102 protein-coding genes, 3 tRNA genes and 4 pseudogenes (2 of these 109 running past the window's edge) are annotated in these 113821 nt (G+C 71.1%); 44 read left to right on the top strand and 65 right to left on the bottom strand.

Annotation, left to right across the window (positions count from 1 at the left end):
- On the bottom strand, positions 1–573 hold the start of the coding sequence (locus AB0G52_RS24510; RefSeq protein ID WP_361338603.1) for a LamG-like jellyroll fold domain-containing protein. 4410 nt of this gene lie to the left of the window's left edge; the window shows 573 of its 4983 coding nt (coding positions 1–573); its start codon is at positions 571–573; the stop codon falls past the left edge of the window.
- A 558-nt stretch (positions 574–1131) separates the two neighbouring features.
- Positions 1132–1404, bottom strand: a complete 273-nt coding sequence (locus AB0G52_RS24505; protein WP_132886637.1) for a hypothetical protein — start codon at positions 1402–1404, stop codon at positions 1132–1134.
- A 1-nt stretch (position 1405) separates the two neighbouring features.
- On the opposite strand from AB0G52_RS24505, the gene AB0G52_RS24500 reads away from it, so the two are divergent.
- The 6 genes and pseudogenes from AB0G52_RS24500 to AB0G52_RS24475 all read left to right on the top strand — a co-directional run.
- Positions 1406–7552: an RHS repeat-associated core domain-containing protein gene (locus tag AB0G52_RS24500; RefSeq protein WP_361338600.1), complete on the top strand. Its 6147-nt coding sequence runs from the start codon at positions 1406–1408 to the stop codon at positions 7550–7552.
- Positions 7552–8298, top strand: coding sequence for a hypothetical protein (locus AB0G52_RS24495; RefSeq protein ID WP_132886639.1), 747 nt, complete (start codon positions 7552–7554; stop codon positions 8296–8298). Before AB0G52_RS24500 ends, AB0G52_RS24495 begins: the two co-directional genes overlap by 1 nt.
- A 4-nt stretch (positions 8299–8302) precedes the next feature.
- On the top strand, positions 8303–8971 hold the full coding sequence (locus AB0G52_RS24490; RefSeq protein WP_361338597.1) for a hypothetical protein: 669 nt from the start codon (positions 8303–8305) through the stop codon (positions 8969–8971).
- Between the two features lie 430 nt (positions 8972–9401).
- Positions 9402–9674, top strand: coding sequence for a type II toxin-antitoxin system Phd/YefM family antitoxin (locus tag AB0G52_RS24485; RefSeq protein WP_361338594.1), 273 nt, complete (start codon positions 9402–9404; stop codon positions 9672–9674).
- Positions 9671–9928, top strand: coding sequence for a Txe/YoeB family addiction module toxin (locus tag AB0G52_RS24480; RefSeq protein WP_361338591.1), 258 nt, complete (start codon positions 9671–9673; stop codon positions 9926–9928). The genes AB0G52_RS24485 and AB0G52_RS24480 overlap by 4 nt, the downstream gene beginning before the upstream one ends.
- A gap of 388 nt (positions 9929–10316) precedes the next feature.
- A pseudogene (locus AB0G52_RS24475) lies at positions 10317–10630 on the top strand (ATP-binding protein); the annotation flags it as partial.
- Positions 10631–11152: 522 nt separating this feature from the next.
- Here AB0G52_RS24475 and AB0G52_RS24470 read toward each other — a convergent pair.
- The 3 genes and pseudogenes from AB0G52_RS24470 to AB0G52_RS24460 all read right to left on the bottom strand — a co-directional run.
- On the bottom strand, positions 11153–11560 hold the full coding sequence (locus tag AB0G52_RS24470) for a PIN domain nuclease (RefSeq protein WP_361338588.1): 408 nt from the start codon (positions 11558–11560) through the stop codon (positions 11153–11155).
- The gene (locus AB0G52_RS24465; protein ID WP_053672219.1) at positions 11557–11790 is read right to left on the bottom strand and encodes a type II toxin-antitoxin system VapB family antitoxin; all 234 of its coding nucleotides are present in this window, start codon (positions 11788–11790) and stop codon (positions 11557–11559) included. Before AB0G52_RS24465 ends, AB0G52_RS24470 begins: the two co-directional genes overlap by 4 nt.
- A gap of 131 nt (positions 11791–11921) precedes the next feature.
- Positions 11922–12076: pseudogene (locus AB0G52_RS24460) on the bottom strand (IS982 family transposase); the annotation flags it as partial.
- Positions 12077–12480: 404 nt separating this feature from the next.
- Between AB0G52_RS24460 and AB0G52_RS24455 the strand changes: the two are divergent.
- Together AB0G52_RS24455 and AB0G52_RS24450 are read left to right on the top strand one after the other, a co-directional pair.
- Positions 12481–12873, top strand: coding sequence for a hypothetical protein (locus AB0G52_RS24455; RefSeq protein ID WP_207921615.1), 393 nt, complete (start codon positions 12481–12483; stop codon positions 12871–12873).
- Positions 12870–14687, top strand: coding sequence for a caspase family protein (locus AB0G52_RS24450; protein ID WP_361338584.1), 1818 nt, complete (start codon positions 12870–12872; stop codon positions 14685–14687). Before AB0G52_RS24455 ends, AB0G52_RS24450 begins: the two co-directional genes overlap by 4 nt.
- Positions 14688–14883: 196 nt before the next feature.
- Here the strand turns inward: AB0G52_RS24450 and AB0G52_RS24445 are convergent.
- The 5 genes and pseudogenes from AB0G52_RS24445 to AB0G52_RS24425 all read right to left on the bottom strand — a co-directional run.
- Positions 14884–14997: pseudogene (locus AB0G52_RS24445) on the bottom strand (transcriptional regulator); the annotation flags it as partial.
- A gap of 511 nt (positions 14998–15508) precedes the next feature.
- Positions 15509–16555, bottom strand: a pseudogene (locus tag AB0G52_RS24440) (FG-GAP-like repeat-containing protein); the annotation flags it as partial.
- A 487-nt stretch (positions 16556–17042) separates the two neighbouring features.
- A tRNA-Ile gene (locus tag AB0G52_RS24435) sits at positions 17043–17119 on the bottom strand.
- A gap of 178 nt (positions 17120–17297) precedes the next feature.
- A tRNA-Asn gene (locus AB0G52_RS24430) sits at positions 17298–17370 on the bottom strand.
- Positions 17371–17375: 5 nt separating this feature from the next.
- Positions 17376–17448: transfer RNA gene (locus AB0G52_RS24425), tRNA-Asn, on the bottom strand.
- Between the two features lie 132 nt (positions 17449–17580).
- Here AB0G52_RS24425 and AB0G52_RS24420 point away from each other — a divergent pair.
- The 4 genes from AB0G52_RS24420 to AB0G52_RS24405 all read left to right on the top strand — a co-directional run bounded on the left by AB0G52_RS24420 (position 17581) and on the right by AB0G52_RS24405 (position 23330).
- On the top strand, positions 17581–17883 hold the full coding sequence (locus tag AB0G52_RS24420; protein WP_132886646.1) for a YtxH domain-containing protein: 303 nt from the start codon (positions 17581–17583) through the stop codon (positions 17881–17883).
- 165 nt (positions 17884–18048) lie between these two features.
- The gene (locus tag AB0G52_RS24415) at positions 18049–19503 is read left to right on the top strand and encodes an FGGY family carbohydrate kinase (RefSeq protein WP_361338580.1); all 1455 of its coding nucleotides are present in this window, start codon (positions 18049–18051) and stop codon (positions 19501–19503) included.
- A gap of 165 nt (positions 19504–19668) precedes the next feature.
- Positions 19669–21402: an ABC transporter ATP-binding protein gene (locus AB0G52_RS24410; protein WP_361338577.1), complete on the top strand. Its 1734-nt coding sequence runs from the start codon at positions 19669–19671 to the stop codon at positions 21400–21402.
- The gene (locus AB0G52_RS24405) at positions 21402–23330 is read left to right on the top strand and encodes an ABC transporter ATP-binding protein (protein ID WP_132886649.1); all 1929 of its coding nucleotides are present in this window, start codon (positions 21402–21404) and stop codon (positions 23328–23330) included. Before AB0G52_RS24410 ends, AB0G52_RS24405 begins: the two co-directional genes overlap by 1 nt.
- 111 nt (positions 23331–23441) lie before the next feature.
- Here AB0G52_RS24405 and AB0G52_RS24400 read toward each other — a convergent pair whose 3' ends face one another.
- The 5 genes from AB0G52_RS24400 to AB0G52_RS24380 all read right to left on the bottom strand — a co-directional run bounded on the left by AB0G52_RS24400 (position 23442) and on the right by AB0G52_RS24380 (position 30491).
- Entirely contained in the window at positions 23442–24752 is a 1311-nt protein-coding gene (locus tag AB0G52_RS24400) for an RNA polymerase sigma factor (RefSeq protein WP_132886650.1), read from the bottom strand.
- A gap of 105 nt (positions 24753–24857) precedes the next feature.
- Entirely contained in the window at positions 24858–26765 is a 1908-nt protein-coding gene (gene dnaG / locus AB0G52_RS24395) for a DNA primase (RefSeq protein WP_132886651.1), read from the bottom strand.
- 75 nt (positions 26766–26840) lie between these two features.
- Complete coding sequence (locus AB0G52_RS24390) at positions 26841–28103, bottom strand: FAD-dependent oxidoreductase (RefSeq protein ID WP_132886652.1); 1263 nt, start codon at positions 28101–28103, stop codon at positions 26841–26843.
- 159 nt (positions 28104–28262) lie between these two features.
- Positions 28263–29543, bottom strand: a complete 1281-nt coding sequence (locus AB0G52_RS24385; RefSeq protein WP_132886653.1) for a deoxyguanosinetriphosphate triphosphohydrolase — start codon at positions 29541–29543, stop codon at positions 28263–28265.
- Between the two features lie 213 nt (positions 29544–29756).
- Entirely contained in the window at positions 29757–30491 is a 735-nt protein-coding gene (locus AB0G52_RS24380; protein ID WP_361338571.1) for a sirohydrochlorin chelatase, read from the bottom strand.
- A 182-nt stretch (positions 30492–30673) separates the two neighbouring features.
- Here AB0G52_RS24380 and AB0G52_RS24375 point away from each other — a divergent pair, with 182 nt between their 5' ends.
- Positions 30674–31351 (top strand): ElyC/SanA/YdcF family protein, encoded by a 678-nt coding sequence (locus AB0G52_RS24375; RefSeq protein ID WP_361338568.1) that lies wholly within the window; start codon positions 30674–30676, stop codon positions 31349–31351.
- 16 nt (positions 31352–31367) lie between these two features.
- Here the strand turns inward: AB0G52_RS24375 and AB0G52_RS24370 are convergent, their stop codons facing one another.
- Positions 31368–31820: a gamma-glutamylcyclotransferase family protein gene (locus tag AB0G52_RS24370; protein WP_361338566.1), complete on the bottom strand. Its 453-nt coding sequence runs from the start codon at positions 31818–31820 to the stop codon at positions 31368–31370.
- 136 nt (positions 31821–31956) lie between these two features.
- On the opposite strand from AB0G52_RS24370, the gene AB0G52_RS24365 reads away from it, so the two are divergent.
- The 4 genes from AB0G52_RS24365 to AB0G52_RS24350 all read left to right on the top strand — a co-directional run bounded on the left by AB0G52_RS24365 (position 31957) and on the right by AB0G52_RS24350 (position 36078).
- Positions 31957–33600 (top strand): M4 family metallopeptidase, encoded by a 1644-nt coding sequence (locus AB0G52_RS24365; RefSeq protein ID WP_132886657.1) that lies wholly within the window; start codon positions 31957–31959, stop codon positions 33598–33600.
- A 257-nt stretch (positions 33601–33857) separates the two neighbouring features.
- Complete coding sequence (locus AB0G52_RS24360) at positions 33858–34523, top strand: YceI family protein (protein WP_132886658.1); 666 nt, start codon at positions 33858–33860, stop codon at positions 34521–34523.
- 284 nt (positions 34524–34807) lie between these two features.
- Entirely contained in the window at positions 34808–35332 is a 525-nt protein-coding gene (locus AB0G52_RS24355; RefSeq protein ID WP_361338562.1) for a hypothetical protein, read from the top strand.
- Positions 35333–35454: 122 nt separating this feature from the next.
- Positions 35455–36078 carry a class F sortase gene (locus AB0G52_RS24350; RefSeq protein WP_361338559.1) on the top strand — a complete coding sequence of 208 codons (624 nt, stop codon included), beginning with the start codon at positions 35455–35457 and terminating at the stop codon, positions 36076–36078.
- A 43-nt stretch (positions 36079–36121) separates the two neighbouring features.
- On the opposite strand, the gene AB0G52_RS24345 is transcribed toward AB0G52_RS24350, so the two are convergent.
- Positions 36122–36664 (bottom strand): hypothetical protein, encoded by a 543-nt coding sequence (locus AB0G52_RS24345; RefSeq protein WP_361338556.1) that lies wholly within the window; start codon positions 36662–36664, stop codon positions 36122–36124.
- 18 nt (positions 36665–36682) lie between these two features.
- Between AB0G52_RS24345 and nirB the strand changes: the two genes are divergently transcribed.
- The 6 genes from nirB to AB0G52_RS24315 all read left to right on the top strand — a co-directional run bounded on the left by nirB (position 36683) and on the right by AB0G52_RS24315 (position 42973).
- The gene (nirB, locus tag AB0G52_RS24340; RefSeq protein WP_361338553.1) at positions 36683–39289 is read left to right on the top strand and encodes a nitrite reductase large subunit NirB; all 2607 of its coding nucleotides are present in this window, start codon (positions 36683–36685) and stop codon (positions 39287–39289) included.
- Complete coding sequence (gene nirD, locus AB0G52_RS24335) at positions 39286–39639, top strand: nitrite reductase small subunit NirD (protein ID WP_132886662.1); 354 nt, start codon at positions 39286–39288, stop codon at positions 39637–39639. Before nirB ends, nirD begins: the two co-directional genes overlap by 4 nt.
- Before the next feature lie 120 nt (positions 39640–39759).
- Positions 39760–40344 (top strand): TetR/AcrR family transcriptional regulator, encoded by a 585-nt coding sequence (locus AB0G52_RS24330; RefSeq protein WP_132886663.1) that lies wholly within the window; start codon positions 39760–39762, stop codon positions 40342–40344.
- A gap of 113 nt (positions 40345–40457) precedes the next feature.
- Positions 40458–41228 (top strand): SDR family oxidoreductase, encoded by a 771-nt coding sequence (locus AB0G52_RS24325; protein ID WP_361338548.1) that lies wholly within the window; start codon positions 40458–40460, stop codon positions 41226–41228.
- A 40-nt stretch (positions 41229–41268) separates the two neighbouring features.
- A complete protein-coding gene (locus AB0G52_RS24320) occupies positions 41269–42201 on the top strand; it encodes an aminoglycoside phosphotransferase family protein (protein ID WP_361338546.1) in 933 nt (310 codons plus the stop codon).
- A gap of 70 nt (positions 42202–42271) precedes the next feature.
- Positions 42272–42973: a rhomboid family intramembrane serine protease gene (locus tag AB0G52_RS24315; protein WP_361338543.1), complete on the top strand. Its 702-nt coding sequence runs from the start codon at positions 42272–42274 to the stop codon at positions 42971–42973.
- Positions 42974–43074: 101 nt separating this feature from the next.
- Here AB0G52_RS24315 and AB0G52_RS24310 read toward each other — a convergent pair whose 3' ends face one another.
- From AB0G52_RS24310 to AB0G52_RS24235, 16 genes are all read right to left on the bottom strand, one after another.
- Positions 43075–44310, bottom strand: coding sequence for a site-specific integrase (locus AB0G52_RS24310; RefSeq protein ID WP_361338540.1), 1236 nt, complete (start codon positions 44308–44310; stop codon positions 43075–43077).
- 64 nt (positions 44311–44374) lie between these two features.
- Positions 44375–44563 carry a helix-turn-helix domain-containing protein gene (locus AB0G52_RS24305; RefSeq protein ID WP_361338537.1) on the bottom strand — a complete coding sequence of 63 codons (189 nt, stop codon included), beginning with the start codon at positions 44561–44563 and terminating at the stop codon, positions 44375–44377.
- Positions 44564–44770: 207 nt separating this feature from the next.
- Positions 44771–45916 carry a DUF3631 domain-containing protein gene (locus AB0G52_RS24300; protein ID WP_361338534.1) on the bottom strand — a complete coding sequence of 382 codons (1146 nt, stop codon included), beginning with the start codon at positions 45914–45916 and terminating at the stop codon, positions 44771–44773.
- On the bottom strand, positions 45913–46329 hold the full coding sequence (locus AB0G52_RS24295; RefSeq protein WP_361338530.1) for a hypothetical protein: 417 nt from the start codon (positions 46327–46329) through the stop codon (positions 45913–45915). The genes AB0G52_RS24300 and AB0G52_RS24295 overlap by 4 nt, the downstream gene beginning before the upstream one ends.
- Positions 46326–47219 (bottom strand): bifunctional DNA primase/polymerase, encoded by an 894-nt coding sequence (locus AB0G52_RS24290; RefSeq protein WP_361338527.1) that lies wholly within the window; start codon positions 47217–47219, stop codon positions 46326–46328. Before AB0G52_RS24290 ends, AB0G52_RS24295 begins: the two co-directional genes overlap by 4 nt.
- Positions 47216–48352, bottom strand: a complete 1137-nt coding sequence (locus AB0G52_RS24285; RefSeq protein ID WP_361338524.1) for a DNA cytosine methyltransferase — start codon at positions 48350–48352, stop codon at positions 47216–47218. The genes AB0G52_RS24290 and AB0G52_RS24285 overlap by 4 nt, the downstream gene beginning before the upstream one ends.
- 149 nt (positions 48353–48501) lie before the next feature.
- A complete protein-coding gene (locus tag AB0G52_RS24280; RefSeq protein WP_361338521.1) occupies positions 48502–48822 on the bottom strand; it encodes a MazG-like family protein in 321 nt (106 codons plus the stop codon).
- Between the two features lie 14 nt (positions 48823–48836).
- Positions 48837–49343, bottom strand: coding sequence for a hypothetical protein (locus AB0G52_RS24275; protein WP_361338518.1), 507 nt, complete (start codon positions 49341–49343; stop codon positions 48837–48839).
- 204 nt (positions 49344–49547) lie between these two features.
- A complete protein-coding gene (locus AB0G52_RS24270) occupies positions 49548–51674 on the bottom strand; it encodes an FtsK/SpoIIIE domain-containing protein (protein ID WP_361338515.1) in 2127 nt (708 codons plus the stop codon).
- Positions 51675–51778: 104 nt separating this feature from the next.
- Complete coding sequence (locus tag AB0G52_RS24265) at positions 51779–52096, bottom strand: hypothetical protein (protein ID WP_361338512.1); 318 nt, start codon at positions 52094–52096, stop codon at positions 51779–51781.
- A gap of 1 nt (position 52097) precedes the next feature.
- Positions 52098–52433 carry an RRQRL motif-containing zinc-binding protein gene (locus AB0G52_RS24260; protein ID WP_361338509.1) on the bottom strand — a complete coding sequence of 112 codons (336 nt, stop codon included), beginning with the start codon at positions 52431–52433 and terminating at the stop codon, positions 52098–52100.
- Positions 52430–53044, bottom strand: a complete 615-nt coding sequence (locus AB0G52_RS24255) for a GGDEF domain-containing protein (RefSeq protein WP_361338506.1) — start codon at positions 53042–53044, stop codon at positions 52430–52432. Before AB0G52_RS24255 ends, AB0G52_RS24260 begins: the two co-directional genes overlap by 4 nt.
- Positions 53041–54153, bottom strand: a complete 1113-nt coding sequence (locus tag AB0G52_RS24250; RefSeq protein WP_361338503.1) for a conjugal transfer protein — start codon at positions 54151–54153, stop codon at positions 53041–53043. Before AB0G52_RS24250 ends, AB0G52_RS24255 begins: the two co-directional genes overlap by 4 nt.
- The gene (locus tag AB0G52_RS24245; protein ID WP_361338500.1) at positions 54150–54599 is read right to left on the bottom strand and encodes a Pycsar system effector family protein; all 450 of its coding nucleotides are present in this window, start codon (positions 54597–54599) and stop codon (positions 54150–54152) included. The genes AB0G52_RS24250 and AB0G52_RS24245 overlap by 4 nt, the downstream gene beginning before the upstream one ends.
- Positions 54596–54865: a DUF6284 family protein gene (locus tag AB0G52_RS24240; RefSeq protein WP_361338497.1), complete on the bottom strand. Its 270-nt coding sequence runs from the start codon at positions 54863–54865 to the stop codon at positions 54596–54598. The genes AB0G52_RS24245 and AB0G52_RS24240 overlap by 4 nt, the downstream gene beginning before the upstream one ends.
- 93 nt (positions 54866–54958) lie before the next feature.
- Positions 54959–55117 (bottom strand): hypothetical protein, encoded by a 159-nt coding sequence (locus tag AB0G52_RS24235; RefSeq protein ID WP_361338494.1) that lies wholly within the window; start codon positions 55115–55117, stop codon positions 54959–54961.
- Positions 55118–55603: 486 nt separating this feature from the next.
- On the opposite strand from AB0G52_RS24235, the gene AB0G52_RS24230 reads away from it, so the two are divergent.
- A complete protein-coding gene (locus AB0G52_RS24230; RefSeq protein ID WP_361338491.1) occupies positions 55604–56320 on the top strand; it encodes an XRE family transcriptional regulator in 717 nt (238 codons plus the stop codon).
- Between the two features lie 2 nt (positions 56321–56322).
- The gene (locus tag AB0G52_RS24225) at positions 56323–56796 is read left to right on the top strand and encodes an NUDIX domain-containing protein (RefSeq protein ID WP_361338488.1); all 474 of its coding nucleotides are present in this window, start codon (positions 56323–56325) and stop codon (positions 56794–56796) included.
- Here AB0G52_RS24225 and AB0G52_RS24220 read toward each other — a convergent pair.
- On the bottom strand, positions 56784–57350 hold the full coding sequence (locus AB0G52_RS24220) for an HD domain-containing protein (RefSeq protein ID WP_361338486.1): 567 nt from the start codon (positions 57348–57350) through the stop codon (positions 56784–56786). The genes AB0G52_RS24225 and AB0G52_RS24220 overlap by 13 nt on opposite strands.
- A 1-nt stretch (position 57351) precedes the next feature.
- Positions 57352–57813: a GntR family transcriptional regulator gene (locus AB0G52_RS24215; protein ID WP_361338483.1), complete on the bottom strand. Its 462-nt coding sequence runs from the start codon at positions 57811–57813 to the stop codon at positions 57352–57354.
- Between the two features lie 424 nt (positions 57814–58237).
- Here AB0G52_RS24215 and AB0G52_RS24210 point away from each other — a divergent pair, with 424 nt between their 5' ends.
- A complete protein-coding gene (locus AB0G52_RS24210) occupies positions 58238–59011 on the top strand; it encodes a hypothetical protein (RefSeq protein ID WP_361338480.1) in 774 nt (257 codons plus the stop codon).
- A 492-nt stretch (positions 59012–59503) separates the two neighbouring features.
- Here AB0G52_RS24210 and ppdK read toward each other — a convergent pair whose 3' ends face one another.
- Together ppdK and AB0G52_RS24200 are read right to left on the bottom strand one after the other, a co-directional pair.
- Positions 59504–62224: a pyruvate, phosphate dikinase gene (ppdK, locus tag AB0G52_RS24205; protein ID WP_361338477.1), complete on the bottom strand. Its 2721-nt coding sequence runs from the start codon at positions 62222–62224 to the stop codon at positions 59504–59506.
- A gap of 408 nt (positions 62225–62632) precedes the next feature.
- Positions 62633–63853: an ROK family protein gene (locus tag AB0G52_RS24200; RefSeq protein ID WP_207921616.1), complete on the bottom strand. Its 1221-nt coding sequence runs from the start codon at positions 63851–63853 to the stop codon at positions 62633–62635.
- A gap of 120 nt (positions 63854–63973) precedes the next feature.
- Here AB0G52_RS24200 and AB0G52_RS24195 point away from each other — a divergent pair, with 120 nt between their 5' ends.
- The 3 genes from AB0G52_RS24195 (at position 63974) to AB0G52_RS24185 (ending at position 70005) form a co-directional block, all read left to right on the top strand.
- Positions 63974–65386 carry a trehalase family glycosidase gene (locus tag AB0G52_RS24195; RefSeq protein ID WP_361338473.1) on the top strand — a complete coding sequence of 471 codons (1413 nt, stop codon included), beginning with the start codon at positions 63974–63976 and terminating at the stop codon, positions 65384–65386.
- A gap of 74 nt (positions 65387–65460) precedes the next feature.
- The gene (locus AB0G52_RS24190) at positions 65461–67398 is read left to right on the top strand and encodes a glycogen debranching N-terminal domain-containing protein (RefSeq protein WP_361338470.1); all 1938 of its coding nucleotides are present in this window, start codon (positions 65461–65463) and stop codon (positions 67396–67398) included.
- A gap of 939 nt (positions 67399–68337) precedes the next feature.
- A complete protein-coding gene (locus AB0G52_RS24185; RefSeq protein ID WP_361338641.1) occupies positions 68338–70005 on the top strand; it encodes a sulfatase-like hydrolase/transferase in 1668 nt (555 codons plus the stop codon).
- A gap of 4 nt (positions 70006–70009) precedes the next feature.
- Here AB0G52_RS24185 and dusB read toward each other — a convergent pair whose 3' ends face one another.
- Positions 70010–71152 (bottom strand): tRNA dihydrouridine synthase DusB, encoded by a 1143-nt coding sequence (gene dusB, locus AB0G52_RS24180; RefSeq protein WP_132886671.1) that lies wholly within the window; start codon positions 71150–71152, stop codon positions 70010–70012.
- A 97-nt stretch (positions 71153–71249) separates the two neighbouring features.
- Between dusB and AB0G52_RS24175 the strand changes: the two genes are divergently transcribed.
- Entirely contained in the window at positions 71250–72701 is a 1452-nt protein-coding gene (locus AB0G52_RS24175) for an MFS transporter (protein ID WP_361338466.1), read from the top strand.
- A 6-nt stretch (positions 72702–72707) separates the two neighbouring features.
- On the opposite strand, the gene AB0G52_RS24170 is transcribed toward AB0G52_RS24175, so the two are convergent.
- Both AB0G52_RS24170 and AB0G52_RS24165 read right to left on the bottom strand, forming a co-directional pair.
- Positions 72708–73052: a hypothetical protein gene (locus AB0G52_RS24170; protein WP_132886673.1), complete on the bottom strand. Its 345-nt coding sequence runs from the start codon at positions 73050–73052 to the stop codon at positions 72708–72710.
- Between the two features lie 104 nt (positions 73053–73156).
- Positions 73157–75424, bottom strand: coding sequence for an ATP-binding SpoIIE family protein phosphatase (locus AB0G52_RS24165; protein ID WP_361338463.1), 2268 nt, complete (start codon positions 75422–75424; stop codon positions 73157–73159).
- A gap of 247 nt (positions 75425–75671) precedes the next feature.
- Here AB0G52_RS24165 and AB0G52_RS24160 point away from each other — a divergent pair, with 247 nt between their 5' ends.
- The 3 genes from AB0G52_RS24160 to AB0G52_RS24150 all read left to right on the top strand — a co-directional run bounded on the left by AB0G52_RS24160 (position 75672) and on the right by AB0G52_RS24150 (position 77687).
- Entirely contained in the window at positions 75672–75890 is a 219-nt protein-coding gene (locus tag AB0G52_RS24160; RefSeq protein WP_132886674.1) for a hypothetical protein, read from the top strand.
- Between the two features lie 55 nt (positions 75891–75945).
- Positions 75946–77094, top strand: a complete 1149-nt coding sequence (locus tag AB0G52_RS24155; RefSeq protein WP_361338460.1) for a serine hydrolase domain-containing protein — start codon at positions 75946–75948, stop codon at positions 77092–77094.
- A 188-nt stretch (positions 77095–77282) separates the two neighbouring features.
- Complete coding sequence (locus AB0G52_RS24150; RefSeq protein ID WP_361338457.1) at positions 77283–77687, top strand: hypothetical protein; 405 nt, start codon at positions 77283–77285, stop codon at positions 77685–77687.
- On the opposite strand, the gene AB0G52_RS24145 is transcribed toward AB0G52_RS24150, so the two are convergent.
- The 3 genes from AB0G52_RS24145 to AB0G52_RS24135 form a co-directional block, all read right to left on the bottom strand.
- The gene (locus AB0G52_RS24145; RefSeq protein ID WP_361338454.1) at positions 77680–78270 is read right to left on the bottom strand and encodes a TetR family transcriptional regulator; all 591 of its coding nucleotides are present in this window, start codon (positions 78268–78270) and stop codon (positions 77680–77682) included. The two genes, AB0G52_RS24150 and AB0G52_RS24145, sit on opposite strands and share 8 nt — an antisense overlap.
- A 47-nt stretch (positions 78271–78317) precedes the next feature.
- Positions 78318–79340, bottom strand: a complete 1023-nt coding sequence (locus tag AB0G52_RS24140; RefSeq protein ID WP_132886678.1) for an aldo/keto reductase — start codon at positions 79338–79340, stop codon at positions 78318–78320.
- 129 nt (positions 79341–79469) lie between these two features.
- A complete protein-coding gene (locus AB0G52_RS24135; RefSeq protein WP_046729864.1) occupies positions 79470–80852 on the bottom strand; it encodes a glycine--tRNA ligase in 1383 nt (460 codons plus the stop codon).
- A 162-nt stretch (positions 80853–81014) separates the two neighbouring features.
- On the opposite strand from AB0G52_RS24135, the gene AB0G52_RS24130 reads away from it, so the two are divergent.
- The 4 genes from AB0G52_RS24130 to AB0G52_RS24115 all read left to right on the top strand — a co-directional run bounded on the left by AB0G52_RS24130 (position 81015) and on the right by AB0G52_RS24115 (position 84130).
- Positions 81015–81971, top strand: coding sequence for a metal ABC transporter substrate-binding protein (locus AB0G52_RS24130; protein ID WP_361338450.1), 957 nt, complete (start codon positions 81015–81017; stop codon positions 81969–81971).
- Positions 81972–81982: 11 nt separating this feature from the next.
- The gene (locus AB0G52_RS24125; protein WP_132886680.1) at positions 81983–82747 is read left to right on the top strand and encodes a metal ABC transporter ATP-binding protein; all 765 of its coding nucleotides are present in this window, start codon (positions 81983–81985) and stop codon (positions 82745–82747) included.
- The gene (locus AB0G52_RS24120) at positions 82747–83649 is read left to right on the top strand and encodes a metal ABC transporter permease (RefSeq protein WP_132886681.1); all 903 of its coding nucleotides are present in this window, start codon (positions 82747–82749) and stop codon (positions 83647–83649) included. Before AB0G52_RS24125 ends, AB0G52_RS24120 begins: the two co-directional genes overlap by 1 nt.
- A 61-nt stretch (positions 83650–83710) precedes the next feature.
- The gene (locus AB0G52_RS24115; protein ID WP_132886682.1) at positions 83711–84130 is read left to right on the top strand and encodes a transcriptional repressor; all 420 of its coding nucleotides are present in this window, start codon (positions 83711–83713) and stop codon (positions 84128–84130) included.
- Positions 84131–84175: 45 nt separating this feature from the next.
- Here the strand turns inward: AB0G52_RS24115 and AB0G52_RS24110 are convergent, their stop codons facing one another.
- The 14 genes from AB0G52_RS24110 to leuA all read right to left on the bottom strand — a co-directional run bounded on the left by AB0G52_RS24110 (position 84176) and on the right by leuA (position 99562).
- Positions 84176–85426 carry a histidine-type phosphatase gene (locus AB0G52_RS24110; RefSeq protein WP_361338446.1) on the bottom strand — a complete coding sequence of 417 codons (1251 nt, stop codon included), beginning with the start codon at positions 85424–85426 and terminating at the stop codon, positions 84176–84178.
- A 75-nt stretch (positions 85427–85501) separates the two neighbouring features.
- The gene (locus AB0G52_RS24105) at positions 85502–86341 is read right to left on the bottom strand and encodes an isoprenyl transferase (protein ID WP_132886684.1); all 840 of its coding nucleotides are present in this window, start codon (positions 86339–86341) and stop codon (positions 85502–85504) included.
- 17 nt (positions 86342–86358) lie between these two features.
- A complete protein-coding gene (recO, locus tag AB0G52_RS24100; protein WP_132886685.1) occupies positions 86359–87108 on the bottom strand; it encodes a DNA repair protein RecO in 750 nt (249 codons plus the stop codon).
- Positions 87109–87157: 49 nt separating this feature from the next.
- On the bottom strand, positions 87158–87382 hold the full coding sequence (locus AB0G52_RS24095) for a hypothetical protein (protein ID WP_361338650.1): 225 nt from the start codon (positions 87380–87382) through the stop codon (positions 87158–87160).
- A gap of 107 nt (positions 87383–87489) precedes the next feature.
- Positions 87490–88416, bottom strand: coding sequence for a dihydrodipicolinate synthase family protein (locus AB0G52_RS24090; protein WP_132886687.1), 927 nt, complete (start codon positions 88414–88416; stop codon positions 87490–87492).
- The gene (locus AB0G52_RS24085; RefSeq protein ID WP_132886688.1) at positions 88413–89420 is read right to left on the bottom strand and encodes an ABC transporter ATP-binding protein; all 1008 of its coding nucleotides are present in this window, start codon (positions 89418–89420) and stop codon (positions 88413–88415) included. Before AB0G52_RS24085 ends, AB0G52_RS24090 begins: the two co-directional genes overlap by 4 nt.
- Positions 89417–91381 (bottom strand): dipeptide/oligopeptide/nickel ABC transporter permease/ATP-binding protein, encoded by a 1965-nt coding sequence (locus tag AB0G52_RS24080; RefSeq protein WP_132886689.1) that lies wholly within the window; start codon positions 91379–91381, stop codon positions 89417–89419. Before AB0G52_RS24080 ends, AB0G52_RS24085 begins: the two co-directional genes overlap by 4 nt.
- Positions 91378–92337 carry an ABC transporter permease gene (locus AB0G52_RS24075; RefSeq protein WP_361338440.1) on the bottom strand — a complete coding sequence of 320 codons (960 nt, stop codon included), beginning with the start codon at positions 92335–92337 and terminating at the stop codon, positions 91378–91380. Before AB0G52_RS24075 ends, AB0G52_RS24080 begins: the two co-directional genes overlap by 4 nt.
- A gap of 4 nt (positions 92338–92341) precedes the next feature.
- The gene (locus AB0G52_RS24070; protein WP_361338437.1) at positions 92342–93955 is read right to left on the bottom strand and encodes an ABC transporter substrate-binding protein; all 1614 of its coding nucleotides are present in this window, start codon (positions 93953–93955) and stop codon (positions 92342–92344) included.
- Positions 93956–94101: 146 nt separating this feature from the next.
- On the bottom strand, positions 94102–95064 hold the full coding sequence (locus AB0G52_RS24065) for a hypothetical protein (RefSeq protein ID WP_361338435.1): 963 nt from the start codon (positions 95062–95064) through the stop codon (positions 94102–94104).
- Positions 95061–95594, bottom strand: a complete 534-nt coding sequence (locus tag AB0G52_RS24060) for a SigE family RNA polymerase sigma factor (protein WP_132886693.1) — start codon at positions 95592–95594, stop codon at positions 95061–95063. The genes AB0G52_RS24065 and AB0G52_RS24060 overlap by 4 nt, the downstream gene beginning before the upstream one ends.
- A 79-nt stretch (positions 95595–95673) precedes the next feature.
- Entirely contained in the window at positions 95674–96852 is a 1179-nt protein-coding gene (locus AB0G52_RS24055; RefSeq protein ID WP_361338432.1) for a sialidase family protein, read from the bottom strand.
- Between the two features lie 108 nt (positions 96853–96960).
- Positions 96961–97656, bottom strand: coding sequence for a TerB family tellurite resistance protein (locus tag AB0G52_RS24050; protein WP_132886695.1), 696 nt, complete (start codon positions 97654–97656; stop codon positions 96961–96963).
- 184 nt (positions 97657–97840) lie between these two features.
- Positions 97841–99562, bottom strand: coding sequence for a 2-isopropylmalate synthase (gene leuA, locus AB0G52_RS24045; protein ID WP_132886696.1), 1722 nt, complete (start codon positions 99560–99562; stop codon positions 97841–97843).
- 315 nt (positions 99563–99877) lie between these two features.
- Between leuA and AB0G52_RS24040 the strand changes: the two genes are divergently transcribed.
- The 4 genes from AB0G52_RS24040 to AB0G52_RS24025 all read left to right on the top strand — a co-directional run bounded on the left by AB0G52_RS24040 (position 99878) and on the right by AB0G52_RS24025 (position 103935).
- Positions 99878–100945, top strand: a complete 1068-nt coding sequence (locus AB0G52_RS24040) for a M4 family metallopeptidase (RefSeq protein ID WP_361338427.1) — start codon at positions 99878–99880, stop codon at positions 100943–100945.
- Positions 100946–100966: 21 nt separating this feature from the next.
- The gene (locus tag AB0G52_RS24035) at positions 100967–101233 is read left to right on the top strand and encodes a protealysin inhibitor emfourin (protein WP_132886698.1); all 267 of its coding nucleotides are present in this window, start codon (positions 100967–100969) and stop codon (positions 101231–101233) included.
- A gap of 105 nt (positions 101234–101338) precedes the next feature.
- Positions 101339–102673: a GH1 family beta-glucosidase gene (locus AB0G52_RS24030; protein WP_361338423.1), complete on the top strand. Its 1335-nt coding sequence runs from the start codon at positions 101339–101341 to the stop codon at positions 102671–102673.
- Entirely contained in the window at positions 102670–103935 is a 1266-nt protein-coding gene (locus AB0G52_RS24025; RefSeq protein ID WP_361338420.1) for an MFS transporter, read from the top strand. The genes AB0G52_RS24030 and AB0G52_RS24025 overlap by 4 nt, the downstream gene beginning before the upstream one ends.
- 23 nt (positions 103936–103958) lie before the next feature.
- On the opposite strand, the gene AB0G52_RS24020 is transcribed toward AB0G52_RS24025, so the two are convergent.
- Positions 103959–104816 (bottom strand): NAD(P)-dependent oxidoreductase, encoded by an 858-nt coding sequence (locus AB0G52_RS24020; protein ID WP_132886701.1) that lies wholly within the window; start codon positions 104814–104816, stop codon positions 103959–103961.
- 122 nt (positions 104817–104938) lie between these two features.
- Here AB0G52_RS24020 and AB0G52_RS24015 point away from each other — a divergent pair, with 122 nt between their 5' ends.
- Positions 104939–105787, top strand: coding sequence for a helix-turn-helix transcriptional regulator (locus AB0G52_RS24015; RefSeq protein WP_361338417.1), 849 nt, complete (start codon positions 104939–104941; stop codon positions 105785–105787).
- 13 nt (positions 105788–105800) lie between these two features.
- Here the strand turns inward: AB0G52_RS24015 and era are convergent, their stop codons facing one another.
- Positions 105801–106769: a GTPase Era gene (era, locus tag AB0G52_RS24010; RefSeq protein WP_132886703.1), complete on the bottom strand. Its 969-nt coding sequence runs from the start codon at positions 106767–106769 to the stop codon at positions 105801–105803.
- Positions 106770–106912: 143 nt separating this feature from the next.
- Between era and AB0G52_RS24005 the strand changes: the two genes are divergently transcribed.
- Positions 106913–108223 carry an ammonium transporter gene (locus AB0G52_RS24005; RefSeq protein WP_361338638.1) on the top strand — a complete coding sequence of 437 codons (1311 nt, stop codon included), beginning with the start codon at positions 106913–106915 and terminating at the stop codon, positions 108221–108223.
- Positions 108220–108558, top strand: a complete 339-nt coding sequence (locus AB0G52_RS24000) for a P-II family nitrogen regulator (RefSeq protein ID WP_046729838.1) — start codon at positions 108220–108222, stop codon at positions 108556–108558. The genes AB0G52_RS24005 and AB0G52_RS24000 overlap by 4 nt, the downstream gene beginning before the upstream one ends.
- Here the strand turns inward: AB0G52_RS24000 and AB0G52_RS23995 are convergent.
- The 6 genes from AB0G52_RS23995 to AB0G52_RS23970 all read right to left on the bottom strand — a co-directional run.
- Positions 108452–109522, bottom strand: a complete 1071-nt coding sequence (locus AB0G52_RS23995) for a DUF916 domain-containing protein (protein WP_132886704.1) — start codon at positions 109520–109522, stop codon at positions 108452–108454. The genes AB0G52_RS24000 and AB0G52_RS23995 overlap by 107 nt on opposite strands.
- Positions 109523–109620: 98 nt before the next feature.
- Complete coding sequence (locus AB0G52_RS23990; RefSeq protein WP_361338413.1) at positions 109621–110955, bottom strand: beta-xylosidase; 1335 nt, start codon at positions 110953–110955, stop codon at positions 109621–109623.
- A 154-nt stretch (positions 110956–111109) separates the two neighbouring features.
- Positions 111110–111577, bottom strand: a complete 468-nt coding sequence (locus tag AB0G52_RS23985; RefSeq protein WP_132886705.1) for a hypothetical protein — start codon at positions 111575–111577, stop codon at positions 111110–111112.
- Positions 111578–111966: 389 nt separating this feature from the next.
- Positions 111967–112317: a cytidine deaminase gene (locus AB0G52_RS23980; RefSeq protein WP_132886706.1), complete on the bottom strand. Its 351-nt coding sequence runs from the start codon at positions 112315–112317 to the stop codon at positions 111967–111969.
- A 76-nt stretch (positions 112318–112393) separates the two neighbouring features.
- The gene (locus tag AB0G52_RS23975; protein ID WP_132886707.1) at positions 112394–112753 is read right to left on the bottom strand and encodes an MmcQ/YjbR family DNA-binding protein; all 360 of its coding nucleotides are present in this window, start codon (positions 112751–112753) and stop codon (positions 112394–112396) included.
- Positions 112750–113821 carry the 3' portion of a hemolysin family protein gene (locus AB0G52_RS23970; protein ID WP_132886708.1) on the bottom strand. The gene runs 233 nt beyond the window's last position, so 1072 of the gene's 1305 nt are visible here — the last part of the coding sequence; its start codon lies beyond the right edge, outside the window; it ends in the stop codon at positions 112750–112752. The genes AB0G52_RS23975 and AB0G52_RS23970 overlap by 4 nt, the downstream gene beginning before the upstream one ends.

The raw sequence follows: 113821 nt of genomic DNA, 5'->3' as shown, positions 1-113821 counted from the left end.
CCCGGAGACCACGGGTGCGGGCAGCGTCCCCGGCCAGGTGAGCGTGAGCGTGACTCCCCCGGAGCGGGTGACGGCCAGCGGACCGCTTCCGCCGGGGGAGAACGAGACCCGGCCGTACGCGGTGGCCGCGGGAGCCCAGGCGCCGTCGGACCGCCGGTGGAGCGTCAGGTCCACCCGGGTCCAGCCGCCGCCGTGCCTGACGCGCACCGGCTGCGGATTGGCGGCCAGTGCGAACCTGCCCGAGGGCTCCGCGACCACCTGCTCGGTCGGGCTGGTCAGCGCGTCGACGGCGACGGGACGCCGGGACGCACGCGCCTTGGCGGCGGCCGCGCCCATCGCCGACTGGTCGGCGGCGGTGAGCCCGAAGCCGCTGGGCAGCGGGGTCAGGTGCCGGCCGGCGGCCCCGTCACGCCTCAGGTGCTCCGGGCTTCCCGACGCCTGCGGCGCTGCGCCGCGGGCCGTCGCGGCGTACCCGGGCGCGAGCCCGGCCGCCGAGACCCCCAGCACCACCAGTGCGGCGAGAACGCCGCGCGACCAACCCCGGGCTCTTCGCCCGCCCCCATGTGTGTGCATCAGGTGTGTGTCTCCTGTGTCCGGGCCGGAATGCCGGCCGGACCCGAACCTAAGCCGCCGCTCAACCCCCTGCCAACGGGCAAAAGCGCAGGCCACGCAGGCTTTGTGACGTCATGTCATCAACCAGGGTGATGTGTACATTTCATGAGTTCAGTAAGGAGAACCTATGAAAACCCTGTACTGGAAGAGGCGTTGATAGCCTCCGTTCGCTTACGTGATCTTCAAAACTCCGCTGTTTTCCACGACGGCTTTCACTGCGGCTTTCACGACGCCTTCCATGGCGTCTCCACGACGTCTGGACGACGTCTTCCATGTCTTTCCGAGGGGGCGGACCACTGTGATACCCGGGATACACCGGCAAACCTCCAGACGCCGAAGTGCCACCGGCCGGAGACTGCTGCGCGGAGCCGTCGCTTCCGCGATCACCGCCGCCATCGCGGCCACCACCCTGGGCGCGGCCCCCGCCTCCCACCGGGACGCTCCGGCTCTGGCACACACCAAGCCGGTCCCGGTCCACCCCGTCACCTCGCACTACCACCGCCCCGAGCGGCTGCGCACCTACCGGGCGCCCGCACCGAAGTGGCCGGTCGGCACGGCGGAGGTCGCGGTGCCCGCCGCGAGCGCGCCGAAGCCACAGCCGCAGTCGAGGTCGACGTCGAGGTCGAGCGGGAAAGCCCGGACCGCCGCCGGCGCCGCAGCGGCCACGACATCGGCGTCCGCGTCGGCATCGGCGTCGGCATCGGCATCCGTATCGGGGAAGGCGACGCGGGCCGGTGCCCTGCCCGTCTGGCTCAGCTCGGACTCCCGGCACGGCGGGCTGGCCAAGGTCACCGTGCGCGCCCTTCCCCAGCGGGCGGCCCGAGCCGCGGGCGTCGACGGCCCGCTGCTCAGCCTGACCCCGGCCCAGGCCTGGACCGGCCGCCTCCACGTGGCCCTCGACTACCGCGGCTTTGCCCAGGCCTTCGGAGGCGACTGGGCCTCACGTCTGCACTTCGTCGAACTGCCGGCCTGCGCGCTGACCAGCCCGCAGCGGGCGGCCTGCCGTACCCGCACCCCCGTCGCGTCCGCCGTCGACACCCGCTCCGGCCGCGTCACGGCGGACGTCACAAGCGCCACGCCCCACGCCGGACCGCACGCCTCGGCCCTCACCTCCGCGGCCATGACGCCGTTCGTCCTCGCCGCCACCGCCGGCACGGGCGGCGGAGGCGGCGACTTCACCGCCACCTCCCTCAAGCCGTCGGGGTCCTGGCAGGCGGGCGGCAGCGGCGACGGCTTCCAGTGGTCGTACCCGATGGCGGCGCCGAGTGTTCCCGGCGGGCTCTCCCCCAAGGTCAGCCTGGGGTACGACTCCCAGAGCGTGGACGGCCTCACCTCGTCGACCAACAACCAGGCATCCGTCGTCGGCGACGGGTTCAGCCTCCCGGTCAGCTACGTCGAACGCTCCTACCAGTCCTGCCACCAGAACCCCGCCGGCACCACCAGGACCTGGGACGACTGCTGGTCGGGCGACAACCAGCTGACACTGTCGCTGAACGGCTCGACCACCAGGATCATCAAGGACGACAGCACCGGGACCTACCGCGCCCAGGGCGACAACGACGAGAAGATCCAGTACCTGACCGGTGCGTCCAACGGCGCCCAGAACGGCGAGTACTTCCGGGTCACCACCACCGACGGCACCCAGTACACCTTCGGCCTCAACCACCTGCCCGGATACGCCACCGGTGACACGGCCACGAACTCGGTGCTGACCGAGCCCGTGTACGCCACCGCCTCGGGGCAGCCGTGCTACAACGCCACGTTCGCCAACTCCTGGTGCCAGCAGGGCTACCGGTGGATGCTGGACTACGTCAAGGACACGCACGGCGACGTGATGTCCTACTTCTACACCGACGACACCAACTACTACGCCCGCGACCTGGGCAGCACCGCCAACACCCCCTACACGCGCGACGCCCGGCTGACGTCGGTCCGGTACGGCCAGCGCGACGGCTCCGTCTACTCCACCAGCCCCGCAGGCCAGGTCACCCTCACCTACAACGGGCGCTGCAAGACCGCCGCCACGGGCTGTGCGGTGTCCGGCCTCTCCTCCTCGACCGCGTCGAACTGGCCGGACGTCCCGTACGACCTGAACTGCGCCAACGGCGCCTCGTGCAGCTCGCAGTCGCCGTCGTTCTGGTCGGAGTACGAGCTGACCGGCATCCAGACGCAGGCCCTGGTCGGGACGGCCGAGACCAACGTGGACTCCTGGGCCCTCACCTACTCCTTCCCGGCCACCGGTGACGCCACGACCCCCTCGCTGTGGCTGTCGTCGATCGTGCACACCGGCCAGGACACCAGCGGGGGCGGATCGTCCGGGTCGCTCAGCACGGCACCGGTCACCTTCTCCGGCACGCCGCTGTCCAACCGCGTCGACCTGACGGACGGCTATCCGCCGATCACCCGCTACCGCCTGAACACCATCACCACCGAGACCGGCGAGATCATCAGCGTCGGCTACTCGTCGCCCGCGTGTGCCGGTTCCACACCCAGCGACGACAGCAAGAACACGTCTTTGTGCTTCCCCTCGTACTGGACGCCCAGCGGGCTGACCGCGCCGATCAAGGACTGGTTCAACAAGTACATCGTCACCACGGTCACCCAGCAGGACCAGACCGGCGGCGGGGTGAACGACAACACGGTCACCACGTACACGCCCGTCGGCAGCCCGGCCTGGCACCACGACGACAACCCGCTGACCCCGTCGAACCAGCGGACGTGGAACGAGTGGCGCGGCTACCCGGGGATGAAGGTCTCCACGGGCACCGCTCCGGACCCGCAGACGGAGACGGACTACACCTACTTCCGCGGCATGGACGGCGACACCCTGCCGGGTGGTACGACGCGTTCGGTGGACGTCACCGACTCCCGCGGCGACTCCGTCCCGGACTCCGACCAGTACGCGGGCATGACCTACGAGGCGGTCCTCTACGCCGGGTGGAAGTCGGGGAAGGTCGTCAACGACACGATCACCGACCCCTGGTCCAGCGCGGCCACCGCCACGCACGCGCTCGGCGGCGGGCTGCCCGACCAGAAGGCGTACCTCACGGGCACCGCGCGCACCCGCGTCTACACCCCGCTGGCCTCGGGCAGCACCCGGGAGACGGAGACCGACAGCACCCATGACTCCCACGGCCGGGTGACCAAGGCCGACGACAAGGGCGACGTCTCCACCACCTCGGACGACATCTGCACCACGACGACCTACGCCGACAACACCTCGGCGTGGATCCTCGACACCCCGGACGAGACCGACACCGTCTCCACCGACTGCGCCAACACGCCGTCCCTGCCCGGTGACGCCGTCTCGGACAAGCGGATGTACTACGACGGTTCCACCACCTTCGGCTCGGCGCCGTCCGTCGGCGACCCGACCACGACCCAGCAGGTGACCTCCTACACCGGCTCGACCCCGACCTGGTCGACCATGTCCGCGCTCACCGTCGACGAGTACGGCCGCACGCTGACCAGCACCGACCCCGACCAGCGCACCGTCCACATCGCCTACACCCCGACGACGGGCGCGGCGCCCACCTCGGTCACCACCACCGACCCGCTCACCCACAGCGTCACCGAGACCCTCGACGCGCTGCGCGGCCTGGAACTGAGCCGGACCGACGCGGCCGGCTACGTCACCAAGGCGCAGTACGACGCCCTGGGCCGCACCACCGCGGTCTTCAAGCCAGGCGTCAGCTCGGCGAGTATCAAGTACACCTACGACGTCGAGCAGAACGCCCCCAGCGTGGTCAGCACGCAGACGCTCAACGACGACGGCAGCTACGCCGTCAGCGAGTCGCTCTACGACTCCTTCCTGCGGCTGCGCGAGACCCAGACCGGCACCGTCGACGGCGGCCGGACCATCACCGACACCGTCTACAACACCGACGGCTGGGTCGCCAAGACCACCAACCCCTACTACTCCACGGGCGCTCCGAACGGCACGCTGGTCCAGGCGCAGGACGGCAAGATCCCGTCCGAGACCGGCTTCACCTACGACGGCGCGGGCCGCAAGACCGTGGCCACCGCGTACGCGCTGGGCACCGAGACCTGGCACACCACCACGGTCTTCGGCGGGAACTTCACCACCACCGTCCCGCCGGCCGGCGGTGTGGCCGAGTCGCAGCTCACCGACGCGCGCGGCAACACCACCGACCTGTACCAGTACCACTCGGGCGTCCCCGCCGACCCGGTCGACGACCCGAGCAGCGACTACTCCGACACCCACTACACGTACAACCCCGACGGCTCGAAGTCCGGCGAGACGGACCCGGCAGGCAACACCTGGTCCTGGCACTACAACCTGCTCGGCGACCAGACCTCCGCGAGCGACCCCGACGCCGGTACCTCCTACGCCACCTACGACAACGCGGGCCAGGTCCTCACCACCACGGACTCCCGCTCCAAGACCACGAGCTACACCTACGACCCGGCCGGACGGAAGACGGCCGCGTACGACACCACCGGCGGGGCGACCGCCTCCGCGAGCAACCAGATCGCGTCGTGGACGTACGACACCCTCAAGAAGGGCCTGCCCACCTCCTCCACCTCCTACCGGATGGGCACCTCGAGCCCCTCGGTGACCGACACGACGCTCGGCTACACCTCGCTCGGCGAGGTGGCCGCCTCCCGCATCACGCTCGGCAACCTGCCCACCGACGAGGCCGCACTGGCCCCGTCCGGCGGCTACACCACGTCGTACACGTACAAGCCCACCGGCACCCCGGCCACCCAGCAGGACGCGGCGGCCGGCGGACTCCCCGCCGAGACCATCGGGACCGGTTACGACCAGTACGGCGACCCGACCAGCCTCGCGAGCAGCGGCACCACGGCCTGGACCTACGTCAACGCCCTCGGCTACGACGAGTTCGGCCACCCGCTGCAGTACTCCATGGGCCCGTCCACCAGCTGGGTCGACCTCACCCTGAAGTACGACCCCCAGACCGGCCAGCCCACCGACGCCAAGACGACCGACTCCGGCAGCTCCACGGTCGTCGACGACACCTCGTACTCCTGGTCCGACAACCACATCTCCAAGGGCGCGGGGCTGCTCGCCTCGGTGACCGACGCGCAGAACGGCGGCGCCACCACCGACACCCAGTGCTACGCCTACGACTGGGCCGTCCGGCTGACAGCCGCCTGGACCGCGACCGACCAGTGCGCCACCGCCCCGGCGGCGGGCAGCAGCGCCATGGTCGGCGGCCCCAACCCGTACTGGGAGAGCTGGACCTACCGCGGCGACGGCGAACGGGACACCCAGACCGACCACGCCACCGACGGCAACACCGCGAACGACACGACCACCACGTACCACTACCCCGGCGCGGGCTCGGCCACGGACCAGCCGCACACCCTCACCTCCACCACCGCCACCGGCCCCGGCGCCACGGCGAACACCGCGTCCTACACCTACGACAACGCCGGCGACACGACGGCCGTGAGCGGCGGTGCCCTCGGCGACCAGACCCTGGTCTGGAACGACCAGGACAAGCTGGCCACCGACACGACATCCGCCGGCACGACGGACTACCTCTACGACGCCGACGGCAACCTGGTGCTGCGCACCGCTCCCGGCAAGGCCACCCTGTACCTCGACGACGAGGAGATCGTCGAGAACACCGGCAGCCACACCCTCAGCGGCACCCGCTACTACGCCCTCGGCGGCACCACCGTCGCCGAACGCAGCAGCAGCGGTGACATCCAGTACCTGATCCCCGACCGCCAGGGCACCGACACCCTCGCCGTCGACTACCAGTCCCAGGCCGTCAACCGCCGCCAGTACCTCCCCTTCGGCAAGGTCCGCGGCACCGCGCCCACCTCCTGGCCCGGCGACAAGGGCTACGTGGGCGGCATCGCGGACTCCGGCACCGGCCTGGAGGACCTCGGCGCCCGCGAGTACGACGCGCAGACGGGCCGGTTCGTCTCCCTCGACCCTCTCCTGGAGTCCTCCGACCCCTCGCAGATCTCCGGTTACGACTACAGCGGCAACGACCCGGTCACCGGCAGCGACCCCACCGGCGCCAGCTGGTTCAGCTCCCTCAGCAACGCCGTCTCCGGCTTCGCGCAGACCGCCGGCCAGGTCATGCAGCGCACGGACTGGGCCCAGGCGGCCCTCGGGGTCGGCGAGCTGCTCCTCGGGGCGGCCGCGGACGCGGGCGGTACGGCCCTCATGGCGACGGGCGTCGGCGCTCCCCTCGGCGCGGCCCTCGACTACGCCGGCACCGGCCTGGCCATCTCCGGCGCCGCGACCGTCATCGGTGCGGTGGCGGCCCCGAACATCGCGTACGCGGTGCAGAACGGGGACGGCGGCGGGATGCCCCACGAGTCGTCCGACGCCGGAGGGGGTTCCGGCGGACCGTCCCGCGACGAACAAGCCCAGGCCCTGGCCGACGAGCACGGGGACGGCGACGGCGGACCGCAACTGACCCTGGAGAACGCGTACAAGGCACTGGACGACGCGCCGGAGGGAACCACGCTCCGCAAGATGCCGAAAGAGCACGAGATCAAGGACCAGGCGGGCGAGAAGAATCCCGACATCGAAATCCTCGACCGCCAGGGCAACGTGGTCGGCTATCGGGAGGTCAAGAGCCAGGCCACCGGTGGTGCGAAGCGGTTCGGGAAGAACCTCTCCGACGCGGTGAACCAGTTGCGCAACCGCGGTGGCAAGATCTTGCAGATCTTCTACCAGGTGCCCAAGGAGTCGGACGTCTACCGTTGGATCGCGCGGTGGAAGGGCAACCGCACCGGCGTGTCAGATCTCAACAGGTTTACCGTTCATGTGGTCGACGACGCCGGTGAGGACCTCGGTACCTACAACCTGGGCGACGGTGGCCGGGGGGGGTCCGGCGGAGGCGGCGGAGGCGGCGGCGACGACCCCGGGGACGACGCCATGAGGCAGGGGATGCTGAACAAGGAGAGAGCGATGGAACGAGAGGGCTTTTGATGTCGGACGTCGCGAGCCTCATCTGCTGGGACTGCTCCCTGGTGCTGAACCTGGGCTGGTTCACGTACTCCGCCGTGCCCCGGAGGATCGTCACGGAGTCCGGTACCGCCGCATCCGATCCGGTCGCCACAGCTGCAGTCTGGAAATTCCTGGCCGAGCACGTCTATCACCGGGTGGAACTGGCGGGGGAGCAGTCCCCTCCCTGGGACCACATCGACGAGGACTTCACCGAGGTCGACGGGGATCTGGCGGACTCACCGACGCTCACCGAGTACGTCGACGACACATGGGAAGGACGGCACCTGCTGCTTCAGCCGAGACCGGTGTGCGCGGCGGTGCGTGCCCTGCTGGCCCCCCTGGAGGAGGCCAGGGAGTCAGGGCGGTGGACCAGCCACCCGGCCGAGGAGGCGGCGGTGGCGGAACTGCTGCCCCTCACCCGGTGGCCCCTGTCGGCAGGACGACGAGTGGACGACACGGAGGTGCTGGCCCGCGCGACAGCCGTAGGGCGGGCCCGCGCCGCGTTCGACCGAGTCGCCACGTCGGCGTGCGACCACCGAAGTGACCTCCCGGCCGCCTTGCGCGCATGGTCCGCCGCGCTCGCGCCCACGACGGACATCCCGCCGCAGGACCTTCTCAAGGACCGGGACGGCTTCATGCCCATCGCCGTCTTCGACGCGGAACGCGCGCTGGGCCTCATCGGCAAGTTCCTCGACGACATCGCGATCGACTTCTCCGAAAGCGGCTGAGGACGTGCCCGAACCGGCCGATGCGGTGTGCCACGCGTGCCGGATCTTGCTGCCGCTGCTCGATTCCCCGGTCGCTCGACAGGCGTGGTGGGCGTTTCTGGACGACCACGCCTACCACCCGGTGGAGTTGTTGTGGGAGCACTCCGAGACGCACGAGCGGATCGACATCGACTACATCATGGTGGACAGCGACATCGAGGGCGACCCCTCGGTCGCCGAGTACGCGGGTGACTGGCCGGGCCGCCCGCTCGCGCTGCACCCCCGGCCGGTGGCCCGTGCGGTCGCCGAGATCGTGGAGCGCGCCTTCGACGCCATGGACGCCCACGAGTGGCGGGCCGCGCCGGCCGACGGGGCGGTGGCCGAGCAGATCGTGCGGTGCCTGGACTTCGCTCCCCCGGCCGGCGAGCCGGTCGACGACGCCGCCGTACTCACCCGGCTGACCGCGGTGGAGGCGGCGCTGGACCAACTGAGCCGGGCGACCGCCGAACCGGTCGGCGAGCACTTCGGCGCGTTCCTGCACGACGTCCTGCGCGCCCTGCCCACCGCGGCCGATCTCCCCCCGGACGAACTGCGCGCCGAAAGCGGCCCCCTGGCCTCCCCCCGCCTGTGGGACACCGAGCGGGCCCTACGCCTGATCCAGCACCTTCTGGCCGCCAGAATCGCCCTCCCCTAGGGCGCCCCCGGGCCCTCCTGGACCAGCCACCGGCGCTCCCCGCTTCCGTTGCGGCGCCGGCTGCTGATGCCGCGTTGGCCGACCGCCCGGGTTCACGGGGCGATGGAGTAGCCCTCCTCGTCCACTATGACCTCGGTGCTGCCGGCGCTGCGGTCGTCGACGCCGATGCACAGACTCGGGGCGGCGACCGATATCGCGGTCGCGTCGACCGTCGATGCGCAGCCGGGCTGTCCTTGACGTGAATGACACGGGCGCGGCTCACGATGACGGCACTGGACCTGCCGGTGACCCGGATCGCCGGGGCGCCCGTACCGCGTTCAGTTCCACCTGGCCGACGGTGGTGGCGAGGTACGCGGCTCCACCACTCGTACCAGAATGACGTACCAGTGCGGTACCGTTTTCTCGTACCATCAGAAAGGGGCGCCGCCAGATGACCATAAGCGCCAGCGAGGCCCGCAAGGACCTCTTCCCCCTCATCAAGCGCGTCAACGACGACCACACCCCCGTGCGTATCAGCTCCAAGAGCGGCGACGCGGTTCTGATGTCCGCCGAGGACTACGACTCCTGGCAGGAGACCGTCTACCTGCTGCGTTCTCCTGCCAACGCGCGCAGTCTCATGGAAGCCGTCGCACGGGACAGGGCCGGCGAGGCCGTGGTCACCAGGACGGTGGCAGAACTGGAAGAGCTGGCGGGTGACGGGTGAGGAGCGTCCGCTTCGACCCGGCCGCATGGGAAGACTTCCTGTTCTGGCTCGGCTCGGACCGCGCCATGGCCCGCAGGATCACCCGGCTGATCGGCGAGATCCAGCGCACCCCCTTCACCGGCATCGGGAAGCCGGAACCCCTGAAGGGGGACCTGTCGGGCTACTGGTCACGCCGGATCGACGATGAACACCGGCTCGTGTACCGGGTGGACGAGAAGGAAGTCAAGATCCTCAAGGCCCGCTACCACTACTGAGGCTTGCAAAGCACGCCATCACGTCATCTGCGCGCGCTCGAAGAAGCCCGCACCCTGACTGCCGACGGCGTACTGGATGCTGAGCTTTCTCCCGAACAAGAACAAGGACCGGCCCACAGGCACGCGGGACGACGGCCGGCCTGCCGCCGCCCGGGCCGGCGTCCATGCTGGTCGCGGGCGGGGTGCACAAGTTGCGCGCGCTGGTCGAAGATGTCCTCGACGGGCCGGAGGGTCGGGTTTTGGGCCGGATGGGCGGGAGGCGGACGGCCTGGGAGCGGGCCACGAGAACGACCCGCCGTACGGCCCAGCGGATGGACGGATGGACAGGCCGGAAACCGGCCACGCGAACAACGCACCGCACAGCCCCGCGGACGGCCGCGTAGAGGTGCGGATCGTCGCGGACGCGGTCGCGGAGACCGATCCGCGGCGCGTGGAGCGGATCCTCACCAACCTGGTCCACAACGCCGTGCGGCACGGCGCGCCGCCGGTCACGGTCGAGGTGGACGTCGAGACGGACGCTGAGACAGACGAGGATGGCGCCGGACCGGTCGTCCGGGTCCGCGACCACGGCCCGGGTTCCCACCCGACCTGTTGGCCGTCGTCACCTCCTCCGGCCCTCAGCGGTTCCGCACCGGTTCCGAGTCCGCGGGAACGGGCCTGGGCCTGACCTTCCGCAACCATCCCGACGGGGGTGCCGAGTAAAGCCTCGCATCCGTGGACCTGTTCTCCATTTTGGCGGACAAGAGTGCGGGCGGTGATTGCCATGTCGATGCCGAGGGTGGCTGTGTCCTCGACGAACGCACACTGGCGGCCGGGGACTTGAACTCGCGAGCAGCGGACGCTTCTGCTCGTGCAGCGAGTGGTGGGGCGGGTGGGACTCGAACCCACGGCCGACGGATTATGAGTCCTTTGAGGATCTTGGCGACCCTTGTCGATCCATGCTCGTCTTGGCCGTTTTACCAGGTCAGACGCGGAACTCGGGAGCGAGGCGGTCGGGTCACGAAGGGCCGCCTGAACAATCTCGTCACACGGCCTCACGGTGAAGCCTTCGCGCTGCACCGCCCGGCCCCTGTACGGCCCCTGGGTTTCGTCATCGACCTCAAGGCAGCCGCCCCACCACCCAACTCCACACCCGCGGGCCGCGGAACTGGTGAGGCGCGGCAACCGGCGCCGGCCGACGAGTGACAGACCTGCGGGCGAGCCGGGTGCGCTCTCCCTCTGAGATCAGGCGCGCACGTCTCGCTGCTGAACTTCCTTGAGCACTTCGGCCACCGTCGCGAAGTCACTGTCCACGTGGAGGACAGTGTGCCCATGGTGGACAGCTGTCGCACACACCAACAGGTCGATCGCTCCAGCCGTGCGGTGCTGGCCCCGCTGGGTCAGTTTGTACTGGGCGGTGTCGACCCAACACCAGGCGTTCTTCGGAACCGGAGAGAGCGAGCAGAGCGCGTCCAGTTCCTCTGCGAGCTCATCCCGATGGGACGGGCTGGTCGCCGAGTAGAGAAATTCGGCCCGTGTCGGCTCGCAGAGGTGGAACACCCCGGCGGCAATGTGTCCCTCCCAGGAACGCAACGCACCTGGGGTGCGAAACAGGTGCCACAGAGCCGAGGTGTCCACCAGGTACGTGATCACTCGAAGGCCTCGCGCCGCGCACGCTTCTCCGCGTCATGCGCCGCCGCAGCCTGCTCGAACTCACCACGCGCACCCCGCGCGGCCAGCTTCTCCGCAGCCTCGAGCCGCTTGATCCGCGCCACATAGTCCCGAAGGGCCGCGTTGACGGTCTCCTTCTTCGTCGTGACACCCATGAGCCGCATGGCCTCGGCGAGTGCCTCGTCGTCGAGATCAATCTGTGTAACGGACATCGGACACCTCCAACATCCACGATGTATGCACCCAGGATACATCACCAACACTGGCGGGCCCATCGACCACAAACAGGCCACCCAAGGGAAGTGCGCCGGATGCCAGGGCACCCCCATGAGCCCGCCCGGGGTTCGGAGACGAAGCCGAGCAGGTCCTGCATCACCGCCAGCGTCAACAACTCGGCGTCGGTCAGGCTCGGCGGGCGCCCCATCGGCGCGAGCCGACCAGAGAGTCATCGATCTTCACGTACAGTGCAGTCGCGAGGGTGTCGAGGTCTGTCGTCACAAACGGACCAACGAGACCCTCGCTTCATGCACCCGGCCCCTTCGGACTTACAGGCATCCCGAGCTCATGCCCGCCTCCCTGACGTGGAGGCGCGTCGGGGTCGTGCTCGTCGTGACCCGCTGGACGAGACGGAGCGCCTCCTCCATGCACCCGTACATATCGCCTGCTACGAGGTGTGCACCATGGAAGGGGAGCACCTGGTGACTTTCCCGGTGCAGTAGCCAACACCCGTCGCGAGCGCGGCGGTTGAACGATGAACGTTACGGTTGAATCGCGAAATGCATTCTGTCATCGGCGATTTGCCGTCGCGCCATCAGCGGCAGAGACTGTAAACGATGACGTGGAGCCCACCGATGGTCCGACTCTGCGCCGCCCCGAACAGCACGAACAAAGGGGCTGACCCGGTGGAGAAACAATTGCTGATCCTCCTCTCCGAGGAGGAAGCGGAACCTGAACGCGTGGCAGAACTGACCAGTTACCTGCGCGAGGAACTACTCGATCTCGACGTGGACGACGTCACGGCGCTCCCCGGCGTGGAGGCCCCGCCTGGAACGCGGGCCGTGGACGTCACTCAGATCGGCTCCCTTTTGGTGGCTCTGGGCGGCTCGGCGACCGCCCTGAGCCAGGTGGTGAACGCGGTTCGGTCGTGGCTGGACCGATTTCATGACTCACGTCCGTCGTTGCGTCTGGAGATGGACGGCGACGCCATCGAGGTGTCCAAGGCGACCGACGAGCAGATCGCGGAGGCGTTCAGAGTCTTTGTGCAGCAGCATGCGACGCCGGGAGCCCGGTCATGACGGAGTCCCGGCACGCACTGATCATCGCAAACGACCGTTATGTCGACCAAGGGCTGAAGAAGCTCAGGGCGCCCGCGCAGGACGCCGCGGCCCTTGCCGGGGTGCTGGAGGATCCACAGATCGGCGAGTTCAAGGTCCAGGTCGTTCACAATGCGCGGGCCGACGAGATGCGCAGGAGCATCCAGCGCTTCTTCAAGGACCGCCGCCGCGACGACACCCTCCTGCTGCACTTCTCCTGCCACGGCCTCAAGAGCGAGTCCGGCGAGTTGTACTTCGCCGCCGGCGACACCGAGCCGCAGCTGCTGGACGCCACGGCGATCTCGTCCCAGTTCGTCCGCGGGTGCATGTCCCGGACGATGGCCGGCCGGACCGTCCTGTTCCTCGACTGCTGCTACGGCGGCGCCTTCTCCCGAGGCGCGTCTGCGCGGGCCAGCGGAGACGTGAACGTCCTCGAGTCGTTCCAGACGGAGAAGGAGCCCGGGGGGCAGGGCTGGGCCGTCATCACGGCATCCGACTCCATGGAATACGCCTTCGAGGGCCCGGAACTCGCCGAGAACTCCGCTCCGCGGCCGTCGGTCTTCACGCACGCGGTGGTGGAGGGCCTCAAGAGCGGCGAGGCCGATCGCGACGGGGACGGCGAGGTCCGCCTCATGGAGCTGTACGACTTCGTGTACGAGCGCGTGCGGGAGGAGAATCCGAACCAGACACCGAAACGCACGGTGGAGATGCGGGGGGATCCGTGGCTGGCGCACAGTCGGCGTGGCCGACTCAAGATCGTTGCCGTTCCCTCGCCGCCCGCCCTGCAGGAGGCCATGAACAGCAGCGAGGTCATCAAACGACAGAACACCGTGTTGCTGTGGCTGAAGAAGCGACTGCAGAATCCGGAGCTGCCCATTGCGGAAGGGGCACGTCAGCACCTGGAAGAGGTCGCGCACAACGACATCCCGGAAGTTGCCGATCTGGCGTCGGACGCTTTGAGCGAGATCCACCTGGCACCGTCACCGGACCACCTGGACTTTGGCCTGTTGCCGAATGGAGCGCCTGCTCGGAAAAAGTCCGTGACCATGCAGGGCCCACCGCTGGCGCGTCACTGCGTGGCCCAGCCCACACAGTCATGGCTGCAGGTCGATCCGACGCCGAGCGGTCTCGAGGTCCACGTCGACACGGCCGCCGAAGGGCACCTGTCGGGCGACATCGTGCTCAAGGGTGTGGCCGACGAGGCGTTGATCCACGTCGAGGCGGTGGTGGACCCGCGGATCGAGCCCGCGCCCCTAGCCGGACCCACGGATCAGGAGCCCGAGCCCCGGCCGCCCGGTCCCAGGACGGACACGACGATCATCCAGCCCCCGACTCCGCCGCCGTCCATCCCCGAGCCACCATCGACTCCGCCCCCAGGATCCGTACCCGGACGGAAGGAACCGCGCACATCCCGCCTCGCCCGCGCCCTCGCCCCCGCTGGCACCGCCCTCGTCCTCGCTGGCACCGCGGCCATCACGGCCATCGTGGCCATCCAAGCGGCGGTGTCAGCCGTATACGAGCGAAGCAAACGAGGGGTGCACGGAAACATCGAGGACAACATCCACCACCACGGAGTACTCGCGTCGCTCACCGTGTGTCTGATCACCGGTGCGCTGGCCCTGGTCGTCGGCGCGCTCGCCCGGCACGACCTGAGGAGGCGGCGGGAGCGCTACACGACGCAGGCGGCGGGTATCACGCAAGCACTGACGTCGATCGCGAAAGGTTTGGCGATCCCGGCGCTGGTCCTGGCCGTCCTCGCGGACATCGCCTACGTGGTGGGCAGCCGGTACTGGTAACGCTTCGGCGACTACTTCAGTACGGAGACAATCGCCACTGCTCGCAAGTGGGTCTCGAACCCACGCGCAACGGAATGGCCTACCGACGAGCTGATGCTCCACCCCTCACGCCGGGGTGGAGCATCATCCCTGACTTCAAGAAGCGAGTTTGCCCACCGGGCTGCGGGCAGGCCTGGGGCCCGGCGTTTCGATCGGATCAGCCGAGGACGTAGCTCTCATCACCGAAGTCAGCGACGATCTTCAACTTGCCGCCGAGCGCCTTGACGTAGGCGGCGAGGGTGTCGAGCTCGCTGCGCTCCAGCTGGCCCTTGACGTCCACGCGGGGGGGGCTGGCCGGCGTCGTCGAGGGTGAGCTGCCAGTTGGCCAGGGTGCTGCTGCCCTTGACGCTGCCGATGGAGGTCAGGCGCCCGGCGTTGTCGTAGGACCGCTTCTCCGTGTACCCGTTGGCGGCGGGAAGGGTGGTAGAGGTGAGGTCGCCCGCCTGGTCGTAGCCGTAGGCGAGTTTGCCTGCCGGGCCGTTCTGAGAGGTGGCGCGGGAATCGTCGTAGCCGTACGTCGTCTTCTGCCCCGAGGCCGGGGCGGTGGCGACGGCCGCGCCGGTGAGGTGTCCGGCACCGTCGCCACGCCACAGGCGCAGGTGGTCCGAGGTGTCCACGGCGACGATGTCGCGAGTGGTGCCGGCGTCGTAGGTGCCGGTGAGCGGCTGACCGTAGGGGGTCCAATCGTCGGCCTGGAGGATGTAGGTGCCGAAGCCGCCGGTGCCGTTGGCGGGGTAGAAGCGGAGTTTGTTGTTGGCGGTGTCGCGTGCGAGGAAGTCGGTTTTGCCGTCGCCGTTGAAGTCGCCGGGGGTGAGGTACATGCTGCCCCAGCCGGCGCCGAGGTCGGTACGGGTACCGAAGGTGCCGTCGCCCTTGCCAGGGTAGAAGTACAGATGCCCGTCACTGGGGTTGACGGCCAGGACGTCGAGCTTGCCGTCGCCGTTGTAGTCGAGCGAGACCAGCCGGTAGGCCGCCCAGCCCGCGCCGACGTCCGTGCGGGTCCCGAAGGTGCCGTCACCCTTGCCGGGGTAGAAGTACATCTCGTTGGCGGAGGAGCTGACGGCGAGAAAGTCTTGTTTGCCGTCACCGTTGAAGTCCCCGGCGGTCAGGGTCATCACGCCCCAGCCGGTGCCGAGGTCGGCGGGTGCGGCCAGGCCGCCGGATCCGTTGCCGTTGGAGCGGTAGAGGTGACCGGTGGACTTGTCGATCGCCAGCAGGTCGGTCTTGCCGTCGCCGGTGAAGTCGATCGGCAGGATCTGGGTGAAGCCGGTACCGGTGCCGGTCAGGGTGGCGCCGACGGTGAAGGTGCCGTCCGGGCGGCCGAGGTAGGTGCGGATGCCGTTCTTGGCGTCGGTGCGGATCACATCGGTGACGCCGTCGCCGTTCAGGTCCGCGGAGGCCGTCTGGACCGCACCCGACCAGTCGAGCGCGGCACCGGCAATGTAGTCCTGGGCGCGGGACGTGATGCGTCCGTCGTCGTAGGTGTAGGCGAAGGTGACCTTGGCCGCCGACGGGGTCACCGATGTCAGCCGGCCGTCGGAGTCGTAGCCGTAGGTCCGCGTGCCGGTCCCGTCGGTGACGGTCTTGCGCTGTCCGGCAGTGTCGTAGGTGTAGCCGAGAGCCGGGGTGGAGTCGCTGTAGATCGTCGCCGACGGCAGGTTCCGCGCGTCGAAGGTTGTGGTGGCGGTGATGCCTCGGGTGTCGGTGACCGTGGTGGGGTTGCCGTCCTCGGCGTACCCGAAAGACTGCTTACGGCCTAGGGGGTCGGTGATGCCCGCCTGCCGTCCGGCATCGTCGTAGGAGTAGGTAAGTCGTCCGCCACTCGCCACCCAGCTGCTGGCAGCCCGTGGTCCGAGCAGCGAACGGGGTACGTCAGTAACCCTCGGCTCACATGCCCGCCGAAACCATGAGGCAGCGGGGGCGACTCCCTGGCGCGATCGGAGGCCGCTTTCAGTACGGCCCCCGTTTCTCCCCCACGCCGACCGGCTACGTCGGCAACGGCACGATCGAGGCGACCCCCGCCGCCACCACGCCGCTCCTACCCCGCTACGCCCCCGGACAGAGTGGCCTACTCGGCGCCGGAGCGGCACATTCCGGTTTCCCCGCGTCCAGCGAGCGTCCAGAATCCAGTGCCACAGGAGCCACAGTCCGCCAGTTCAACCGCTACGAACTGGAGCATCCGTGCAGGTCAGGGGGATTCGCACCCTCGACACCGGCAACGAGGCCTAACTCACGAGCAGCGGATTCAGTCCATTCAGGCGAAGTTGACGATCCGACATCCAAAAATGAGCGTTTCCGCAGGTCAAAGGCCTGCGCTGGTGGGGCGGGTGGGACTCGAACCCACGGCCGACGGATTATGAGTCCGCTGCTCTAACCGGCTGAGCTACCGCCCCATAGCGGCGTGTCGCGTACAAGTGTGCGCGCCGTCTGCCGCAGCATAGCCGCTCATACGATCTCCTGCTTCGGCTGGTCGGCGAACTGCGACGTTCATGACCTTGAGGACATCGGCGCAGGCCCGGCGGTTCCCGGGAACATGAAAAAGGACCCCACCAGGGGTCCTCGTTCAGCATGCTCCCCCGACTGGACTCGAACCAGTAACCTGCCGGTTAACAGCCGGCTGCTCTGCCAATTGAGCTACGGAGGACCGAGCTCCCCCGACTGGACTCGAACCAGTAACCTGCCGGTTAACAGCCGGCTGCTCTGCCAATTGAGCTACGGAGGAATGCCTCGTTGCATCGAACGTGACTCCCTGGGTAGTCGCCAGGGGGCGGGCGCTCGCTGCGACACATACATTAGCGCAAGCAGGGGGGTGCTCCGCCAATCGGTACTCCCCCACACCGGAAGGGTCGCCGTCATGCGCTACAAGCTCACGTTCGTCGTCGGGCTCGCCCTGGGTTACGTGCTCGGCACGCGTGCCGGACGCGAGCGCTACGAACAGCTGAAGAAGTCCGCCCGTCAGGTCGCCCAGAACCCGGCCGTCCGCAACACCGCCGAGACCGCCGCCCAGCAGGGCCGCGTCTACGCAGGCAAGGCCCTGCACACGGTGAGCGAGAAGGTCGGCGACCGGGTGCCCGAGTCGGTGTCCGCCCGCGTCCGCTCGCTGCGCGAGCGCAGCCACGGCGACGGCGGGGACGACTGGGGCACCAGTACCCCGTAGGGCCCGTTCTGCGGTGGGGCCGCCCTCCTCGCGAGGTGGGCGGCCCCACCGCTGCGCGGCCACGGCGCGCGGCCGCCGCCCGAAAGGCGCCCGCCACCCGAAGGCCGCCACCCTAAAGGCGCCCGTCGGCCGAACCACAGTGGCGCGTGCGGCAGAATTTCGGGCATGGGGATAGTCGCCGGGTTGGACAGCTCACCCGATTTCACTCGCATCGTGGTCTGCGACACGGACACCGGTGCGGTGCTCCGGCAGGGATACGCACCGCACCCCGTCGACACGCCGGACGGCGCGGCGCGCCCCAGTGACGTCGACCCGCAGGCCTGGCTGCTGTCCCTCGGGGAGGCGGCCGGCGGCGGTCTCCTGGAGGGCGTGCAGGCCATCGGCGTGTCCGCGCAGCAGAACGCGCTGGTCCCGCTCGACGCCCAGGGCAACACCGTCCGACCCGCGATGGTCGGCGGCGACAAGCGCGCCCAGGTCGCCGCGGCCGATCTCGTCGACGCGCTCGGCGGCCGGGAGGCCTGGGCGCAGGCCGTGGGCTGCGTGCCGCAGGCGGCCCAGCCGGTGACCAAGCTGCGCTGGCTGGCCAAGACCGAGCCGGAGAACGCCCGGCGCACCGCCGTACTGCTCCAGGCGCACGACTGGCTGGTCTGGCAGTTGCTGGGACGGCCGGTCCGCAGGACCACCGACCGCGGGGGCGCCTCCGGGACCGGTTACTGGTCGGCGGCCACCGGCGGGTACCGGCCCGACCTGGTCGAACTCGCCCTCGGGCACCAGGCCATGCTGCCCGAGGTGATCGGCCCGTCCGAGGCGGCCGGTACGACCCCGGAGGGGCTGCTGATCTCGGCGGGGACCGGCGAGACCATGGCCGCCGCGTTCGGTCTCGGGCTCGGTCTCGGGGACGCCGTCGTGTCACTGGGGGCCTCGGGGTCGGTCATGGCCGTGCACCCGGAGGCGCTCGCCGACCCCTCCGGGATGATCACGTCGCTCGCCGACGCCACCGGCATGCACCTGCCGGTCCTGACCACCCTGAACGCCGTGCGGGCCCTGCGCGGGACCGCCGAACTGCTCGGGCTGCCCGACCTGGAGAGCCTCTCCGACCTGGCGATGAAGTCGACGCCCGGCGCGCACGGGCTGGTGATGCTGCCGTACCTGGAGGGCGAGCGGACGCCGAACCTGCCGCACACCGCGGGGACGCTGGCCGGGCTGCGCCGGGAGTCGATGAAGGCCGAGCATCTCGCGCGGGCCTCCTTCGAGGGGATGCTGTGCGGGCTCGCCGACGCGCTCGACGTGCTGCGCGGGCGCGGGGTGGAGGTGCGGCGGGTCTTCCTGCTGGGGCCGGCCGCCGAGCTGCCGGCCGTGCAGGCGGCGGCGCCGATGCTGTTCGGTGCGCAGGTCGTCGTACCGCAGCCGGCGGACTACGCGGCGATCGGGGCGGCGCGGCAGGCGGCCTGGGCGCTGGGGGTGTCGCAGGGCACCCTGGACCCGCGGACCCCTCCGGTGTGGCAGGGCGCCACCGCCCAGGTGCTGGAGCCGGGTGACGAACGGGCGGTGGGACAGGCGGTGCGGCAGCAGTACGTGTCCGTGCGCGAGCAGACCCATCCCGGGGCGTTCCGGTCGTGACCGGGCGCAGGGCGGGGGCACCGTCGGGTCGATCGGTCGCGGCGCCGGATTAATCGGTTGAGGTAACGCGGGTGGAGTGTCGGACGATAGGGGCCTAGGGCAAGCGATCCCGCCCGTCCGGGCGGGCGCGATCCCGCCTCCACCGCCGACTCCGAGAGACGTAGCGTGCTCATACGACTTCTGCGGACCTATCTCAGGCCCTACAGGAAACCCATCTCCATCCTGGTGCTGCTGCAGTTCCTGCAGACCTGCGCCACTCTCTACCTGCCCACGCTCAACGCGCACATCATCGACAACGGCGTCGTGAAGGGCGACACGGACTACATCCTGTCCTTCGGCGCGCTGATGATCGGTATCTCGCTGGCCCAGGTGGTGTGCAACATCGGTGCCGTCTACTACGGCGCCAGGACCGCGTCGGCGCTCGGCCGGGACGTGCGGGCCGCCGTCTTCGACCGGGTGCAGTCCTTCTCCGCGCGTGAGGTGGGCCACTTCGGGGCGCCCTCGCTCATCACCCGTACGACCAACGACGTACAGCAGGTCCAGATGCTGGTCCTGATGACGTTCACGCTGATGGTGTCGGCGCCCATCATGTGCGTCGGCGGCATCGTGCTCGCCCTCGGCCTGGACGTTCCGCTGTCCGGGGTACTGGTGGCGGTCGTCCCCGTGCTCGGCGTCTCGGTGACCCTGATCGTGCGCCGGCTGCGGCCGCTGTTCCGGGCCATGCAGGTACGGCTCGACACCGTGAACCGGGTGCTGCGCGAGCAGATCACCGGCAACCGGGTGATCCGCGCGTTCGTCCGCGACGAGTACGAGCAGGGCCGGTTCGGGAAGGCCAACCAGGACCTGACCGAGATGCAGCTGGCCACCGGCAACATGCTCGCGCTGATGTTCCCGATCGTCATGACGACGGTGAACGTCTCGTCGATCGCGGTGGTCTGGTTCGGCGCGCACCGGATCGACGGCGGTCAGATGGCGATCGGTGACCTGACCGCGTTCCTCGCCTACCTGATGCAGATCGTGATGTCCGTGATGATGGCCACCTTCATGTTCATGATGGTGCCGCGCGCGGAGGTCTGCGCCGAGCGCATCGAGGAGGTGCTGGACACCGAGTCCAGCGTCGTCCCGCCGCTCGCCCCGGTCACCGAGCTGCGGCGGCACGGCCATCTGGAGATCCGCGGCGCGGGCTTCTGCTATCCGGGTGCCGAGGAGCCGGTCCTCAAGGCCGTCGACCTGGTGGCCAGGCCCGGCGAGGTGACCGCCGTGATCGGTTCCACCGGCAGCGGCAAGTCCACCCTGCTCGGTCTCGTCTCCCGCCTCTTCGACGCCACGGACGGCGCTGTCCTCGTGGACGGGGAGAACGTCTCGGAACTCGACCCGAAGCTGCTCGCCAAGACGGTCGGCCTGGTCCCGCAGAAGCCGTACCTGTTCGCCGGGACCGTGGCGACCAACCTGCGCTACGGCAACCCGGACGCCACCGACGAGGAACTCTGGCACGCGCTGGAGGTCGCCCAGGCCAAGGGCTTCGTCGAGAAGCTGGAGGGCGGCCTCAACGCGCCCATCGCCCAGGGCGGTACGAACGTCTCCGGCGGCCAGCGGCAGCGCCTCGCCATCGCCCGGACGCTCGTGCAGCGTCCGGAGATCTACCTCTTCGACGACTCCTTCTCCGCCCTCGACTACGCGACCGACGCCGCCCTGCGCGCCGCGCTCGCCCGGGAGACGGCCGAGGCGACCGTCGTCATCGTCGCCCAGCGGGTGGCGACCATCAGGGACGCCGACCGGATCGTCGTCCTCGACGAGGGCCGCGTCGTCGGCACCGGCCGCCACCACGACCTCATGGCCGGCAACGAGACCTACCGGGAGATCGTGCTCTCCCAGCTGACGGAAGCGGAGGCCGCCTGATGGCCGGGCCCATGGGACGCATGATGGCCGGCGGCGGCCCCGACTCGCGGTCGATGGACTTCAAGAACTCGGGCAAACGGCTGGTCGCCCGGTTCCGGCCCGAACGGCTCACGATCTACCTGCTGCTGGTCTGCGTGGTCGCGAGCGTCACCCTCAACGTGATCGGCCCCAAGATCCTCGGCAAGGCCACCGACCTGGTGTTCGCCGGGGTCATCGGCAAGCAGATGCCGGCCGGGGCCACCAAGGACCAGGTGCTGGCGGGCATGCGCGAACGGGGCCAGGGCACCGTCGCCGACATGCTGAAGAGCACCGACTTCACGCCGGGCAAGGGCATCGACTTCGGCCAGGTCGGCGACGTCCTGCTCTTCGCGCTCTGCACCTACGTCGTCGCCGGTCTGCTGATGGCGGTGGCGACCCGGCTCGTCAACCGGTCCGTCAACCGCACGATGTACCGGCTGCGCGAGGACGTCCAGGGGAAGCTGTCCCGGCTGCCGCTGTCGTACTTCGACAAGCGCCAGCGCGGCGAGGTGCTGTCCCGGGCGACCAACGACATCGACAACATCGGCCAGACCCTCCAGCAGTCGATGGGCCAGCTCATCAACTCGGTGCTCACCATCGTCGGCGTGCTCGCGGTGATGTTCTGGGTGTCCTGGCTGCTGGCCCTGGTCGCGCTGGCGACCGTGCCGCTGTCCTTCCTGGTCGCCACCCGCATCGGCAAGCGCTCCCAGCCGCACTTCGTGCAGCAGTGGCGTTCCACGGGCAAACTGAACGCGCACGTCGAGGAGATGTACACCGGGCACACCCTGGTGAAGGTCTTCGGCCGTCAGGACGAGTCCGCGCAGCAGTTCGCCGAGCAGAACGAGGCGCTGTACGAGGCCGGTTTCAAGGCGCAGTTCAACAGCGGTGTGATGCAGCCGCTGATGATGTTCGTGTCGAACCTGAACTACGTGCTGGTGGCGGTCGTCGGCGGCCTGCGGGTCGCGTCGGGCGCGCTGTCCATCGGTGACGTCCAGGCGTTCATCCAGTACTCCCGGCAGTTCTCGATGCCGCTGACCCAGGTCGCCTCCATGGCCAACCTGGTGCAGTCCGGGGTCGCGTCGGCCGAGCGGATCTTCGAACTCCTGGACGCGGAGGAGCAGGAGGCCGACCCGGTGCCGGGCGAGCGGCCCGCGGAGCTGCGCGGGCGGGTGGCGCTGGAGCACGTCTCCTTCCGCTACGACCCCGAGAAGCCGCTCATCGAGGACCTGTCCCTGACGGTCGAACCCGGGCACACGGTCGCGATCGTCGGCCCGACCGGCGCGGGCAAGACCACGCTGGTGAACCTGCTGATGCGGTTCTACGACGTCTCCGGCGGCCGGATCACCCTCGACGGGGTCGACATCACCCGCATGTCCCGCGACGAACTCCGGGCCGGCATCGGCATGGTGCTCCAGGACACCTGGCTGTTCGGCGGCACGATCGCGGAGAACATCGCGTACGGCGCCGCGCGCGAGGTCACCCGCGGGGAGATCGAGGAGGCGGCGCGGGCGGCCCACGCGGACCGGTTCGTGCGCACCCTCCCCGACGGCTACGACACCGTGATCGACGACGAGGGCACCGGTGTCAGCGCCGGTGAGAAGCAGCTGATCACCATCGCACGGGCGTTCCTGTCCGACCCGACGATCCTCGTCCTCGACGAGGCGACGTCGTCGGTGGACACCCGCACCGAGGTGCTGATCCAGAAGGCGATGGCCAAACTGGCGCACGGGCGGACGTCGTTCGTGATCGCCCACCGGCTGTCGACGATCCGGGACGCGGACACCATCCTGGTGATGGAGAACGGGTCGATCGTCGAACAGGGCGCCCACACCGACCTGCTGGCGGCGGACGGGGCGTACGCCCGCCTGTACAAGGCGCAGTTCGCGCAGGCGGTGGCCGAGGTGGACTGACGCGGGTGCGGTACGGGTGGGGACGCTCACCGGCGCCCGCAGGGTGCCTCCCCCAGCCGAAGGCTGGGGGAGGCACTGCGCGAGCAACCCCCACCCACCCGCACCCGGCGATCAGTCCAGATAACCCCTCAACTGATCCGCAAAAGCATGGTCCCGCAGCTTGTTCAAGGTCTTCGACTCGATCTGCCGGATCCGCTCCCGCGTCACCCCGAAGATCCGCCCGATCTCCTCCAGCGTCCGCGGCCGCCCGTCGGCCAGCCCGTACCGCAGCTGGACGACCTTCCGCTCCCGCTCCCCCAGCGTCGACAGCACCGCCTCCAGGTGCTCGCGCAGCAGCAGGAACGCCGCCGACTCCACCGGGCTCGCCGCGTCCCCGTCCTCGATGAGGTCCCCGAGGGCGACGTCCTCCTCCTCGCCCACCGGCGCGTGCAGTGACACCGGCTCCTGCGCCAGCCGCAGCACCTCCCCGACCCGCTCGGGCGGCAGCTCCAGGTGCGCGGCGACCTCCTCGGGTGTCGGCTCGTACCCCCGTTCCTGGAGCATCCGGCGCTGGACGCGCACCACCCGGTTGATGAGCTCCACCACGTGCACCGGGACGCGGATCGTGCGGGCCTGGTCGGCCAGCGCACGCGACATCGCCTGCCGGATCCACCAGGTGGCGTACGTCGAGAACTTGTAGCCGCGGGCGTAGTCGAACTTCTCGACGGCGCGGATCAGGCCGAGGTTCCCCTCCTGGACCAGGTCCAGCATGGTGAGGCCGCGGCCGACGTACCGCTTGGCCACCGACACGACCAGCCGCAGGTTCGCCTCGATGAGGCGGCGCTTGGCCATCCGGCCCATCACGACCAGCCGGTCCAGGTCCAGCGCCAGCTCGCTGTCGAGGTCGGACGCGCCGCTGAGCTTCTCCTCGGCGAACAGGCCGGCCTCGACGCGGCGGGCGAGCTCGACCTCCTCGGCGGCGGTGAGCAGCGGGATCCGGCCGATCTCCCGCAGGTACTGGCGGAACAGGTCGGAGGAGGGGCCGCCGGTGTCGGCGCGGGCGGCGGCGCGCGCCTGGGCGGCGGACTGCTCGGGGTCGGGCTCCTCCTCGCCCGCTTCGGCGGTGAGCTCCTCCGGGGCCGGGCCCTCCGGCTCCGGCTCCGTCCCGGGGTGCGGTGCGGCGCGGCCCTGCGGCGGTACGCCCGGGTGGGCGTCGGCGTCGGCTGCCGGTTCGTCCGGGCGCGTGCCGCTGTCCGTCTGGGTCAGGGTCTGGGTCTGCACGGGGGCGACCTCCAGGATGATCGCTGCCAGGGGGTGCGGCAGCGGTACTTCGGGGGCGGAGACGACGGCCTCGCCGCTGTCCGTCCCGTACGCGACGAGTGGAACGGCGGGGGTGTCGGACCCGTCCGGGACGGGCCGGCCGCGCTCCGAGGACTCAGGCACCGCCCCCCAGTGTGGGGTACGACACATCGCCGCCACGAGGGGCGTGCGGTGACTTTTTGCGTCCGGTCCGTGACCCCGCGGTCACCCCCGCTGGGCCGCCTCGGCTCAGAGAGCGGCCGGGCCGTGTTCGCGCAGTGCCTGCCCGTACTGCTGGAGGACCCACAACTCGTTCTGCACAGCGGCGAGTTGTGCGGGGTCACCGCCGGTGCCGAGGCGGGTGAGGGTGATCTGGATCTCGTGGATACGACGGTCGACGGCCCGGCGGCGGACGGTCACGAGCTGCTCGCCCGCGTAGTTCTCGTCGACCGTGCGGCGCATGATCGCCTCGACGGCGAGTTCGGTGACCATGGCGCGGACGGCGTCGTCGGGGGCGGTCTCACGGACGCGGACCAAATACTCCTGGGGGTCGTGGACGCCGTTCTCGGCGCCGCCCGCCTCCATGATGGCCTGCCGTACGGCCGCGTAGGGGGCGGCGGTGAACTCGTCGACGCCGTACGCGTCGAACGCCGGGGAGACCAGCTCCGGGCGCTGCAGGGCGAGCTTCAGCAGCTCGCGTTCGGTGGCGTAGACGGGGTTGCGGAGGTTGAGGGCGGGACCGGAGACCGCGGGGCGCGCGGCGGTGTCGTACGACGGCTGCTGCGGGCCGCGGGCCGGGGCCGAGCCTCCTCGGCCGCCCTTGTCCCGGGCCCAGCGCGCCAGCTGCGCCACCCGCTTCACCACGAACTGGGTGTCGAGGATGCCGAGCATGCCGGCGAGTTCGACGGCGACCTCGTGCTGGGCGCCGCTGTTCTTGATCCGGGCGACGATCGGGGCGGCCTCGTCGAGGGCCGCGGCACGGCCCGCGGGGGTGTCCAGGTCGTACCGGCTCACCACCTGGCGCAGCGCGAACTCGAAGAGCGGGGTGCGGGGTTCGACGAGGTCGGCGACCGCCTCGTCGCCCTTGGCGAGCCGCAGCTCGCAGGGGTCCATGCCGTCGGGGGCGATCGCGATGTACGTCTCGGCGGCGAACTTCTGGTCGTCCTCGAAGGCGCGCAGGGCCGCCTTCTGGCCGGCCGCGTCGCCGTCGAAGGTGAAGATCACGCGGGCGCTGCCGTTGTCCATCAGCAGCCGGCGCAGGATCTTGATGTGCTCGCCGCCGAAGGCGGTGCCGCAGGTGGCGATGGCCGTCGTCACCCCGGCCAGGTGGCAGGCCATGACGTCCGTGTAGCCCTCGACCACGACCGCGCGGCTGGCCTTCGCGATGTGCTGCTTGGCGAGGTCGATGCCGTACAGGACCTGGGACTTCTTGTAGATCGCGGTGTCGGGCGTGTTGAGGTACTTGGGCCCGTTGTCGGCCTCGTAGAGCTTGCGGGCGCCGAAGCCGACGACCTCGCCGCCGATGTCCCGGATCGGCCACATGAGGCGGCCGCGGAACCGGTCGATGGGCCCGCGCCGCCCCTCCTGGGACAACCCGGACAGCAGCAGTTCCTTGTCGGTGAAGCCCTGGCCGCGCAGGTAGCGGGTGAGGTGGTCCCAGCCCTGGGGGCTGTAGCCGACGCCGAAGTGCACGGCGGCGGCCTGGTCGAAACCGCGCTCGGCGAGGAAGACCCGACCGGTCTCGGCCTCGGGGCTGGTGGCGAGCTGCTCCGCGTACCAGGCGGCGGCGATCTTGTGCGCCTCGACCAGCCGGATCCGCTCGCCGCGCTGGTGGGACGGGTTGTACCCGCCCTCCTCGTAGCGCAGGGTGATCCCGGCCAGGCCGGCCAGCCGCTCGACCGCCTCCGAGAAGGAGAGGTGGTCCACCTTCATCACGAAGGTGATGGTGTCGCCGCCCTCCTGGCAGCCGAAGCAGTGGAAGAGTCCCTTGCTCGGGCTGACCTGGAAGGACGGCGACTTCTCGTCGTGGAACGGGCACAGCCCCTTCAGGTTCCCGCCGCCCGCGTTGCGCAGCTGGAGGTACTCGGACACGACGGCGTCGATCGGGACCGCGTCCCGTACCGCCTTCACATCCTCGTCATTGATCCGTCCTGCCACGGGTGAATTCTACGGGGGTGCTGTGACAGCTCCGGCGCGCCGGAGCCGCCCGTCGGGGGACGCGGAGCCGGTTGCCTAGGCGAGCGACTCCAACGGCACGTGGGGGTCCGCCAGGGCCTCGGTGTCCACCGCGGCCCGCGAGGAGATCAGCCGCTGGATCGGCGCTGTGACATCCCACACGTTCACGTTCATCCCGGCCAGCACCCGCCCCTGACGCACCCAGAACGCGATGAACTCCCGTTTCCCCGCGTCCCCCCGGATGACCACCTGGTCGTACGAGCCGGGCGGCGCCCACCCGCTGTACTCCATGCCGAGGTCGTACTGGTCGGTGAAGAAGTAGGGCACCCGGTCGTAGAGCACGTCCTGCCCGAGCATGGACCGCGCCGCCGCCGGGCCGCCGTTGAGGGCGTTGGCCCAGTGCTCCACGCGCAGGCGCGTGTCGAACAGCCCGTGCGGGAAGGAGGCCACGTCGCCGGCCGCGTAGATGTCCGGGTCGGAGGTGCGCAGCCGTGCGTCGACGACGACGCCCCCGCCGTGCGCCCGGTCGGCGATCTCCAGTCCCGCCGCCTCGGCGAGGCCGACCCGCGGGGCCGCGCCGATCGCCGCGAGGACGTCGTGCGCCGGGTGCTCCTCGCCGTCGTCGGTGCGGGCGGCGAGGACCATGCCGTCCTGGCCGACGATCTCGGTGAGCCGCACCCCGAAGCGGAACCGGACCCCGTGCTCGCGGTGCAGCTCGGCGAAGACGTTGCCCAGCTCGGGCCCGAGCACGCCGTGCAGCGGGGTCGGTCCGGGCTCGATGACGGTGACCTCGGCGCCGTACGTCCGGGCCGCCGCCGCGACCTCCAGGCCGATCCAGCCGGCACCCGCGATCACGAGGTGCCCGTTGTCCCGGCCGAGCGCGCCGAGGACGCCCTTGAGGCGCTCGGCGTGGGCGAGGCGGCGCAGGTGGTGGACGCCGGCCAGGTCGGTGCCCGGGATGTCCAGGCGGCGGGGCTCCGCGCCGGTGGCGAGCAGCAGCTTGTCGTAGCGCACGAGGGTGCCGTCGTCGCCGAAGCGGACGGTCTTGGCGGCGCGGTCGACGCGGTCCACGGTCTGGCCGAGGTGCAGTTCGACGTCGTTGCGCGCGTACCAGGCGGGCTCGTGGACGAACACGCTGTCGCGTTCGTCCTTGCCGAGCAGGTAGCCCTTGGAGAGCGGCGGCCGCTCGTAGGGGTGGTCGCGCTCGTCGCAGATCAGTATCACCCGGCCGGTGAAACCCTCGGCCCGGAGGGTCTCGGCCGCCTTCGCTCCGGCGAGTCCACCACCGACGATGATGAATGTCTGGTCCGCGTCGACCACTTGAAGCCTCCTCGTGAGGGTGCCGCCACATATGCCGCCCACATGCGCCGCACTGTGAGCCTCCCGCACGCAGCGTGATGCGGGAAGGGGGAGTGACCTTCGGCGGCCCGATCTTGACCCGTTCAGGGACGGATCGGGACACGCAGGGTCACCAACGTCTCACATACGCCCCGTCAGCCTCGCATGCAACCACCGGGCGGAGGCGTCGGTGAGCGAGGCGATCTGATCGACGATCACACGCTTGCGGGCCTGGTCGTCACCGGCCGTGGCGAACAGCGCCCGGAACTGCGGGTCGAGGCCCTCCGGCGCGCGGGCGGTGAGCGCCTCGGCGAGTTCGGCCACGACGATCCGCTGCTCGGCGCGGATCCGCTCCTGCTCGGCGCGCTGCATGACGTACCGGTGGGCGATGGACTTCAGGACCGCGCACTCCAGCCGGGCCTCGCGCGGTACGACGAGTTCGGCGCCGTAACGGGTCAGCCGGCCGGTGCCGTACCGCTCGCGGGTGGCGCTCTCCGCGGCCAGGCAGAACCGGCCGATCAGCTGGCTGGTGGCGTCCTTGAGGCGGGCCTGGGCGACCGCGCTGCCGTCGTAGCCGTGCGGCCACCACTCCTCGGCCCGGAGCCGGTCGAGGGCGGCGGCGAGTTCGGCGGGATCGGTGCCGGCGGGCACGTACCTGCCGACGGCGACGGCGAACACCTCCTGCCGTTCGGACTCGGCGCGCAGACGGTCGGGGTCGATGTGACCGGCGTGCAGGCCGTCCTCGACGTCGTGCACCGAATAGGCGACGTCGTCGGACCAGTCCATGACCTGGGCCTCGAAGCAGGTGCGGGTGCCGGGGGCCTCCTTGCGGACCCAGTCGAAGACCGGCCGGTCGTCCTCGTACACACCGAACTTCGGGGAGGCCGGGTCGGTGGGGTGCGCGCCGCGCGGCCAGGGGTACTTGGTGGCGGCGTCGAGGGCGGCGCGGGTGAGGTTGAGGCCGACGGAGCCCTCGGGGGTGAACCGCTTGGGCTCGATGCGGGTGAGCAGCCGCAGCGACTGGGCGTTGCCCTCGAAGCCGCCGCAGTCGTCGGCGAACTCGTTCAGCGCCTGTTCGCCGTTGTGACCGAACGGGGGGTGACCGAGGTCGTGGGACAGGCAGGCGGCCTCCACCAGGTCCGGGTCGCAGCCGAGGGCCGCGCCCAGTTCGCGGCCGACCTGGGCGCATTCGAGGGAGTGGGTGAGGCGGGTGCGGGGGCTGGCGTCCCAGGCCTGGGCGGGGGTGCCGGGGGTGACGACCTGGGTCTTGCCGGCGAGCCTTCTGAGGGCGGCGGAGTGCAGGACACGGGCGCGGTCGCGCTGGAAGGCGGTGCGGCCGGGGCGTTTGTCGGGTTCGGGGGCCCAGCGGTCGGCTGACGCCGGGTCGTAGGCCGGCGGGGGTGCGGGTGCGGGGACTGCCATGGGTCGACAGTACGGGGCGGTGGTGACAAACGGGGGTGGGTGCGCCCGCTGACGTGCCGGGTTGGGGGGCGGTGCGGGTGCGGGTGCGGGTGCGTGGGGGCTGGTCGCGCAGTTCCCCGCGCCCCCAAGAAGGTGGGTCCACTGGGGCGCCCCAAAGGGGCGCGGGGAACTGCGCGACCAGCCACAACGCACCCGCAGCGAAGCCGCATACTCCTAGGCCGCCGCGGTCACCGGGGTTCCCAGGGCCTGCTCGTACCGGTGGATGACCAGTTCGGCCATCGCGGCGTGGGCTCCCAGGGGGGCCGAGGCGATCCACGGGGCGTCTGCCGCGCACTGGGTCGCGAAGCGGCCCGGGGCCGTGAAGTAGGAGGCGACGGCGATGTGCCGGCGCCCCTTCGCACGCAGGGCGGCCACCGCTTCCGGGACCGTCGGGGCCGCCGCCGAGGCGTAGGCGGGGAGCACCGGGACGCCCAGGCGGGCGGCGAGGAGGCCGGCCGTGCGGTCCGTGTCGGCCCTGGACTCCGGGTCCCGGGAACCCGCCGCCGCCAGGATCACCGCGCTCGCGGGGCGGGACCGCCAGCCCGCCTCCAGCAGGCGGGTGCCCAGGGTGTCGGCCAGCAGGGGGTGCGGGCCCAGCGGGGCGGCGACGCGGGTGCGGGCCCGGGCCGCGGCCGCCGTCCGCGGGATGTCCCGCTTGACGTGGTGGCCGCGGCCGAGGAGCAGCGGGACCAGGACGGCCCGGGTGTCGCCGAGGGCGGCGAGGGTGTCGGGGAGCAGCGGTTCGTTCAGTTCGATGTGACCGAGGTGCACGGGCAGGCCGGGGCGCAGGGCGCGCACCCGGTCCTGGAGCGCCCGCACGGTGCTGAGCGCGCGCGGGTCGCGGCTGCCGTGGGCCACCAGGACCAGGGCGGGCGGGCCGGGGCGCGGGGAAAGGTCGGTCACCGTCATGGAAGGATCCTCACCCGAGGAGATTGCGCGGCCGTTGCCTGACCGTCACGGCTGTTTTCCGGCGCTTCACGGTACGGACCCGGACGGTGTGAGCGAACCGGAACGCCCCGGCCGGCGTCCTCCATGGTCGGAGCCGACAGGGCCGCCAGAGCCGACAGGGCCGAGCAGGGGGGGACACCCGTATGAAGATCCGCCGACCGCGGCTGCCGAGCACCCGTACCGGCCGGCGGCGGCTGGTGCAGGGTGTGATGGCGGGCTGCGTGCTGGCGCTGCTGCCGGCCACCTGGCTGTACGTGTCGACGGCGGACCGGCTGCGGACGGTGGCGGACGTACCGCGTACCGACGTGGCCGTGGTCTTCGGCGCGGGCCTGTGGGACGGCGAGCCGTCGCCGTACCTCGCGCACCGTCTGGACGCGGCGGCGCGGCTGTACCGGCAGGGCCGCATCAAGGTGGTCCTCGTCACCGGCGACAACAGCCGCAAGGACTACGACGAGCCGGACGCCATGCGCGCCTACCTCACCCGGCACGGCGTCCCGGGCACGCGCGTCGTCACCGACTACGCGGGCTTCGACACCTGGGACTCGTGCGTCCGCGCCCGGAAGATCTTCGGCGTGGACCGGGCCGTGCTGATCAGCCAGGGGTTCCACATCCGGCGCGCGGTGGCGCTGTGCGAGGCGGCGGGGGTGACGTCGTACGGGGTCGGGGTCGACGCCAAGCACGACGTGACCTGGTACTACGGCGGGACCCGGGAGGTCTTCGCGGCGGCGAAGGCGGCACTGGACGTGGTGTTCGAGCCGGACCCGACGTTCCTCGGGCGGAAGGAACCCGGCGTGGCCCGGGCGCTGGCCGACGGCCGCTGAGGCGGCCGGCGGGAGGTCACCGCCCGGCCGGCCTCCGGTGCCCGAGCCAGTCGCCGCCGTCGATACGCGTGCCCCGGGCGCGCAGCCGTTCGGCGACGGCCGGTCCGGCGACGTACACCCAGGCCCGGAGGGCGGCCCCGTCCCGCAGTCGTACGGCCTCCCGTTCGACGCGCACGTACAGGCTCGCGGGATCGCCCGGTACGTACTCCTCCAGCTCGTCCAGTTCCTGGAGGAGCCGGTCGTACGACTCGGGCCGCGCGGTGACGAGTTCGCCGCTGACCAGGCCGGTGGTGCCGGGTTCCGCTACGGCGTAGGGGTAGCCGGGGCCGTCGTAGAGCACCGCGCCGGCGAGACGGCCCGGTTCCTCCGACTCCGTGCGGCCGCGCAGGAACGCGTCATGGTTGGGCTCGCCCGGCCGGAGGGTGCCGTAGACGAAGAACGGGAGGTGGTGGGGGTTCCGGGCGGTCACAGAAAGGATTCTCCACCCCCGCCGTCCCCCCACACATCTCCACGGAGGCGCTATGGACATGACATGTCATGGACCTTTAAATCTGTCTCGTCATCAGCGCCACCCCACGCCTTCGAGGCACTCTCCGAGGAGACTGATGAGCCGGACCCGGAACAGCCGCGTTTCCCGCCTCGCCACCGCCGGCGTCGCCGCCACCACCGCGACCCTGCTGGCCGCCGCCCTCTCCCCCGCCGCCCACGCCGACGCCAGACCCACCCGGGCCACCGCGATCGCCAACGCGGCCGAGGCGCTCGTCCAGCACGCCGCCGGACTCGGCCTCACCTCCGCCGAGGGCACCTCGGTCCGGGACGTGATCGTCGACAAGAACGGCGCCCAGCACGTCCGTTACGACCGCACGTACCGCAAGCTCCCGGTGCTGGGCGGCGACTTCGTGGTCCACCTCAAGGCGGACGGCGCGTACCGCGGCGCCGACCGGGCGACCCGGAGCACGATATCCCTCGCCTCGGTCGTGCCGGAGATATCCGCCCCGAAGGCCGCCGACCTCGCGGTGAACGCGCTGCGGGCGGCTAACCTCGGCGACGCGCTGCGGCAGGTCCAGGCAAAGCCGCAGCTGGTCGTCGACGCCCTGCACGGCACCCCGAAGCTGGCCTGGCGCACCAACGCCGTCGGCAAGGACTCGCTGGGCAACCCGGTCGCCCGCACCGTGCTGACGGACGCCCGCACCGGCGCCCAGATCGACGCCTGGGACAGCATCGAGACGGCGACCGGCGACGGCAAGTCCCTGTACAGCGGCACGGTCCCGCTGCAGACGACGCAGTCCGGGTCCTCGTACAACCTCACCGACCCCACCCGCGGCAACACCTTCACCGGGGACGCGGCCAACAAGACCGACCTGTGCATCTTCGGCATCTGCATCAGCCGGGCGCCCAACACGGTGTTCACGGACGCCGACAACCACTGGGGCACGGGCGCCACGTCGGACCGCTCGTCGGCGGCCGTCGACGCCCAGTACGGCACCAACGAGACCTGGGACTACTACAAGAACGTCCACGGCCGCAACGGCATCGCCGGTGACGGCAAGGGCTCGTACAACCGCGTCCACTACGGCAACAACTACAACAACGCCTTCTGGGACGACAGTTGCTTCTGCATGACGTACGGCGACGGTGACGGGACCACCTTCGGGCCGCTGGTGGCCCTCGACGTGGCGGGCCACGAGATGACCCACGGGGTCACCTCCAAGACGGCGGCGCTGACCTACACGGGCGAGTCCGGCGGCCTGAACGAGGCCACCTCGGACATCCTCGGCACGCTGGTGGAGTGGTACGCGAACAACTCCTCCGACCCGGGCGACTACCTGATCGGCGAGAAGATCGTCCGCTCCGGCTTCGGCAAGACGGCGCTGCGGTACATGGACCAGCCGTCCAAGGACGGGAGTTCGGCGGACTACTGGAGTTCCTCGGTCGGGAACCTGGACGTGCACTACTCCTCCGGCGTCGCGAACCACTTCGCGTATCTCCTCGCGGAGGGCAGCGGCGCGAAGACGATCAACGGCGTGAGCTACAACTCGCCGACGTACAACGGCTCGACGGTCACCGGGATCGGCCGGGACAAACTGGGGGCGATCTGGTACCGCGCGCTGACCGTCTACATGACGTCCTCGACGAACTACGCGGGCGCGCGGACGGCGACCCTGAACGCCGCGAAGGACCTCTACGGCGCCGGCAGCACCGAGTACAACGCGGTGGCGGCGGCCTGGAGCGCGGTGAACGTCAACTGAGCGGAGCGCAGGACGCATGACGTCGGCCGCCCCGGTCCGCGCACCGGACCGGGACGGCCGTACCTCGTACCCCATGGCAAACAGCGGCGAACAGGGTGAATACCCGGAATTCAAGGAACAGCCGGGGCATTCACACTGCCGCTGAGCGGATCCGATGGCGGATGTGTGTGAATTCCGTGACGGCCGCCGAATTCCGCAACTCCGTCGTCCTGACAAGCCCTTGCGGCACATTCCCGCGTGCACTAACTAGATAAAACATGAACTTGTTCAGCCGCCCCCACACCGCCCGGCGCACCCCCACGGCCCCGCCCCGCTCCGCCCAGGCATCCTCCCCCCACGGCTCCGCGCCCGCCCTGCTGGACCCCGCGCTCGCCGCCCTCACCGGCGAGTGGATCATCGACCCGGCGCACAGCAGAATCGGTTTCTCGGTCCGGCACGCGATGGTGACGACGGTGCGCGGGGCCTTCACTGAGTACAAGAGCCGGCTCTACTTCGACGGCCGTGACCCGTCCCGTTCCCAGGCGGAGATCATCCTGTCCACGGGCAGTGTGGACACCGGCGTGGAGCAGCGGGACGCCCACCTGATGGGCCGCGACTTCCTGGACGCCGCCACCTACCCGCGGATGCGCTTCCAGAGCACGGCGGTTCGCCTCAAGTCCCCCGACGTCTACGTCATGACCGGCGACCTCACCATCAAGAGCGCGACGCGCCCGGTCGACCTGGAGCTGACCTACATCGGCCACGTCACCGACCCCTTCGGCTACCAGCGCGTCGGCTTCGACGGCACGACCACGATCAACCGCATGGACTGGGGCCTGTCGTACAACTCCCGCCTGGCCGAGGGCGGCGCGATGGTGAGCGAGACGGTTCGCCTGCAGTTCGACATCGCCGCGATCCGGATGGTGCCGGAGGGCGCACTCTAGGGTCGTGGACACGGGACGGCGGCTCGTCCGTGGCTCGGGCGGGTCACCCGTTCACTCCCTCCGGGGCCCGCCGTCCGTGTGCTTTTCATACATTTCCCTCCGCTTTCTTTCCATAGCCCCTTTGACCTGCCATAACGGGCTCGCAAAACCCCCGCAGGACCCGTCCTGTGACACCCGTTCATCCCACAGCTGACGGAATCTCGGGGAGCGGGCCCGGCCCGCCTGCCTTTACCTCGGAAGAGCAAGGGAGTGGACGAGAGCCCGACGAGGAGCGAGGGAGCACCATGCGACGCACCGTCCGTCTGCTGACCGGAGCCGCGCTCGCGGTGGCCGCGTCCGGTGCCGCCGGCGCACCGGCCTACGGCAGCGGCTCCGGCGGCCTGGACGTGTACCCCTCGACCGCGGCACCCGGCGCTCAGGTCACGGTGAACACCGCGGTCTGCGGGGAGAAGGGGTCGGCCGTCGGCGACGCCGGTCCGGTCGGCGCCGGGACGTTCACGCTCGCGCCCAGCGCCCACGAGGGCGAGGCGATCGGGGAGTTCCGGGTGCCGGCGAGCGCGCAGCCGGGGACGTACGAGATCGTCGCGAAGTGCGCCGACGGGACCCGCCGGGCCACCGGTGACCTGACGGTGGCGCTGATGCCGGCCGCGGGGCAGCAACTGCAGCCCCACGGCAGTGTGAAGACGGGGGTCGGTGGTGCCCTTGGCACCGACCCCGTGGGGACCGCGGCGGGCGTGGCGGCTCTGGCCGTCGCCGCCGCGGGCGGTACCTGGCTCCTGCATCGCCGGGCGAGAGGCGATGCGTTCTGACGGACACCCTCCGCTGTCCGTCCGCCGGTACCGCCATCCCACCCCCTCCGGGTCCGACGCCCCTCGCGGCCCGGAGGGGGTAGGGGGTCACACGTTCGGTCGCCTTCGAAAGAGGGGTGCTCATGCGCAGGATCGGGGACACCGCGATAGCCGCCGTGACCCTGGTGGCCCTCGGCTCGGGCGTCTGGCTGCTCGGCCCCGGATCGGGCCCGCGGGACGCCCCGCCCCAGCCGTCCGCCGCGGAGGGCCGCCCCGACCCCGCGGAGGAACGCCTCGCGTCCCCCGCGCTGCCGCCCTCCCCGCCCACCCGGATCCGCATCCCCGCCATCCGCGTGGACGCCCCGCTCATGGGCCTCGCCCTCACCTCCGCGGGCAGCCTCGACGTGCCGCCCGCCACCGACAAGAACCTCGCCGGCTGGTACGAGGCGGGCACCACGCCCGGCGAGACCGGCACCGCGATCGTCGCCGGGCACGTGGACAACACCGAGGGGCCCGCCGTCTTCTACGACCTCGGCGCCCTCCGGCGCGGGGCGGTCATCGAGGTGGACCGGCGGGACAGGTCGGTCGCCGTCTTCACGGTGGACGCGGTCGAGGTCTACCAGGCCCGGGACTTCCCCGACGAGAAGGTGTACGGCGCCGCGAAACGGCCCGAGCTGCGGGTGATCACCTGCGGCGGCGGATACTCGCGCACGACCGGCTACCAGGGCAACGTCGTCGTCTTCGCCCACCTCACCGCGACCCGCTGACCACCGGGCCGCCCGCCGCGCCCGCTTCCGCTCCCCGGACCCCTCACATCCCTCCCCCGGCCGGGAAGAGGGCAGCGTTCCGCGCGGGAAACAGGGGTGATGCGGTCGGGTAACGTCCGCCGCGCAGGCTCCTGGACATGACCTCGAATACGCGTGTGGTGGTGACCGGCGCCGGCCTCGCGGGCGTCCGCCCCGCCCGCCGACTCGGGGAGCCCGGCACACCGGCGCCACCGATGACACCGGTGAGACCCGCGCCGCCGATTCCGGCACCGACGCCACCGGAGCGGCCCACGGCACCCGTGACGCCCACCGGATGCGTGACGTCCACCGGACCCGCCACATCCAGCAGGCCCGCGACACCCACTGGGCCCATCACGCCCACCGGACCCGCCACATCCAGCAGGCCCGTGACCTCCACCGGCCCCGTCCCGCCCACCGGACCCGCGACACCCACCAGACCCGCGACGCCCACCGGACCCGTCACGCCCACCGGACCCGCCGCATCCAGCAGGTCCGTGGCGTCCGCCAGGTCCGTCACGTCCGCCGTGCGCTTCGCCGGTGGCGTCCCCCCGCTCCACCTGCTCACCCACGATGGAGGCTCCTGATGACCACCGCCCCCGGGGCCACCCCCACGATCGTGCTCGTCGGCCACGGCATGGTCGGCCAGCGCTTCCTCGAAGCGCTGGCGGCGCGCGGTCTGACCGCCACGCACCGCGTGGTCGTGCTCTGCGAGGAGCCGCGTCCCGCCTACGACCGCGTCGCCCTCACCTCGTACTTCTCGGGCCGGAGCCCCGACGACCTCTCCCTGACGGACATGGGGTTCATCGCCGACCACGGCATCGAGCTGTACGTCGGCGACCCGGCGCAGCACGTCGACCGCGCGGCGCGGACGGTGACGGCCAGGTCCGGCGCGGTGTTCGGGTACGACACGCTCGTCCTGGCCACCGGCTCGTACCCGTTCGTGCCGCCGGTCCCGCACAAGGAGGCGACCGGCTGCTTCGTGTACCGCACGATCGAGGACCTCCTCGCGATCGAGGAGTACGCGAAGAACGCCTCGACGGGCGCCGTGGTCGGCGGCGGCCTGCTCGGACTGGAGGCCGCGGGCGCCCTCAAGGGGCTCGGACTCACCTCCCACATCGTGGAGTTCGCACCGCGGCTGATGCCGGTGCAGGTGGACGAGGGCGGTGGTGCGGCGCTGCTGCGCACCATCGAGGAGATGGGCCTGACCGTGCACACCGGCGTGGGCACGCAGGAGATCGTCGTCGACGACGCGGGTGCCGTGACCGGCATGAAGCTGTCCGACGGTTCCGAACTCGCCACCGACCTCGTGGTGTTCAGCGCCGGCGTCCGCCCGCGCGATCAACTCGCCCGGGACTGCGGCCTGTCGGTCGGTGAGCGCGGCGGCATCACGGTCGACGAGCAGTGCCGTACGGTGACGGACCCGCACGTGTTCGCGATCGGCGAGTGCGCCCTGGCGGCGGACGGCCGGGTGTACGGCCTGGTGGCACCGGGTTACGAGCAGGCCGAGACGGCCGCGGCGACCATCGCCTCCGACGAGGCCGCCTTCACCGGCGCCGACCTGTCGACCAAGCTGAAGCTGCTCGGCGTGGACGTGGCCTCCTTCGGCGACGCGCACGGCGCCGCCGCCGACTGCCTCGACGTCGTCTACTCCGACGCCCGTTCGGGCCTGTACAAGAAGCTGGTCATCGGCAGGGACGGCACCCTGCTCGGCGGCATCCTGGTCGGCGACGCGGAGGCGTACGGGACGCTGAAGGCGTTCACCGGTTCGGTGCCGCCGGTCGCGCCCGAGTCGCTGGTGCTGCCGGCCGGTGCCGGGGAGGCCGTCCAGCTCGGCCCGGCCGCGCTGCCGGACGAGGCGATCATCTGCTCCTGCAACAACGTCCGCAAGGGCACCGTCCGCGAGGCCGTCACCGAGCACGGCTGCACCACCGTGCCCGAGGTGAAGAAGTGCACCAAGGCCGGTACGACGTGCGGCAGTTGCGTCAAGGTCCTCGGACAGCTGGTCACCGCGGAGCTGGAGGCGTCCGGCGTCGAGGTCGACAAGGGCCTGTGCGGCTGCTTCGCGCAGACCCGCGAGGAGCTGTACGAGATCGTCCTCGCGTTGCGCGTCACCACCTACCAGGACCTGCTCGACCGGTACGGCCGGGAGGCGGCCCGGGGCGGCGACGGCTGCGAGACCTGCAAGCCCGCCGTCGGCTCGATCATCGCGTCCCTCGCCCCGACGATCGGCGCGAGCGGGTACGTCCTGGACGGCGAACAGGCGGCCCTCCAGGACAGCAACGACCACTTCCTGGCCAACCTCCAGAAGAACGGCTCGTATTCGGTCGTACCGCGCATCCCCGGCGGTGAGATCACTCCCGAGGGCCTGATCACGATCGGTGAGATCGCCCGGGACTTCGGCCTCTACACGAAGATCACGGGCGGTCAGCGCATCGACATGTTCGGGGCGCGCGTCGAGCAGCTGCCGCTGATCTGGATGCGGCTGGTGGACGCCGGCTTCGAGTCCGGCCACGCCTACGGCAAGGCGCTGCGCACGGTGAAGTCCTGCGTGGGCTCGACCTGGTGCCGCTACGGCGTCCAGGACTCGGTGCGGATGGCGATCGACCTGGAACTGCGCTACCGCGGGCTCCGGTCCCCGCACAAGCTCAAGTCGGCGGTGTCCGGCTGCGCCCGGGAGTGCGCGGAGGCCCAGTCGAAGGACTTCGGCGTCATCGCCACCGCGGGCGGCTGGAACCTCTACGTCGGCGGCAACGGCGGTGCCACGCCGCGCCACGCGGACCTGCTCGCACAGGACCTGTCCGACGCCGAACTGGTCCGTCTGATCGACCGGTTCCTGATGTTCTACATCCGCACGGCGGACCGGCTGGAGCGCACGTCGACCTGGCTGGAGCGGATCCCGGGCGGCCTGGACCACGTCCGGGACGTCGTCGTCGAGGACTCCCTCGGCATCTGCGAGGAGCTGGAGTCCCTGATGGCGGCGCATGTCGCCCACTACGCCGACGAGTGGGCGGCGACCATCGACGACCCCGAGAAGCTCGCCCGTTTCGTGTCCTTCGTCAACGCCCCCGACACCCCCGACCCGGTCGTGGGCTTCGTGCCCGAGCGCGACCAGATCAAGCCCGACCTGCCGCTGCTGTCCATCGGCATGCGCCCCGCCGCAGACGTACTGGAAGGAAGCGCCCAGCGATGACCCTGGCCCCCGAGACCACCGATCTGAAGGTCCAGCTCCAGTTGGCCGACAGCTGGTTCACGGTCTGCGACCTGAGCCTGCTGACCCCCGGCCGGGGGGTGGCCGCGCTGCTGCCGGACGGCCGCCAGGTCGCCGTCTTCCGCGACCGCACGGACCGCCTGTACGCCATCGACAACCGCGACCCCTTCGGCGGCGCGGCGGTCCTCTCCCGCGGCCTGACCGGCACCCACCAGGGCCGCCCGTTCGTCGCCTCACCCCTGCTGAAGCAGCGCTTCGACCTGGTGACCGGCGCGTGCCTGGACGACGAGGCGGTCCGGGTGACGGCGTACGAGGTGCGGGCCACCGTGTAGGAGCCGGCGCTGCCACAGCCGGCACGGCCGTGACCTGCATGACCGGGCGGCCTGGCGGCCTGGCGGCCTGGCGGACCATTTTGTTGACCGATCGTTCTGGATGAACCTAGGCTCTGGCGCATGGCCAGGACCAAGGAGTTCGACCCGGACGCCGCGCTGCTGGCAGCTCTGGAGCTGTTCTGGCGGCGCGGCTACGAGGCCACCTCCGTGGCCGACCTGGTGGCACACCTGGGCATCGGGCGGGCCAGCCTCTACGCGACCTTCGGCGGCAAGCACGAGCTGTACCTGAAGGCACTGGACCGCTACCAGCAGGACCGCCTCCCGGCCGTCCTGCACAGCCTGTCCCAGCCGGGTCCGGCGCTGCCGGCCGTACGCGCGCTGGTACGGCGGTACGCCGACGAGTCCGCGGTCGACGACCTGCGGCTGCGCGGCTGCCTCGTCACCAACACGGCGGCCGAACTGGCCCCGCACGACCCCGCGGCGGCGCGCAGCGTCGAGCAGGACTGGGACCGCGTCGAGACGGTCCTGCACACGGCCCTGGTCCGCGCCCAGGCCCAACACGAGCTGCCGGCCGAGCGCGACCCGCTCGCCCTCGCCCGCACCCTGCTGGTGCTGCTGCAGGGCCTGCGGGTGGTGGGCAAGGCATCGGCGGACCCGGCCCGGGTCCGGGACGCGGCGGAGCAGGTGCTGCGCCTGCTGGACTGACGGACGCCCCCACGCCTCTCCACGGCGCAGGGGGCGTCTTCTTCCGCCTTCATACTGGACCGATCATTCTGAAAATACCGTTCTGAGAAGACCGTTCTGAAAAAGGGGAGATCATGACCACGGGGAATCGGTTCTCGGGCCGTACCGCACTCGTGACGGGAGCCGGCAGCGGCATCGGCCGGGCCACCGCCCTGGCGTTCGCGGCGGAGGGCGCGCGCGTGGTCGTGGCGGGCCGGCGGGAGGGGCCGCTGAAGGAGACGGTGGCGCTGATCGAGGAGCGGCGCGGCGAGGCGGCGGCGGTACCGGCCGACCTCGCCCGGGCGGGGGAGGCCACGAGGCTGGTCGCGGCCGCCGTGGACCGGTTCGGCTCGCTGGACGTGGCGGTGAACAACGCGGGGGTCTTCCGCGGCGGCGTGCCGCTGGCCGACCTCCCGGAGGCCGACTGGCACGAGCAGCTGGCGGTCAACGTGACCGGGGTGCACCTGGCGTTGCAGGCGGAGATCCGCCGGATGCGGACCCAGCCGACGGGCGGTGCGATCGTCACCGTCTCCTCCAACTTCGGCGTCCACACCACGTCCGCCGGGGCCGCCGCGTACGCGGCGACGAAGGCGGCGGTGACGGCACTGAGCCGGGGTGCGGCGCTGGACCACATCAAGGACAGGGTCCGTATCAACGTCGTCAGCCCCGGGGCGACGGCCACCTCCATGTCGCTGCGCGCGGGCGAGACGGACGCGGACCGCGCCGAGCGGGCACGGGCGACCCTGCCGCTGGGCCGGGTCTCGGCGACGGCGGAGATCGCGGCGGCCGTGCTGTACCTGGCCTCGGACGACGCCGCGTCCATGGTGGGGACGGACCTGGTGGTGGACAGCGGCGCCTCGCTGTAGAGGCCGTACGGGCCGGGCGGGCGGCGCGTAGGGTGCGGGGATGATCGGTGTTCCGGAGGGGCTGGTACGTGACACGGTCGGCCGCGAGGGCGATCGCGGGGCGGCGTGGATCGCCGAACTCCCCGCGATCGTCGCCGGCCTGCTGGAACGCTGGGACTGCGAGCCGGACGGCGAGGTGACGCACGGGGGCGTCGGGGTGGTCGTCCCGGTCCGGCAGCGGACGGGCGGCAGGCCGTGCGTCGTGAAGGTGTCGTTCCCGCATCCCGGCAACGTCCACGAACCGGACGCCTTCGAGGCCTGGCGGGGGCGGGGAGCGGTCCTCCTGCACGGACGGGACGACGCCCGTTTCGCCCTCCTGCTGGAGCGGGCCCACACGACGACGCTGGCGGCGCTGGAGTCCGACGAGGAGACGCTGGTGGCGATCGCGGGCCGGCTGAACCACCGCCTGGCCGTGCCGGCACCGGCGGGGCTGCCCCGTCTGCGGGACCGGGCCGCGGACTGGGAGACGGAGTTGCGGCGGGACGCCGCCGAGCTGGCGCACGCGCTGCCGCCGCGGGTGCTGGACGCGGCCGTCGCCACGACCCGCGAACTGGGCCGCACCCAGCCGGACACCCTCGTCCACGGCGACCTGCACGCGCGCAACATCCTCCGGGGGGACCGCGAACCGTGGCTGGCGGTCGACCCGAAAGGCTGGGCCGGAGACCCCGCGTACGACGCCGGCACCCTCCTGAAGTCCCGCGCGCTGAGCCTCATGCGGACCGCCGACCTGCGCAAGGCCGCCCACCGCCTGCTCGACGTCTTCGCCGAAGCGGCCGAACTCGACCGCGAACGGGTCCGCCGCTGGGCCCAGTTGCACGCCGTACAGGCCTCCTTCTGGGCTCGCCGCCACGGCTTCCGCATCGCCCGCGACGGCCCGCACCTGACCCACATCACCCGCTTCACCGACGAACTGGCCACGTCCCTGACCGCCTGAGCCCCCGCCCGCCGGCTGTCGTAGAGTGCGCCGTGGTGGGGACGTGGGATCCGTCGGAGGGGGGCCTGCCATGAGTACGGTGGATGCCGTGGGGGCGTCGGACAGTCCCGAGCAGATGGTCGCGGAGGCGCGGAAGGCGTTCTTCGTGATGTTCGGGCTGCTCGTGGTCGTCTGGCTGGTGCAACTGGCCAACTTCGCCGACCACTACGCCCTCTCCAGGGACTACGCGGTGGTCTCCGGCGACCTCGGCACACTGCCCGACATCCTGGTGGCGCCGTTGCTGCACTGGAGCTGGGCGCACATCGAGAGCAACTCGGGCCCGCTGTTCGTCTTCGGCTTCCTCGCCGCCTACCGGGGTGTGCTGCGGTTCCTCGGACTGACGCTGCTCATCGCCGTCAGCAGCGGCGCCGTGGTGTGGTTCTTCGAGCGGGGCGACGTGGCGACGGTCGGTGCCAGCGGCCTGATCTTCGGGTACTTCGGCTACGTCGTCGTCCGCGGACTCTTCGACCGGCACCTCGTCGACACGTTGGTCGGTCTCGTCATGGGCGCCTCCTTCGCCTACCTCCTCACCGTGGCCGTACCCGGCACCCCGGGCGTGAGCTGGCTCGGTCACCTCGGCGGGCTGCTCGGCGGACTGGCCGGGGCCTGGCTCTTCCGGGACCGCCGGCGCCGCACGGCACCCGCGGCCGCCACCCCCCGCACCCCGCCCGGCACCGCCGCCCCCATCCACGCCGCCCTACTCAAGGAACTGGACGACCACGGCCTCCTGTGAGCCCCGCGGTGGACGCACCGAGGGGCGGCACCCCCGCACAGGGTGCAAGACCAACCCCCTGACCAGGGGATTCGGGGTCTGCCGCCCCTCATAGGGCACTCTCAGGGCACATCGTTCAGCGCGGACTCCATCATGTCGGCCGTTCGGTCCTCCTCCGCCTCCCACAGATGGGTGTAGACGTTCAGCGTGATCGACGGCTTCGCGTGACCGAGCCTCATCTGCACCTGCTTCGGCGTCGCCCCATTTTTGATCAGCACAGAGGCATAGAAGTGCCGCAGGTCGTGAAGCGTCGTGTCCTCGGGGACACGGACCTTGCTGCCCGACTTCTTCAGGTGCGCGTTCGCCCGCTTGACGTTCCGGGCCCACACCTTTGCCCAACTCCCCCGCCGAATCGCTCCGCCGGTCTCGCTTGTGTAGAGCAACCGGGCATGGCGCCATACGGGCTTCCGGGGGTTCGTCCGATCCTCGATGTGCACGACCTGAGGCGGGAACTTCTCACGGTGCCGTGCAATCTCGTCTACGACCGAACGCCCTTGAGGAACGGACCGATAGCTCTGCTTGGTCTTCGGCTCCCCGAGGTACGGCACGCCCTTGTCGGGCCCAATCAGTTGCTGCTTGACCGTCACGGTCTCGGCAGGGTCTCCGTCCTCCAGCCCGAACAGCTCACCTTGCCGTAGGCCAGTGGACGCGGCCTGCCTCACCAGGGCGCGGTATCGGGGTGACGCTGTCACGATGAGTGCCTTTACCGCGTCCGGATGAAGCGGGTGGATCTCCGGATAGAAGACCTCCGGTGGCTTCAGTCCCTCCCATGGGTACTTCGGGATGATCCCTTCCTGGTGGGCCATCTTCAGAATGCTGGTGCAGACGTTCCATGGCGTTGCAAAGGTCGACGGAGCGATGACCGCCGACCGCTCTTTGATCCACCGCTGTCCGTCTGCCCGCTCAATTCGGCCGATCGCCCGATCACCGAACGTCGGGTAGATGTGCAGCCGTAGAGCACGCTCTACGTTCGTCTCGGTCCTCTCGCGGTGTACGGCTGTCTCCTGCCAGCGCTCGGCGATGGCCCTGAACTTCTGCTTACCCAACTCCCGGTTCACGAAGGTGCCGGCGTCGAGTTCAGCCGTCACCTTTGCGGCACGGGAGTCGGCAGCAGCCTTCTTCTCAAAGTTCTCCTTGCACTGCTTGCCGGACAGGTCCCGATAGCGCACCTGCCAGCGTTTCCCTGTGCCATGGTCGCTGCTCGGATACACCGTCTGGGTCTTGCTGCTGTGCGCCTCGCACGGCTCGGCGTCAGCCGGCGGTCGGGAGAGGTGCCAGCGGTCGTACACGTCAGCCATCAGTTCCCCTCCCGCTCAGGACGCGCTACGTCGACCATGAGGCACGGTTCGTTGGTGTTTCGGGTCATGCTGCGCGACGGCCTTCGATCTCCTCGGCGTCGTACTTGTCGAGCGCGTTGGCGTCGTACAGAACATGTCGACCGCGCCGTATGAAGCACTGCGGGCCGGTTTCGGCGTAGCGCCAGTAGCGGACAGTTGAGGGCGAAGTGCGGTAGCGCTCGGCGACTTCCGCAGTCGTCAGGTACTTCTTCATGTCGTCCGTCCTTCGAGGAAGAGGAGGGAGCGACTCCCGCCCCGGCGTTCCGGGCTGGGGTCTCTCTGAGGGGCGCTACTTCCGCTACCGCCGCTACCGCGCAGGTCAGGGGCCTGTTCGGGGTAGCGGGAAGGGATAGCGGTAGCGGATGGGTAGCGGCGCGGTAGCGGCAACTCGGGATGGTTGCCGCTACCGCGTTGTTGCCGGTCAGGCAGCGTTTTCGGTGCCGGGTAGCGGAGGTAGCGGACTTTCCGGGGGTGGGGGGAGGTAGCGGGCCCACGCGTCGTGCAGATCGCTGGCGTAGTAGCCCTTCAGCACGCTCCCGGCGGTCTTGATGTTGCGGGAGGTGATCGGTTCGTTGTCCGCCGTCATGTACTCGGCGAGCATCCGCGACAACCTGCGGTTGTCGAGCGGCTTGCCGTGCAGATCGGCCCATGGCGCGTCGTCCAGGGCGTTGAGCCGGTCCAGGATGGCGACGGTGGGCAGGCGGTCGATGCCGACCATGACGTGGTCGCGTAGGTCGGCGAGCAGCCGGATTCCGAGACTGCCCCTGTCGTTGGCCTTGGACGCGGTCACCAGCGCCACGCACGCGGCGCGGGCCCGCTGCGGCCAGTCGCCGCCGGCCGCGTCGGCGATGGCGAGCAGGGGTTCCCACACGTCCGCCGGCCGGTCGGTGACCCCGTCGGGCATGTCGGGCCAAGCGCCCATCACGAACCCCCGCGCGTGCTCCGCCCATGCGGCGAGCCGGTCACGCAGCTTGTGCCCCTCTGCCTCGTGGACGCGGGCCCGGAAGGACTCGACGCGTTCGTTGCGGGCCCGGCGGCGCATCCGGATGATGACCGACCGGGTCATGATCGTGTCGGGCAGCGAGCCGAGACCTGCGACCGCAACCGCGCAGTACGAGGGGAACTCCTGAACGGTCTGGTTCCCGCCGTCGCCGACGCACCGGTAGGTGACCCCGGTCCGGCGGTGCCCGGCGTTCAGGAACCCCCGCAACTCCTCGTTCTCCCCCGCCTTCGGGCCGAAGACCGTGTCGATCTCATCGAACAGGATCGTCGGCCGGCCAGCGGGGTTGGAGACGGAGCGGAACAGGGCGGCGGCGGACGCGTTGACCGCCGTCATCGGGGCGGGCACGAGGGTTTCCACGATCTCCAGCGCGCGGGACTTCCCCGAGCCCGGTTCCGGGGAGAGGAAGGCCAGGCGGGGGGTGGAGTCGAAGCAGTCGAGCAGGTGGGCGTGCGCGTCCCACAGAGTTACAGCGATATAGGCGGCCTCGGTCGGAAAGACGTTGAACCGGCGGTGGAACGCTTCGACATCGTTGAGCAGCGCGGCCCCGTCGATGGTGGGGGTCATGCGGCGGCCCTTCCTTCCGTGCTGGGTGCGGGGGTGCCGGTGCAGGCGGCCCGATGCGCCTCGTACTCCCTGATCAGGGCGGCGACGGTGCGCGGACCGGTGGCAGTGCCGGTCTGTCCGCAGGGGCAGGCGTAGGCGGCGGTGGGGGTGTCGCCGTAGCGCTTGGACCAGCGGGCCCCGTCGTCGTGGTCGCGGTAGACCGGCGGGGCATAGATCCGGATTCCGGGCCGCTCCGGCGTCGGGTCGCCCGGAGCGGCCGACCGCGGGTCAGGGCGAAGAGCAGTTCGGACGCCCTTGCGGGCGACGTCCTTCGGTTCGCCCACGGTCGCCGTCGGTTCGGCCGGTCGCGCGGCGTGCGGGCCGGTCGGGACGGTGGGGATGCTCTTCAGGAGGGGGCGGGAGCGGGGGCTCATGCCGCCTGCCTGCGTCCGGAGTTGTGGGTGATGGACCAGTTGAGGGCGCTGCGGAGGGTCGAGCGGCACTCGGCGGCGGACAGTCCGGCCGACTGCCCCGCCTCCTGAAGAGCCTGCTCGACCACGTGCCGGGGGAGGTCACCCCACGCGACGAACCGTCCCAGAGCGCGCGCCGCCCGGAACAACGCGCCTTCCCGCGACCCCTGTTGGGCTGTGGCGACGTTCCGTGTCTCGTTGGCGAGTGCTACATCCGCATATCGCTGTGATTGCCCCGCTGTGGGCTCTGAGGGGGTCTGTGTGGGCTTAGGGGCGGGTTGCAGGATGGTTTGGAGCCAGAGCGGCAGAGGAGCCACCACGGGGGCGCACAGGGCTTCGTACGCTCCGGTGGGGGTGGTGCTGCCGGCGGCGACCACGTATCCGCCCCATGCCCGTGTGTCGACCGAACGGGCCACGGTCCCGGCCGTGTTGGCCAGCCGGACCCCGGCCGGGACGGTGAAGTACAGGTGCTCTCCTCCGCTCGCGGTCCGCACCCGGTAGGTGTCCGGGACCGCGTGCCCGGCGCGCTCGCAGAGCGCTGCGAAGGTCGCCGCGCCGCCAGGTGCGTCCGAACTGCCTTTGCCCTTGCATACGTCCAGGTCGACGACCAGCAGCCCGGAGGGGCCTGTGGCGATGCCGACGTTGAACGGGGCCCGTGACCAGGCGGCGCGGATGCGGTCGGGGTCGGTCGTGGCGCGCTGCTCCCACTTGCGGTGTCCGGCCGCGCACTGCCCGGTTCGCGGGCACGCCTGCTCGCCGTGCAGGGCGGGCGGCTTGCTGCCGGGGCGCAGGGGGAAGACGTGCCAGCCACGGTCGGCCGCGTCGAGGGCGGCCCGCATCAGGTGCTCGCTCATGCCGCGACTCCCAATGTCGATCGAACTGGGATGGCGGTGAGCACGGAGACGATGTGCGCGGCGAGCAGCGGTGGCACGACATTGCCGACCTGCTCGAACTGCTTGGTTCGGGTCCCGTGGAACGGGTGATCGGCCGGGAGCGATTGAAGGATCGCCGCTTCGGCAAGGGTCAGGTTGCGCTCCTCGACGCCGTCTCCGACCCACTTGCACCGGTTCGCGCTGCTGGTGATGGTGAAAGATGGTTCGCTCAGCGCCCGCTCGTAGTGTTCGGTGTCGCCTGACGGAAGCTTCCAGCCCTGCCCGCTGCGCAGCTTCCATGAGCGTGCTCGGCCGGTCAGTGCGTTGCTCGGGCCGTCGGCGGTGAACTCGTTGCCGCCGGCCGCCCGACCGCGCACGTCCCTGGGGCGGTCGCCGCGGGTGTTGACCGTGACGCCGGACGGCAAGCCCAGCGCTTCGGCCATGGACACCCAGGGAGCCAGGCACTCGCCGAACAGACCGATCACCGGGCTCTTGGCGTGTGTCGGAGCGGGCGCGGTCACCGGGCGGGCGCGGGAGGCCAGGAGGATCGCACGCTTCCGGGTCTGCGGCACACCGTAGTCGGCGGCGTTCAGGACGCCGGTCCACGTGCTGTAGCCCCACTGCTGGAGGTACAGGGCGTACTGGCGCCACAGCGGTAGGACGTCGGGGACTTCCTCCAGGCACACCCACTCGGGGCGCAGGTCGGCGAGCCAGCGCATCGGCTCCGCGGCGAGCAGGGACCGCTTGTCCTTGCACCGGTTGAGAAGTTCGGTGCGGGCGTCGCGGCCGTGGGCGAGGTCGTGAACGGCCTGGTGCACGAGCGCCTGATCGGCGAGACCGGCGCGTTTCCCGGCACGCGACCAGGCCTGGCACGGCGGCGACGCGATGAGCCCGGTGATGCGGTCCTGGAACGGGCCGGTCGGGTAGGTCGCCACGTCGGCTTGAATGGTCGCGTGACCGGCAGCGCGCGCGGTCTGACAGGCTGCCGGGTCCCACTCCAGGCCGATGTCGGCCAGGCCGAGCATGCGCAGGCCTTCCGCCCAGCCGCCGGGCCCCCGGAACAGCTCCACGATGCCGTCGGGGACGGTCTCGGTCGAGGACTCATCCGGGATCAAGAAAGGTCGGTTCGGGGCGAGTAAGGCGGACACTCGCCGGATGTCGGTCGGTTGCGTCATCCTGGGAGACCTCCAACAGGTCTGTAGAGGACTGGAGACAAGGGCGGCCCCGGTTCTTTGGCGAGATGCGGGGGCCGCCCTTGGCGTAGCTACTGCTGGGGGGTGTTCAGGCGGCGGGCGACGGCGTCGAGCTTGGCGGTGAGGTCCGCGGCCGGGGTGGTGGTGAAGGAGTGCAGGGCGACGGTGGCGGCGATGATGACGTCGCACAGTTCGTCGGCGACGTCCGCGGTGGTGTGGCTGATGCCCTTGCGGGGGTTCTGGCCCGTCATGCCGATGTAGGCGGCGGTGGCTTCACCGGCTTCCTCAGTGACCTTCATCAGCCGCATCGCAGTCTCGTGTTCGCTGTGGCCGTTGGTGGTGTTCAGCACGGCGGCGATGCGGGCCGCGACGGAGATCAGGATGGCGCTCACGTCGGTTTCTCCTGTCAGCCGTGGTGTTCGTTGCGGGTGCGGGCGATGACCCCGTACGTGTTGGTGGTGGTGTTCTCCTGGCGGACCGGGCCGTTGTAGTGGTGGTGGTGCTCGTCGGGGACGGTGTCGGCGACGCGGGTGAACATGCGGGCGAGGGCGAGGATCGGCACGGCGATGACGGCCGGGGCGGCGCAGATCATGCCGATGACGGTCGGGTCGGCGTGCCGGGAGGCGACCAGGACACCAATGGCGATGAGTCCGGGCGGGACGGTGGACAGTCCGGCGGTGAGCATGAGCCGGCCGGTGTCCACGGCCCGCTGCGACATCGGCGGGGTGCCCTGCTGCGCGATGGGGGGCGTGTCGCCGTAGCGCGGAAGCGGGGTGTCGTCCCGGTAGGCGGTCGGCATGGTGGGGGCGGGCTTGTAGGCGTCGGCGATGATCCGGGCCGCTTCGGCGGCGGCCACGTCATCGCTCATCCGGACGCCCTGGTGGAGCGTCTCGGGGGTGGTCTCGGGGAACATGCGGAATCCCTTCGGGGCACGGTTCAGGGAGGAGCAGACACCCCCTGCTGGGGGCGTTGAGAGGGGGGTTTCGGGGGTCTGACCTGGGGTGCCTCCCTGCCTCCCTGACTGATCATTCATGCAGGTCAGGGGGAGGGAGGTGGGTCAGGGAGGGGTCCAGGGAGTTCTCCCTGCCTCCCTGACCCAGCACGGGTCGGCTCCCTGTCATTCGGAAGCGGAAGCGGAACCCTGTTCGTCGCGGTCGGCGAGTGCGCGGGCGAGGCGGTCGCGGCCGATGACCATGCGCCCGTCGGACTTGTAGGGCTCGGCGCCGGTGCCGTCGAGCACGCGCTTGAGGTCGATGAACGACCAGTTGCCGTAGGCGTCGGGGGCGAGGGCGGCGAGCCGCTTGAGGACTTCCTGGGTGAGCACCCGCGTGTCCGTGCCGAGGACGGCGGCGATATCTGCGAGCCGGTCGCGTTCCTCGGTGCGGTCGACGACGCGCAGGGTGGTGATGCCGTCCCGGAGCGCGCGGGCACGCGAGGCGATGGCTTCGGCCGGCTCGTCGTCGATGAAGTGGGTGCGGACCGTGATGGACGACTGACCCTTCGGCATGGTGATGCCGTCCGAGGCGACCACCAGCGTTCCCTTGTCGAGCCCTTGGCGGAGCATGTGCGGGGCGGCCCCGTCCTCAACGGCCTTGTCCCCAAGTGCCATCTTCGCTTGCGACTCGCTGCCCAGTACGAGGGAGGCGCGGGTGTGGGCGCCCTCGCGGACCAGCTTGGGAAGGTTCTGGTCGGTCGGGTCCTGGGTGCCCTGCCACATCAGCACGTCCACCGCGCGGCCCTGGTTGTGGATCGTGCGCACCGCCATGAAGTACCGGCTGGTGGCCTTGGACCCGCCGTAGGGGCGCTTCTGGTCGTCGATGGCCGGGCACATGAACGCCTTCTGTGCTTCGTCGACCAGCACGATCAGCGGCGGGAAGACCGCTTTCGGGTCGGTGAGCCGCACCTGGATCCGGCGGTTCATCTCTTCCACCGCGTCCTCGACCATCTCGGTCGCCTGGATCACGTGGTCGTCCGACGGACCCTCGATCAGCACGTCCGCTACGCCCTGGAACATGCTCCAGTCCCCGACGCCCTTGAGGTCGGCGATCCAGAACTGCACCGACCGATCCAGAGCCAGCCACAGCGCGAGCGCGCGCAGGGCGGCGGTCTTGCCCTGGTTCGAGCGGCCGGTGACCAGCATGTGGCGCTGGTACACGCTCAGCTCTGCCGCGTCCCCGCGCAGGTCCTGACCCCACGGGGCGCGGCCCTTGACGTAGTCGGCGGTCATGGTCTCGTCAGTGACCAGCGGAGAGGGGCCGATCGGCTCGTCCAGCGCTCCGGAGTCAGCGATCCACAGCCGGACCGTGCGGGCCGCCTCGGGGATCGTGATGAACACCTCGTGTTCGTGCCGGGTCAGGTTCTCGGCAAGCTTCCGGCGGCGCTGCTGCACCTCGTTCGTCGCCACCCCCGACGGGAGCGTGACGTCCACCTCGACGCCGCATCCCGCAATCCGGATCGGCCCGAGCATCGACGCGCCGGCGTCCCCCATGTCCTTGATGGCGTTGCGCAGCGCGGGCACCCCGAGGTCGCGCAGGGCCTTGACCACGATGGACGGGGTGATCGGCTCACCCTCGCTGGAACGTGCGTTGGCGGGCAGGGCCCATTGGGGTGCGGCCTGCTGCTTGCTGCCGACGGCCCACAGGGCGAGCAGGGCGAGGAACGGGGCGATCGTGAGCGCCGGGCCCCACACGATCTGAATGATGCGGATCAGGGTGGCGATGAAGTCGATGGTGGCGGCGAGCGGAGTGATGACGTCCGCCGGGTGCTTCGTGTTGATGGCCATGACGATCCCGAGGGCGACCAGCACCCCGACGCTCATCCCGGTGCCGACAGCAACGCCCTTGGCCGCTTCCACGGGCGAGTGGAGCAGATCCATGCGGCGGTGGTGGCGGGCCTGCCGGAAGCGCTGGAGACGCTCCTCCCACTCCTCGGCAACCTCCAGGTTCCCGGCCGCTTCGGCGGCCCGGATCATGCGCTCGTAGCGGGCCCCGGTCCGGCCGTCCCACGTGCGGCGGGCGACGATCCGGCCCCCGTTGAACGTGTAGAGGGAGTGCCGGGCGACCGCCCGGACCACGGTCTTGGTGTTCTCGTCGGTCGCGGCCGCCTTCACCGCGCGCCCGGAGCGCACCCACAACGGCAGCCGCGGGGCCGGGGCCGAGTCGGGGACGACCGTGAGCACGGTCGGGGCGTTCTGCCCGGTGGGCGGGTCGGTGGGCTTGTGGAGGTTGATGACGTTCTCGGTCATGCTGGAACTTCTCCTGACTGCCCCCGGTGCGGGGCGGGATGAAGGGGAGAGCGCGGGGCCGCCGTGTCCGTGGAAAGAGGCGGCGGCCCCGGTGTTGTGGCTGGTCAGAACCAGCCGGAAGACTTCTTCTGCGCCTTGGCGCGGGCGTACTCCGTGACGATCCGCTGACGCTCGCCGTACAGGGCCGTCAGCTCGGCCGTCAGCCGGGCCTCGGCGGCGGAACCCACGGAGTCCATGCGGTCCTCGGCGCGGCCAGTGGAGCGGCCCTGGTGGATGCTGCGGGCGCCGCTCGCCATGGCGCGGGTCATGGCGAGGCGTTCGCGGCTGGTCAGCGGCCACCACTCACCCCGGCGGACCGCTTCCAACTTGTTCTCGGTCTGGCGGATAGCGCGGTCCACGCGCTTGGTGTCGGGCTTGCCCATGTCAGGCGGTCCCTTCCGGGTAGGCGCACGGCACACAGGTGCCGAGCGCGGTGGGGATGACGTAGTCGGCGTCGCGCCGGCAGGCGGGGCAAGTGCGGCGGGCAGCGTTCGCTTTGGCGAGCGCCGCCCACCGCGCCGAGGTCATGGGCCTGACCGGTTTGGCCAGGTCGACGCGGTAGAGGTAGGCGACCAGCGGCGAGCATCCCCGCCGTCGGGGGCGTTCGAGCTGCGCGGCGACGTCCTGACCGCCAGGGCGCAGGCCACGGGCCCGGAGCTGGCGGCGGGTGGCCAGTCCGTCGGGGGCGAAGCGCCACCGGTAGACGGGCAGCGTGCTCATGCCGCGCCGCGCCGTCCGGGACGGCGGCCAGCCACCGACCCGAGCAGCCGCCCGAGGCGCGCCCGCCGGGGCCCGGACCAGCCGGAGCGCTTGGCCGCGTACATGGCCTCATCGGCACGGCGCAGCAGCGCGGACAGGTCCTCGCCCGGATGGTCACCGGCCCGCACCCACCCCAGCGAGACCGTGGTGTGGACGTCGGGGGCGGTGTCGACCGGCCGGGCCAGCACGCGGGCGAGGGTGTGCAGCCGGTCGGCCATCGTGCCGTCGCGGTCGATGACCACGGCGGCGAACTCGTCACCACCCAGGCGCCCCGCGACACCACCGGGGGCAGTGCCGTGGGCGAGGCGGGCGGCGACCGTGGCGAGCAGCACGTCACCGGCCGCGTGGCCATGGGTGTCGTTGATCTGCTTGAAGTGGTCGACGTCCGCCAGCACCACCACCGCGCGCTCATCGCGCAGCAGGCGGCGGGCGCGGCGGGTGAACGCGTCCCGCGTCCACAACCCCGTGAGCGGGTCACGGCGAGCCGTGGCCAACCGCGAGTGCAGCCACCGGGCATGGACTAACCACCCGGCAGCGGGCAGGGCCGGTAAGAGCGCGGCGAGGCTGCTCACGGCGCCACCACCCCGGCGCGTTCGGCGAGCAGGGCGTCACGCAGCATGCGGGCGTTGGCAGGCGAGGTACGCAGGGCCCGGCGGATACCCTCGCCGGTCACCTCAGCGTCCGCCCACCCGGCCGTCGCCTTCCGCGCCTCCGCCATGAGCTGTTCAGGCGTGCGGCGGGTGCGGGTCGACTTCGCGGCGACCGGGACACGACCCGTCGCCCGACGTCGAGGAGCCGACTCAGCCGGGACCGAACGAGCAGGCGGCGGGGCGATCGGCACCGGGCGCGCCGCACGGACCACGGCAGGCATCGGCTTCATACCGGCGCCCGACTTCCCCAGGTCGACCGGCGCCGGATCGGGCACCACCAGCCGCGTCACCACGACCGTGGGCGTGCTCGATACAGCCTGGTCAGAGGTAGACCGTTCTCGACTACTTACGGTCGATTCCTCCGCATTTACGACCGGGGCGGGAATCGCAGCGGCAGTGCCGAACATCGACGCAAGAGCAGCGTCCGCACCCTCCGTGACTCGCTGACGCTGCACGTCCAGCAGACTCGATCCCAGCGCCGCGTCTCCGACGCCGACCTTGCGGGCCAGACGCCACGACTTGCGCTCCGAGAGCCACTTGACCCGATCACTCGGGTGGTGGACGGCGCGAGCGCGGTGGTAGGCGAGGGCCTGCACGATGTCGGCGGTCCGCTGCTCGTGCTCAGCGTCCCGGCCGTCCGTGTGCACCACGATCCGCCGCGCCAGGAACGCCATGCCCTCCGCCGACACAGACATGCCCAGCGGAGTCAGCGCGTAGATCACGGTGCGGCCGGGGTCCGGCGCGGCCATCGCGCCCATGGAGGCGGCGGCGGCCGGCAGCGCCCACAACCCGGCGCGGATGATGCGCGGGGACGACTGCCCGAGCAGCGTCAGGCCGAGCAGGACCAGGGCGAGTACGGCCGTGGCGCCTTCACCGGCACCCAGGGCGCCCAGGGCAGTGCCGGTGCCGTAGGCGCGCCCGATGTTGCTGTACGTGCCGATCCCGCCGACCACACCCGTGGCGAGCATCGGCACGAACGCGGCGGACAGAACACCGACCTGCACCTTGTTCAAGGGACGACGCTCGCTCATGCCGCACCCCCGAGCGCCAGCACCACGGCGACGACCAGGAGGGCGCCGCCGGCGCGGGTGAGGTCGACTGCGCGGCGCAGGCAGGTGAACTTGACCACGGCCAGGCGAGAGAGGTTGGCGATGTCGGCGGCAAGATCCGTCGACAGGCTCTCGGTGATCTGCTCGGGGGTCAGGGTTGCCCACAGCGGGAACCCGTGACCGCCGTTCAGGTTGGGCCGCACCGACGTCAGCAGCACGCTCGCCGCACCGACCAGCAACGCCATGCCCAGCACCCCGACCACGACCGCCGGTGCGTTGAGCGGAAGGGCACTGCCGATCGTCCACGCGCCGGCCAGGACCGCGCCGACGAACGCGAGCAGCAGCGCGGTCTTGTTGTCCGTCCGCGAGATCTCCGCCCGTACCTCGGCGTGCGCGGCGGTCAGGGTCTGTCCAGTCGGGGCGCTCATGCGGCACCGCCGGGCAGGCTCGTGCCGGCCGTGCGGTTGACCAGGGCCAGCCGGGCGGCGAGCGCGCGGCGGCGGGCCCGCCGGATGCGGCGGGCGTCCAGCTCGGTCGGGACGCGGTCCAGGGTGGCGATCTGTGCGTCCAACAGGTCGACGTCCGCCAGGATGACGGTCATCTCCTGCTCGATCGCGTCCAGTTCCGCGTCCGTCGGTTCGATCCAGTCGGCGAACGCGGTAACAGCGTCCTGAACAGTAACGATGGGGTTCATGGGTCGTGGTTCCTCTCGCAGGGGTGAACGGCCCGAACAGCGGCCCCGGTGTTCCCGCACCGGGGCCGCACGCCGTTGAGGATGGAAGTGGGTTCAGTCGCGGTCGGTGTCGACCGGCTCGGTGACGTAGATGTGCGTGACGTTGCCGTCCGTCGTGGCCATGCACTGCCCGTCGGACAGCGAGACCGTCTCGGCACCGGCCGGGGCGTCCGCGAAGTCGTCGCCGTCGAACCCGAAGATCAGCTTTCCCATGCTGTTTCCTCCTGCTGCCGTCGAAGTCGGGAGGTCCGGCTCCCCTCAGCGCTGCACGTGCGAGACGTGCAGCGGAGGCAACCGGCCGCAGTCGCTGAGCTGCGGATAGGTCGAGTTGCGCTGTACATCACGCGGGGTCCCGCGTGGCCGCCTACTTGGCCGAGGAGAGGCGGCGTGATCCCCATTCAGTTGTCAAAGAACGAGCGCTGCCTTCGTACTCACCCCCTCGGGCTTTCCTCCGGACGCCGTTGCGGTACCTGTTTTACAGGTACCGCATGGGGGTCCGTCAAGTACAACGACGGAACCTCTTGGCTTCGCGCCGGGACTTCCTGGCGCACCATCAGAATCACCCCAGGTAAGGGGACTTGGTCACCCCCTACGTGGACACCTCAAGGACGTCTCGGTACCTTCAAGAGGTCCCGAGACGTCCCACCGGGGGTGCAGATGTCCAACGAACGTTTGCGGTCTGCTCTGTTGGCTGCCGGCATGACGATTCAGACGCTCGCCGAAGAGATCGACGTCAACCCGAAGACGATCGAACGTTGGATCACCAAGGGGAAGGTGCCGTATCGCCGGCACCAATACGCGACGGCGGCGGCGCTCAAGGTCGACGTGACGACGCTGTGGGATGACGATCGCGCCGTCGAGAGCGCGGCAGGCTTGACGAAAGCCGAGATCGTCACCGTCTACCCCCACCGGCACACGGTGCCGCCGAACCTGTGGCGCGAGATCTACGCACGAGCTGAGAACAACCTCGATGTCCTCGTCTACTCCGGGCTCTTCCTGTCCGAGGATCCTGTGTTCCTGGACCTCTTGAAGGAGAAGGTGAAGGGGACCACTCAGGTGCGCATCCTGCTCGGAGATCCGGACAGTGAAGCTGTTCGGCAACGCGGCATAGATGAAGGTCACCGCATCATGGACGGCAAGATCCGGAACGCGCTGGTGAACTACCGGCCGCTACTCAAGAGCCATCCGGAGATTGGGTTCCGGCTCCACGCGACGACCCTCTACAACTCGATCTACCGGTCCGATGACGAGATGCTCGTGAACCCCCACGTGTACGGCATAGGTGCCTACATGGCTCCGGTCTTCCATCTGCGACGACTACCGGGTGGCGGCCTGTTCGACACGTATGCGAATAGCATCGAACAGACCTGGGGAGGCGCTCGCCAGGTCACGGAACAAGACATCACGGGAGCTTGACCATGGGACGCATTGACTACCTGCACGACCCCGACGCTCCGCCGGCCAACTCGGTCGTGCCGTCCGTTGTGGCGTTCGTACAGAACGATGCGGGCCAAGTGCTCATGATCCAGCGGTCCGACAACGGGCGCTGGGCACTGCCCGGCGGCGGGCACGACGTAGGCGAGTCGATCAGTGACACCGTGGTGCGCGAGGTCTGGGAGGAGACCGGCATCAAGGCGGAAGTCATCGACATGTCCGGGATCTACACCGACCCCGGACACGTGATGAAGTACGACGACGGCGAGGTGCGGCAGCAGTTCAGTATCTGTTTCCGGGCGCGGCCGGTCGGCGGTGAGGTGCGTACGAGCGATGAAACGACGCAGGTCCGATGGGTCGACCCATCGGACCTGTCTAAATTGGACGTCCACCCCACCATGCGACTCCGGATCGAGCACGCGATGGACCGGACTCGCCCGACTCCCTACATCGGCTGACGCTTGGCGGCGGCGACTCGATCGAGCACACGCGAGGTGCTCGCCAGGATCTCCGGTTCGGCCCGGCGGATGAACGTACCGATCAGGCTTTCTGGACCGTACCGGCCCGCAATCTCGTTGATCCGGTCCACAGGATTCGTGGGAGCGCCGTCCGGCGTGGTGTTCATGTCGCAGTAACAGAGAGCGTCGTTCAGGTGCGCACTCTCACGTGGGAACTCTCCCTCCAGCTCCTCGCGCATCCCGCGCGCTTCCGCCTCCATCCACGCACAGGAGTGATGCGCCACCAGGCGCACGACCTGTTCGTCGGCGTTGGCAACGTCTCGCAGGTAGCGGGCGCCGTCGAGCGGGTGGAACCCTGTCTTGGCGAGGTCGGGCGCGTAGCCGATGTCGTGCAGCACGGCGGCAGCTTCCAGCAACTCGGCATCTTCTCCGAGGATGAGCGCGATGGTGCGGGCCCGCTCGGCCACTCCGAGGCAATGCTTCCAGCGACGCGGCAACGGGTCAGCCAGCAGGGACTCAGCCAGGGGATATGCCCACTCCGTCAGCTCCGACAAGCTACGAACGCTCCTCTCGATTCGGCACGGCGCGGACGGTCCGCACCTTGCCTTGTCCGGCACTCGCCAGCACGCCGGCGGCCTCCAATTTGTCGAGAGCCTTGGTCACTGTGGGGCGCGAGACTCCGAACCTGGTGGCAAGAACAGACGCACTAGGGAACGGTGCCCCGACAGTCAGGCGATCATCCGTAATGACGGCCGCGATCCGCACCTCAAGCGGCCGACGGTCCACTGCATCCCCCGGCCGGATCACCCCCCAGCGTCCACCGGGCACCGGCTCTGCGTCACCGTTCCTGCGAAGTACCTGGAACGCTCGGAGCACCACGCCACGGGAAACGTCGTACCTGTCCATGAGTTCCGAGACTGGGGGCAGTACTGCCATCTCCTGGTCATCGTCGATCTTGGCCTTCAACGCATCCGCGATCTGCTGGAAGGTCCCCCGCGGGCTCGCTGCCTGCGACACTCGCTCTCCTCCACTTCTTACCCCATCAATGGGGTAAGTGTCGCATTGATCAGTCGCCGAGTTGGGGCCTCCGGACGTCACTCGTCCCTGCATCCTGCTCCGCAGTCGGAGGCCTCCCGGGGCCCAGCAGTCGCCGATCGGGGCACGTTCGGCCACCCCAGTACATCCGTGCAAGCTGGTCGCCGCCTCCGATCAGCGCGCGGTCGGCTCCGTCCAATCGGCCCATATAGCGCCGATCTAGTGGCTAGAATTTCGGAATCACCAAGGGGGCTATATGAGCAGCACACCTAGCGCTACCGATGACGACGGCGGCTTGACGAAGGTACGAACCTCCGAGACCATTAACACTGGTAGCAACCAATACATCGCCGGACACTGGGTCCGTCCATATTCGATAAAACCTCGCCGGCCAAGCACGGATTCCGTGACCATTGTGGTGCTGATCGCAGGGAGCGCGATCTCTGCCCAGCTTGGCTGGAGATTTGATTGGAAGTTTCTACAGACCTGGGGCCCAGCGGTAGGACTCACCCTCATCGGCGCCCTTGTCGGATTCTTCATTCCATGGCTCAAGGAACGCCGGGAATACATGAAGAACCAAAATGCCAGCTTCAATGAGTCACTGAAGGCCCAGAAAGAGTACGAGCGTGAAATTCTTGAAAAACTCAAGAAGGAAACTGAGCTGGCAACACTCATGGGACTCAATCAGGGACAGATTGATAGATATCACGAAATTGTTACCGAACAAGCAGATAAGGCGTTCAAGTCCTCTCGAACCGCAATGGGGGTTGGGCTGCTCCTCCTTGTATGCGCCGCCATCGCCGGTGCCTACGTCCCACTAGAGCAGGTGCGATGGTTCATCGGCGCACTTGCGGCGTTCAGCACCATGCTGTCTGGATACCTCACAAAGACCTATCTGGCCTTGTATAAGGAATCCATCGGTCAGCTAAACCGATATTTCGACCAGCCAGTCCTAAACAGTCACTATCTGACAGCAGAGCGACTCGCCGAAGCGCTCGATCCCCCAGACGCGGTTGAAGTGCGACGGCAGATCATCAACGAAGTCCTCGCAGCTAGCTCCAAGGTTGGAACGCGGAACGTACAGCAGGAACCAAAGAAGTCGCGCAAGCGCGTGAAGCCGAGAAGGCCCACGGTCCCTAAGCAGGCTCCAACCTCAACCTCGAACGTTCAGTCCACCTGACTTGGATTATTGGACGCCCAACGGGCTGTCGCCATCCACAGGCAAGCAAGGACTTGGTCCGTCTCGGTTTGCGTCTCGTTCGTCACCATACGTCGCCGTCCGTAGCCGTTCAGTCTGCCCATGCGACCGCCGCTCTTGTACGGGTCTGAACGCCGATGAACGCGTCAAAATAGCTCCGTGGCGAGCCCGGACAAACCTGCAAAGGGGGCTACTCATCTTCGGCGATCGCCACAGCGTTTGACGGACCACGAGCACGCTCACAGGGCACAACGAGGGCACAACGGGGTCACGCGAGCTCAGCGGTAACCAACGCCAGCAAACGCCGTTGAGCCTGGTCAGCGGCTTGGCTTGACAGTCCCCGCAGTTGATGCACGAAGGGGCGGCACCCCCGCACAGGGTGCCGCCCCTCTTTTGTGTGCCGGGGCCGCCGTCCATCGGTCTTGAGGGTCGGGGACGGACGGCGGACCCGGGGTCCTGGGAGGCCGGGCGGCCTCAGCGGTGGTCGCTGCCCTCCGACTGGGTCGCCGCCCGGCCCGCCTCCAGGCGGGCGACCGGGATGCGGAACGGGGAGCAGGAGACGTAGTCGAGGCCCACCTCGTGGAAGAAGTGGACGGACTCCGGGTCGCCGCCGTGCTCGCCGCAGACGCCCAGCTTGAGGTCGGGGCGGGTGGCGCGGCCCGCCTTGGCCGCCGCCGCCACCAGGGAGCCCACGCCGTCCCGGTCGATCGTCTCGAAGGGGGACACCCCGAAGATGCCCTTCTCCAGGTACGCGGTGAAGAAGGAGGCCTCCACGTCGTCGCGGCTGAAGCCCCAGACCGTCTGCGTCAGGTCGTTGGTGCCGAAGGAGAAGAACTGCGCCGCCTCGGCGATCTGACCGGCGGTCAGGGCCGCCCGCGGCAGTTCGATCATGGTGCCGATGGACAGCTTGAGGCTGGTGCCGGTCGCCGCCTCGACCTCCGCGATGACCTGGTCGGCCTCCTCGCGGACGATCTCCAGTTCCTGGACCGTGCCGACCAGCGGGATCATGATCTCCGCACGGGGGTCGCCCTTGGCGTTCTTGCGTTCGGCGGCGGCCTCGGCGATGGCGCGGACCTGCATGGTGAACAGGCCGGGGATGACCAGGCCGAGGCGGACGCCGCGCAGGCCCAGCATCGGGTTCTGCTCGTGCAGGCGGTGGACGGCCTGGAGGAGGCGCAGTTCGTTCTCGTGGGGTTCCTGGCGGGACTCCGCGAGGGCCACGCGGACCGAGAGTTCCGTGATGTCGGGGAGGAACTCGTGCAGCGGCGGGTCGAGGAGGCGGACCGTCACCGGAAGGCCGTCCATCGCCGAGAAGAGCTCGACGAAGTCCTTCTTCTGGAGCGGCAGGAGGGCGCGCAGGGCCTCCTCGCGGTCCTCCTGGGTGTCCGCCAGGATCAGGCGTTCCACCAGCTCACGGCGGTCGCCGAGGAACATGTGCTCGGTGCGGCACAGGCCGATGCCCTGGGCGCCGAAGCGGCGGGCGCGCAGCGCGTCCTCGGCGTTGTCTGCGTTGGCGCGCACCCGCAGCCGGCGCTTGCGGTCGGCGAAGGCCATGATGCGGTGGACGGCCTCGACGAGTTCGTCGGCGTCCTGGGCGCCCGCGTGCATCCGGCCCTCGAAGTACTCGACGACCGGGGAGGGTACGACGGGCACCTCGCCCAGGTAGACCTTGCCGGAGGAGCCGTCGATGGAGATGACGTCGCCCTCCTCGACCACCTGGCCGCCCGGGACCGTCATCCGGCGGCGCTTGGTGTCGACCTCGAGGTCCTCCGCGCCGCACACACAGGTCTTGCCCATGCCGCGGGCGACCACGGCCGCGTGGGAGGTCTTGCCGCCCCGGGAGGTGAGGATGCCCTCCGCCGCGATCATGCCGTCGAGGTCGTCGGGGTTGGTCTCGCGGCGGACCAGGATGACCTTCTCGCCCGAGCGGGACCACTTCACCGCGGTGTACGAGTCGAAGACCGCCTTGCCGACCGCCGCGCCCGGCGAGGCCGCGATGCCCCGGCCGACCTGCTGGGTCTTCGCCTGCTCGTCGAAGCGCGGGAACATCAGCTGGGCGAGCTGGGCGCCGGTGACGCGCTGGAGGGCCTCGGTCTCGTCGATCAGGCCCTGGTCGACCAACTGGGTGGCGATCCGGAAGGCCGCGCCCGCGGTGCGCTTGCCGACCCGGGTCTGGAGCATCCACAGCTGACCGCGCTCGATGGTGAACTCGATGTCGCAGAGGTCCTTGTAGTGGTTCTCCAGCGTTTCCATGATCTGCATCAGCTGGTCGTACGACTTCTTGTCGATCTGCTCCAGCTCCGCGAGCGGGACCGTGTTGCGGATGCCCGCGACCACGTCCTCGCCCTGGGCGTTCTGCAGGTAGTCGCCGTAGACGCCCTGGTGTCCCGAGGCGGGGTCGCGGGTGAAGGCGACGCCGGTGCCGGAGTCGGGCCCCAGGTTGCCGAAGACCATCGAGCAGACGTTGACGGCGGTGCCGAGGTCGCCGGGGATGCGCTCCTGGCGGCGGTAGAGCTTGGCGCGGTCGGTGTTCCAGGACTCGAAGACCGCCTTGATGGCGAGGTCCATCTGCTCGCGCGGGTCCTGCGGGAAGTCCCGGCCGGCCTCGGCCTTGACGATCTTCTTGAACCGGGTGACCAGCTTCTTGAGGTCGGCCGCCTCCAGGTCCGTGTCGACGGTGACCTTCTTGGCGTCCTTGGCCTCGTCGAGGGCCTCCTCGAACAGCTCGCCGTCGACGCCGAGGACCGTCTTGCCGAACATCTGGATGAGGCGGCGGTAGGAGTCCCAGGCGAAGCGGTCGTCGCCGGCCTGCTTGGCCAGGCCCTGGACCGATTTGTCGGAGAGGCCGATGTTCAGGACCGTGTCCATCATGCCGGGCATGGAGAACTTGGCGCCGGAGCGGACCGAGACCAGCAGGGGGTTGTCGGCCTGGCCGAGCTTCTTGCCCATGCGGCCTTCGAGGGCGTCGAGGTGCGCACTCACCTCGTCACGCAGTGCCGCGGGCTCCGTGCCGCTCTCGAGGTAGACCTTGCAGGCCTCCGTCGTGATGGTGAAGCCGGGGGGAACGGGGAGTCCCAGGTTCGTCATCTCGGCGAGGTTCGCGCCCTTGCCACCGAGGAGGTCCTTGAGGTCCTTGTTTCCCTCGGTGAAGTCGTAGACGAACTTCGCTGCGTGGGGTTCTTTGTTTTCCGACACGGGTCTCGACTCCCTCGAGGACGCGGTGGCTGCCCTGACGGCGAGGAACATACCCAGATCGAAGGCGTCTGGGTACGTCTACTTGCGTGTCATGCGCCCGTAACCGGTCGTCCGCCAGTGGATTGAAAGTCAAGGCTTGGCAAGCCGTAGGCCGATTGTGTTTTCACTTCTTGAACGCATCATCGCACTTCGCCGCACGATTTCGCTCATCTGAGCGACCATCCCGCACGTATGATTTCGATCGATGAACGATCAAGGGGTGGCACCCAGTGCCACCCCTTGGAGAAGTGCAGTCGCCCATGATCCGCTCATCTGAGCGCAACCCTCATCAGGGGTGGCGAGAATCACGCTGCCACACACCGCCGCGGTTCACCATGCGGACAGCGGAACGGAACCGAAACGCACCGGTCACACGCCCAGCGCCAGCAGCCGTTCCTCCACCCGCTCCGGGGCGTACAGCTGCGCCACGACCATCAGCCCGGCGCCGACCAGTGCCGCCCGCTCCTCCAGTCGTGAGGTGACGACCTCCAGGTGGGCGGTGGAGCGGGGCAGCGCCCGCTGGTACAGCAGCTCCCGCACCCCGGTGAGGAACGGGGTGCCCGCCAGATCGCCGGCGATCATCAGCACCCCGGGGTTGAGCAGGGTGACGACCGTCGCCAGCACGTCCCCCACCTGACGCCCGGCCTCCCGCGCCAGCGCCGCCGCCTGCGGATGGCCCGCGGCGAGCAGATCGCGCACGTCCGAGCCCGAGGCCGCCGGCACCCCCGCCTCCGCCAGCCGCCGGGCCACCGCGCCACCGCTGGCGACGGCGGCGAGGCAGCCGTACGACCCGCAGCGGCACTGCGCCTCGGTGCCCACCCGGATGTGGCCGATGTCCCCGGCGCCGCCGTCGACGCCCCGGAAGACGGCGCCGTCGACCACGACCCCGGCGCCGATGCCGGTCGAGACCTTCACCAGGACGAACGCCGAGCAGTCGGGGTGTCCGGTGCGCTGCTCGCCGTAGGCCATCAGGTTCGCGTCGTTGTCCACCACGACCGGGACCGCGGGCGCGCCGGTGTGCTGCGTGAACGCCCTGGCCAGCCGTCCCCGTATGTCGTAGCCGTCCCAGCCCGGCATGATCGGGGGCTGCACGACCCGGCCGGTCTCCGTGTCGACCGGGCCCGGTACCGCGAGGCCGATCCCGCAGACCTCGTCCGCGCGGTGACCGGTCTTCGTCAGCAACTCGGCGAACCAGTGGCCGAGTTCGGGGAGCACCGCCTCCGGTCCCTCCTGGATGACCAGGGTGCCGGAGTGCTCCGCGAGGATCTCGCCGCTCAGCGAGAGCACGGCGGCCCGGGCGTGACGGGTCTCCAGGTCGGCGGCGAGCACCACCGCGTGCGAGTCGTCGAACTCGAGGGTGATGGAGGGGCGTCCGCCGAGCGGCGAGTCGACCGGGCCGCCGGCGCCCTCGCGCAGCCATCCCGCGCGGAACAGCCGGTCCAGGCGCTGCCCGACGGTCGCGCGGGAGAGTCCGGTCGCCTGCTGGAGCGCGCCGCGCGTCACGGCCCGCCCGCTGCGCACCAGTTCGAGCAGTTCGCCCGCGTTCGCCTGCCCGCCGCCCCTGCCGGTTCTCCCCGGACGTCCGGTCATGCGCACCCCCTTGTGTTTCTCAAGCTTGCATTACATATTGAGTTTTGCGTGTTAAATAGACGTAACCCTACGGTAGCCACAGCCAAACCCGGTCGGCCGGACGTCTTCGGGGAGTCCCGAGTGGATCGCACTGCCCAGCTCACCGCCCATGCGCCTGATCGCGAGATCGCATACGATCCACCGTCCACCCTGCCGAACGGCCCGACGTCCCTGCACGTCACGGCCGCGCACGTGCTCGACGCGAACTGGACCGGCACATCGACCGTGCCCTCCCGGCGGCTGTATCCGCACCAGTGGTCCTGGGACTCGGCGTTCGTCGCGATCGGGCTGCGGCACCTGTCGCCGCTGCGCGCGCAGACGGAGCTGGAGACGCTGCTGGCCGCCCAGTGGGCCGACGGGCGGATCCCGCACATCGTGTTCAACCCCTCCGTACCCCTCGACGCGTACTTCCCGAGCCCCGACTTCTGGCGCTCCTCGACCGCGGGCCGCGCCGCGGGCGCCCCGCGCACCGTACAGACCTCCGGGATCGTGCAGCCACCGGTGCACGCGCTGGCCGCCTGGCTGGTGCACCTGGCCGACCCGGGCCTGTCCCGGGCGCGCGGCTTCCTGGCCGGTGCCTACCCGCGGCTCGCCGCCTGGCACCGCTATCTGCTGCACCGGCGGGACCTGGGCGGCGGCGGGCTGGTCTCGGTCGTCCACCCCTGGGAGCAGGGGATGGACAACAGCCCCTGCTGGGACGCGCCCCTCGCCCGCGTCGTCCCGGCCCCGGCGCGCTCCTTCCGCCGGGCCGACCTGGACCACGGCGCCCCCGAGGACCGGCCGACGGACCTGGACTACGGGCGGTACGTGCGGCTCGCGGCCGACTACCGGGACGCCGGGTACGCGGACCACGGGCGGGAGTTCGCCGTCGAGGACCCCGCGTTCAACGCGCTGCTCGTCGCCTCCGAGCACGCCCTCGCCCGGATCGCGCGGGAGCTGGGGGCGACCGGCACGGCACGGCACGCGCGGGCCGAGCGGCTGACGGCGGCCCTGGTGGACCGGCTGTGGGACCCGGAGCGGGAGATCTTCCTCTGCCGGGACCTGCGGGGCGACGGCGGCCTGATCCCCGAGCGCTCGGTCTCCGGGCTGGTCCCGCTGCTCCTGCCCGAACTGCCGGCCGAGACCGCCGCCGCGCTGGTGCGGACCCTGACCGGCCCGCACTTCGGCACCGCCACCCGTCTGGTCCCCAGCTACGACCTGCTCGGCGAGGCCTTCGACCCGCACCGCTACTGGCGCGGGCCCGCCTGGTTCAACACCGGCTGGCTGCTGGAGCGGGGGCTGCGCGAACACGGCGAGCGGGAGCGGGCGGACGCGCTCGCCGAGGCACTCGTGGAGACCGCCGGCGCGAGCGGGTTCGCCGAGTACGTCGACCCGGGCACCGGCGAGGCGTGCGGCGCGACCGGCTTCAGCTGGACGGCGGCACTCGCCCTCGACCTGCACCACAGTACGAAGCGCCCGAAACACCTGAAACAGTCAACACCTTCTAAAAATTGACAAGACCTGACAAAACGACGTGTCTTCGTCGTGGGTGGCACGTTCGACCTGGGTGACAAAGGAGGGGACCGGGGATGACGGACCGGCATCACCTGCTCGTGCACGGCGAGACCTTCGCCGCCGTGGACGACCGCGGCGACATCAGCGGCGTCCGGGGCGGCGGCTCCCCGGACGGGTTGTTCGTACGGGACGCCCGGCACCTCAGCCGCTGGCAGCTGACGGCCGACGGGGCGCTGCCCGAGGTGCTCACCCCGGTCGCCGACGGGGACGGCGCGCACTGCGTGCTGGTGCCGCGCGGCGGCCGCCAGGAACCGCCCGCGCACACGCTGTTCCGGGAACAGGCCGTCGGGGACGGCGCGTTCGTCGAGTCGCTGCGGGTCACCAGCAACCGCCCCGTGCCCACCACGATCCGGCTCGCGATCACCGCCGACGCCGACTTCACCGACCAGTTCGAACTCCGCGCCGACCACCGCACCTACACCAAGTCCGGTGCGGTGCGCTCCCGTCAGATCCTCGACGACGGGCTGGAGTTCGGCTACCGGCGGGGCGAATGGCGGTCGTGCACGACGATCACCGCCGACCCGGCGCCGGACGCCGTGGAGGAGACCGGCACCGGGGCCCGGCGGATGGTGTGGACGCTGGAGCTGGCGCCGTACGGCACGACCGAGCTGCTCGTCCGGGTGATCGGGCGCCCGCACGGCGACCGGCGGGCGCTGCGCGTACCCCGCGACCCGGCCGCACTCAACGAGCAACTCCTGGCCGAGGAGGGCGAGTTCGTGGAGGGCGTGGCCTTCCCGACCGGCTGGCCGGAGTTGGCGGCGGCCTGTGCCCGCGGCCTCGCCGACCTCGCCACGCTCCAGGTGCCGGCCACCGGGCCGGACGGGGAGCAGCTCCGGGTCCCCGCCGCGGGCGCCCCCTGGTTCCTCACCCTGCTCGGCCGCGACGCCCTGCTCACCTCCCTGTTCGCCCTCCCCTACCGCCCGCAGCTGGCCGCCGCCACCCTGCCGGCGCTCGCCGCCACCCAGGCGACCGAGACCGGCGCGCACTCGGTGGCCCAGCCCGGGAAGATCGTCCACGAGGTGCGGCACGGGGAGCTGGCCCACTTCGGGCAGGTGCCGTACGGGCGGTACTACGGGTCCGTCGACGCGACCCCGCTCTTCCTGATCCTGCTCGGCGCGTACGTGGAGCGCACCGGGGACCTCGCGACCGCCCGGCGGCTGGAGCGCCACGCGCGCGCGGCCGTCGGCTGGATGCTCGACCACGGCGGGCTCACCTCGCGCGGCTACCTCGTCTACCGCGCGGACAAGGGCGGGCTCGCCAACCAGAACTGGAAGGACTCCCCCGGCGCGATCTGCTCCGCCGACGGCAGCCGGCCGGTGGGGACCGTGATGGCGGCGGGCGCGCAGGGGTACGCGTACGACGCGTTGCGGCGGACGGCGTGGGTGGCGCGGACCGTGTGGGCCGACGAGACGTACGCGGCGCTCCTCGAACAGGCGGCCGCCGACCTGCGGGACCGGTTCCAGCAGGACTTCTGGATGCGGGAGGCCGGGTTTCCCGCGCTCGCGCTGGACGGGGAGGGGCGGCAGGTCGACGCGCTCGCCTCGGACGCGGGGCACCTGCTGTGGTCGGGGCTGCTCGACAAGGAGTACGGGGAGCAGGTCGGGCGGCGGTTGCTGGAGCCGGACTTCTTCTCCGGGTGGGGGGTGCGGACGCTGGCCGCGGGGCAGCCGGCCTACCACCCGTTGTCGTACCACCGGGGGTCGGTGTGGCCGCACGACAACGCGCTGATCGCGCTGGGGCTGGCGCGGTACGGACTGCACGACGAGGCCCGTACCGTGGCGCACGGGCTGGTGGACGCGGCGACCGCGGGCGGCCACCGGCTGCCGGAGGTGCTGGCCGGGTACGGGCGCCGGACGCATCCGGAGCCGGTGCCCTATCCGCACGCGTGCGCGCGGGAGTCGCGGTCGGCGGCGGCTCCGTTGGCGCTGTTGACCGCGGTGGGCGGTGCGTAGGACGTCCGTGCGGGCGTTGGTCGGTATGCGTTTGCCCGGTGTTTGCCGAAGGTCCTGAACCGGGGTCTTCCGCGAGCCGTACGGAACGTCGGCGGGTCCAGGCCTCCCCAGCGTTGACCCGCCCTCTCCGTCTCACGGGTCGCGCACGGAAGGACCTCCGGGTTGCCTCAGCACACGAGCACACGCCAGTCATCAAGCACGGCCGGGGAGCCCGGGGCTGAGGTCGAGGCCGAGCAGGCCGAGGAGACCCCGAGGGCCCCCGGCACCACCGCCTCCGGGGACACGGAGACCGCGCACGAAGCAGCGACCACGGGTGAGCTCCAGGCCGCGGGCGAGGGCCCACCCACGGACCACGCGACTCCCGCCCCCGGAGCCACGCCCACGGCCGAGCGCACCCCCGAGGCCGACGGCGGGGCCGCTGCCGAGGCCGGAGGCCAGGCCGCGCCCGAGGCCGACGGCGCGGAAAGCGAGGCCGGATCCAAGACCACTGCCGAGGCCGCTGGCGGGACCACTACCGAGAGCGCCCCTGAGGCCAACGGCGGGGCCGCTCCCGAACCCACGGCCAGGACCGGTGGCGGGAGCACTGCCGAGCGCACGCCCGAGACCGACAGCGGGGCCGCTGTCGAGGCCGGGGGGCGGGTCGGGGTGGAGGTTCGGGCCGGTGTTGTTTCGGGGGCGTCGTCCGAGTCCGCCCCCGGGGTGCGTGACGGAGTCGTCGCCGAGCCGACGCTCGAAGCCTCCGAGGCTGTCCCCGGGCCCACGGCGGAATCCGCCGCTCTCACCCACCCCGCGACCGCGACCGGCGCCGCGCCCGACAGCGCCCCCGAGGCCGACGGCGGGGCCGCTGCCGGGGCCGCGGGTGAGGGGGCTGTGCAAGCCGCTTCTCAAGCGCGGGTCGACGCCGGGGGCGGGGTCGGTGCCCCGGTTCGGCGGCCCCGGTTGTGGCAGCGGTGGCGTGCGGAGCACCCCTCCGCCGCACGGGTGCTCTCCGTCACCCTCACCGTGCTCTCCGCCCTCCTCGTCTACGCCTGCCTGCTGATGCCCAACACGCTCAGCGGCCTGAAGCCGGTCACGTTCGTGCGGATCCCGGCCGAGGCGGTCATGGGCGCGGTGGTGCTGCTGGCTCTGCCGCGGCGCTACCGGCTGGTGCTCGCCTCGGTCGCCGGGGCGGTGGTCGGCGCACTGACCATCGTGGACTTCTTCAACATGGGGTTCGTCGACTACCTGGGCCGTCCCTTCAACATCATCCTGGACTGGTCCCTGCTGCCCGACGCCCGCGGCTACCTGAAGGACACCCTCGGCGGCACCGTCGAGCTGGCGATCACCGTCGGCGCGGTGCTGCTGGTCTTCCTGCTGATCGGGATCGTCGCGCTGGCCACCGTACGGGTCTCCGAGCAGCTCGCCCGGGTCCGGACGAAGGCCACCCGGGGGACGCTGATCGTCGGCACGGTGTGGATCACCTGCAACGCGCTCGGCCTGTCGGTCGCCGGCGCGCCGCTCGCCGCGCAGAAGGCGACCGCGGTGCTGAAGACGCAGGTGCGCACCGTGCAGCTGACGCTGAAGGACGAGGCCGAGTTCCGCAAGGTCGCCAAGGTGGACGCCTTCGGGAACACCCCGGGCGACCAGCTGGTGCCGGCCCTGCGCGGCAAGGACGTGGTCTTCACGTTCATCGAGAGCTACGGGCGCAGCGCCATCGAGGACCCGATCGAGGCACCCGGTGTCGACAGCACGCTGGACGCGCAGACGGCGATGCTGAAGAAGGCCGGTTACGCCGCGAAGAGCGGCTGGCTGACGTCGGCGACGTACGGCGGCAGCAGCTGGCTGGGACACTCCACCACCATGTCCGGGCTGTGGGTCAGCAACCAGCAGCGGTACCGGACCGTCATGGCCAGCGACCACCTGAGCCTGACCAAGGCGTTCAAGAAGACCGGTGACTTCGACACCGTCGGGGTGATGCCGGGTATCCAGAAGGGCTGGCCGGAGCAGAGCTTCTACGGCCTCGACAAGGTCTATAACGCCTTCCAGCTCGGCTACAAGGGGCCGAAGTTCAGCTGGTCGACGATGCCCGACCAGTACGCGCTCCAGCAGTTCCAGGACCGGGTGCACAGCAGGAAGCCGGCCGACGGCAAGTCCCGGATGTCGCTGCTGATCCTGACCTCCAGCCACCAGCCGTGGGCGCCGATCCCGAAGATGGTGCCGTGGGACCGGCTGGGCGACGGTTCGATCTTCGACGCCATCCAGAAGGCCGGCAACAAGGCGTCCGACGTCATCGCCGACACGACCAAGTCCCGCCAGGAGTACGGCAAGTCGGTCCAGTACTCGGTGACCGCGCTCACCCAGTGGCTGCAGCGCTACGGCAACGACGACACGGTCCTGGTCTTCCTCGGCGACCACCAGCCGATCGCCCGGGTCAGCGGCAACCACGCCAGCCGTGACGTGCCGATCTCCATCGTCGCCAAGGACCCGAAGGTCCTCGACGCGATCGGCTCCTGGAACTGGACCGACGGTCTGCGCCCGGCGCACGACGCCCCGGTGTGGAAGATGAGCGCGTTCCGCGACAGGTTCCTGACCGCGTTCGGCTCCACCCCGCACCCGAAGACGAACTGAGCGCTCAGCCTCCCGAGGTGTCCAGTTCCGCGTCCTCGGTGATGCCCGCGCAGTCGTAGGGGTCCTTCAGCCAGCCGTCCGGCAGCACCACCCGGTTGTTGCCGGACGTACGGCCGCGGGGTCCGTCGGCGCCCGCGGGCCAGGGCTGGTCGAGGTCCAGTTCGTCGAGGCCCGCGCGGAGTTCCGCCAGGGACGAGGTGACGGCGAGGCGCCTGCGCATCTCGCTGCCGACCGCGAAGCCCTTCAGGTACCAGGCGACGTGCTTGCGGAAGTCGACCACACCCTTGGACTCGTCGCCGAGCCACTCGCCGAGCAGCCCGGCGTGCCGGACCATGACGTCGGCGACCTGCCGCAGGGACGGCCGGGCGATGTCCTCGTGCCGCCCCTCGAACGCCGCCACCAGGTCCGCGAACAGCCACGGCCTGCCCAGGCACCCGCGCCCGACCACGACCCCGTCGCAGCCGGTCTCCCGCACCATCCGCAGCGCGTCCCCGGCCGACCAGATGTCGCCGTTGCCAAGCACCGGGATCTCCGGGACGTGTTCCTTGAGGCGGGCGATGGCCTCCCAGTCGGCGGTGCCGCCGTAGTGCTGGGCGGCGGTGCGGCCGTGCAGGGCGATCGAGGTGACGCCCTCCTCGACGGCGATCCGGCCGGCGTCGAGGTAGGTGATGTGGTCGTCGTCGATGCCCTTGCGCATCTTCATCGTGACGGGGAGGTCCCCGGCGCCGCTCACCGCCTCGCGGAGGATCGCGCGGAGCAGGTTGCGCTTGTAGGGCAGGGCCGAGCCGCCGCCCTTGCGCGTCACCTTCGGGACCGGGCAGCCGAAGTTCAGGTCGATGTGGTCGGCCAGGTCCTCCTCCGCGATCATGCGGACGGCCTTGCCGACGGTGGCCGGGTCGACGCCGTACAGCTGGATCGAGCGCGGCTTCTCGGTCGCGTCGAAGCGGATCAGCTGCATGGTCTTCTCGTTGCGCTCGACCAGGGCCCGGGTCGTGATCATCTCGCTGACGAACAGCCCCTTGCCCCCGCTGAACTCTCTGCACAGGGTGCGGAAGGGCGCGTTGGTGATCCCGGCCATGGGGGCCAGGACGACCGGCGGCCGAACAGTGTGGGGGCCGATCTGCAGGGGCGACGTGGGCTCGGGCATTCCCCCATTGTCGCGTACGGCGCACGGTGCCCGGGCGCCACGATCATGTAGCGGTCATTAGTTAGACGCACTATCGAAACCGGCGTAGGATGAGGTCATGCCCGAGCTGAGCCCCCGCCGCCGCATGCTCGTGCTCGCGATCTGCTGCATGAGCCTGCTGATCGTGAGTCTCGACACCACCGCCCTCAACGTCGGCCTGCCGTCCATGCAGCGCGAGCTGCACGCCTCCACGGCCGGACTGCAGTGGACGATCGACGCGTACACCCTGGTCCTGGCCTCGCTGCTGATGCTCGCCGGTTCCACCGGCGACCGGGTCGGCCGCAAGAAGGTCTTCATGACCGGACTCGTGGTCTTCTCCCTCGGCTCGCTGCTGTGCTCGCTCGCGCCGAACCTGGAGTCGCTGATCGCGTTCCGCATGGTGCAGGCGGTGGGTGGCTCGATGCTGAACCCGGTCGCCATGTCGATCATCACCAACACCTTCACCGACCCGCGTGAACGGGCCCGGGCGATCGGCGTGTGGGGTGCGGTGGTCGGCATATCCATGGCCGCGGGACCGCTGGTCGGCGGCCTGCTGGTGGAGTCGGTCGGCTGGCGGGCGATCTTCTGGGTCAACCTCCCGGTGGGCCTGGCGGCGCTGCTGCTGACCCTGCGCTTCGTACCGGAGTCCCGGGCGCCGAAGGCCCGCCGTCCCGACCCGGTCGGCCAGGTGCTGGTCATCGCACTGTTCGGTTCGCTGACGTACGCGATCATCGAGGCGCCGACGGCGAGCGCGACCACGGTGGTCCCGTTCGCCGTGGTGGCCCTGGCCGCCCTGCTCGGACTGCTCCGGTACGAGCCGAGGCGTGAGCAGCCCCTCATCGACCTGCGCTTCTTCCGTTCGGTGCCGTTCAGCGGCGCCACGGTGATCGCGATCAGCGCGTTCGCCTCGCTCGGCGGCTTCCTGTTCCTGTCCACGCTGTACCTGCAGAACGTGCGCGGTCTCGACGCCCTGCACGCGGGCCTGTGGATGCTGCCGATGGCGGTGCCGATGTTCCTGTGCGCGCCGCTGGCGGGACGCCTGGTGGGCAGCCGCGGGCCGCGGCTGCCGCTGGTGGTCGCCGGGGTGGCGATGACGGCGAGCGCGGTGCTGTTCGCGGCCTTCGAGGCGGAGACCTCGAACACCACCCTCTTCGCCGGCTACGTCCTGTTCGGCATCGGCTTCGGCTTCGTGAACGCCCCGATCACCAACACCGCGGTCTCCGGGATGCCGAGGTCGCAGGCGGGGGTCGCGGCGGCGATCGCCTCCACCAGCAGGCAGCTGGGCCAGACCCTGGGCGTGGCGGTCGTCGGGGCGGTGCTGGCGTCGGGGATCGGCTCGTCGTCGTACCACCGGTCCTTCGTGACCGCCGCCCGGCCCGGCTGGTGGATCCTCGCCGTCTGCGGCGTCGCGGTCCTGGCCCTGGGGGCGCTGACCAACGGCCGCTGGGCCCGCGGCACGGCCGAGCGCACCGCGCAGCGCCTGGAGTCGGCGGAGATCCGCCAGGTGGTGGGCGCCGGGGACCGGGTATAGGGCCTGTCAGCAGGAGCTGGTCATGCGCTGGTGGCGGGTCCGGACCAGCTGGTGGAGGGCGCCCAGGGCCAGGGCCTGGAGCAGGGCGGACACCACGACCATGGCGACGAAGAACCAGTCCGGCATCTCCGCCGGGTCCCAGGCGGCCCGGCCCAGCGCCCCGACGAGCAGGAACGCGGGGAAGGTGACCAGAGGCGACCAGAGCCAGGCCGAGGCGGGGTCCGGGTCCTGGGCGGCGACGGGGTCCAGCGCGGCCTTGGCGATGACGAACGCGACCAGGGCCAGGTAGGCCACCGACACCCGGTTGCCGAGCGTCAGCCGTACGAGCGTGCGGACAAGGCCAGGTCCCATCGGTCGTCCCCCTGTGGTCGTGGTGTTCCGTCCCCTGTCTGCATGGTGGTTCGAACGGCTGTGCCCTGTCCTGAGTACGCGTACTCAACCGCGGGGCCCTGTGGTCAGTTCGCGGGTCCGCCCAGTTCGAACCACACGTTCTTGCCGGTGCCCAGGCGGGTCGTGCCCCAGCGTCTGGCCAGCCGGTTCACCAGGTACAGGCCGCGTCCGTGCTCCTCGTCGGGCGTGGCCCGCCGCAGCCGGGGCAGCTGCGGCACGTCGTCGCCGACCTCGCAGCGCAGCACCTCGGTGTGCAGCAGCCGCAGGCCGATCGGCCGGGTGGCGTGCCGTACGGCGTTGGTGACGATCTCGCTGACCAGCAGCTCGGCGGTGTCGCTGAGCTCCTCCAGGTCCCACGCGGCCAGTGCCTGCCGGGTGAGCCGGCGGGCCCGGCCGGGGGCGGAGTTCTCCGGGTCCAGGGTCCAGTAGGCCACGTCGCTGGGCGCGATGCCGTCGAAGCGGGCGGCGAGCAGCGCGATGTCGTCGTCCCGGTCGCCCGGGCCGAGCATGTCGAGCACCTCGTCGCAGAGCGCCTCCAGGGGCGGCGGCCGGTCCGGGCCGGTCAGCTGGGCGGTGGCGGCCAGCTTCTCGCGCAGCTGCTCGATGCCGGTCCACACGTCGCGCAGCCGGGACTCCACGAGACCGTCGGTGTACAGGAGCAGGGTGGCGCCGGCGGGCGCCTCCAGCTCGACCGCCTCGAAGTCGATGCCGCCGACGCCGATCGGGGCGCCCGGCGGCACCGCGAGGACCTCGGTCTTGCCGCCGGGGTGCAGCAGGATGGGCGGCGGGTGGCCTGCGTTGGCGACCGTCATACGGTGCGAGACCGGGTCGTAGACGACGTAGAGGCAGGTCGCCATGCGGTCGGTGCCGAGGCGCTGGGCCTGTTCGTCGAGGTGGTGCAGGACCTCCTGCGGGGGCAGGTCGAGCCCCGCCAGGGTCAGCGCGGTGGTGCGCAGCTGGCCCATGACGGCGGCCGAGGTCATCGAGTGCCCCATGACGTCGCCGACGACCAGCGCCACCCGGCTGCCGGGCAGCGGGATCGCGTCGTACCAGTCGCCGCCCACCCGCGCGGTCTCGGCGGCGGGGAGGTAGCGGACCGCGAGCCGGACACCGGTGGGCCGGGGCAGGCTGTGCGGGAGCATGGCGCGCTGCAGCCGGTCAGCGATGAACGCCTCCCGGCTGTACAGCACGGCCTTGTCGACGCCGAGCGCGGTGTGGGTGGCCAGCTGGGCGGCGACCAGCAGGTCGGCGGGTTCGAACGCCGGGCGTTCCGGACGGCGCAGGAAGACCACGGCGCCGGTGACCCGGCGGCGGCCGCGCAGCGGGGCGAGGATCGCGTGCGAACCGGCCCAGCCGTTCAACGCGCTGTCCTCGCCGACGAGTTCGCTGAGCGCGGCACGGGTCGGCGCGTTGTCGGCGAACACCGGCCGCACTCCGCGCAGCACTTCGGCGAGGGCGCCGCCGGGCACCACCTCGCTCCAGTCGGAGGCGTCCAGGTCGTCCTGCTCGTCGCCCACGGTCTCCACCGGCCAGACCAGGCCCTCGGCGCCGGGGCCCTTGATCCGGTCGGTGCGGCGCAGCCGGAGCACGGCGGGGCCGGCGGGGCGTTCGTCGCCCACCGGGAGCGGGTCGCGCAGGTAGACGAGGGCCGCGTCGGAGTACGTGGGTACGGCGGCCCGGCACAGGCCGAGCACGATCTCGTCGGTGTCGAAGCCACGGGCGATCCGCCGGGTGGCCGCGCCGACGTAGCGGAGGCGGTCCTCGTCCGGCGCCTTCAGCGCGGTGGTGGGCCGCACCTGCGGGATCACGGTGGCCTCCCGCACCCCGAGCGCGGTCTGCGCCGCCAGCGCGTCGGCCAGGGCGACGTCGTCCGCCACGAAGTCCTCCCGGTCCGGGCGCCGCAGGAGCACCGCCACGCCCACCACGGCGTCGGGTGCGCGCAGCGGGGCGAGCAGGACCTGGTTGCCCTGCGGCAGCCGGGGCACCGTCCCCAGCAGCTCGCGCAGCGCGTCGGCGGTGTCACCGGCGGCCGGGTCGCCGGCGCGCGCCCGGCCGCAGCGCAGCATTCCGGCCAGCACTCCGTCGGGCGCCACCGACACGCTGTCCGGGGGCACCCCGCCCATGACGCCCGCGAGTTCGGCGGGCGCCTGGTCCAGCAGCAGCCGCAGCGGCTCGGACCGGTCCTGCGGGCCGTCCTCCAGGTAGACGAACGCGCCGTCCGCCAGGTCGGGGACGACCGACCGGCACAGCTCACGGACGGCCTGGGCCGCGCCCTCGGCGCGCGCGATCCGGCGGCCGGCAACGGCCAGGAAACGTTGAGGATCCGGCAGCATCGCCTCTCCGTGCCGGTGGCCGCTTCACAAGGTCGCTTTCATCTTGAGCCAGGGTCAATGCCGTGTCCAGGGTTTCCGCCGGTACACCAAGTCCGGCGCATGATCCGGCGGTTGAGAGCACGACCGCAGGGTGACCCTGGGAACACCCACCGTACGCCCGCCGAGTTCACGTGAACACACCTGGTGCCCCCGGTAAAACCCGGTGGAGAATCCCCCGTTGATGTTGGTCCTGCTGCACACTCGCGTCATGTCGCCGATCGACGAGAGCAAGGTCAGACGCTGGGACCAGCACGGCCGGGAGCACGTGGTCCGGGTCCGGCGCACGGGTGTGCAGCGCACGCTCCAGTGCGGCACCTGCGGCTGGCGCCGGCGCGCGCAGTTCCTGCCCTGGCTGAAGGCCGAGGAGCACCTGGCCGAGGCCCACCAGGCCACCGTGGACCCGGCGGGGGCCGAGCCCTCCCGATGAGTTCTCGCCGGTGCGGCGGTCGTACCCGTGACCGCGCCCACCGGAAGGACGACCGATGACCCCGAGCCCGCTGCACACCACCCTGCGCCGCCACGCCGACGACGGGACCGTCACCGGAGCCGTCGGGCTCGTCGCCCGCGGCGACGACGTCGAGGCCGTGGCCGTCGGGTCCCTGGACGCCGAGGGCTCCGCCCCGATGGAACGGGACGCGATCTTCCGCATCGCGTCGATCACCAAGCCGATCACCGCCGCGGCGGTGCTGATGCTGGTGGACGAGGGCCTGGTCGGGCTGGGCGACCCGGTGGAGCGGTGGCTGCCCGAGCTGGCCGAGCCGGTGGTGGTGCGGACGCCCGCCGGGCCCGTCGACGACGTGGTGCCGGCCGCCCGCCCGGTCACCGTCGAGGACCTGCTGAGCTTCCGCACCGGCTGGGGCATGCCTGACGACTTCTCGCTGCCCGCCGTCGGGCCCCTGACCGCGGTGCAGCGCTACGACCTCCCCTTCGGGCGGTGGCCGGACCCGGACACCTGGCTGCGGGCGCTCGCCGAGGTGCCGATGCTGCACCAGCCGGGCGAGGCCTGGCTGTACGGCACCTCGTCCGACCTGCAGGGCATCCTGGTCGCCCGGGCGTCGGGCCGATCGCTCGCCGACTTCCTGGCGGAACGGCTCTTCGAACCGCTGGGCATGCGGGACACCGCGTTCGAGGTGCCGGCGTCGAAGCGGCACCGCTTCACCTGGGCCTACCACCGCGCCGAGGACGGTGCCCTGCGCCTCGTGGACACCCCGGACGGCCGCTTCAGCGGCCTCCCGAGGTTCCTGTCGGGCGGCGGCGGACTGGTCTCCACGGCGGACGACTGGCTGGCCTTCGGGCGGCTGCTGCTGAACGCGGGCGCCACCGCGGACGGCCGCCGGCTGCTCTCCCCCGCCTCGGTCAGCCGGATGACCACCAACCACCTCACGGCGGCCCAGCGCGACGCCGCCGGCCTCTTCCTGTCGGGCCAGGGCTGGGGGTACGGCGGCCAGGTCGACGTCACCCCGGCGGACCCCTGGTCGGTGCCCGGCCGCTACGGCTGGGTCGGCGGCACCGGCACCACCGCGCACGTCGTCCCGGCCACCGGTACGGTCACGGTCCTGATGACGCAGACGGCCATGACGAGCCCGGCGCCGACCCCGCTGATGCGGGACTTCTGGAGGGTCACGGCGTAGGCCCGCCGTTACGGCATTCGGGTGACACGCAGCGCATGCGCCGGGTCGCCGGGACAACCCCTGTCACCTGCGGACTTCACCGAACCGCAGCCCCGGCCCGCGCCGCTTCCCGGAGGCGCTCGGGTCGCCGTCGCGGGCGACCCGGCCAAGCCTGGAGGGGTCCCCTCGTCACTCGACAGGAGCACTCCATGCACACCACTCAGCGTCAGATGACCCGTGCCCTCGCCGCGGGCGCCCTCTCGCTGGCCCTGCTGTCGGCCGGCGGCGCCGGCGCCCTCGCCGCGGAGACCAAGGCGAGCCCCTCGCCGTCCATGATGGCCTCGATCTCGATCAAGGCCACCAAGTCCTCGGTCACCACCGGTGAGTCCGTCACCTTCACCGGCCGTACGTCAGGTCTGAAGGTGGGCGCGCCGCTGGTGCTCCAGCACGAGAAGAGCGGCAAGTGGGTCCCGCTCAAGGTGAACACGAAGATCAAGAACGGCAGCTCCTACTCGCTGACCACGTCGTTCAAGACGAAGGGGACCCAGCACCTGCGGGTCGCCGCGGTCGGCAAGAAGGTGTACTCCCCCACGGTGACGGTCAACGTCACCTGAGGCCGCGCACCAGCAGCTCCACCAGCGCCGTGAAGTCCCCGTCGGCCTCCGGCCGCTCCCACTCGCGGGCGTAGCCCGGGTCGTGGAAGCGGCCGGTGGCCTGGAAGACCGCGCGGGCCGCGGCGGCCGGGTCGGGCACCGTGAAGGTGCCCGACCCGGTCCCGTCCGCGATGATCCGGGTCAGCTGGCCGGTCAGGTCGGCGACGTGCTCGTCGACCGCCGGGCCGCTCTCCTCGACCAGCACCATGTAGGTGGCGAACAGCTCGGGGTCGTCGCACGCCTTGCGCCGCTTGGCCTCGAACAGCGCCCGCAGCCAGGCGCGCAGCCGGTCCTCGGGGGCCCGGTCCTCGGCCAGGATGCCGGACAGCGCCGCCGAGGTGCGGTCCAGCCACCGCTTGGTCACCGCCGCGCGCAGCGCCGCCTTGGTCCGGAAGTGCCGGTAGACGCTGCCGTGGCTGACGCCGAGCGCGCGGGCCACGTCGACCACGGTGGCCTTGGCCGGGCCGTGCCGGCGCAGCACCTCCTCGGTCGCCTCGAGGATGCGTTCGGCGGTGAGGACCGGGGGCGGGGACGTGGCTGCCATGACCTAGACGGTACCCGGACGGCCGTACCCCCTGCCCAGGGCCGTGATCACTGCTCGGTGCCGAGGGTGGCCATCTGCACGGCCGGGTAGCGGGTGCCGGCCGCCGCGTCCGCCGGTACGGCCTCCTCGATCGCCGCCAGGTCGGCCGCGTCCAGGGTGACGTCCAGCGCGCCCAGCGACTCGGAGAGCCGCTCGCGGGTGCGGGCGCCGACGAGGGGGACGATGTCGTCGCCGTGTCCGGCGCCCCGGGAGAGCACCCAGGCGATGGCGATCTGGGCCACGGTGACCCCCTTCTGGTCGGCGATCTTGCGCAGCGCCTCGACCAGGTCGAGGTTGTGCCGGAGGTTGTCGCCCTGGAAGCGGGGCGAGTGGGCCCGGAAGTCCTGGGCGCCGAGCTGCCGGTCGCGGGTGAAGTGGCCGGAGATCAGCCCCCGGGAGAGCACGCCGTAGGCGGTGATGCCGATGCCCAGTTCCCGGGTGGTCGGCAGGATCTCCCGCTCGATGTCCCGGGTGATGATCGCGTACTCGACCTGGAGGTCGGAGATCGGCGCGGTGGCGGCGGCCCGCCGGATGTTCTCCGCACTGGCCTCGCTGAGGCCGATGTGCCGGACGTACCCGGCGTCGACCAGTTCGCTGATCGCGCCGACGGTCTCCTCGATGGGGACGTCCGGGTCGACGCGGGCGATCCGGTAGACGTCGATGTGGTCGACGCCGAGGCGCTGGAGGGAGTAGGCGGCGAAGTTCTTGACCGCGGCCGGGCGGCCGTCGTATCCGAGCCAGCTGCCCTCCGGGCCGCGCAGCGCGCCGAACTTCACGCTCAGCAGGGCCTGTTCGCGGCGAGCGGCGGGGGCGGTGCGCAGGGCCTCGCCGATGAGCATCTCGTTGTGGCCCATGGCGTAGAAGTCGCCGGTGTCGAGGAGGGTCACGCCGGCTTCGAGGGCGGCGTGGACGGTCGCGATCGACTCGGCCCGGTCTGCCTCGCCGTAGAGCGCGGACATGCCCATGCAGCCGAGGCCGAGGGCGGAGACCTGCGGGCCGGTGGTTCCGAGGGTGCGGATGTGCGTCGTCATGGCTCCACTCTGGCATGACAGCTGACAGATTTCAATATCTGTCATTCCATAGGTCTCCCAGCCGCGAAAAAGCGGTTCCCCGCACCCCGGAGGGGGTGCGGGGAACCGCCGGATCAGCCGGTCGGGCGCCTAGCAGCCGACGAGGCGGCCCGCGAGGTAGCCCTCGATCTGGTCCAGGGACACCCGCTCCTGCTTCATCGTGTCGCGCTCGCGCACGGTCACCGCGTTGTCCTCGAGCGTGTCGAAGTCGACGGTGACGCAGTACGGCGTGCCGATCTCGTCCTGGCGGCGGTAGCGGCGGCCGATGGCACCCGCGTCGTCGAACTCGATGTTCCAGTTCTGCCGCAGCGCCTGGGCGAGACCCTTGGCCTTGGGCGAGAGCTCCGGGTTGCGGGACAGCGGGAGGACGGCGACCTTCACCGGGGCCAGGCGGTGGTCCAGGCGCAGCACCGTGCGCTTCTCCAGCTTGCCCTTGGCGTTCGGCGCCTCGTCCTCGACGTACGCGTCGAGCAGGAACGCCAGCATCGCGCGGCCGACACCGGCCGCGGGCTCGATGACGTACGGCGTCCAGCGCTCGCCGGCCTCCTGGTCGAAGTAGGAGAGGTCCTGGCCGGAGGCCTTGGAGTGGGCGCCGAGGTCGTAGTCGGTGCGGTTGGCGACACCCTCCAGCTCGCCCCACTCGTTGCCGCCGAACTGGAAGCGGTACTCGATGTCAGCGGTGCGCTTGGAGTAGTGGGAGAGCTTCTCCTTCGGGTGCTCGTACCACCGCATGTTCTCCTCGCGCAGGCCCAGGCCGGTGTACCAGTTCCAGCGCTGCTCCATCCAGTACTCCTGCCACTTCTCGTCCTCGCCCGGCTTGACGAAGAACTCCATCTCCATCTGCTCGAACTCGCGGGTGCGGAAGATGAAGTTGCCGGGCGTGATCTCGTTGCGGAAGGACTTGCCCATCTGCGCGATGCCGAACGGCGGCTTGCGGCGCGAAGTGGTCTGCACCTGGGCGAAGTTGGTGAAGATGCCCTGCGCGGTCTCGGGACGCAGGTAGGCGACGGAGCCGCTGTCCTGGGTCGGGCCGAGGTGGGTGGAGAGCAGACCCGAGAACTGCTTGGGCTCCGTGAACTGGCCCTTGTTGCCGCAGTTCGGGCAGTTCACGTCCGCCAGGCCGTTCTCCGGCAGGCGGCCGTGCTTGGCCTCGTAGGCCTCCTCCAGGTGGTCCGCGCGGAACCGCTTGTGGCACGCGGTGCACTCGGTCAGCGGGTCCGTGAAGGTGGCGACGTGACCGGAGGCGACCCAGACCTCGGGGGCCAGGATGACGGACGAGTCAATGCCGACCACGTCCTCGCGGGACGTCACCATGTAGCGCCACCACTGGCGCTTCAGGTTCTCCTTGAGCTCGACACCCAGCGGCCCGTAGTCCCAGGCGGCGCGCTGACCGCCGTAGATCTCACTGCACGGGAATACGAAGCCTCGGCGCTTGCTCAGGCTGACGATGGTGTCGATCTTGTCGGCGGCCACGGTGCTCTCTTCATTACGACGACGGGCGACGAAGCGAGACGCTTCACAGCGAATGCTTCAGCGTACCGGCGGGGGCTCCCCCTCAACCAAATCGGATCCCCTTACCGGCCTCTCACCGAGGCTTGTTGACAACGGTTTCCATGTTTGTTGAAAATGACTCTCATGAACGTACGACGAGGCCTCATACCCGCGGCCGCCGCGACCACCGTCACCGCACTCGGCCTGGCCACCCTCACCGCGTGCGGCGGCGCCGCCACGGCGGCCGGAACCGGCAAGTTCGACGTCGTCGCGTCGTTCTACCCGATGGCCTTCCTCGCCGACCGGATCGGCGGCGGCCACGTCCACGTCACCAGCCTCACCACGCCCGGCCAGGAACCCCACGACCTGGAGATCAGCGCCAAGCAGATCGTCGGGATCGAGAAGTCCGACGCGGTCCTCTACCTCAGGAACCTCCAGCCCTCCGTCGACAGCGCCGTCGCCCAGTCGTCCGTCAAGACGAAGATCGACGCCGCCTCCCTGACCACCCTGGAGAAGCACGGCAACGAGGTCGGCGGGCACGCCGCCTCGCACGACACCTCGGAGAACGAGGAACTGACCGGCCTCGACCCGCACATCTGGCTGGACCCGGTGCGCTACGCCCAGGTCGCCGAAGGCGTCGGCAAGGCCTTCGAGAAGGCCGACCCGGACCACGCGGCCGACTACCGGAAGAACACCGCGGCCCTGGTCAAGCAGCTGGACGACCTGAACACCCGGTTCGAGAAGGGCCTCGCGCACACGCGGTCCAAGGTCTTCGTCACCACCCACGCGGCCTTCGGCTACCTCGCCGAGCGCTACGGCCTCACCGAGGAGGCCATCAACGGCCTCGACCCCGAGTCCGAGCCGAGCGCCGCCCGGGTCAAGGACCTGGAGACCATGGCCAAGGCCGACGGCGTCACCACCGTGTTCTACGAGACGCTCGTCAGCGACAAGACCGCGAAGACCATCGCCTCCGACGCCGGTCTGAGGACGGACGTCCTCGACCCGATCGAGGGCATCACCGGCAAGTCCCGCGGCAAGGACTACTTCGCCGTCCAGGAAGCCAACCTCAAGGCGCTCCAGCAGGCGCTGGGCACCAAGTGACGGGAGACGAGATGACCGGCGAGCCCGTCATATCCCTGCGCCAGGTGACCGCCGAGCTGGGCTCACGCCCCGTGCTGCGCGGCATCGACCTCACCGTGCACCGCGGCGAGGTGGTCGCACTGCTCGGCGCGAACGGCTCCGGCAAGTCGACGGCGATCCGCACGATCATCGGCCAGGTGCCGGTGACCGGCGGCGAGATATCCCTGTTCGGCACCCCCCGCCGTACCTTCCGCCAGTGGTCGCGGGTCGGGTACGTCCCGCAGCGCACCACCGCGGCGGGCGGCGTCCCCGCCACGGTCACCGAGGTGGTCTCCGCGGGCCGGCTCTCCCGCACCCGCTTCGGCCTCTTCCGCAGGGCCGACCAGGAGGCCGTACGGGACGCCCTCGCCCTGGTCGGGATGGCCGACCGGGCCAAGGACAACGTCGAGGCGCTCTCCGGCGGCCAGCACCAGCGGGTGCTGATCGCCCGCGCGCTGGTCGCAGAACCCGAACTGCTGATCATGGACGAGCCGATGGCGGGCGTCGACCTGGCCAGCCAGGAGATCCTCGCGCGGACCCTGCGCGCACAGGTCGAGCAGGGCGCCACGGTCCTCCTCGTCCTGCACGAACTGGGCCCGCTGGAGCCCCTGATCGACCGCGCGGTGGTGCTCCGCGACGGCTGCGTCCTGCACGACGGGCCGCCCCCGCGCGCCGTCGGCCAGCACGCGCTCCCGGGCCACGACCACGTCCACCCCCACGACGAGCACACACCCCTGCGCACCGGACTGCTGAGCTGATGGACTTCCTGAACTACGCCTTCATGCAGCGGGCCCTGCTCGCCGCCGTCCTGGTCGGCATCACCGCCCCCGCCGTCGGCATCTACCTCGTCCAGCGCCGCCAGGCCCTGATGGGCGACGGCATCGGCCATGTCGCGATGACCGGCGTCGGCCTCGGCTTCCTGCTCTCCACCTCCCCCGTGTGGATGGCCACGGCCGTCTCCGTCCTCGGCGCGGTCCTGATGGAGCTGATCCGCTGGTACGGCCGCACCCGCGGCGACATCGCCCTCGCGATGCTCTTCTACGGCGGCATGGCCGGCGGTGTCATGCTGATCAACCTCGCGCCGGGCGGCTCCAACGCCAACCTCATGTCGTACCTCTTCGGCTCGCTGTCCACGGTGTCGCAGTCGGACGTGACCGCGATCTGCCTGCTGGCCGCGTTCGTCCTGGCCGTCACCCTCGGCCTGCGCAGGCAGCTGTTCGCGGTCAGCCAGGACGAGGAGTTCGCGCGGGTCACCGGCCTGCCGGTACGGGCGCTGAACCTGCTGACGGCGATCACGGCGGCGGTCACGGTGACGGTCGCGATGCGCGTGGTGGGGCTGCTGCTGGTGTCGGCGCTGATGGTCGTGCCGGTGGCCGCCGCCCAGCAGGTGAGCCGGAGCTTCGCGGCCACCTTCGCGATCGCCGTGGCGATCGGTGTGACGGTGTCGGTCGGGGGCACGATCACCTCGTACTACCAGTACGTCCCGCCGGGCGCGACGATCGTGCTGCTGACCATCGCCGCGTTCTTCGCGCTGAGCGTGCTGGCCGCCCCGCTGGCCCGCCGACGCGCCCGCGCGGCCGCCGCGCGCCGCCCCGCCGGGGACCCGGCGGAGTGCGCGATCCCGGCCGGACGGGGGGCCGCCGACGAGATCGGCGTCTGAACGGCCCCGGGCCGGGCTGGCACAATGGCCCGGCAGAGGCGAAGAGGCGAGGAGGCAACCGGTGACGACCGCTGGACAGCCCGTGAAGGGCCGCTCGACCCGTCAGCGGGCAGCCGTGGCGGCGGCCCTGAACGAGGTCGAGGAGTTCCGCAGCGCGCAGGAACTGCACGACATGCTCAAGCACAAGGGCGACTCGGTGGGCCTCACCACGGTGTACCGCACGCTGCAGTCCCTCGCCGACGCCGGTGAGGTGGACGTGCTGCGCACGTCCGAGGGCGAGTCGGTGTACCGGCGCTGCTCCACCGGCGAGCACCACCACCACCTCGTGTGCAGAGCCTGCGGCAAGGCGGTGGAGGTGGAGGGACCGGCCGTCGAGAAGTGGGCGGAGGCGGTCGCCGCGGAACACGGATACGTGAACGTGGCCCACACCGTGGAGATCTTCGGCACCTGCGCGGACTGCGCGCGGGATTCGGCGCGCTGACGGGCGCCCGGGCTCAGCTCCTGCCGAAGCAGCGCTCCAACTCGTTCAGGTCGTAGAACGTGCTGCCCTTCCGGACGGGCGTGCAGCCCGCCTTGAACGCGGTCTCCTTCTCGTCGTAGAGCATGCGCACCAGGTAGTCGTCGCGTAGGTGTAGGTCTCGCCGGGGGCGGCGGCCCGCCCGCTGCCCGGGAGCCGCATCAGCGCGGCCAGCGGGATGATCTCCTCGGCGTGGGTGAAGCGGAGTTCGGCGCCCAGGGTGCTGGTGCCGTCCCGCTTGGCCTCGACCTGCTCGAAGAGGTCGTCGAGGAGGGGCTGGGCCATCTTGTAGGTGATGTCGGCGTCCGAGAAGCTCGGGCCCTTCTCGTAGAAGTCCTCGGCGTCGCTGAGGTAGCCGAACCAGGCGGCGTCGCGCGGGGCGAGGTAGCGGCCGAAGTCCCAGCCCCTGCCGTTCGGGCACTCCTCGCGCATCGCGGGCGCGATGGCGTAGAGGTCGTAGACGGCGGTGGCGGCGGCGGCGAGGTCGTCGGCCGTCGAGGAGAACTCGCCGTTCACGACGCGCTGGACGAACGCCGGCTTGAAGATCCGGCCCAGGACCCGGGCGGCCGCCCGGTGCGAGGCCGGCTGGTCGGTGACCGACTTCAGGGTGGCGGCGAGCCGCTCGTCGGTCGCCAGCCACTTCTGGTAGTCGGCGCCGCCGGAGGACTTGTGGAAGTAGAGCAGGTTCTTGTCGACGCGGGCCGGGCCGAACGCGGACTTCAGCGCCGGGTCGGCGTCGGTGAGGGCGGTGGCGAAGACCGTACCGCTGTCGACCGCGCGGCCCTGGCCCGAGGTGACGACGTCGATCTTCTCGCCGTTCTCGGCGATCGAGGCGAGGAGCGAGGGCAGACGCTTCGTCAGGCGGACGGCGGTGGCGCGCAGTTCGTCCTTGCCGCGGCCGCTGAGGTTGCCGTAGCCGACGCCGCTCATGGCCGCTTCGAGGGCCTGCACGTCCGGGCCGAACCGCTCGCCGAGCCAGGTGAGCTGGCCGTCGGCCCGCGCCCGGTTCCACAGCGCGAGGATCGTGGCGCCGTCCTCGCCGTCGGTGGCGGCACGGGAGCCGTGCCGGGAGACGTTCTCGGTGAAGACGGCGGTGTAGCCGGCGGGTGCCTGCTGGTAGGTGCGCGGGTTCTGGCCGGGGGCGTAGACGGCCTTGGTGCCGTAGCTGTCGCGGTGGGCGGGCCCGGTGTCCGTGGCGTGCGCGGGCAGCGCGGTCAGGAACAGGGCGCCGAGGGCGAGGACGGGGGTGACGCGCTTCATGGGGGACCGTTTCGGACGCGGGAGACCGGATGATCCCCCGCATCCTGCGCGGCCCTCATGAACTGCGGACGGCCGTCAGTCGCCCTGCGGGTTGCCCTCCATGGCCAGCAGTTCCTCGTTGGGGATCGCGCCGCCGAACCGCCGGTCGCGGGAGGCGTACTCGACGCACGCCCGCCACAGGTCGCGGCGGTCGAAGTCGGGCCACAGGACGTCCTGGAAGACCAGCTCGGCGTAGGCGCTCTGCCAGATCAGGTAGTTGGAGGTGCGCTGCTCGCCGCTGGGCCGCAGGAACATGTCCACGTCCGGCATGTCCCCGTAGTACATGTGCTTCTGCAGGGTCTTCTCGGTGATCTTCGCCGGGTCGAGGCGGCCCGCCCGCACCTCCTCGGCGATCGACTGCACCGCGTCGGTGATCTCGGCACGGCCGCCGTAGTTCATGCAGAAGTACAGCGTGAGCAGGTCGTTGTCCTTGGTCTGCTCCTGGGCGACCTGCAACTCCTTGGCGACCGACTTCCACAGCCGGGGCATCCGGCCCGCCCAGCGCACCCGGACGCCCAGTGCGTCGAGCTGGTCACGGGACTTGCGGATGAAGTCGCGGTTGAAGTTCATCAGGAAGCGGACCTCGTCGGGCGAACGCTTCCAGTTCTCGGTGGAGAAGGCGTACAGGGAGATGGTGCGCACGCCCATCTCGATCGCGCCCTGGAGCACGTCGAGGACCTGCTCGGCGCCGACCTTGTGGCCCTCGGTGCGCGGCAGCCCGCGCTCCTTCGCCCAGCGGCCGTTGCCGTCCATGACGATGGCCACATGGCCCGGGACCAGCTCGCCCGGCAGCTTCGGCGGGCGGGCACCGGAGGGGTGCGGCTCCGGCGCCTGGTACTCACGCCGCTGGCGCCCCAGGATCCCGCGTACGACCATGTGCTTCTCGTCTCCCTCTAGCTCTTCTCTACATACCTGAGCGAGCGCAGCCCGCGCTCCAGATGCCAGTGCAGATAGGCGGACACCAGCCCGCTGCCCTCCCGGACGTACCGCGCCTCGGCCGCGTCCGCCGTCTCCCAGTCTCCCGTAAGCAGCGCCCCGAGGAGCACCAGGGTCCCCGGCGAGGGTACGACGCTGCCGGGCACCCGGCAGTCCCCGCAGACGCTGCCGCCGGAGGCGACCGAGAAGAACCGGTTGGGGCCGGGCATGCCGCACCTGGCGCAGGCCTCGAAGCTGGGCGCGTAGCCGTTGACGGCGAGGGAGCGCAGCAGGAAGGCGTCCAGGACGAGGTGGGGGGCGTGCTCGCCGCGGGCGAGGGTCCTGAGCGCCCCCACCAGCAGCAGGTACTGCTGCACGGCCGGCTCGCCCTCGTGGTCGGTGAACCGCTCGGCGGTCTCCAGCATGGCCGTCCCGGCGGTGTACCGCGCGTAGTCGGCGACGATCCCGCCGCCGTACGGCGCGATGGTCTCGCTCTGCGTGCACAGCGGCAGCCCGCGGCCGACCAGCTCGCTCCCCCGGGCGAAGAACTGCACGTCGACATGGGAGAACGGCTCCAGCCGGGCCCCGAACTTGGACTTGGTCCGGCGCACCCCGCGGGCGACGGCCCGCACCCGCCCGTGCCCACGGGTGAGCAGGGTGATGATCCGGTCCGCCTCACCCAGCTTCTGGGTGCGCAGCACGATGCCGTCGTCGCGGAACAGACTCATGGGCCCATTCTGCCCTGCCGCGGCGGGCGGCAGGTGCGCCGCCGGACCTTCAAGGGACTTCCCCGCGGCTGCGGGCGTTGGCGTGGGCGGTGGCCGCGCTGAGCCGTTCCGCCTGGGTGGCCGGGCGCACGGCGTCCGGGCGGGCGTCCCACTCACGTCCTCCCCCGTACGGCCGCAACTGCACGTAGGGGCCCTCGTGCCCCATCACGATGCCCAGCCGTCCGGTACGGGTGTCGACGGCGCAGGAGCCGACGGGGAGGTTCTTCGCGTTCACCTCACCTGGCTCCCCCGCCCCTGCCGATTTCACGCTTCGCATCACCGAGGTGGCGCTGCGTGCCTAGACTCGGCAGGAGTGTGTCCCCGCGGCCGGTCCCCCGGTGCCTACAGCAGCCCTGCCCCCGCGAGGAACTTCGCCACGCACTCCGTCTCCGCCTCCGACAGCGGCACCTGGGGTTCCGCCGTGGCCGGGCAGTCGATCACCCCGCGCAGGTGCAGCGCCGCCTTGAACGCTCCCAGCGCGGCCGAGCTCGCGCCCATCCGGGCCGGGTCGCCGACGCCGGTCATCCGGTAGAGGCTGCACAGCCGTTCCTGCTCCGCCCGGGCCCGCTCCCAGTCACCCGCCCGGCACAGGCGGTACAGCCGGACGTACCCGTCGGGGTCGACGTTGCCGAGCCCCGGCACCACCCCGTCGGCACCCAGTGCGAGCGCCGAGTCGACGGTCAGCTCGGAGCCCGTCAGCGCGCCGAAACCGGGCAGGCCGCGGCTGCCGACGACGACCTCGCGCAGGCCCGCCAGGTCCCCGCTGGAGTCCTTCAGACCGGCCAGCACCCCCTCGGCGGCCAGTTCGAGGACCAGGCCGGCGGGGAGCTTGGTGTGGACGGCGGACGGGATGTCGTAGGCGATCACGGGGACGGGCGAACGCTCGGCGACCAGGCGGAGGTGGCGGGCGATCTCGGCGGGGTGGGTGCGGGTGTAGAAGGGGGCGGTGACGACGACCGCGTCCGCACCGGCGGCGGTGACGGACGCCACGTGGTCCAGCACCCGGGGCGTCGTCATGTCGATCACGCCCGCCAGGACCGGCAGCCGCCCGCCCGCCCGGGACACCACCGTCTCCGTGACCAGCCTGCGCTGCCGGTCCGTCAGGTACGCCGCCTCGGAGGTCGAACCGAGGACGAACAGGCCGTCCACGCCCGCCTGCGTCAGCCGGTCGACGAGCCGGTCCAGGGAGCGGACGTCCACCTCGCGGTCCGGGGTCAGGGGCGTGCAGAGGGGCGGTACGACTCCGGTGAGCGGGGTGGGCAGGGTCATCGGGGCTCCCTGGGCAGGCGGCTCGGCTGGTCCTCCTCCCCAGGATGGACGGGGTGATGACAGCGGTAGCGGTGACCGGGCCGTGACGCGGCCGCGAAGTCAGGCATGCGGACGGCACACGCGTCGTCCGCCCGCCGGCAGCGGGTACGGAACGGGCACCCGGACGGCGGCCGGGTCGCCGAGGGCACCGGGCCGGTGAGCGGGATCGGGTCGACGGGGTCGAGCAGGCCGGGGACGGCCGAGAACAGGGCCCGGGTGTACGGGTGGCGGGCGCCCCCGGTGACGTCGGCGGCCGGGGTCTCCTCGACGATGCGGCCCAGGTACATGGTGATCACCCGGTCGCTCATCCGCCGTACCGTCTGGATGTCGTGGGAGACGAGGACCAGCGCGAGCCCGAGGCGTTCGCGCAGGTCGAGGAGGAGGTTGAGGATCTGCGCGCGGACCGAGACGTCCAGGGCGCTGGTCGGTTCGTCCGCCACCACCAGCGCCGGGTCGAGGGCGAGCGCGCGGGCGATCGCGACGCGCTGGCGCTGACCGCCGGAGAGCTGGCCGGGCAGCGCGTCGGCGAGGGCCGCCGGCAACCCGACCAGGCTCATCAGCTCCCGTACCCGGTCCTCCCGTTCGGCCCTGGTGCCACGCCGGTGCACGTCCAGCGGGTCGCGCAGGACGCGGCCGACGGACAGCCGGCGGTTCAGGGCGGTCGAGGGGTCCTGGAGGACCAGGCCGGTGCCCGCGCCGACGGTGGTCCGGCGTTCGGCCGCCGGCATCGACCACAGGTCGCGGCCCTGGAAGGTGACCGTGCCTGCGGTCGGCCGCTGGATGCCCACCAGCACCTTCGCCAGTGTCGACTTCCCGCACCCCGACTCGCCGACCACCCCGACCGTCTCGCCCGCCGCCACGCTGAGGTCGGCGCCGGTCAGCGCGTACAGCCGGTCGCGGCCGAACAGGCCGCCGCCGCGGGCCCGGTGCACCACGTGTACACCGGACAGCTCCACCACGCTCATGTCGCCACCTCCGTGCCCGCCAGGTCGACGGCCGGGTGGTGGCAGGCCGCGGTGTGGGCGGGTGTGCCGGCCGGCGCGGGGGGTGTCGTGCGGCAGCGCCCGTCCGCCGCGGGGCAGCGGTCGCTGAAGCGGCAGCCCGCGGGGAAGTCGGCGGGCGCCGGGACCACGCCCCTGATCTGGCTGAGCCGGTCGGCGCCGGACTCCAGGGACAGGACGCTGCCGAGCAGGCCGCGGGTGTAGTGGTGGGCCGGGGAGCCCACGAGTTCCGCCGTGACGCCGGTCTCCACGATCTGGCCGCCGTACATCACCACCACGCGGTCGGTGACGTCCGCGACGAGGGCGAGGTCGTGGGAGACCAGGATCAGGGCGAAGCCGAGTTCCTCGCGCAGGCGCAGGAGGAGTTCCATCACCTGGGCCTGGACGGTGACGTCGAGGGCGGTGGTCGGTTCGTCGGCGATGATCAGGCGGGGGTCGCGGGACAGGGCCATGGCGATGAGGACGCGCTGGCGCTGGCCGCCGGAGAGTTCGTGGGGGCGGCTGCGGAGGGTGCGGGCGGGGTCGAGGCCGACGAGGGTGAGGAGTTCGGTGGGGGTGCGGTGGCCGCCGCGCCGGGTGAGCTGCTTGAGCTGGGCGTTGACGGTCATGGAGGGGTTCAGGGCGGAGAGGGCGTCCTGGTGGACCATCGCGAGTTCGTGGCCGAGGAGGCGGGGGTGGGGGGTGGTGAGGTCGACGGGCGGGTGGGGGCCGGTGGGGGCTGGTGGCGCAGTTCCCCGCGCCCCTTTGGGGCGCGTTCCCTCACCGGCGTGGAATTCGATTCGGCCCGCTACCCTCGCGGTCCTCGGTTGCAGGCCCATGATCGTGAGGGCCGTGAGGGACTTGCCGCAGCCCGATTCGCCGACCAGGCCGAGGACTTCGCCCGCGTGGACCTCGAAGCTGACGCCGTCGACGATGTGCGCGCCCCGGTGGCGGTCCGGGAAGCCGATGGTGAGGTTCTCCACGGACAGGACCGGTGTCCCCTCCCGGGAGGGGAGGGGACGGGCCCGCAGCCGCAGGCGCTCGGCCGCCGCCGCCAGCGAGGGCAGTTCCAGGACCTCGGCCCGCTCCACGGCCTCGACCGGATCGGCCTCCACCGGTTCCGTCTGCCTCGGTGCCGGGGACGCCCAGGCGTCCGAGACGCCCTCGGAGAGGACGTTCAGGGACAGGACCGTGAGGAGGATCAGCAGGCCGGGGAAGAGGGTCGCCCACCAGCCGCCGGTCAGGACCATGTTCTTGCCGTCCGCGATGACGCTGCCCCAGGACGGGTCGGGGGGCCGCACGCCCGCGCCGACGAACGACAGGGACGCCTCGAAGACGACGGCCTCGGCGACCTGGACCGTGCAGAAGACGAGGACGGGGGCGAGGCAGTTGACCGCCACGTGGCGCACGACGATGTGCGGGGTGCGGGCGCCGATCACCCGTTCCGCGGTGACGTAGTCCTCGCCGTACTGGTCGAGGACGTTCGCCCGTACGACGCGGGCCACCGGCGGGGTGAAGAGGAAGGCGATCGCGCAGATCAGGACGGTGATGCCGCCGCCGAAGACGGCGACCAGGACCGCGGCGAGGGCGATGCCCGGGAAGGCCATCACCACGTCCAGGCAGCGCATCAGCGTCTCGTCGACGGCCTTGCGGGAGGTGGCGGCCAGGGCCCCGAGGAGCGCCCCGGCGAGCAGCGCGAGACCGGTCGCGCCGAGGCCGATGGCGAGGGACCAGCGGGCCCCGTACATCAGCCGGCTGAGGATGTCCCGGCCGAGGCTGTCCTGGCCCATCCAGTGGGCGGCGGAGGGGTGCCCGGTGCCGTCGACGGGCACCTGCTGCGCGAGGGGGTCGTCGGGGGCGAGCAGGGGGGCGCACAGCGCCACCAGGACGATCACGGCGAGGAAGGCGAGGGCGGTGGTGCGGCCCGCGCGGGTGAACGTCGTCATGTCGCCTCCCTCAGGCGCGGGTTGACCAGGAGGTAGAGGATGTCGATGACGAGGTTGACGACGACGAAGCCGGTGGCGGTGGTGAGGACGACACCCTGGACGACCGCGGGGTCGCCGTTCTGGACGGCGTCGATCAGCAGCTTGCCCATGCCGGGCAGCGCGAAGACGGTCTCGATGACGACCGCGCCGCCGAGCAGGTAGCCGACCCGCAGGCCGAGCACGGTCAGCGGGTTGACCAGGGCGTTGCGCAGCACGTTGCGGCCGACGACGACATGGGGCGGCAGGCCGTTGCCGACGGCGGTGCGGACGTAGTCCTTGTCGAGTTCCTCGACGACCGAGGTGCGCACGATCCGGGTGAGCTGGGCGGCGACCGGCAGGGAGAGCGCGAGGGCGGGCAGGGCCATGGTCCGCAGCCAGCCGGTGACCGAGTCCTCGGGGTTGATGTAGCCGCCGGTCGGGAACCAGCCGTGGTCGACGGCGAGGTACTGGATCATCAGCAGGGCCAGCCAGAAGGCGGGGGCGGCGACACCGATCAGGGAGAGCACGCGGATGACCTGGTCCGGCGGCCGGTCGCGGAAGACGGCCGCGGTGATCCCGCCGGCCAGGGCCAGGACGACGGCGACGGACAGACCCAGGAAGGTCAGCTGGAGGGTGAGCGGGAGCGCGGTGAGCACCTGGTCGAGGACCGGGGTGCGGGTCAGGGCGCTGGTGCCGAGGTCGCCGTGGAGCAGGTCGCGGACGAAGTGGACGTAGCGCAGCGGGAGCGGGTCGAGCAGGCCGTTTCGCTCCCGGAAGTCGTGGAGTTGCCGCGGGGTGGGGTTGGCGCCCTGGAAGAACGCGGACGCCGGGTCGACGTCGGAGAAGCGCATCACCAGGAACACGAACAGGGCGATGCCGAGCAGCAGCGGCACCAGCAGGGCGACGCGGCGCAGCAGGATGCGCAGGACGGCGCTCATGCCGTCAGGCCCACGCGGCGGTGAGGACGTTGATGCCGGGATAGGGCTGGGCCCTGATGCCGGTGAGCCGGTGCGGGTCCCAGGCGGTGATCAGCTCGTTGTGGACGACCGGGTAGATGACGGCCTGTTCGGCGACGACGTCGAGGTAGTCCTGGATCATCGCCTTCTTCTTCCCGGGGTCCGCCTCGCGGGTGGCCGCGTCCATGTCCCTGAAGAGCCGCTTCGCGACCGGGTGGCCGGCCCAGCGGGCGTAGCCCGTCCAGAGGTTCTCGGGGCCGTAGTTGTAGTGCATGATCAGGTCGGCGTCGAGGCCGAACTGGTTGGGGTTCGAGACGGCGGCGACGACCTGGTAGTCCTGTTTCTGGTCCAGTTTGGTGAACACGGCCGTGGTCTCCTGCGGGGACAGGGTCGTGGAGACGCCGATCGCGTCCCAGGACGACTTGATGGTGGGCAGGCAGTCGACGATCCAGCTCACGTCGACGGCGAGGAGGTCGACGCGCAGCCCGCTGACTCCGGCGGCCCGAAGGAGCGCCTTCGCCTTCTCGGGGTCGTGGTCGTAGACCGTCCGCGCCCTGCGGTAGGTGGGGTTGGCCTCGTTCAGGAAGGAACTCGCCGGTTCTCCGTGGCCCTTGAGGGCGACCTCGACGATCTCCCGCTTGTCGACGGCGTAGTGCAGGGCCTGGCGGACCCGCACGTCGTCGAAGGGCGGGTGCCGGGTGTTGAACATCAGGAACAGGTTGTTCATCCCGGCGCCGCCGCCGACCGCGAGGCCGCCCTGTTCGAGGCGGGGGATGTTGGCGTAGGGGATGTTGTCGGAGATCTGGGCGCCCGCGTCCACCCCGGAGATCCTGGCGACGCGGGAGGCGGCGTCGACGATCGTCAGCCAGTTCATGCGCCGGAAGGCGGGCCTGCGGGGGCCGTTGTAGCGGTCGTACGCGGCGAAGGTGGTGTTCGACTTCGGGTGGTGGCCGGTCTGCCGGTACGGTCCCGAGCCCACCGCCAGTCCCCTGATCGCGTCGTCCCAGGCGCCGGGCCGGGCGAACACGTGCTTCGGCATGATCTTGGCGAGGGTGAGGCGGGCGACGCCGTCCGGGAAGGGGAAGCGGAGCACCAGGTCGACGGTGCGGGTGCCGACCCTGCGGACCTCCTTCAGCCAGCTCGCGAAGAAGCCGTGCACGAGGGTGGGGGTGCCCGGGTCGAGGATCCGGTCGAAGACGAAGACGACGTCGTCGGCGGTGACCGGTCTCCCGTCGTGGAAGGTGGCCCCCCGGCGCAGGGTGAACCGCCAGGTGGTGGCGTCCGGGTCGGCCGGCAGCCGGGTGGCCAGCGCCGGGTAGGGGGCGCGGGTGATCGGGTCGGTGTCGGCGAGGCCCTCGTAGATGTGGTTGTTGGCGGCCATCGCGAACGCGGAGGCGGTCTGGGTGGGGTCCCAGCTGCCGTCGTTGCCGTAGCCGATCACGGCGGTCAGGGTGCGCTCGGAGCCGGCGCCGCCGAGGTCGACGGTGGACTCGGGTCCGCAGGCCGTCAGAGAGGTCAGGGAGGTCAGCGAGGCGGCGGCGCCCAGGGCGCCCGCGTGTCTCAGGAACGTCCTGCGGGCGTGGATCGCCTGATCGCGCACGGTGCCTCCGGCGTGGGGGGAAGGAGACGTCGGACGTCCTGGGTTTCAGCGCGACCATAAGAGGGGGTTCAGGGGCGGTCAAGGCAACGCACGCGAATGGCGTAAACCATCAGAGGTGGGACCAATGGCGCCCCTCGGGGCTCCCCCTAGGGCAGCGTCTTCTGGTAGGAGGCGTCCTGGTCGGAGTCGTAGACGAGCTTGCCGGCCGCGTCGTAGCCCTTGAGGTGGGGGGCATTGGTGACCTGCTGGTGCAGGGTGCCGGTGGCGACGAACCAGCCGTGGTCGAGGACCACCTGGCCCGCGGCGTCGCCGTAGGAGACGGTCATCCGGGTCACCGGGGCGCGCAGGCCGCCGACGATCCCCCAGCGGAACGGCAGTTTCCAGCGGCCCTTGTCGATGACCGACTGCTGGTACAGCTTGCCGCTGTTGATGTCCGGGACCACGGGCGTCTTCGCGTCGCCGAAGGGGTCGCCGATGCTGGTGTTCAGGCCGGAGGCCGCGCCGTCCTTGACGGTGCAGATGAGCCGGGCCGGCACCGGCTTCTGGCGCACCGCGACCACGAAGTAGCCGTCGCCGGGGGCGTTGGAGTCGCCGGTGGCGCGCATCGCCAGGATGATCCGGTAGTCGGCGGGCCTGCCGAGGTCGGTGTGGGTCGGGCCCTTGGGCGCCCGGTGCGCCTTGTCGTAGTCGAGGCACTTGCCGAGTCCGGCGGCCGCCTGCTCGAAGGTGATCCCGTCCAGCAGCTGGTGCGCCGGGGACGCCGGACGGGCCGGGGCGGTCGGGGTGGCCGCCGGTGCCGAGGGCGTCGGGGTGGCCGGGCCGGTCGGGGCCGGGTGGGCGCTGACGAGGGCGGTGGGACCGGGACCGGCCGGGCTCGTCACGGTGGAGCCGCCGCCCAGCGCGTACGCGCCGACCGGGACCGCCGCCAGCGCCGCCAGCGCCGCCCCGGTCACACCCCTGCGGCGGCGCCGCTCCACCAGACCCCGCCGGCGGATCTCCGGGTACGGCACCGGCGACGGCCGCACCTGCGCCGCGTCCCCCGCCAGCAGCGTCCGGAGCCGCTCCTCGAAGTCCGGCTCCGCTCCCCCGCCCTGCGTCTCTTCGCTCACCTGGTGCCTCCCTGCGCGGGGGCCGCGTGGCTCATGGCCTGCGCGAGCCCCGGAATCGTACGCAACTTGGCCAGGCCCTTGGACGCCTGGCTCTTGACGGTGCCCGGGGAGCAGCCGAGCACGTCGGCGACCTCCGCCTCGGACAGGTCCTCCCAGTACCGCAGCACCACCACCGCCCGCTGCTTGGGCGGCAGTTGGGCCAGCGCGGCGAGCAGTGTGCCGCGTTCGTCGGCGCGGGCCACGGCGTCGTCGTACTGCACGCGCTCCGGTGGCGCGGCGGTCAGCGACTCGGTGACCCGGCGCTTGCGGAACCGGTCGCTGTTGCAGCTGACCAGCATGCGGCGCACGTACGCCTCCGGGCGGTCGGCCCGCGAGACGCGGCGCCACGACCGGTACGCCTTCGCCAGCGCGGTCTGCGTGAGGTCCTCCGCGTGGTGCGGATCGCCGGTGAGCAGATAGGCGGTCCGGACCAGATGGGTCCATCTCGCTCTGACGAATTCCTGGAACTGGGCCTCTAGTTCGGCCTGCATCGGCCACCCCCTCGCCCTCCAGACCACCGGCCCCCCCGATTCGGTTGCCCGGCGGGCGCGGGTGACCCGGCCGCCGGGGCTACCCGGGGCTCTTGAGCCGGCGGAACTCGATGGTGTCGTACGCCGTTCTCGTGCCCGTCTCGTACAGCACCCCGACCGTGCCCTTGGCCACCTGCACCAGGTCCGAGTAGGCCGCCTTCAGGCCGGAGAGGGTGGTGAGCCTCTCGAAGGTGATGCCCTCGTCCGTGCTGGTCCACAGGGCCATGGCCTTGCGGGCCGTCGGGACCGACGGCGCCGAGAACAGCAACGGCGCTTCGCGGCCCGGCAGTTGCAGGACCGAGCCCTCGACGACAGGGACCTCCCGGAGCGTCGGCTGCACCGTGAACCGGGCGTCCAGGGTCTCGGCCCCGTCGCTGGACCAGGCGTCGAGCCGGTTGCCGGGGCTGGAGCCGTTCTGGTCGCGGGCGTTGAAGTAGAGGCGGCCGTCGGGCAGTTCGGCGGCGGTGGTCTCGTTGGCGTTGTCGTGGCCGGTGTAGGAGTCGTCGACGAAGCCCAGGTGCCAGCTGCGGCCGTGGTCGTCGCTGTAGAGGGCGTGGCCGCCGTAGTACTTGGCCTCCCGGCCGGTGTCCGGGGAGCCGGCGCGCGGGGCGGCGGAGTGGTCGGCGGCGACGACCAGGCGGCCCCGGTGCGGTCCCCGGGCGATGGCGACGGCGTGGCCGGGCCCGGTCGCGTACCAGCGCCAGCCGGCCGGTTTCACCTGGGCGGTGATCTCGTGCGGCCTGGTGAAGTGGCGGCCGTCGTCCCGGCTGCGCTGCACGAACACCCGGCGGCCCTGTTCCTTGCCGACCTGGCCGCGCATGATCTGGTCCTCGCTCACCGAGCCGTCGTTGTACGAGGTCACCAGGACCACGTCGCCGCTCGCCGGGTCGACGACGGGTGCGGGGTTGCCGCGGGTGTTCCCCTTGCCGTCGGCCACCACCCGGAGCGGGTCCCAGGTGCAGCCGCCGTCGGTGGAGCGCCTGAGGACGACATCGATGTCACCGCTGTCGCCGGTGGTGGAGTGCCGGCCCTCGGCGAAGGCGAGCAGGGTGCCGTGCCGGGTGCGGACGACGGCCGGGATGCGGTACTGGGCGTAGCCGCCCGCGCCGGAGACGTAGGGCACGGAGGACTCGCAGCCGGCCGCCCAGGCCTTGGGCTCGACCGTGAACGCCCCGAGGAGCAGGGAGCCGGCCAGGACGATGCGGCTGACGCGGAGCACAGGAGACTCTTGGGTCACCCTTACATGTTCCCCCCGTATGCCGACACCGCACCCCACAACGGCCAAAAGGGTCACCAGGTTTGGTACCCCGTCAGGTCCCCGCGCGGGTCAGGAGGGGGTGCGGGCGGCGGCCAGCAGCCGGGTCACGTCGTCGGCGCAGATGGTCAGGGCCGCGCCGACGGTGCCGAGGACCTCGCGTTCGCGGTGGGTGTAGGGGCCGTCGGCGAGGGCGATCCGGGCACCCTGCAGAAGCAGGGACTCCCGTCCCGCCGGGGCGAGGTGGGGGGCGAGCGGGTCGAGGGCCTCGTGCAGCTCTATGGCGAGGCTCGCGCCGCCCGGCTGCTCGAAGACCCGGCCGGTGTCGGCCGCGAGGGCGTCCACCAGGGCGCCGAGCTGGTCCTCGGTGGCGTCCTCGAACCCGGCCGCGCGCACCGCGGCCGCCGCCGCCTCCAGGGACGTACGGGAGCAGGTGCCGCCCGCGGCGAGCACGGCGAGCGCGACGGTGTGCACGGCGTCGCGCAGCATCGCCGAGAAGCGGCAGGTGGTGGGGTGGTCGAGGACGTCGGTGCCGTAGTGGTGGCGGCAGGCGGCGCACTCCACGACCGGCCCGGCGGTGCCGCGGGGCAGCACGGGCACGCCGAGCAGGGTGAAGCGGCGGCGCCCGGTGAGCCGCTGGTAGTTGCGGTCGCCCCCGCAGCCCGGGCAGAAGAACTCGCCGTCGCCGACGGGTGTCCACGCGGTGCGGGTGCCCAGGATGCGGGCAGGCCTGACGTCCCGGCCGTCTCGTCCCCGTACTGGCAGCACGTCGCACCTCCGTAACGCCGTGGCAACATCGCCACCGCTGGCGTGATGTTAGCCACATGGAGGAGCCGGAGTCAGTACCGCGTACGAGACCTTTCCGTGATCTTCATGGCCGAATGGCCGAGAAACAGCGGGCCCTGATCACCGCATGCGGTGATCAGGGCCGCTAAACCGCCGGTCAGAGGGGTTATCGCGTCGCGCGGTTGACGGCGGACACGACCGCCTTCAGCGACGCACGCGTCGTGTTCGCGTCGATGCCGATTCCCCACAGGATCTTGCCGTCGATCGCGCACTCGATGTAGGAGGCGGCCTGCGCGGAGGCTCCCTCGCTCATCGTGTGCTCCTGGTAGTCCAGCAGGCGTACGTCGATGCCCAGGCTCTGCAGCGCGTCGAAGAACGCGGAGATCGGCCCGTTGCCGGAGCCGGTCAGGACGGTGTCCTCGCCGTCGACGGTGGCCTCCACGGTCAGGGTGTCCACCCCGTCCGTGTCGGTGGTCGACTGGCCCGTCCTCACCTGGATGCGGCCCCAGGGGTTCTCCGGGTTGGGCAGGTACTCGTCCTGGAAGACCGCCCAGATGTCGGAGCCGGTGACCTCGCCGCCCTCGGCGTCCGTCTTGGCCTGGATGATCTTCGAGAACTCGATCTGCATCCGGCGCGGCAGGTCCAGCTTGTGGTCGTTCTTCAGGACGTACGCGATACCGCCCTTGCCCGACTGCGAGTTGACCCGGATGACCGCCTCGTAGGAACGGCCGACGTCCTTCGGGTCGATCGGCAGGTAGGGCACCGCCCACTCGATGTCGTCGACGGTGACGCCCTTGGCGGCCGCCTCGGCCTCCATCGCGTCGAAGCCCTTCTTGATGGCGTCCTGGTGGGAGCCGGAGAAGGACGTGTAGACCAGGTCGCCCACGTACGGGTGGCGCGGGTGGACCTCCATCTGGTTGCAGTACTCCCACACGCGACGGATCTCGTCGATGTCGGAGAAGTCGATCTGCGGGTCGACGCCCTGCGAGAACAGGTTCATGCCCAGGGTGACCAGGTCGACGTTGCCGGTGCGCTCGCCCTGCCCGAACAGGCAGCCCTCGACGCGGTCGGCGCCGGCCATCAGCGCCAGCTCGGCGGCGGCGACGGCCGTACCGCGGTCGTTGTGCGGGTGGATCGACAGGCAGACGTGCTCGCGGCGGGACAGGTTGCGGCCCATCCACTCGAAGCGGTCGGCGTGCGTGGACGGCGTCGAGCGCTCCACGGTGGCCGGCAGGTTCAGGATGATCTCGCGGCCCGGGCCGGGCTGCCAGACGTCCATGACCGCCTCGCAGACCTCCAGCGCGAAGTCCAGCTCGGTGTCGGTGAAGATCTCCGGGCTGTACTGGTAGCCGAACTCGGTCTCCGGGCCCAGCAGCTTCTCGGCGTACTCCATCACCAGGCGGGTGCCGTCGACCGCGATCTGCTTGATGTCGTCCCTGGAGCCGCGGAACACCACCCGGCGGAAGACCGGCGCGGTGGCGTTGTACAGGTGCACGGTGGCCCGCTTGGCGCCCTTCAGCGACTCCACGGTCCGCTCGATCAGGTCCTCACGGGCCTGGGTCAGGACGGAGATGGTGACGTCGTCCGGAATCGCGCCCTCTTCCTCGATGATCGAGCGCACGAAGTCGAAGTCGGTCTGACCGGAGGCGGGGAAACCCACCTCGATCTCCTTGTAGCCCATCTTGACCAGCTGGTCGAACATCCGGCGCTTGCGCTCGGGCGACATGGGGTCGATCAGGGCCTGGTTGCCGTCGCGCAGGTCCGTGGAGAGCCAGCGGGGGGCTTCGGTGATCCGCTGCTGGGGCCAGGTGCGGTCGGGGATGTCGACCTGCTCGTACCGGCCGTACTTGTGGATCGGCATGGTGGTGGGCTGCTGGCGGTTCGCCATGATGCGGGGCTCCTGGTGGGTGTCCGGACGGACGGCCGACGACGCAACACGAAGCTCCGCGGGGAGGGAGTCGACCTGGACTACAGGCCCTCGCCGCGGCAGCTAAGAAGAAGCAGCCCGAAACGCATGATGCGACCCACTCTAACCGAGCGCCATGGAGCTGGCGGTCCTGTATCAGCATGCGGGACTGCCAGCCCCCACCGCGCCGCACCACATAACACAGAGCAACCACCTCGGGACGAAAGCATCCCCATATTTCACCAATCATGGTTGCACCTAGTGACAGAGAGCTAACGCGGTGCCATCGTGCCGAGCATGACGACCAACGGGGGCTACAGGCCCGTCTTCTGCACGATCGTGCCGCCGCACATCCTCGACCACCTCGCCACCCACGAGGACCCGGCGCTCGCCGACCCGGCGCTGCGCACCCTCCAGCACGACTCCGCCCAGCGCACCCGCCGCCGCGTGACCGCCGTCCGCACCACCGCGGTCGCGCCCACCCCGGCGCCCGCGACAGCGCAACCCCACCGCACGATCTACGACGCCGGGCACCGCACCGACCTCCCCGGCACCGAGGTCCGCGCGGAGGGCTCCGAGCCCGGCCGGGACGCCACCGTCAACCGCGCCTACGCGGGCCTCGGCGCCACCTTCGAGCTGTACCTGAAGGCGTACGAGCGCAACTCCATCGACGGCGACGGCCTGCCGCTGAACGCGAGCGTCCACTACGACGTCGACTACGACAACGCCTTCTGGAACGGCGAGCAGATGGTGTTCGGCGACGGCGACGGCCAGATCTTCACCGACTTCACCAGCTCGGTCGACGTCATCGGCCACGAGCTCACGCACGGCGTCACCCAGTACACCGCCAACCTGGAGTACTACGGCCAGTCCGGCGCGCTCAACGAGTCGGTCTCCGACGTCTTCGGCTCGCTCATCAAGCAGTACTCCCTCGGCCAGACCGCCGACCAGGCGGACTGGCTGATCGGCGAGGGCCTGCTCGCGCCCGGCGTGCACGGGGTGGCGCTGCGCTCGATGAAGGCCCCGGGCACCGCGTACGACGACCCGCGCCTCGGCAAGGACCCGCAGCCGGCGACCATGCAGCACTACGTGCGCACCAGCCGGGACAACGGCGGCGTGCACATCAACTCGGGCATCCCCAACCACGCCTTCTACCTGCTCGCCACCGCCCTCGGCTGCAACGCGTGGGAGAAGGCCGGGCAGATCTGGTACGACGTCCTCACCGGCGGCGCGCTCGCCGCGGACGCCGACTTCGCGGACTTCGCGAAACTCACCGTGGCCGCCGCCAAGGCCCGCTACCAGGAGGGCGCGGAGACCAAGGCGGTGCTCGGCGCCTGGGCACAGGTGGGGGTGCCGACCGCCTGAATCCGTACTACACAGGGACCCATGCGTATTCAGGTGAGGCGTACGGGCGGGTTCGCGGGCATCGAGCGCCGGGCCGAGGTGGACACCTCGGCCCGGCCCGACGCCGAGGAGTGGCAGGCCCTGGCCGAGCAGGCGCTCGCGGCCGGCCGGGGCACACCGCCGCCCGGGGTGCCGGACGGGTTCGCGTACGAGATCACGGTGGACGGGCGGACCGTGTACGCGGCCGACCCGACGCTGACGGACGGGCAACGCGAACTGATCTCACGGGTGTTGAAGGAGGGCGCGTGAGCGGGTCCGCCGACGGGTAGGTCACGCCCTGGAGCGCCGGTCCGGTGCCGCCGGTTCCCGCCAGGGCGTTGACTTATGTTACCGGGGGTAAGGATGATCCCCGCCATGGCGAATGAAGCGGCCCGTCCGCACCCCCCTCTCCCCCGTTTCCCCGACGGCTTCCTCTGGGGTGTGTCGACCTCGGCCCACCAGATCGAGGGCGCGGCCGACGAACGCGAGCAGTCCGTCTGGGACGTCTTCGAGGCGGAACCGGGCCGCGTCAAGGACGGCTCGACGGCGGCGGTGGCCTGCGACCACCTGCACCGGTACCCCGAGGACGTGGCCCTGCTGGCCGGCCTCGGCGTGGACGCGTACCGCTTCTCGGTCTCCTGGCCGAGGGTGCGCTCGACGGGCGGACTCGACTTCTACGACCGGCTCGTCGACGAACTGTGCGCGGCGGGCGTACGACCGGTCCCCACCCTCTTCCACTGGGACCTGCCGACCGCCCTCCAGGAGAAGGGCGGCTGGCTGGAACGGGACACCGCCGCCCGCTTCGCCGACCACGTCGCGACGGTCGCGGACCGGCTGGGTGACCGGGTGCACAAGTGGATCACCCTCAACGAACCCGCCGAGCACACCCTGTTCGGCCACGCGCTCGGCGCCCACGCCCCCGGCCAGCAGCTGATGTTCGACGCGCTCCCGGCCGCCCACCACCAGCTCCTCGCCCACGGCCTGGCCGTGCGGGCGCTGCGCGCGGCCGGCGCGAGCGACATCGGCATCGCCAACTCGCACGGCCCGACCTGGCCGGCCTCGCAGGAACAGCCGGACCTGGAGGCGGCCGCCTTCTACGACCTCCTCCTCAACCGCCTGTTCGCCGAGCCGGTCCTGCTCGGCGCGTACCCGGACGGAATCGGCGATCTCATGCCGGGCGACGTCACCGCCGACCTGACGGTGATCGCCGAACCGCTGGACTGGTACGGCGTCAACTACTACGCGCCCACGAAGGTGGGCGCCCCGCAGGGCACCGAGATCGAGTTCGGCGGTCTCACCCTGCCCGCCGAACTCCCCTTCTCCGTGCAGGACATCGAGGGCGTACCGGTGACGGACTTCGGCTGGCCGGTGGTCCCGGAGGGCCTCACCGAACTCCTCACCGGCTTCCGCGACCGCTACGGCGACCGGCTCCCGCCGGTCGTCATCACCGAGAACGGCTGCTCGTACGAGGGCCTCGACGACCAGGACCGCATCGCCTACCTCGACGGGCACATCCGCGCGCTGCACCGGGCCGTCGAGGCCGGGGTGGACGTGCGCGGCTACTTCGTCTGGTCGCTGCTCGACAACTTCGAGTGGGCGGAGGGGTACGAGCGCCGCTTCGGCCTGGTCCACGTCGACTACCCGACCCAGAAGCGGACGCCGAAGGCGTCGTACGGCTGGTTCCGGGACGCGCTGCGGGCGCAGAGATGACGACGACCCGCGACCCGGCCGGGGAGCCCGCCGCCCTGGCGGAGCCGTCCGGCCGGGTCGGCCGGGGCTGGATCTGGGCGCTGTGCCTCGCCAACGGGGCGATCTGGGTGGGCTGGTACGGCCCCCTGCAGATCCTGCTGGCCTCCCAGGCGAAGGACTTCGCGCCCGGCTCCGGGATGTCCAAGGAGACGATGCTGGCGTGGGTGACGGGCGCCGGCGCCCTGGTCTCCCTGCTGGCGAACCCCCTGTTCGGGGCGCTGTCGGACCGTACGACGTCCCGGTGGGGCCGCCGTACGCCGTGGATCGTCGCCGGTACGGCGGGCGGGGCGCTGTCCCTGCTGCTCCTCGCGGGCGCCGGCGGCATGGCGACGATGACGCTGGGCTGGTGCCTGGTCCAGCTGACGCTGAACGCGTCGTTCGCGGCGGTGACGGCCGCGGTGCCGGACCGGGTGCCGCGGCTCCAGCGGGGGTCGGTGGGCGGCTGGCTGGGGGCCGCGCAGATCCTCGGGGTGGTCGGCGGCACCGGGCTCGCGACGGCCGCCGGGGGCGTCGGGGCGGGCTATGCGGCGTGCGCGGTGTTCACGGCGGTGGGCGTCCTGCCGTACGTGCTGCGCCACGCGGATCTGCGGCTGCGGCCCGCGGACCGGCCGACCTGGTCCTGGCGGGGCTTCCTGGCGGGGTTCTGGCTCAGTCCGCGCCGCCATCCGGACCTGGGGTGGGCGTGGCTGACCCGTTTCCTGATCAACCTGAGCAACGCGCTGGTGCTGCTGTACCTCCTGTACTACCTGCGGGACCGGCTCCGGTACCACGACCCCGAGCAGGGCGTGCTGGCCCTGACGGCGGTGAACGGGCTGACGCTGATGGCGACGGTGGTGGTCGGCGGGGTCTGGTCCGATCGGGTGGGGCGGCGCAAGCCGTTCGTGGTCTGGTCCGGGATGCTGATGGCGGCGGCGACCGCGCTGCTGGCGGTGTGGGAGACCTGGCCGGGCGCGATCGTCGCGGCGGCCCTGCTCGGCGTCGGCTTCGGGGTGTTCACCTCGGTGGACTTCGCGCTGATGACGGACGTCCTGCCGAAGGCCCTGGACCGGGGCAAGGACCTCGGCGTCATCAACGTCGCCAACGCCCTGCCCCAGGTGGCGGCACCCGTCCTCGCCGCACCGATCGTGACGTACCTGGGCGGCTACCGGATGCTGTACCTGGTGTCGGCGGCGATCGGCCTGGCGGGCGCGGCACTGGTGGGACGGATACGGGGAGTGGACTAGCTTGATCTTCGAGGTCGCGGGTCCTACAGGGCCCCGGCGTCGCGGGCGGTCCAGACGCTGGGGTAGATCGGCCGGAAGCCGAGGTCCCGGCGGATCCGCTGGTTCGACATGATCCCGAACCAGGGGTCGGGGTCGGTGCGGGTGTACAGGTCGGCGGGCACCTCGACGCCGTTGAGCCGGTGCAGTTCCACGGTCGTGACCGGGGCGTCGTCGGCGATGTTGTAGACCGGGCCGGACACCGCGGGCGCGTACAGCAGCCGCAGCAGCCCCTGGGCGACATCCGCGTGGTGGGCCATCTGGAGGCGCTGCGCGGGGGCCCAGTGCGCGGCCCAGTGCATGACGTTCGCGAGGTGGGGGTCTCCTTCGCCGTAGACGAAGGGCAGCCGTCCGATCCGTACCTCCATCTCCCCGTCGAGCGCGAGCAGTTCGCGCTCGGCGCTGATCTTGGACTCGGGGTAGGCGCCCCACATCTCACCGCCGGGCCGGCTCTCGTCGTCCTCGGTCAGCGGGCGGCCGCGTCCGGTGCCGTACACGTTGCCGGTGCTGACCTGCACGAACCGGCGGACGCCGGCGGCCTCGGCGGCCCGCCCGAGCGCCACGGCCGCGTCCCGGTTGACCGCCCAGGCCTCCTCGTCGGCAACGCCCCGGAAGGCGGCCGCGACGTTCACCACGGCGTCGGCCCCGGCCACCGCCTTCGCCAGCGCCTCCTCGTCCCGCAGGTCCCCGGCGACGATCTCGGCGCCCAGCCGGGCGAACGGCTCCCCGCGGGCCGCGTCCCGGACGAGCACCCGCACCTGCTCGCCCGGCTGCCGCTGTCCGAGCAACCGGGGCACGAGCCGCCGTCCGACCTGTCCGGTGGCACCGGTGACGAGAGTGATCATGACTTTCTCCTTCGTTCGGGTGCCACCACCCTCCGCCGCGCCCGCGGCGACCGGGAGAGACCTTCCGATCAGGGGACCGGCGGTCCCTGGATAAGCCGGGCGCCCCGGGCCACCCTGGAGTGGTGAACCGCCCCGAACTCGCCGACTTCCTGCGCCGCTCGCGCACCCGTCTGGACCCCGCCGACGTGGGCCTCGCACCCGGCGCCCGGCGGCGCACCCCCGGGCTGCGCCGCGAGGAGGTGGCGTCGCTGGCCGGGATGTCGGTCGACTACTACGCGCGCCTCGAACAGTCCCGGGGCCCGCGCCCGTCCCGTCAGATGCTGACGGCACTGGCCCGTGCGCTGCGCCTGACCGAGGACGAACGGGACCATCTGTTCCACCTGGCCGGCGAGGAGCCCCCGCGCCGGGAGGCCACGAGCACCCACGTCGGCCCCGGCCTGCTCCTCGTCCTGGACCGGCTGCACGACACGCCGGCGCTGGTGACGACCGACTGCGGCGAGGTCCTGGCCCAGAACGCGCTGTCGCGGGCGCTGAGCGGCGACGTCCTGGCCCGGCCGCCGCGCGAGCGCAACCTGCTCCGCGGCTACTTCCTGGACCCGGCCGCCGGCGACCTCTTCCCGCCGGAGGACCGCCCGGCGCGGGCCCGCGAACACGTGGCGCACCTCCGCGCGGTGGCCGCGGCCCGCCCCACCGACCCGGCCCCCGCCGCCCTGGTCGCCGAACTCCGCTCCGGCAGCGAGGAGTTCGCGCGGCTCTGGGCCACGCACGAGGTGGCGGTACGCCGCGCGACCACGAAACGCTTCCGCCACCCCGCCGTCGGCCTGCTGGAACTGGACTGCGAGGTCCTTCTCAACGCCGACACCCACCAGCAACTCGTCATCCACACGGCCCGCCCGGGCACGGAGTCACACGAACGCCTGCAACTGCTCAGGGTGGTGGGCCTGCAGAACATGACCCCGAGCGACACCTGACCGGTGCCGAGCGCTAGAACCCCAGGCGGCGCAGCTGTTTGGGGTCGCGCTGCCAGTCCTTGGCTACCTTCACGTGGAGGTCGAGGAAGACCGGCGTGCCGAGCAGGGCCTCGATCTGCTTGCGGCTCTTGATGCCGACCTCCTTCAGGCGCTTGCCCTTGGGGCCGATGATGATGCCCTTCTGGCTGGGGCGCTCGATGAACAGGTTGGCGTGGATGTCCAGCAGGGGCTTGTCGGCGGGGCGGTCCTCGCGCGGGAGCATCTCCTCGACGACGACGGCGATGGAGTGCGGGAGTTCGTCGCGGACGCCTTCGAGGGCGGCCTCGCGGATCAGCTCCGCGATCATCACCTGTTCCGGTTCGTCGGTCAGGTCGCCCTCGGGGTAGAGGGCGGGCCCCTCGGGGAGCAGCGGCACGAGCAGGTCGGCCAGCAGCCCCACCTGCTTGTCGCCGACCGCCGACACCGGGACGATCTCCGCCCATTCGAAGCCCAGCTCCCTGCCGAGCTGGTCGATCGCGATCAGCTGCTCGGCGAGGGTCTTGGAGTCGACGAGGTCGGTCTTGGTGACGACGGCGACCTTCGGGGTCTTCTTGATCCCCGCCAGCTCCTTCGCGATGAACCGGTCACCGGGGCCGATCTTCTCGTTCGCCGGCAGGCAGAAGCCGATCACGTCGACCTCGGCCCAGGTGGTGCGGACCACGTCGTTCAGCCGCTCGCCGAGCAGCGTGCGCGGCTTGTGCAGGCCCGGGGTGTCCACGAGGATCAGCTGGGCGTCCTCCCGGTGCACGATCCCCCGTACCGTGTGCCGCGTGGTCTGCGGCTGGTTCGCGGTGATCGCCACCTTCTGCCCGACCAGAGCGTTCGTGAGGGTGGACTTGCCCGCGTTGGGGCGCCCGACGAAACAGGCGAAGCCCGCCCGGTGGACGGCCTCCGACGATTCCGACGGCTCGGTTGACTGGCTGCGAACGCTCATGCCCCCCATTCTCCCTGATCCACGACCCCCCACCGCACCGGTGAGTTTTCGGTAACCCGGGTGCAACGAAACGTCACGGAAACACAGCCGTACGCGACCGGAAACGGGAACCGGTGACCCTCTGACGAGCCCCCACGACGTTGGAGACGCCCGTGTACCTCGCCGCCGCGCATGCCGACACCGGTGACACCGCCTGGCTGCTCGCCGCCACCGCCCTGGTCCTGCTGATGACCCCGGGCCTGGCCCTGTTCTACGGCGGCATGGTCCGCACCAAGAGCGTCCTCAACATGCTGATGATGAGCTTCGTGTCGATCGCGCTGGTCACGGTGGTGTGGCTGGCGGGCGGCTACGCGCTGGCGTTCGGGGACGACGCCTGGGCGGGTCTGGTCGGCGGCCTGGAGCACGCGGGCATGAGCGGTCTCGGGCCGGACAGCGTCCAGGGCACCGTCCCCACCCTGCTCTTCGCGACCTTCCAGCTGACCTTCGCGATCGTCACGGCCGCGCTGGTCAGCGGCGCGGTCGCGGACCGGGCGAAGTTCGGGGCGTGGCTGGTGTTCGTGCCGGTGTGGACGGTGCTCGTATACGTTCCGGTGGCGCACTGGGTGTGGGGTCCGGGCGGCTGGATCCTGCACTGCCTGGGCGCCCTGGACTTCGCCGGCGGGCTGCCCGTCGAGATCACCTCGGGCGCCTCCGGACTCGCGCTGTGCCTGGTCCTCGGTCCGCGGCTCGGGTTCAAGAAGGACGCGATGCGCCCGCACAACCTGCCGATGGTGATCCTGGGCGCCGGCCTGCTCTGGTTCGGCTGGTTCGGCTTCAACGCGGGCAGCGCGCTCGGCGCCGACGGTCTGGCCGCCGCCGTCTTCCTCAACACCATGGCGGCCGGCTGCACGGGCCTGCTGGGCTGGCTCTTCGTCGAGCAGAAGCGCGACGGCCACCCCACCACCCTGGGCGCCGCCTCCGGCGCGGTCGCCGGCCTGGTGGCGATCACCCCGTCCTGCGGGTCGGTCTCCCTGCTCGGCGCGCTCGTCGTCGGCCTCGCCGCCGGCGTGGTCTGCTCGTACGCCGTCTCCTGGAAGTTCAAGCTGGACTACGACGACTCGCTCGACGTGGTCGGTGTGCACCTGGTCGGCGGCGTCATCGGCACCCTGCTCATCGGCCTGTTCGCCGAGAAGGCGATGACCGGCGGCGCCGAGGGCCTCCTGTACGGCGGCGGGCTCGCCCAGCTCGGCAAGCAGGCGGTGGCCGTCGCGGCCGTCGCGGCGTACGCCTTCACCCTGACGTACGGCATCGGCAAGCTGATCGACAAGGCGATGGGCTTCCGGGCCAGCGAGGAGCAGGAGCACACCGGCCTCGACCTTACGGTGCACGCCGAGACGGCTTACGATCACGGGGTCCTGGGCCATGGCGCCCCGGTCGCGCACTCCGTCCTCCCCGCCGCCCAGAAGGTCAAGACCCAGCCATGAAGCTCATCACCGCGATCGTCAAGCCCTACCGCCTCGACGCGGTGAAGACCGCGCTCCAGGAGCTCGGGGTGCACGGCCTGACCGTGACCGAGGCCAGCGGGTACGGCCGGCAGCGCGGCCACACCGAGGTGTACCGCGGCGCCGAGTACCGCGTCGACCTGGTGCCCAAGGTCCGTATCGAGGTGGTCGTCGAGGACGCCGACGCCGAGCCGGTCATCGAGGCGGTCGTCAGGGCCGCGCAGACGGGGAAGATCGGGGACGGGAAGGTGTGGGCGCTGCCGGTGGAGACGGTCGTGCGGGTGCGGACGGGCGAACGCGGCCCCGACGCGCTCTGAGGTAACGGGCGGGCGACGGCAGGCCGCGGCCCCGGCGCAGCCGGGCGAACAGCATGCCGCCCGCCACCCCGGCGACGAAGACCAGTGCCAGCACCAGCCACGGCACGGCGAGGAACGAGGCGCTCGCCGACTCAACTGTGCCGGTCGCGCTGGCCGTCAGCGTCACGTCGCCCCGGTCGAGCTGGGGTGCGTCCCGCCAGTGGGCGGTGAGCCGGACCTGTTCCCCCGGCAGCAGTTCGGAGGGGATCCCGGTGAGGGTGCGGCTGAGCAGCGTACGGCCGAACAGTCCCCGCGCGCGCAGCCGGACCTTGGGGTTCAGGGTGACGTTCCCGGTGTTGTGCAGGGTGTAGGTGACGGTGGCGGTGCTGTCGCCGAGGCCGGGGACGAGCGGCTGGTGATGACTGACGTGCAGGTTCTCGACGGCGACGGCGGGCAGCGTCGGGCCGCTCACCCGCAGGTAGACCCGGGCGCCGACGGCCCGCTGCACGCCGAGCGCCAGGGCGCCCGCGCCGGGGTCGACGTGCTCGTCCAGGGCCACGATCGCCCCCGGGTGGTCGCCGGGTTCGGCCCCCTGCGGCACCCGCAGCGTGAAGGGGACCGTCACCGTCCGGTGCGGGGGCACGGTGACCCGGGCCCTGGAGAGCTTCGCCCAGGCCCCCACCCCGCGCATCCTCTCGGTCACCGTGCGGACGGCGAAGCCACCGTCGCGGGCGGTGTTGTAGGCGTCGGCCGCGTACAGCCGGAAGGTCAGCGGCCTGCCGGTCTTGTTGGCGACGGCCACCTTGTCGGTGAGGGTCTGCCCGGGATCGAGGGAGAGGTAGAAGTAGGGCCGCGCGGCGATCTTCGAGGCGACCGGGTAGACGGACCAGCTGCCGTTGTCGGCGGCGCGCGCGTCGGGCGCCGTGCACAGGACGCCGAGGAGCAGGCTCAGGAGGAGGACGTACGGCTGGGCGCGACGACGCATGGGTGCGGACCCCCGGTCGGAAGCGGTCGACGACGGCTGTGCGCGGTCGGGTGGCGGCCGGCCGGGTGCGCGCCCGGCCACCACGGGGTGGAGTCGGCTCAGGTGAGCGTCAGGGTGAGGACTCCGGAGTACGACCCCGGAGGCGTGAACGCCGGTACGTCCAGGGAGAGTCCGGCGTCGACCGTGAACTGTCCGCCGGTGAGCGTGCCGTCCGGGGTCGACGCGAGGGTCGCTCCGGAACTGCCGACGGTGCCGGCCGAACCGGCCGCGCAGGTGCTGGGGCTGCCCGCCTTGGTCGCGCAGGCGGGCGTCCAGCTGAGTCTCCCGGCGTCGATCTTGGCGCCGGGACCGGTGAAGTCGGTGACCTTGCCGGTGAGCGACCAGCCGGCCGGTCCGCCGCGGAAGTCCTTGACGGTGACGGTCTGCAGCGCGCCCGTGGACGCCCCGCCCTGACCGAAGTCGACCGCCGACAGCGCGACGGAGTCCCCGGCCTGGGACATGGAGAGGGTCCCCGCCTTGACGGTGGTGGTCAGTTTCTGGCTGCCGGGCGGCACGGGGGTGGTGTCCTTCACGACGTAGGCGGCCGGTCCGGCCCCCAGGGCGTCGCTCCACGCACTGCCCTCGTACGCCACGATCCCGGTCGTCGTCTTGTCGTTGACGACGAGGGGGGCGCTGAAGCTGCCGTCGCTGCCCGCGGTGGCGGTCGCCGTGTCCGCGGTCTGCTGTGCGCCGGACCGCCCGGCGAGCGTCACGGTGGCGCCCGGGGTGAAGTTCTGCCCGCTGACGGTCACGCTGTCACCGGGGTTCCCGGAGGCCGAACCGAGGCTGATGGCACGGTTGTTGACCGGGGTGGAGGAGGTCGCCGTGACGGTCTGGGACACCGGGGCGGGCGGGTTGGTGACCGTGCACGGGGTGTCCAGCTCCAGGATGTAGCTGGTGTGGATGTTGTAGTCGCCGGGCGAGAGCGTGATGGCGCCCGGCGAGGTCACGGTGAACGTGCCGGTCATCGAGAACGACGGGAAGGTCCCGTAGCCGGGCACCGGGTCGTTCTTCTTCGGACCGGTCACCGTCACGTCACCCGTCTGCGCGCCGCCCAGGGTCACCTTCCCGGTCGGCGTCATGATGTCGGCCGGCAGGGCGAGGGCGGTGGGGTTGTTGGCGGCGGGCGTGACCACGGTGTAGGTCACGGTGACCGTGTCGCCGACCTTCGGGGCGGCGTTGTCCACCGAGACGGCGGCGGTGGTGGTGCCGTCGATCGGCGGGAGGCCCGCGACGGCGGGCGGGATGCAGTGCGTGGCGAAGTCGACGTTCGTCCCGGCGGCACCGGCCGGGCAGGCCAGCGCGCCGCCCGCCGTGACCGCGAGCGCGGTCGCCCCGAACAGTGAGATCCAGCGCCACCGTCGGGATCTTCGTGATCCTGGGGGTGAACCCATCTATGCCCCCTCCTGAGGGTTGCGGGCGCAGCGGCTCCTCTGCGCCGACAGGGGGCCATTGATGTGGAGGGCGCGTGAGAAGTCAATGGAGATGCCGCAGAAAACTGACGGTTCATCAGCTTCTGCGGCATCCGGAACGAACCCGTCAGCGGGCTCAGAACACGAACGGCCCGGGTGACTGGGCCGCGCTCGACGTACAGGTGACGGTGATGCCGAAGATGACCATCTTCAGCGAGCCGCCGTGGAAGTCCAGGCTGTCACCGGGGGCCACGGTGCCCGGCAGCGGGCCGACGGTGACCGGGGAGCCGGCCGCCATGGCCGGGTTCACGGTGCCGCTGAAGACCCGGTTGGCGCCGGTGGAGTTGGACATCGTGAGGGTGGAGGCGATGGAGTTCGCCGACAGGGCGAGCGGGGTGGTGATCGCGCTGGAGGTGAGCGTGAGGGTGGCCGCGGTGCCGGTCTGGGTCGCGGTGAGGGTGGCCGTGCCGCCGCCGAAGATGCCGCAGCTGGCGGTGACGGTCGCGGTGGTCGGGGTGACGGCGGCGGCCGAGGGCGCGAACGCCAGTGCCGTGGCGGCGAGTGCTCCCGCCGCGAGTGCCGCACCTGTGGTGATTCGTTTCATGGGGCAGTGCTCCCTTCCCGGTGCACGGTGCATGGGAATGCCATGTGGGGATGGTGACGCCCCCGATTCGGGTGGATGCGGGCACACCGCGGGAGGTCCTGTCCGACGCCACGCCCAGATCTGACGGCCCGTCGGAACGTACGGTCCCCATTGACGCCCCCGAGCCCGGGACCGACAAGGTTGAATTCCGGCCGACCTTTCCGCAGGGGGCGGCCGAAGGGGGGCGGGGGCTGAGCGCGCAGTTCCCCGCGCCCCTGGCGGGGCCTGACTGGTCCCACCTCAGGGGCGCGGGGAACTGCGCGAGCGGCCCCCACCCACCCGCAGCCGACCGCGCACCGGATCCCACCCGAGTCAGCGAAGCCCCGCCCCTTCCCCGACGGAGTCAGAAACTAGGCGGGGACGGTGAGCCGAACCTGCCCGTCGGCCCCCGCCAGCAGCACCGGCGTGCCCGGTCCCCCGAGATCCCGCACCGCCGCCAGGTCCTCCGCGTCGACTTCCTCGCCCCCCGAGACGATCGCCGCCGCCTCCAGCGACTCCGCCCCGGACGCCACCGCCATCGCCACCGCCGTCCGCAGCGCGCTCAGCTTCAGCGAGGGCAGCTCCACGGTCCCCGCCACATACGTACGGCCCGTGGAGTCCCGTACCGCCGCCCCCTCGGGCACCCCGTTGCGGGCCCGGGCCGAGCGGGCCAGGGTGACGATCTTGCGGTCCTCGGGGTCAAGCGCGTTGCTGTCGGTCATGCCCCGAGCATACGAAGCCCACGCTTGACCCGGTCAACCCGGACCGCCCCGCACCGGACCGGGGCCGGACCCGGTCTCAGGGCCGGTCGAGGCGCAGCCGCTCGGCCCTCGGCAGCCCGGCCACGACGAGGTCGTACGAGTCCTCGATCAGCTCCCTCACCAGCCGGTCGGGAAGCCCGCCGTCCACGGTCACGGTGTTCCAGTGCCGTTTGTTCATGTGGTAGCCGGGGGTGATCAGTCCCGCGTGGTCGGCGCGCAGCCGTACCGCGTCCTCGGGGTCGCACTTGAGGTTGACCTTGAGGGGCTTCGCGTCGATCCAGCTCAACGCGAACATCTTGCCGAGCACCTTGAACACGGAGATGTCCGGGTTGAAGGGGAAGTCCTCCTCGGCCGCGTTGAAGGACAGGCAGTGGGCGCGCAGCTGGTCCGGGGTCACTCGACCGCGTCCCCCTCCGGTTCGCCGGCGGCCGGCACCGGCTCCACCAGCACCGTCACGATCTTGTTCCGGCGGCCGGCGGCCGACTCGGCGGTCAGCGCCAGCTTGCGTCCGTCGGGGAGTTCGACCACGGCGGAGGCACCGGCGATGGGCACCCGGCCGAGCGCCTTGGCGAGCAGCCCGCCGACGGTCTCCACGTCCTCGTCGTCGTACTCGTCGAGGCCGTACAGCTCACCGAGGTCGGTGATGTCGAGGCGGGCGGTGACCCGGTACCGGTCGTCGCCGAGGTCGGTGACGGGCGGGAGCTCCCGGTCGTACTCGTCGGTGATCTCGCCGACGATCTCCTCCAGGATGTCCTCGATGGTGACGATCCCGGCCGTGCCGCCGTACTCGTCGATGACGACGGCGACGTGGTTGCGTTCCTTCTGCATCTCGCGCAGCAGGTCGCCGGCGTTCTTGGTGTCGGGCACGAAGAACGCGGGCCGCATGGCGGTGGAGACCAGGTCGGACTCGGCGTCCCGGCTGATGTGCGTCTTGCGGACCAGGTCCTTCAGGTACACCATCCCGACGATGTCGTCCTCGCTCTCCCCGGTGACGGGAATCCGCGAGAAACCGGACCTGAGGGCGAGGGTGAGGGCCTGCCGGATGGTCTTGTACCGCTCGATGACGACGAGGTCGGTGCGCGGCACCATGACCTCCCGCACCAGGGTGTCGCCCAGTTCGAAGACCGAGTGCACCATCCGGCGCTCCTCGTCCTCGATCAGCGACTCCTTCTCGGCGAGGTCGACCAGCGCCCGCAGTTCGGCCTCGGAGGCGAACGGGCCGCGCCGGAACCCCTTGCCGGGGGTGAGCGCGTTGCCGAGGAGGATGAGGAGATACGGGATCGGGCCCATGATCCTGGCCAGCGGCAGCAGCACGTACGCGGCGGCCGTGGCCGTGTTCAGCGGGTGCTGGCGGCCGATGGTGCGCGGCGAGACGCCGACGGCGACGTACGACACCAGGACCATCACGCCGATCGCGGCGAGCAGCGCCTGCCAGGTCGCCGGGATCTCCTGGAGGCACGCGTAG

It is taken from the genome of Streptomyces sp. NPDC021562, assembly GCF_040640875.1.
Lineage (GTDB): Bacteria > Actinomycetota > Actinomycetes > Streptomycetales > Streptomycetaceae > Streptomyces.
This window is presented reverse-complemented; position numbering and strand designations above follow the sequence as displayed.

Bases quoted from the DNA above. Each gene is read 5' to 3' on its own strand.
- AB0G52_RS24225 (WP_361338488.1), top strand. From the start codon at position 56,323: ATGGGACGCATTGACTACCTGCACGACCCCGACGCTCCGCCGGCCAAC.
- AB0G52_RS24315 (WP_361338543.1), top strand. From the start codon at position 42,272: ATGAGTACGGTGGATGCCGTGGGGGCGTCGGACAGTCCCGAGCAGATG.
- AB0G52_RS24405 (WP_132886649.1), top strand. From the start codon at position 21,402: ATGGCCGGGCCCATGGGACGCATGATGGCCGGCGGCGGCCCCGACTCG.
- AB0G52_RS24450 (WP_361338584.1), top strand. From the start codon at position 12,870: ATGACGGAGTCCCGGCACGCACTGATCATCGCAAACGACCGTTATGTC.
- AB0G52_RS24105 (WP_132886684.1), bottom strand. From the start codon at position 86,341: ATGGTCGTACGCGGGATCCTGGGGCGCCAGCGGCGTGAGTACCAGGCG.
- AB0G52_RS24245 (WP_361338500.1), bottom strand. From the start codon at position 54,599: ATGAGCGCCCCGACTGGACAGACCCTGACCGCCGCGCACGCCGAGGTA.
- AB0G52_RS24290 (WP_361338527.1), bottom strand. From the start codon at position 47,219: ATGAGCGAGCACCTGATGCGGGCCGCCCTCGACGCGGCCGACCGTGGC.
- AB0G52_RS24020 (WP_132886701.1), bottom strand. From the start codon at position 104,816: ATGATCACTCTCGTCACCGGTGCCACCGGACAGGTCGGACGGCGGCTC.
- AB0G52_RS24325 (WP_361338548.1), top strand. From the start codon at position 40,458: ATGACCACGGGGAATCGGTTCTCGGGCCGTACCGCACTCGTGACGGGA.
- AB0G52_RS24230 (WP_361338491.1), top strand. From the start codon at position 55,604: ATGACGATTCAGACGCTCGCCGAAGAGATCGACGTCAACCCGAAGACG.
- AB0G52_RS24485 (WP_361338594.1), top strand. From the start codon at position 9,402: ATGACCATAAGCGCCAGCGAGGCCCGCAAGGACCTCTTCCCCCTCATC.
- AB0G52_RS24150 (WP_361338457.1), top strand. From the start codon at position 77,283: ATGCACACCACTCAGCGTCAGATGACCCGTGCCCTCGCCGCGGGCGCC.
- AB0G52_RS24155 (WP_361338460.1), top strand. From the start codon at position 75,946: ATGACCCCGAGCCCGCTGCACACCACCCTGCGCCGCCACGCCGACGAC.
- AB0G52_RS24375 (WP_361338568.1), top strand. From the start codon at position 30,674: ATGAAGATCCGCCGACCGCGGCTGCCGAGCACCCGTACCGGCCGGCGG.
- AB0G52_RS24240 (WP_361338497.1), bottom strand. From the start codon at position 54,865: ATGAACCCCATCGTTACTGTTCAGGACGCTGTTACCGCGTTCGCCGAC.
- AB0G52_RS24310 (WP_361338540.1), bottom strand. From the start codon at position 44,310: ATGGCTGACGTGTACGACCGCTGGCACCTCTCCCGACCGCCGGCTGAC.
- nirD (WP_132886662.1), top strand. From the start codon at position 39,286: ATGACCCTGGCCCCCGAGACCACCGATCTGAAGGTCCAGCTCCAGTTG.
- AB0G52_RS24200 (WP_207921616.1), bottom strand. From the start codon at position 63,853: ATGACCGGACGTCCGGGGAGAACCGGCAGGGGCGGCGGGCAGGCGAAC.
- AB0G52_RS24250 (WP_361338503.1), bottom strand. From the start codon at position 54,153: ATGAGCGAGCGTCGTCCCTTGAACAAGGTGCAGGTCGGTGTTCTGTCC.
- leuA (WP_132886696.1), bottom strand. From the start codon at position 99,562: ATGGCGAACCGCCAGCAGCCCACCACCATGCCGATCCACAAGTACGGC.
- AB0G52_RS24130 (WP_361338450.1), top strand. From the start codon at position 81,015: ATGAACGTACGACGAGGCCTCATACCCGCGGCCGCCGCGACCACCGTC.
- AB0G52_RS24090 (WP_132886687.1), bottom strand. From the start codon at position 88,416: ATGACCCTGCCCACCCCGCTCACCGGAGTCGTACCGCCCCTCTGCACG.
- AB0G52_RS23985 (WP_132886705.1), bottom strand. From the start codon at position 111,577: ATGAAACGAATCACCACAGGTGCGGCACTCGCGGCGGGAGCACTCGCC.
- AB0G52_RS24300 (WP_361338534.1), bottom strand. From the start codon at position 45,916: ATGACCCCCACCATCGACGGGGCCGCGCTGCTCAACGATGTCGAAGCG.
- AB0G52_RS24060 (WP_132886693.1), bottom strand. From the start codon at position 95,594: ATGCAGGCCGAACTAGAGGCCCAGTTCCAGGAATTCGTCAGAGCGAGA.
- AB0G52_RS24190 (WP_361338470.1), top strand. From the start codon at position 65,461: ATGACGGACCGGCATCACCTGCTCGTGCACGGCGAGACCTTCGCCGCC.
- AB0G52_RS24170 (WP_132886673.1), bottom strand. From the start codon at position 73,052: ATGGGACCTGGCCTTGTCCGCACGCTCGTACGGCTGACGCTCGGCAAC.
- AB0G52_RS24275 (WP_361338518.1), bottom strand. From the start codon at position 49,343: ATGTTCCCCGAGACCACCCCCGAGACGCTCCACCAGGGCGTCCGGATG.
- AB0G52_RS24380 (WP_361338571.1), bottom strand. From the start codon at position 30,491: ATGACGGTGACCGACCTTTCCCCGCGCCCCGGCCCGCCCGCCCTGGTC.
- AB0G52_RS24165 (WP_361338463.1), bottom strand. From the start codon at position 75,424: ATGCTGCCGGATCCTCAACGTTTCCTGGCCGTTGCCGGCCGCCGGATC.
- AB0G52_RS24080 (WP_132886689.1), bottom strand. From the start codon at position 91,381: ATGACGACGTTCACCCGCGCGGGCCGCACCACCGCCCTCGCCTTCCTC.
- AB0G52_RS24365 (WP_132886657.1), top strand. From the start codon at position 31,957: ATGAGCCGGACCCGGAACAGCCGCGTTTCCCGCCTCGCCACCGCCGGC.
- AB0G52_RS24415 (WP_361338580.1), top strand. From the start codon at position 18,049: ATGGGGATAGTCGCCGGGTTGGACAGCTCACCCGATTTCACTCGCATC.
- AB0G52_RS24120 (WP_132886681.1), top strand. From the start codon at position 82,747: ATGGACTTCCTGAACTACGCCTTCATGCAGCGGGCCCTGCTCGCCGCC.
- AB0G52_RS24330 (WP_132886663.1), top strand. From the start codon at position 39,760: ATGGCCAGGACCAAGGAGTTCGACCCGGACGCCGCGCTGCTGGCAGCT.
- AB0G52_RS24175 (WP_361338466.1), top strand. From the start codon at position 71,250: ATGCCCGAGCTGAGCCCCCGCCGCCGCATGCTCGTGCTCGCGATCTGC.
- AB0G52_RS23990 (WP_361338413.1), bottom strand. From the start codon at position 110,955: ATGGGTTCACCCCCAGGATCACGAAGATCCCGACGGTGGCGCTGGATC.
- AB0G52_RS23995 (WP_132886704.1), bottom strand. From the start codon at position 109,522: ATGCGTCGTCGCGCCCAGCCGTACGTCCTCCTCCTGAGCCTGCTCCTC.
- AB0G52_RS24385 (WP_132886653.1), bottom strand. From the start codon at position 29,543: ATGGCAGTCCCCGCACCCGCACCCCCGCCGGCCTACGACCCGGCGTCA.
- AB0G52_RS24125 (WP_132886680.1), top strand. From the start codon at position 81,983: ATGACCGGCGAGCCCGTCATATCCCTGCGCCAGGTGACCGCCGAGCTG.
- AB0G52_RS24360 (WP_132886658.1), top strand. From the start codon at position 33,858: ATGAACTTGTTCAGCCGCCCCCACACCGCCCGGCGCACCCCCACGGCC.
- AB0G52_RS24140 (WP_132886678.1), bottom strand. From the start codon at position 79,340: ATGACGACGCACATCCGCACCCTCGGAACCACCGGCCCGCAGGTCTCC.
- era (WP_132886703.1), bottom strand. From the start codon at position 106,769: ATGGGGGGCATGAGCGTTCGCAGCCAGTCAACCGAGCCGTCGGAATCG.
- AB0G52_RS23980 (WP_132886706.1), bottom strand. From the start codon at position 112,317: ATGACCGACAGCAACGCGCTTGACCCCGAGGACCGCAAGATCGTCACC.
- AB0G52_RS24075 (WP_361338440.1), bottom strand. From the start codon at position 92,337: ATGAGCGCCGTCCTGCGCATCCTGCTGCGCCGCGTCGCCCTGCTGGTG.
- AB0G52_RS24110 (WP_361338446.1), bottom strand. From the start codon at position 85,426: ATGAAGCGCGTCACCCCCGTCCTCGCCCTCGGCGCCCTGTTCCTGACC.
- AB0G52_RS24040 (WP_361338427.1), top strand. From the start codon at position 99,878: ATGACGACCAACGGGGGCTACAGGCCCGTCTTCTGCACGATCGTGCCG.
- dusB (WP_132886671.1), bottom strand. From the start codon at position 71,152: ATGCCCGAGCCCACGTCGCCCCTGCAGATCGGCCCCCACACTGTTCGG.
- AB0G52_RS24295 (WP_361338530.1), bottom strand. From the start codon at position 46,329: ATGAGCCCCCGCTCCCGCCCCCTCCTGAAGAGCATCCCCACCGTCCCG.
- recO (WP_132886685.1), bottom strand. From the start codon at position 87,108: ATGAGTCTGTTCCGCGACGACGGCATCGTGCTGCGCACCCAGAAGCTG.
- AB0G52_RS24030 (WP_361338423.1), top strand. From the start codon at position 101,339: ATGGCGAATGAAGCGGCCCGTCCGCACCCCCCTCTCCCCCGTTTCCCC.
- AB0G52_RS24160 (WP_132886674.1), top strand. From the start codon at position 75,672: ATGTCGCCGATCGACGAGAGCAAGGTCAGACGCTGGGACCAGCACGGC.
- AB0G52_RS24320 (WP_361338546.1), top strand. From the start codon at position 41,269: ATGATCGGTGTTCCGGAGGGGCTGGTACGTGACACGGTCGGCCGCGAG.
- AB0G52_RS24350 (WP_361338559.1), top strand. From the start codon at position 35,455: ATGCGCAGGATCGGGGACACCGCGATAGCCGCCGTGACCCTGGTGGCC.
- AB0G52_RS24305 (WP_361338537.1), bottom strand. From the start codon at position 44,563: ATGAAGAAGTACCTGACGACTGCGGAAGTCGCCGAGCGCTACCGCACT.
- AB0G52_RS24495 (WP_132886639.1), top strand. From the start codon at position 7,552: ATGTCGGACGTCGCGAGCCTCATCTGCTGGGACTGCTCCCTGGTGCTG.
- AB0G52_RS24000 (WP_046729838.1), top strand. From the start codon at position 108,220: ATGAAGCTCATCACCGCGATCGTCAAGCCCTACCGCCTCGACGCGGTG.
- AB0G52_RS24420 (WP_132886646.1), top strand. From the start codon at position 17,581: ATGCGCTACAAGCTCACGTTCGTCGTCGGGCTCGCCCTGGGTTACGTG.
- AB0G52_RS24465 (WP_053672219.1), bottom strand. From the start codon at position 11,790: ATGTCCGTTACACAGATTGATCTCGACGACGAGGCACTCGCCGAGGCC.
- AB0G52_RS24260 (WP_361338509.1), bottom strand. From the start codon at position 52,433: ATGAGCACGCTGCCCGTCTACCGGTGGCGCTTCGCCCCCGACGGACTG.
- AB0G52_RS24270 (WP_361338515.1), bottom strand. From the start codon at position 51,674: ATGACCGAGAACGTCATCAACCTCCACAAGCCCACCGACCCGCCCACC.
- AB0G52_RS24145 (WP_361338454.1), bottom strand. From the start codon at position 78,270: ATGGCAGCCACGTCCCCGCCCCCGGTCCTCACCGCCGAACGCATCCTC.
- nirB (WP_361338553.1), top strand. From the start codon at position 36,683: ATGACCACCGCCCCCGGGGCCACCCCCACGATCGTGCTCGTCGGCCAC.
- AB0G52_RS24035 (WP_132886698.1), top strand. From the start codon at position 100,967: ATGCGTATTCAGGTGAGGCGTACGGGCGGGTTCGCGGGCATCGAGCGC.
- AB0G52_RS24235 (WP_361338494.1), bottom strand. From the start codon at position 55,117: ATGGGAAAGCTGATCTTCGGGTTCGACGGCGACGACTTCGCGGACGCC.
- AB0G52_RS24355 (WP_361338562.1), top strand. From the start codon at position 34,808: ATGCGACGCACCGTCCGTCTGCTGACCGGAGCCGCGCTCGCGGTGGCC.
- AB0G52_RS24265 (WP_361338512.1), bottom strand. From the start codon at position 52,096: ATGGGCAAGCCCGACACCAAGCGCGTGGACCGCGCTATCCGCCAGACC.
- AB0G52_RS24025 (WP_361338420.1), top strand. From the start codon at position 102,670: ATGACGACGACCCGCGACCCGGCCGGGGAGCCCGCCGCCCTGGCGGAG.
- AB0G52_RS24085 (WP_132886688.1), bottom strand. From the start codon at position 89,420: ATGAGCGTGGTGGAGCTGTCCGGTGTACACGTGGTGCACCGGGCCCGC.